Origin of the sequence: Streptomyces sp. 5-10 (genome assembly GCF_014712245.1) — a bacterium.
GTDB classification, from domain to species: domain Bacteria; phylum Actinomycetota; class Actinomycetes; order Streptomycetales; family Streptomycetaceae; genus Streptomyces; species Streptomyces violaceusniger.
The window spans coordinates 1-101,235 of the sequence record NZ_JACVYG010000042.1; the positions used below are offsets into that span (position 1 = coordinate 1).

The window sequence follows — 101,235 nt, forward strand, 5'->3', positions numbered from 1 at the left end:
CCCTTGCGGGACCGCGAAAAACATAACGGGGGAGCCGAGGTGCGGGGTCAGGACTGGGGCCGGCCGCGGTCCCGTGGCGCCCAGGGGGTGAGCCGGCGGCCGATGAACCGGACGAGTTCGGAGAAGACCACGCCGAGCACGGCCACACAGACGATGCCGACGAACATCACGTCGTTCTGGAAGAGGGTCCGCGAGTCGAAGATCAGGTGGCCGAGGCCGTCGTTCGCGGCGATCTGCTCGGAGGCGACGATGACCAGGACCGCCACTCCGGCCGCGACCCGCATGCCGACGAGGACCTGCGGCAGCGAGGCGGGCAGCAGGACGTGGCGGAACATCTGCCAGGGACCGGCGCCGAATACCTGTCCGGCCTCCCGGTGGCCCTCGGCGACGCCCATCACGGCGGCCATGGTGGAAATCCATACGAAGAAGAAGACGGTGGTCGCGACGAGCGCGATCTGGGGTCCCTCGCCGAGCCCGAACATATTGAGGAACACGGGGAGCAGTGCGAGCTTGGGCACGACGTACAGGGCGTCGAGCAACGGTTCCAGCGCCGCGCGGACCATCCGCAGCGCGCCCATCAGCAACCCGAAGAGATAGCCCGCGGCGGTGCCGAGCGCGTAACCGGCGATCACCCGCTTGAGGGTGGCCCATACGTCCGGCCACAGCTTGCCGTCGGCGGCGCGCTGCCAGCCGTCCGCCGCGATCGTGGACGGCGCGGGGTAGATACGCGAGTCGATCCAGCGCTGGTCCGCGGCGAGCTGCCACAGCAGGATCAGCGCGGCGGGCACGGCGAGGGCGAGCGAGAGCTCGAGGGCGCGGCGGCGCCGGTGGGCGTGGACCGGATCGCGCTCCCCCGGTCCGGGGCGCCGCACCAGCAGCGTCGTCTCGGCGGACCCGCCGTCCCGTTCCCCTTCACCGAGGTGTTCACCAGGGTGTTCACCGGGGCGCGCGGTCCGGGCCGAGGCTGCCGTGTTCTCGCTCGTCATGAGGGGTTCCCCACCGGGTCCGCCGGAGCGGCGGCACCGGCCCCGCCCCGCTGGACCTCGTCGCGCAGGAGTTCCCACAGCTCGGACCGCAGCGCGGCGAACTGCGGGGCGCGGCGCATCGCCCCGGTGCGCGGGCGCTCGAACGGCGGGTGCCGTTCGGCGATCACCCTGCCGGGTCTGGCGGACATCACCACCACCCGGTCCCCGAGCACGATCGCCTCCTCCAGGCTGTGGGTGACGAACAGCGCGGTGGTGCGGGTCGCCTGGCACACCGCGAGCAGCTCGTCCTGGAGGATGGTGCGCAACTGGGCGTCGAGCGCGGCGAACGGTTCGTCCAGGAGCAGCACCTCCGGCTCCACCGCGAGCGCGCGGGCGATCGCCACCCGCTGCCGCATCCCGCCCGACAAGGTGGCCGGGTAGGCGTCGGCGAAGTCGGAGAGGCCGAGCCGGTCCAGCCAGTCCCTGGCCCGTGCGTCGGCGGCCTTGCGTGGCACACGCCGCACATCGAGTCCGAAGCGGACATTGGCCAGCACGGTCTTCCAGTCGTAGATGCCGTAGTCCTGCGGGATCATCGCGGCCGGGTGCCGACGGCGCGCGCGGATCTCGACCTCGCCACCGCTGGGGCGGACGAGTCCGGCGACGATGCGCAGGAACGTGGACTTGCCGCATCCGGACGGGCCGACGATGCAGCAGAACTCCCCGTGCCGAATGTCCATATCGAGTGGTCCGAGGGCGTGCACCTGCCGGGATCCGTGCCCGAAGGTGCGGGTCACCGCGCGGGCACGTACTTTCGGCGCGGCCCCGGGTGTGGTGTGCGGCTCCACCCCGTAACTCCTGATCCGTTGAGCGGGTGTCGTGCGACAACGGCTGCGCGCACCGTTTTACGATATGACGGTACGTCAGATTCGGGCAAGGGTGGCGGCGCGAGTGGTGGCTCAGGACAGTCGACAGCTCAGGACAGCCGACAGCTCAGAGGGACGACGGCTCAGGACAGGCGGCGGCACAGCAGCGCGTCCGGGCCCCCGGAGCTGCCCACCCGCGTGGTGAAGGCGATACCGGCGGCGTACTCGCCATCCGCGCACTGACCCTTGGAGGCGCCGTGGGCGAAGTCGCCACCGGCGGCGTCGGCCGGCCGGTTGTCGGAGCGGTCGAACCAGACCGTACGTCCCGTGGCGCCCAATGGGGTGCGGGCCGGGGCGCACAGCGCGGCGGACACCCGGTCGCCGCGGCGGCTGTAGCCGATGAGGAACTGGTCCGAGGGACACTGGAACTTGGTGTAGCCGGAGGCCCAGTCGCCACCGGCGGGTACGTACCGTTCGTCCGTGACGACCGTATGGGCGGTACCCGGGGCACGCGGGTCGTCGGCGCCGATGTCGGTGCACAGTCCGCGCCCGGCGGTGTGGCTGAGGCCGATCAGCCGCAGCCCATCGGGGCAGGCGGCCTTGTAGGCGCCCGGATCCCAGTCGCCCCGGCCCCGCTCGATCAGCGACCGCACATGGTCGCCGTGGTCGGTGACGAGCATGCGCCAGGTGGGGACGCGGTCGACGGGCCCGGTGTGTTCGGGCGCGGCCATCAGCCGCTGCCACGCCGGGCCGCGCCAGTCGCCCCGGTCGAGGATTCCGTATCCGCGGCCCGTGGAGTCGTAGCGCAGCAGCGCCCAGTCGTCGTGGCCTTCCCATCCTACGAGTGGCCAGTAGGCGAAGTCGGCGTCACGGTCGGCGAAGTAGTCGGTGATATGGGTGAACCATGCGCGCGGGGCGGTGCCCGTCTCGGCCGATCCGATGCCGAACTCGCTGATCCACACGGGTGCGGTGTAGTGCCGCCCGCTGTCCTCGGCGACGAAGAACGCCTGGTCGGTGAGGGCTCGATACAGCTCCTCACGGCTGAGGTCCTGGTACCGGGGGTCGTGTGTCTCGCCGACGCCGGTGGCGCCGCTGTGGCGCGGGCCGGTGTATCCGTAGAAGTGGGCGGAGTACACCAGCTTGTGGGCGTTGACCAGAGTGTGCGAGAGGGTGCGCGCGGGGGCCAGGGTGGGCCGCTCGTGGGGCAGCCCGTCCACCGGCAGCCCGGTCCAGTTGATGCCCTCGATCACGATGAGGAGGTCGGGGTCGGCCTCGGTGAGGATGCGGTCGGCGGCGCGCTGCGCCGCGGTGTACCAGTCGTGTTCATCGCCCAGACCCCAGTTGGGGTCGTCCAGGACATCGCGGCGCACCTCGTTGTAGAGGTCGGCGCCCACCACGCGTGGTTCGTCGGCGTAACGGCGGGCCATGAAGACCCAGTCGTCGATCCACGCTTGCGTGGACTGGCCGCTGTTCCACCGCTCGTTGCCGTCGATTCCGCAGCACCACCGGGTGGTGTTGGTGTGGTTGTTGAGGATGACGGCGAAGCCGTCCCGGCTGAGAGCGGACACCACGGCGTCGAAGATCTGCAGGGGTGTCTTTCCGCGCAGGTGGGCGTTGGCGGCTACCGCGCTGTCCGGCACGGGCGCCGTGGCGTGGATCATCTCGTTGGAGAACGGCAGCCGGATGCTGTTGATGCCGAGCCGGTGGAAGTCGGCGAGCAGCGTCGGCAGGGGGACCCGGTCCAGGCCGAGGGGGATGCCGGAGGAGTTCTGCCCGGAGTGGTGGTTGGCGGGGTCCTCGACACTGCCGCTCCCCGTCCACGACCCTTGCGCACCGTCCCAGTTGGCGGACTTGAGCCGGAAGCGGTCGCCCTTGGCGTCCACGATGTACCGGCCGCGGGTCGACAGCGGCGGCTGCCAGGTGTCGGCCGCGGGGGCGGTGGCGGAGGTGGCCGGGGCCCTGTCCGGAGCGCTGTCCGGAGCCGTCCGCGCGGCGGGCTGTTGGGCGGTGGCGGCCGGTCCCGGCGCCGTGGCCAGCAGGGCGAGGATCGACGCGATTCCCGTCAGGTACCTGAGTGTTCTCCTGGTCGGCATGCGGCCTTCCCATGGGTGAGCGATGGTGCCCGAACGCGGCTCCGCCGGACCCGGCGCGCCCGGCACCATACTGACGGTCCCTCACATCACCGTCCAGACAGCGTGCGATCAGCTCGGCGGCTCGACCACCAGCCGTGCCCCCCGCGTTTCGGTGGCGCAGGGCCCGGTCTCCAGCAGCAGTTCGCCGGGTTCGACGGCGAGGCCGAGGTCCCGGGTGACGGAGGCGAGGGTTTCGGCGTCGATCGCGAACACGGCGTCGGCCTCCTCCCCCGGCCGCAGATCGAGGCGGACGAAGCCCCGGAGCTCGCGTACGCGGGGCCACGAGTGGCCGCCCGACAGCCGGCGTACGTAGAGCTGCACCGTCTCGCGCACCGGCCGCTCACCCGTGTTGCGCACGGTGACCCGGCAGCTGAGCGTGGGGTCTTCCGGGGTCACGCGGGCACGGGAGAGCCGTGGCGGCTCGTAGCCGACCGTGGTGTACGACAGGCCGTGGCCGAAGGCGTAGCGGGCGGTGGCGGGCTGGTCCACATAGCCGCGGTACCGGTGGTCCTTGGCGTTGTAGAACACCGGCAGCTGCGCGGCCGACCTGGGGATGGACACCGGCAGCCGCCCCTCGGGCCCGGCCGCGCCGAACAGTACGTCGGCGACGGCCCGTCCGCCCCACGGGCCCGGGTACCAGGCGCTCAGCACCGCCGCGGCCTTCTCCGAGAGGTCGGGCAGGGCGTGCGGACGGCCCTGGACGAGGACCACGACGACCGGCACACCCGTGGCCGCCACCGCGTCCAGGAGCGCCAACTGGCCGTCGGGGAGGCGCAGTTCGGCCAGGTCGACGCCTTCGCCGCAGGTCATACCGGCGGAGTCGGCGGAGGTCACGACGGCCGCGCCGTTGGTGTCGAAGGTGGTGTCGCCCGACCGGGCGCTGGACCCGCCCAGGACGAGCACCGCGACGTCCGCCGCTGCCGCCGGCGCGACCGCCTCGGGGACACCGGAGAGGTCGCCGCCGACCAGCTCGCACCCGGGTGCGTAGGTGACCTCGGTGTCCGGCGGGGCGGCCGAGCGGATGCCGTCCAGGACCGTGACATGGTGGGGGCCGGGGCGCTGTGGCGCGGTGTAGTCGCCGATCTGCTGGGCGATGGAGTCGGCGTTCGGGCCGAGGACGGCGATCCGGCGGGCCGAGGGCGTCAGCGGCAGGACTTCCCCGTCGTGGGCGAGCAGGGTGATGGACGCGCGGGCCACGCGTTCACTCAGCTCACGCGGGTCGGAGGGCTGTTCCACGGCGGGCGCGTAGGGCTGCTCGAAGAGGCCCAGGCGGAACTTCAGCGCCAGCACCCGGGCCACGGCGGTGTCCAGGGTCCGCTCCGCGGCGAGCCCCTGGGCCACCGCCTCCGCGAGCCGTGGAAAGCAGGCGTCCCAGAGGCTGAGGTCGCATCCGGCGTTGAGGGCGAGGGCGCCCGCGGCCACCGGGTCGCCCGTGAGCCGGACCAGACGGTCGATGGCGCCACCGTCCGCCATGACGATGCCCTCGAACTCCAGCCGCTCCCGGAGGAGTTCGGTCAGCAGCGGCCGACTGGCGACACAGGGCAGGCCGTCGAACTCGTTGTAGGCCGCCATCACACCCGCCGCACCGGCACGTATCCCGGCCCGGGCCGCCGCCAGATGGATCTCGTGCAGTTCGCGGGCGCCCAGTTCGGTGGCCGCGCTGTTGCGTCCGCCGACCGTGGCCCCCTGCCCGGCGAAGTGCTTGAGCACCACGGCCACGTCGGCCGTGCGCATCCCCCGCACCAGCGCCTCGGTGAGCCGGGCCGCCAGATACGGATCCTCGCCGAAGCACTCCTCCGCGCGGCCCCAGCGCGGGTCGCGCACCAGGTCGAGGGCGGAGACCAGCGCCACGTGGCCACCGCGTGCCCGCACTTCCGCGCCGACCGCGGCCGCCGCGGCCTCGTAGAGCCCGGGGTCCCAGGTGGCGCCCACGGCCAGGTTGACCGGCAGCACGGTTCCGTCCAGGGCCTGGTGGCCGTGGGGCACCTCCTCGACGAGCAGCACGGGTATGCCCAGCCGGGTGTGGTCCACGACGTGCCGCTGCACCGCGTCGGCGACCCGCGCCCCGTCCGCCGCCGTGATGCCGTCGGCGAAGTCGACACCGGACCAGGCGTCGGCCCGCTGGAGCCCGTACAGGGCACCCATCCCGCCGTACGCGGCGACCTCGGCGCGGAAGGCGTCGGTGAGCCGGTGGCCGCCGTCGGTGCGCTCGTAGGCGTGCCAGCCGTACATGCGCTGGTTGACCTGGCCGACCTTCTCGGTGAGCGTCATGCGCCCCAGCAGATCGCGGACCCGCTCCGCCACGGGCGCGGTCGGGTCGCGGTAGAGCTGGTCGGTCACGCCAGCTCCAGGACGCGCACACCGTACGGGCCGAGTGTCACATCCGCCGTCGCCGCGCCGGAGGCCAGGTCGTGCAGCGTTCCCTCGGCGGCGGGGCGGACGGTGACCTCCTCGGGGCTCTGGCTGACCAGCCATACGAAGCGGCGCCCGTCGTCGTGGACGAGGAGGTCCGCGCCGACGTGGGGGCTGTCGACCGTCACCGGGCGGCGGACCCCGGCCACGTCGGCGAGCGCCGCGTACAGCCGGTGGGTCTGCTCGGGGTTGGCGCGGGCGGTGCGGGCGGCCATGTGCTCCAGGGGGTAGGTGGCCAGGACGGTGCGGCCGCGCCCGGTGTCGCGCACCAGCAGGGCGGGCCGCCCGTGGGCGTCGACGGCCACCACCCGGGCGTCCCGCGGAACCACCGGCAGATACGCCCGGCTGTCCTCGTTGCCCGCTACGGGGAAGCGCAGCGAGGTCCCGGCCGTCAGCCCGCCGAAGTCCTCGGTGAACGTCATCTCCAGGACGTCGTCCTCGATGGGCTCGGCCACGCCGTAGGAGAGTTGCAGTTCCACACCGAACAGCCCGTCCAGGTCGTCGAACCAGGGGCCGCGGGTCCCGGGGTGCTCGCCGGAGCAGAACGAGAGGTAGACGGTGGCGCCCGCGTGGGCGCGGCGTTCGAGCTCACGCCGGGTGCGCGTGGTGAGCTGTCGGGTGGCCGGGAGCAGATACAGGGCCGCGTCGCCGGGCAGTCCGTCGGCCTCGCGGGTGAAGCCCACCGGCAGGTCGGCGGCGCGCGTGGCCACATAGCTCTGGTGCAGCGATGTGAAGATCAGTGGCCGGTCGGCGGGCCTGCTGTAGGGGTAGCCACGCTCCAGGAAGGCGGGCACGACCAGCGCCGCGTCCGCGTCGGCGCGTCGGCAGTGTGCGAAGTCCACGTCCTTCAACACCTCGGCGAACGCGGCGAGTTCGAGCAGCGGGGCCTTGGGGGCGCCGGTGTGGTCGGTGATGCCGAAGTGCATCTCGAAGGGGTGGTGGTCGTACGGCGAGCGGTCCCACAGGTCGTCGTAGTCGGTGTTGTTCCAGGCGATCCAGCCCGTGGCCCCGCCCAGCAGCGAGTTGTGCAGGGTCTGCCGGTAGTAGACCGCCGCGTTCTCATCGGACACGGTGTCCGTGGAGAGCCCGAACTCCTCCAGGACGACGGGCTGTCCGGTGACCGACGCCAGTTCGCACTCGAAGGCGGCGCGCAGGTGCTGACGCGGCCGGTCGGTGTCCGAGCGGTAGACGTGCGGGCCCACGAAGTCCACGTACTCGGCGGTCTCGCGCAGCGAGAAGCCGTTGTCGCGGCCGGTGACCTCGATGCCCCACGCGCCGTCGCCGAGGGAGACGGGCTGGGTGCCGCCGGCCGCCCGTACGGCGTTGCACATGGCCTGCGCCCAGGCCGTCACCACAGCGGAGGAGGGCGGATCCACCTGGTAGATACGGCCGTAGCCGGGCATCTCATTGGTGATGAGCCAGCCGGTGACCGCCGGGTGGTCCTTGAAGCGGCGGGTCATCTGGGACACGAACCACGCCTGGCGGCCGACCATCCACACGTCCTCGTAGAGGTCGCGGCCCCCGCGCCAGGCGGGGTCCCAGTTCTCACCCGACATATGGCCGACGATGAAGGTGGGCACCGTGCCCATGCCCGTCTCGGTGTGGGCGTCGAGGAAGTCGCGGAAGCGTTCGCACAGCGTCTCGTCGACGCGGTGGGGCTGTGGGTGGAAGTCGGGCCAGTAGAAGAACGACCGGGTCATCGTCAGGCCGTGCTCGCGCAGCACCCGCAGTTCCGCGCGGACCGTCGTCGGGTCGTAGTCGCGCCACATCAGGGGCCCGCCGGTGCGGGACCAGAAGTTGGCGCCGAGCCAGGGCAGGACGGCGGGGTGGTGGGTGAGCTGGGCGCTGTGGCGTCGCATGGTCCTTCTCGGATGTCGGTGGTACGGGTGGGGGGTGGCCCGGCGCGGGGCCGGGGCGGGGTTCGGGCGGCAGCGGAGGTCGTCGCGGTCGGGGTTCGGGCGTCTGCCGGGGCCGTCGGGGCCGGGGGCCGGGCGTCAGCCAGGGGCGGGTCCGGTGGACTCGCGGACGACCAGCCGCGGCCGGTCCTCGAGCGCCGCCTCCTCGACGTCCTCGCCGCAGCGCGCGAGGAGCAGCCGGGCGGCGGCCGCGCCGACCCGCTGCACCTGCTGGTCGACCGTGGTCAGCCGGGGGTGCAGCCAGCGGCCGAGCGGCAGGTTGTCGTAGCCGACGACCGACAGGTCGTCGGGGACGCGCAGCCCGGCGCGCTGGGCTGCGCCGATGCCGCACATCGCCATGGAGTCGTTGGCGTAGACGATCGCGGTGGCGCGGTCGGCGGCGTCCAGCAGGGCCTGGGTGGCGGCGACGGCGGACACTTCGGTGAAGTCGGTGTGCAGGACCGCGTAGGGCCGCAGGCCCGCCTGCCGGAGGGCGGTTTCGAAGACACCGCCGCGCAGCCGGGTGTGCTTCAGGTCGGCGGGGCCCGCCACATAGGCGATCCGCCGGTGTCCGAGCCCGAGCAGATGGCGTACGACCTCCTCGACGGCGGCGTCCTGGTGGCCGAGGCCGACCCGTGGCACGGCGGCGGCGCGGTCGGGGGGACCGAGCAGCACGGCGGGCAGGCCGAGGCGGGCCAGCAGGGCGGGGCGCGGGTCGTCGGCGCGGGCGTCGGTCAGGACGGCTCCGTCGACACGGCCCTCGGCCGCGAGCCGCTTGTAGAGGGCGTTCTCCTCCTGGGCCCCGGCCACCAGGTGCAGCAGCAGACCGTAGCCGCGGGGCGCCAGTTCGCCCTCGATACCGGTGATCAGCTCGCTGAAGTGGGGGTCCGCGCCGAGCACATCGGTGGGGCGCCGCACGACGAGGGCGAGGGTGCGGGTGCGGGCGCTGCGCAGGGCGGCGGCGGACGCGCTCGGCGACCAGCCGAGCTCCGTCGCGGTGTCCAGGATGCGCTGCCGGGTGGCCTCCGACAGCCGGCCCTTGTCGTTGAACGCCTGGGACACGGCCGCGGTGGACACCCCGGCGGCGGCCGCCACCTGTTTGATGGTGGGGCGCCGCCCCGGTTTCGTGGCGGTCGTGCTCACGCCCTGACCGGCGGGGGTGCTCATACCTTGACCGGCGGCCGTGCTCACGCCTTGACCGCCCCGTTGATGAGCGCCTGCTGCATGCGCTTCTGGAGCACCGTGTAGACGACCCACACGGGGATCAGGGTCAGGACGGTACCGGCGGTGAGGACCCCGTAGTCGGTGCCGGTGATGGCCTTGAGGGTGGGCAGTGCCACCTGCACGGTGCGCTGTTCGGGGTCGGGGCCGATGATGACCAGCGAATACAGGTACTCGTTCCAGAAGGTGAGGAAGTTCAGCAGGAGTACGGTGGCGATGCCGGGCAGGCACATCGGTATGTAGATGTGGCGCAGCACCGTGTAGGTGGACGCCCCGTCCATCCGGGCGGCCTCCTCCATCTCCCGGGGGATGGTCCGCATGAACTGCACCAGGATCACCACCGACAGTGGCATCGCCGTCGCGGGCAGGAAGAAGACCATGAACAGCCGGGTGTGGAACAGCCCGGTGGCGGCGGCGAGCAGGAAGGTGGGGAAGAGCGCCGCGAACGTGGGGACCAGGAAGCCCAGCGAGAAGACCTTCTCCATCGCCGAGGCGAGCCGTCCCGTCGAGCGGGCGAGCGCGAACGCCGCGGGCAGCGCCAGCAGCAGGGTCAGCGCCAGGGCGAGGACCGTCACCAGGGCGGAGTTGACGACGGCCGTGCCCAGGTCGGCGCTGTCGTAGGCGGTGCGGAAGTTGCCGAAGCCGAACGACTTCGGCAGTGCGAAGGGATGGGCGAAGATCTCCTCGTTGCTCTTGAACGCGGAGGCGAGGAAGTAGTAAAGCGGCACGATCAGCAGCACCGCGTAGGTCCACACCAGGATGTGCGCGGGCAGCCAGCGTTTGCCGAGTTTCATGGTGAGCCGCCTTACGGTCAGTAGTTCTGGCGGAACGCGCGGCGGATGGCGAGCAGCCCGACGAGCCCGGCCAGGAAGAGGATGACGCCGACGGTCTGGCTGTAGCCCAGGTCGGCCGCGATGAACGCCTTCTGGTAGACGAGGAACGACAGCGTGGTGGACGAGCTGCCGGGACCGCCCTGGGTGAGCAGCAGCACGTGCTGCGCCGAGCCGAAGAGGGTCCACAGGAACTGCAACATGGTGACGACGCCGACGTAGTCACGGATCACCGGGAAGTGGATGCGCCACATGGTCCGCCAGTGCCCGGCCCCGTCCAGCTGCGCCGCCTCGCCGAGGTCGTCGGGGACGCTGTCGAGCCGGGCGGCGAACAGGACGGCGGTGAAGCCGATCCCGCTCCACACGTCCAGGGCGATGAGGCAGGCCAGGGCGGTGGACGGCGAGGCGAGCCAGGCGTCGGTGAGCGAGCCGAGCCCCACCGACTGGAGCGCGCCGTTGGCCAGCCCGTCCGGGGAGAGCGCCGCGTAGAACACCATGGCCTTGGCGGGGGTGGAGATCAGGCCGGGGATGAACAGCAGATAGCGGATCACCCGGTGTCCGGGTGGCTTCTGCGCCACGTAGTAGCCCAGCATGTAGGCGCACACGATCATGATCGGCAGCGCCACCGCGAGCTGGACGGCGGTGTTGCGCACCGCGTCCCAGAAGACGGGGTCGTCCAGGACCGTACGGACGTTGCCGAGCCCGGCGAACGACACCGGCTGGAGCATGCCCGGCCAGTGCAGGGCGGCGATCACGAAGATGGCGATCACCGGGCCGATCATGAAGACCGCGTACCAGACCAGTGCCGGGATGGCGAGGATCGTGCCGCCCTGCCGGGGTGTGCCGATGCGGCGTGTGGTGACGGGCGGTGCGGGGTGGCGGATCGCGGCCCCGCCCGGGGGCGACGTCAGCGTCGTCATGAGGTGGCTCCCGTGGAGTCGGGCTCGGGATAAGAGCGAACGGGCGGGCGGTTCACGCGGAGCGGTACGCGGTCTCGAGCGCGGCGCGGACCTTCGCGGCGCTGGTGCCACGGGTGAAGGAGGTGCTGGTCGCGGTGATCAGCGGCTGGGCGGCGGCGGGCGGGACGTACACATCGGGCAGCAGGGCCTGGCTCACCGTCGAGCCCAGCCGCTGCGCGGCGGCGACCAGCGGGAAATCGGTGCTGACGGTGTCGGAGCGGAGCGCCATGTCGCGGCCGCTCTCCTTGATGAACCGGGTCACGGTGTCGGGCCGGTACATGAAGCGCAGGAACTTCTCGACGGCGTCGATCTTCTTGGTGCCGTTCGGGCTGATCCAGAACCCGATCAGGGTGTAGGTGCGCAGGATGGTGGGCTTGTCGTGCACGGCGCCGTCGGCCAGTGGCCACCCGCCGACCTCGGTGTGCCGGGCCACCTTCGGCGGCACCTTGGCCAGCGCCGAGGACATCGCCGACTCGATCGCCGCGGCCTGCGTGTTGAACTGCGTGGTCATCGAGTCCGAGGTGAGTCCCTGGGCCTTGTCGGCGAAGACACCCGCGTCGCGCAGTGTCACGAAGTACTCGATGCCCTCGCGGGCGCCCTTGGCCCCGAAGTCCCCCGTGGAGTAGGCGTGCCGGGCCTCGTCCTCGGTGAGGAAGGTCTGGATGATCTGGGCGAGCAGCTTCTGCCCGGTCCAGTCGTTGCCACCGACGGTCACGGGCGCGATCCCCTTGGCGCGCAGCTTGCGGGCCGCGGCGATCAGCTCGTCGCCCGTGGTGGGTATCGCGTCGACGCCCGCCCGGTCCAGCAGGGCCCGGTTGTAGGCGATCGGCCAGTTGGTGGCGAAGTAGGGGAAGGCGCGCACCCGGCCCTTGGCGTCGGTCCACTCGGCCAGCGCCCGCGGGAGCACGCGCCGGCGCAGCCCCCAGTCGTCCAGATAGCCCTTGACGTCGACCGTGGCGCCGACATCCGTCCACGCCAGCGTCTTGTCGTAGAGGTTGACCATGACGACGTCCGGCTCCTTGCGGGCCAGCCGCGAGGTCTCGTAGACCTGCGCGAGGTCGTCGCCGTTGATGAGGTTCTTGACCTTGAGTCCCGGATTCTCCTTGCGGAACCGGTCGAGGGCCGCGAGGTAGGTGGGCGATCCCGGGGCGGTGGTGCCCAGCTGGCTGTGCACGACGAGCGTATCGGGATCGGAGTCCGCCCCGGTGAGTGCGGAGCAGGCGGAAAGGCCGGGCAGGACGGTCGCGGCGGCGAGGCCGGAACCGGCGGCGAGGAAGCCGCGCCGAGTCAGCGGTGAGTGCACTGCGGGGGTCTCCAACCAGGCGGTTAACGAGTGGTTAATCGATCTACCTCGAGGGTGTGAGGAATGTAGGAGCCACTTCGCCTCCGGTCAAGCCCTTGCCGGGACCCAAAGCACACCGCGAAGACCGCCGGGCGAACTCGCAGGCACGACCGATAACACGTCACCACGACACCGAAAACTTTTCGGAGACCGATGGGGAGAGATCCTTTGTGCTGTCGATGACCACGCACACACATCGGAGAGATGCAGATCAAAGGTGAAGCAACACCGGCACCGGCGGAAGTTTCTACCGGAATCATTCCGGAAGAAGCGTTGACGTTGCGTCAGCCCCGCAGCATACTCCGCAGCGATCGTTGCCCATCGGTACACCACTGGCACCCGCCCCCGAAGAAGGGACAGCAATGGTCATCGATTCCCCTCGGGCCCGTCATCAGGAGCCCGGAGATCGCCGTCCTCGGTTACGCGTCCGAAGGGCGTTCAGCCTCGGTGTCGTCGGCCTCCTCACCGCGGCCGGTGTCCTGGCCCTGTCCGGTCCCGCCAGCGCCGCGAGCACTCTCGGCGGCGCGGCGGCGGCCAAGGGCCGCTACTTCGGTGCCGCCGTGGCCGCCAACCACCTCGGCGAAGCCCCGTACGCCACCACGCTGGACACCGAGTTCAACGCCGTCACACCCGAGAACGAGATGAAGTGGGACGCCGTCGAGAGCTCCCGCAACTCGTTCAACTTCGGCAGCGCCGACCAGATCGTCGGCCACGCCCAGGGCAAGGGCATGAAGATCCGCGGCCACACCCTGGTCTGGCACTCCCAACTCCCCGGCTGGGTAGGCGGTTTGAGCGCCAGCGAGCTGCGCTCGGCGATGAACAACCACATCACCAAGGTGATGCAGCACTACCAGGGCAAGATCTACGCCTGGGACGTGGTCAACGAGGCGTTCCAGGATGGCAACAGCGGTGCGCGGCGCAGTTCGCCGTTCCAGGACAAGCTCGGCGACGGCTTCATCGAGGAGGCGTTCCGCACCGCGCGTGCGGCCGACCCCGGCGCCAAGCTCTGCTACAACGACTACAACACCGACGGCCAGAACGCGAAGAGCAACGCCGTCTACGCCATGGTGAAGGACTTCAAGGCGCGCGGTGTGCCGATCGACTGCGTCGGCTTCCAGTCGCACTTCAACAACCAGTCCCCGGTCCCCGGTGACTACCAGCAGAACCTCCAGCGCTTCGCCGACCTCGGCGTCGATGTGCAGATCACCGAGCTGGACATCGAGGGCTCCGGTACGGCCCAGGCCGACAACTACCGCCGTGTCACCCAGGCGTGTCTGGCCGTGTCCCGCTGCACCGGCATCACCGTATGGGGTGTCACCGACAAGTACTCGTGGCGTGCCAGCGGCACCCCGCTGCTGTTCGACAACAACTACGCCAAGAAGCCCGCCTACACCGCGGTGCTCACCGCGCTGGGCGGCACCAGCGGGGGTGGCGGAGGCGGTGGCGGCGGCGCGTCGTGCACCGCGTCGTACTCCGAGACGCAGCGGTGGGGCGACCGTTTCAACGGCCAGGTGACGGTGACGGCCGGATCCTCCGCCATCAGCGACTGGACGGTGACGGTGACCGTCCGTTCCGCGCAGAGCGTCTCCACGACCTGGAACGGCACTCCCAGCTGGGACAGCAGCGGCAAGGTCATGACGATGCGGCCCAACGGCAACGGCAACCTGGGCGCCGGAGCGGCCACCAGCTTCGGCTTCACGGTCATGGCGAACGGGGACTGGTCGGCCCCCGCCATCGGCTCGTGCACCGCCTCCTAGCCGACGGGCAGGGAATCACATCCGCACTTCAGGAGGGACCATGACCGGACGTGGAAAGGCCGCGGCACGACGCGCGGGAACGAGAAGTACCGGGAGGGCGCGGCGGTTCGCGCTCGTCGCCGCGGCCACGGCCGCCCTGGCGGGGTTCTCCGCCGCCCCGGCCCCGGCGGCCACGCACGGCGCGGCGCACACCGAGCGGGCCTGGGCCAACTGCCCCAACGGATACGTGGGTCTGACGTACGACGACGGACCGAATCCGGCGTCGACCCAGGCGCTGCTCAACGCCCTGCGGGCGGGTGGCGCGAAGGCCACCTTCTTCATCTGGGGGCAGCACGCCGACCAGTATCCCGACCTGCTCAGGGCCGAGCAGGCGGCGGGCATGTGGATCGCCAATCACACCACCTCGCACCCCCATCTCACCCAGATCGGCGAACCGGCGGCGTACAACGAGATCGCAGGCGCCCAGAACACCGTCCGGCGCATCACCGGACAGACACCCACCCTGTTCCGGCCGCCCTACGGGGAGACCAACGCGCAGGTCAGGGCCGATGAGGCCCGTCTCGGGCTGACCGAGGTGCTGTGGAGCGTGGACTCCCAGGACTGGAACGGGGCCAGCACCCAGCAGATCGTCCAGGCCGCCGCCTCCATGCGGGCGGGCAGCATCATCCTCATGCACGACGGCGGTTACCAGACCACCGTCGGCGCCGTGCCGCAGATCCTCAGCGGGCTCGCGGCACGGGGGCTGTGCCCCGGCAGGATCACGGCCGGGGCGGGTGGCGGCGCGGTCGTCACGGCTCCCTGAGCGCCGTATCCGGCCGACCGCTTCCGGCCCGCCCGCTGACCGCTTCCGGCGCTTCACGCGGCAGCGGGCGGGTCCGGTTCACCGGCTGACCTCCGGCCGCAGCGCGGGCAGCACCGCCGAGCCGACGCTTTCGATCAGCTCGGTGGGCGGGTCGTAGGAACCGACATGCTGCAGGAACACATCGGTCACCCCGTCGGCGTGCAGCGCGGCGAGCCGTTCGGCGATCTCCTTGGCGGTGCCGAAGAGGCAGAACTCCTGGGCGAAGCGCAGGGCCGCCTCGTCGCTCACCCACGCCGAGCAGATCTCGACGGCCGCGCCCCAGTCCTCGGCGTGTACGAGGTCCGGATAGACCCCCTCCACCCGCGCCGGGACGTCCAGTTCGATCCCGGCGAGGGCGAGGAAGGGCGCGCCGCCGTTCTGGGCGATCGACGCGCAGATCGGCTTGAGCAGCCGGGCTTCGGCCTCCACGTCGTCGGTCACCGCGCAGAACGCCGAGACCGTCAGTGGGGTCGCCGCCGCGGTGCGCCCCGCGGCCTCGGCGCCCTCCCGCACCCGGGCGGTGGCGCTGGCGAGCGTCGTCCGCGAGACACCGCTGAGCAGGATGACACCGTCGGCGATCTCCCCGGCGAGCCGCAGATTGCGCGGACCGCTTGCGGCCACGTGGATCGGTACGCCCGGATCCGGGTCCCGCAGCCGGGACCGTACGCCGTTGAAGTCCCACTCCTGACCCTGGAGCAGCGCCCGCAGCGTGGCGATCCCGGCGCGCAGCTCGGCCCCGGTGCTGGAGCGCATGCCGATGGGGCCGACCGAGCTGTTGCCCACGCCGAGGCCGAGGGTGAACCGGCCGGGGGCCAGCTCGGCGACGCTGCGCGCGGCCGAGGCGACGACGGCCGGGTGCCGGGTGACGAGGTTGGTGACCGCGCTGCCCAGGCCGATCCGTTCCGTGCCCAGCGCGGCGGCGGTCAGGGCCGTGAACACATCCCGCCACAGCAGCTGGGAGTCGGGGAACCACACCTGGTCGAAGCCCAGTTCCTCGGCCCGCCGGGCGGTCAGGGCCAGCCGGTCCACCCGGTCGCACGGCGGTATGCGGACGCCGACGCGTATCCCGCTCTGCTCGTTCACGGTCTCCTCCTGAAGGGCTTGGGGTCAGTGCTTGGTTACGGGGTGTCGTACGGCGTTCAACGCACCTGCGCCGTATCGCCGTCGGCCACGTGCGGAGCCGGAACGCGCGGTGGCTCGGTGGTGTCGTCCGCTTCCCGCAGGAACAGGCCCGCCACCACCGAGACGACCGACATCGCCGCCATGTACACCGCGATGGCCACCCAGCCACCGGTGGTGTGCAGCAGATAGGTGGCGATGTCGGGAGAGAACGCGTTCCCGGCGATCAGCCCGACGGTGAAGCCGACCGACATGCCGGTGAACCTCAGCCGCGCCGGGAAGACCTGCGAGAAGTACGCCGGGACCACGCCGTAGTTGGCGGAGTAGCCGATGAACAGCAGGGTGAAGCCCAGCAGCATCAGCCCGTAACTCCGCGTCTGCAGCAGCGCCAGCCAGGCGAACGGCAGCACGATCAGCGAGGCCGCCCCGGCGAGGAAGACCCTGCGGTTTCCGAACCGGTCCGCCAGCTTTCCGGCGAGCGGTACGCAGACGATGATGACGAGAGTGGCCGGCAGCAGCACGGCGATCATGGTGTCCTTGTCCAGGTGCAGCCCGGTGCGGGCGTACTCCAGGCTGTAGACGGTCGCCAGCGTGAAGGCCACCCCGGCGCTCAGAATCGCGGCGGCCATCAGCAGGACCCGCCCGCCGCACTCGCGGAACACCTCGACCACGGGCAGCCGGTCCACCCCGTTCCGCGCCTTGACCGCTTCGAACTCGGGGCTCTCGTCCAGGCTGAGCCGCACGAAGAGACCCACGCCGACGAGCACCGCGCTCAGCAGGAACGGAATCCGCCAGCCCCATGAGTGCAGCTGGTCGTCCGGCAGCTGGAGCACCGCGAGGAAGACGAGGTTGGCCAGGAGCAGCCCGGCCGAGGTCCCGGTATTGATCAGCGAGCCCCGGAAGCCACGTTTCCCGCGCTCCGCGTGTTCGATGGTCATCAGGACCGCCCCGCCGTATTCGCCACCGACGGAGAACCCCTGGGCGAGCCTGGCGACGATCAGCAGGATCGGCGCCGCGATCCCCACCTGGCGGTAGGTGGGCAGCAGGCCCACCGCGAAGGTGGCGATGCCCATCAGCCCCAACGTGGCCACCAGCGTGGACTTCCGGCCCAGCCGGTCGCCGAAGTGGCCGAACACCACCGCGCCGATCGGCCGGGCCAGGAAGCCGATGGCGAAGGTCGACAGCGAGAGCAGCGTGCCCGTCACCGGGTCCGAGGTGGGGAAGAAGAGCTTGGCGAACACCACGGACGAGGCCAGTCCGTAGATGGAGAAGTCGTAGTACTCGACGGTGGTGCCGATCCAGCCGGCGACCAGCGCCCGGGTGCTCTGATCCCGGCCGGGGCCATGAACATGGGTTGCTGTCATGAGGGTCCTTTGTCCTTCAGGGACGGTCCATGGGGACGGGAGAGGCGGGGCGCCTGCGGCGGGCTGTTCCCCTCCCCGCCCCTTCCCGTAACTGGGGCTCCGCCCCAGACCCCGCTCCTCAAGCGCCGGAGGGGCTGATTTCAGCCCGTCAGGGGGCACCTCCCAGCGGTAGCTGGGGGAGCTTGAGGACACGCCCGAAGGGCGTCCGGGGTCCAGGGGCGAAGCCCCTGGTTGTGGGAAGGGGCGGGGAGGGGAAAGAACCGCCGGACACCGGGCCGAGGCGAGGTCGGCTCAGCGATCGCAAGTGGGTCGTACTATGTACCGTTCGCTGTATGAGGTCAAGGCTGCTGACAGCACGCAGCACGGAAACCGAGAGACGGACGGGATACGGAGCTAGGGACGTGGCGAGGCTCAGTCGCCGGTGCGCCGCAGTACGCCGTCGATGAGGCAGTCGAGCCCGAAGAGGAACTGTTCGTCGCTGGGCAGCGTGGTCATCTCCTCGGCGAGCTCCACCATGTGGGGGAAGTCCTCACGCGGCAGGGCCCCGTAGAAGTGCCTGCGCTGACGCCGCAGCTCCTCGGCCTCGGGATGGTCGGCCTTCCCCCACGGGCGGGGCGCCTGGTAGCTGGCGAAACCCAGGCTGTACTGCACGATCAGGCCGTAGACGCGCACCGCGTCCCGGTCCGCGAAACCCGCCTCGCGCAGCCTGCCGATGACCGCCTCGAACGCGCCCCGCATGGACCGCGGGCCGGTGCTCACCCGGGTGGAGAAGAGCCGCACGATGCTGGGGTGCTCCCGCATCATCTCGAGGAAGGCCAGCGCCAGGGCCCGTACGACCGCCTCGGGCGAGGTCTCCTCGGCGGTGGGCAGCCGGAAGTTCCCCATGACGTAGTCGGCGATCCCGTCGAGGATCTCCTCCTTGCCGCGGAAGTAGCTGTAGAGCGTCATCGCGCCCACGCCGAGGTCCGCGGCGAGCCGGCGGATCGTCAGGACGTCGATGTCCTCCTCGTCGCAGATCCGGGTGGCCACCTCGATGATCCGCTCAGCGGTGAGCGCCCTGCCACGCGACCGCTGACCCGCCACTGGGACTCTCCTCTTCGCACACCACCGGGGACCGGCGACACCGACGCCGTTGTACACCACACCGTACAGGCGTCCCGCCGATCGGGCGGCGATCAGGAGGTGTTGTCCGGACGGGCGGCCAGGTCGAGTGCGATGTCCGTGATCATGTCTTCCTGGCCGCCGACCATCGCGCGGCGGCCGACCTCGACCAGGATGGCGCGGGTGTCCAGGCCATGGCGGACCGCGGCGGCCTCGGCGTGGCGCAGGAAGCTGGAGTACACCCCCGCGTAGCCGAGGGTCAGGGTCTCGCGATCGACGCGGACCTCGCGGTCCTGGAGGGGCCGTACGAGGTCGTCGGCGGCGTCCATCAGGGGGAACAGGTCGCAGCCGTGTTTCCAGCCCATCAGGTCCGCGACCGCGATGAACGCCTCCAGGGGGCAGTTGCCCGCCCCCGCGCCCTGGCCCGCGAGCGAGGCGTCGACGCGGGTGACGCCGTTCTCCACGGCCACCACGGTGTTGGCCACGCCGAGGGCGAGGTTGTGGTGGGCGTGGATGCCGAGTTCGGTGCCCGGGTCGAGCACATCGCGGTAGGCGCGGAAGCGGTCGCGGACACCGTCCATGGTCAGGCGGCCGCCGGAGTCGGTGACGTACACACAGTGGGCGCCGTAGGACTCCATCAGCCGGGCCTGGCGGGCGAGTTCGGCCGGTTCCGCCATGTGCGACATCATCAGGAACCCGGCCACGTCCATGCCCATCTCGCGGGCGGCGGAGATGTGCTGGGCGGAGATGTCGGCCTCGGTGCAGTGGGTGGCGATGCGCACGGAGCGGATGCCGAGGGCGTGGGCCCGCCTGAGGTCGTGCAGGGTGCCGATGCCCGGCAGCAGCAGGGTGGTGGGAATCGCCGTGCCGGTGGCCGCGACGACGGCCTCGATCCAGTCCCAGTCGGTGTGGGCGCCGATTCCGTAGGTGATGCTGGAGCCGGACAGGCCGTCGCCGTGGGCGATCTCGATGGCGGCCACCCCGGCGGCGTCCAGGGCGGCGGCGATGGTGCGGGCCTGCTCGACGGTGTAGCGGTGGCGGATGGCGTGCATGCCGTCCCGCAGGGTCACGTCCTGGACGTAGAGGGCGGGCGGGACGGGCGGGGTGCCGGCGGTCGCACCGGCGTCGGTCGTGGTCATCGTGCGGCCTCCTCGCCGGAGCGGTGTGCGGCCAGGCGCTCCGCGGTGCGCAGCGCGGCCGAGGTCATGATGTCGAGGTTTCCGGCGTAGGCCGGGAGGTAGTGGGCGGCTCCCTCGACCTCGAGGAAGACCGAGACCTTCATCGCGTCGGTGTGCGCGGCCTCGGCGGGCAGCAGGGAGCGCACCGGGTCGTCCGCCCCCACCTGGTCGAACTGCACCTTCTGCTTGAGGCGGTAACCGGGTACGTACGCCTGGACGCGGCCGACCATCTCCTCGACGGAGGCGGTGACCTCCTCGGTGGCGCAGCCCGAGACCAGGCAGTGCACGGTGTCGCGCATGATCAGCGGTGGTTCGGCCGGGTTGAGGACGATGATGGCCTTGCCGCGGGCGGCGCGGCCGACGCGCTCGATGGCGGCGGCGGTGGTCTCGGTGAACTCGTCGATGTTCGCGCGGGTGCCGGGGCCCGCGGAGCGGGAGGAGATGGAGGCGACGATCTCCCCGTAGTGGACGGGGGTGACCGCGCCCACCGCGGCCACGATCGGGATCGTGGCCTGGCCACCGCAGGTGACCATGTTGACGTTGGGCGCGTCGAGGTGGGCGTCGCCGTTGACCGGGGGCACCACATAGGGGCCGATGGCGGCCGGGGTGAGGTCGACGAGGGTGCGGCCGAGGGGGCGCAGCACCTCCTCGTGGCGCTTGTGGGCACCGGCGGAGGTGGCGTCGAAGACGATGTCCACGTCGGCGAACTCGTCCATCGCCACCAGCCCGTCCACGCCTTCGTGGGTGGTGGCCACCTTCAGGCGGCGGGCCCGGGCCAGGCCGTCGGAGGCGGGATCGATCCCGGCCATCGCGGTGATCTCCAGGGTGTCGGAGAGCCGCTTCACCTTGATCAGCAGGTCGGTGCCGATGTTGCCGGAGCCGATGATCGCCACTTTGGTGCGGGTGCGGGTGTTGGTCTCGCTGCTCACCGGTGGTCTCCTTCCGCGGCGAACCCGACTCCTACGGCGCCCAGGTTCGAGATACGGGCGTGGAACACATCGCCCGGGGCGGCCGGGACCATCGGCCCCAGGGCCCCGGTCAGGACGAGGTCGCCCGCGCGCAGCGGGTCGCCCCGCTCGGCGAGGGCCGTGGCCAGCCAGACGGCCGCGTTGAGGGGGCCGCCGAGGCAGTCGGCGCCGGTCCCCTGGGAGGCCGGCTCGCCGTTGCGCGTCATGGTCATCCGCACCGAGCGCAGGTCGAGCCCGGACAGTGGCACCGGGGAGGCGCCGAGGACGTACAGCCCGCAGGAGGCGTTGTCGGCGACGGTGTCCACGATGGCGATGTCCCAGTCCCGCACCCGGCTGTCGACGATCTCCAGCGCGGGCAGCGCGAACTCGGTGGCGCGCAGCAGGTCCACGACGGTGCAGCGGCGGTGGGGCAGATCGCCGCCGAGCACGAGCGCCACCTCGGCCTCCACCTTGGGCTGGAGCAGCCGCCCGGCGGGCACCTCGCCACCCTCCGGCACGGCCGTGTCCGCGAACAGCGCGCCGAAGTCCGGCTGGTCCACGCCGAGTTGGCGCTGTACGGCCGGAGACGTCAGGCCGATCTTCCGGCCGACGATCCGGCGGCCCGCGGCCTGTTCGCGTCGCAGGTTGAGCCGCTGTACCGCGTAGGCGGCCTCGATGTCGCCGTCGTCCAGGAGCGTGCGCACCGGCGCGCAGGCGATCCCGTCGCGGGCGGCGCCCGCGAGTGCGTCGGCGGCCTTGACCACGGCCCCGGGGAGGGAGTCCGTCGGGACGTGGTCGGGAACATTCGGCACGGGCTACCTCCTGGAGAAGAACATGGGGCCGGGGCCCGGCGCTCCCGATGTGGCCTCCGGTATAGACGCGCCGCCCGCCACGAGCCAACTTTCGTTCCGCTACACGGAACGCGGTGCGTGGCGACGTGCCGGACCAGGCGACACTGACCTCGCGTACCCGTGTCCGTCCAGCGTCCCGTACCGCCTGACGGAACGCTCCGAGCGAGGGGCCCGTCCCCGCCGAACACCTCTTGACGGCACCCAAGGAGCCCCGTACAAAGTACGACCAGAAGTGCGGGCCCGCCGCCCCGCCACGTCAGGAGAGTGCGCATGCTGACCGCCCACTACGTCCCCAGCCGGTTCGGCCAACTGCACTACGTCGAGTGCGGCGAGGGCGAACCGGTGCTGCTGCTCCACCAGACCCCGCGGTCATGGGCCGAGTACCGCGATGTGCTTCCGCTGCTCGGCGCCACGCACCGGGCGATCGCGATGGACACCGTCGGCTACGGGGCGTCGGCGAAACCCGCGGACGACCAGAGCATCGAGATGTTCGCCGACGGGGTCGAGGACCTGGTGGACGGGCTCGGACTCGATACGTTCCACCTGGTCGGACACCACACCGGCGGAGTGATCGCGGTGGAGGTGGCGGCCCGCCTGGGCTCCCGGGTGCGGAGCCTGGTGCTCTCCGCGACCCCGTTCATCAGCCCGGAGAAGCGCGCCCGCGCGGTGTGGAAACGCCCGGTCGACTGGGTGCAGCCGAAGCCGGACGGCTCCCACCTCCTGGAGCTGTGGAACCGGCGCAGACACTTCTACGAGCCGGGGCAGGAGGCCGCGCTCAACCGCTTCATGGCCGACGCCCTGCGGGTGCTGGACCGGGTGGAGGACGGCCACATCGCCATCCGGCTGTTCGCGATGGACGAGCGACTGCCACGGATCACCGCCCCGGCCACGGTCCTCTGCGGGCAGGACGACGAACCGTCGATGCCCGGCTTCGAGCCGATGGTGCGGGCGCTGTCGGCGAAGGGGCACCTCGTGCCCGGGGCCGGTGTGCCGTTCCCCGAACAGCGGCCGGATGAGTTCGCCCGGCTCGTACGGGAAGCCGTCGCCTCCGCCGGGGTGGCGGGCGGCTGACGATGGCGTGACGTCAGGGCCCTCCTGGCCCGGGGAAGAGCGAGCGGTAGAAGGGGGTCGCGCGGAAGCCGTCCCCGTGGTGGGTCGAGCCCCAGCTCAGCGGCGCCGCCGGGCCGCCGGGCCGGTACAGCTCACCGGCGAGCGCGTAGTCGGGGTGTACGCCGTCGTCGCTCAGCGTCGTGGTGAAGTCGAACTCGAACCGGTCGCCCGGCCGCACCGGCAGGCCCTCCACCGACAGCGGCGCGTACACCGGAGTCCAGCTGCTCGGCTGCACCAGCGAGTCGATGGGCTCGTCGTCCTCGGCCACCCACAGACGCATGCCCAGTGCGAGCCCGGAGAAGGTACCCGCTCGCGTGAACGTCAGCTCGGCGCCGTCGACGCCCTCGGGGTTCAGGTCGCCGTTGAACTCCAGCGGCTCCAGCTCGACGGGGCCGGACAGATACGCCCGCTCCCGCACCTTCGGATTGTCCTGCAGCCCCTCCAGCACCACCCGCAGATCAAAGGGGCGGCCCACCGAGGCGAACACCTCCTCCACATAACGGAAGACGAACGGCGGAAAGCCGAGCGGCTCACCGCGCCCCGCGCTGCCCAGGTCCAGCGCGACGGCGGTGGTGGCGCTGCGGTGCGGGATGAACACCCCACCGGGCTTCACCAGCCGCTCCCGGGCGTCCCGTAACACCGCCCCCGCGCCCTCGGAGCCGCCGAGCGTGCCGATGATCTCAGAGACACACATATCGACGGGCTCGGGGAGCTCGATCTCGGTGGACAGCCCCTCGACCACCGTGATCCGATCGGCGAAGCCCGCCTCCTCGATGGTCTTCCGGGCGATCCGCGCCGACTGGGGGATGACCTCCACCGCCCACACTCGCCGCGCCCCGGCGCGGGCGGCGGCCAGCGCCCACACCGCGTCCTTTCCCGTGCCGATGTCGAGCACCGTCCGGCCGGGGGCGTGGCGCCGGACCGCCTCGGCGTAGGCGCCCATCCGACGCTCGTCCTTGATCATCGCCTCGTACGCGGCCTCGTCGTACACCGGATATTCGCCGATCGAGGGGACCAGGAACACCGGGCTCGCCTCCACATCGCACGCCCGCACCGGCACCTTGCGACCCGGCGCGGCTAACTCCGCAATGAAGGAATACCGCATTCTTCAACCTTCCTTGGGCGTCTTTTCAATCCCAGCATGCCAGGCCCGAAAACCCGGAATTCCCTAGGAATGGAATGCACCATGAACGAATAAAAGTCCGAACATAGCACGGTTAAAGCGATGTCAAAGTACCCAGGCGCGACGCGGACAAGCGTGCCATCTCACGGTGCCCGGGCGCCCGCGCGACAGACCCATGGAACCGATGCGGCGAGAAATTGGCATGTTCGCGATCACGCCGGGGGTTGCTTCCGGAAGTGGATTCGGCCGAATTTCGCGGATGGATCGCCGGATCCCGGCGCCGGGCCGTCCGAAAACAGTCGTCATCAATAGTCAGCCTGGTTATCCGTGATTATTGGCGCAACAGGCTTGTCACGCGAAACAGCGGCCGGGCCGGTGAGGAAGGAGGTGACCGCGTCGCGGTAGGCGGCGGGGCGGTCGGCTTCGATGACATGTCCGGCCCCGTCGATGGTGCGCAGGGTGGCGTTCGGGAAGGTGTCTCGATACTCCCGTGCGATGGCCGGATCCTTGTAGTCGCACTCGCCGCGGAGGACCATCGCGGGCGCGTGGATCCGGCGCAGGGCGGGCCGCGGATCGGCCACGGTGAGCTGGTGCGCGGCCATGTACTCCGCGGCGAGGGTGGCTCCCCAGGAGCTGCCCAGCAGGACGACCCGGTTGGCGCCGATCCGCCGCCGTGCCGCCTCCAGGTCGGCCACCTGACGGGCCACGGTGTAGCCGGTGGGGGCCGCCCCGGGGAGGGGCCGGCGCCGGGCGAGTGACACCGGCGGCGCGGCCCGCCAAGTCGGCGCCGCCGTCCGCCCGTTCCGCCCCCAACGGATCAGGTGCCGTTCATCTGGCCGCCCCCGCGCGGTCACAGGTCTTGACCACAGTGCGGGCCGGGGTCACCGATTCCTCACACGATGGGCGGGAGAGCGAATGGACGCGGCGGAGCGCAACCATCTGGGCAGACGGGCACTTTTGCGGGCCACCGCCGTGCTCCCGGCCGCGGGCACGGTGGCCGTCGCGTCGGGGACGACACCCGGTTACGCCGCCACTCCGAAGGCCGACGGCCACCGGTACGACCCGGCGTCACCGCGGTTCAGCCTCGCGATCCTGCCCGACACGCAGTACCTCTTCGACGCCGACAGCTCCGACCCGGAACCGCTCCGGGCGACCTTCCGCTACCTGGTGTCCCAGCGCGAGGACACCAACATCGCCTTCATGGCACACCTGGGCGATGTCACGGAGCACGGCTCGCGGGAGGAGATCACGCTGGCCGCGACGACGTTCGGGACCATCCACGGCAAGGTCCCCTACAGCGTGCTCGCCGGCAACCACGACATCGACTCCGGGACCGACGACCAGCGCGGCGACAGCGCCTATCTCGACGCCTTCGGCCCGCGGCGGTTCTCGTCCATGCCCACCTTCGGCGGCGCCTCGGCCGACGGCTACAACAGCTACCACGTGCTGCGCGCGGGCGGCCGGGAGTGGCTGGTCCTCGCCCTCGACTGGCGGGTCTCCGCCGCCGGTCTCGGATGGGCGCGGAAGGTGCTCGACGCGCACCCCACCCTGCCCGCGATCCTCACCACCCACGACCTGGCCTGGGCGGACGACGACGGCGCCGCGCAGCTCTCGGACAACGGCCGCCGGCTGTGGGACGGCCTCATCCGCGGCAACGACCAGATCTTCCTCGCGCTGGGCGGGCACTACTGGCCTCCCGGGCGCACCGTTCTGACCAACGACGTGGGTCACGACGTCCACGTCCACATCACCAACTACCAGGACCGCTACTACGGCGGCGCCGGGATGATCCGCCGCTACGCCTTCGACCTCGTCCGCGACGTGATCGACGTGGAGACGTTCTCGCCCTGGTTCCTCAGCCGCGACCCGGAGAAGCGCACGCCCCTGGAGGCGGAGACCATCGAGCTGACCGGGCCCGCCGACCGGTTCAGCCTGAGCATCGACTTCGAGCGCCGCTTCTCCGGCTTCGCGCCGGTCGTGCCGCGCACGCCGCGCCCGGCGTCCGCGGTGATGCCGCGCGGCACCCTCGCGTACTGGCGCTTCGACGCCTCGGGAACCGCCTCCCGTGCGGCGGGCGCGGACACCCCCGTCGGTACGGACACGGTGATCCGCGACCTGTCCGGCCACGGCAACGACCTCCGGGTGACCCGTCTGCACGACAGCGCGCCCGAGGTCCTGACGTGGTCCGGTGAGCACCACGGCGACCAGCCGGCCCATGCCAGCCTGCGCTTCGACGGCCGCAAGGGACCCGACCGCGGCGCGGTCCTGACCACCTCGGGCACGGCGCCGCTGAACTCCGAGAAGTTCACCGGCGGTTACACCATCGAGACGTACATCAAGCTCCCGGACCCCTTCGAGGGCGACCACGCCTGGATGGGCATCCTCAGCTGGGAGGGCCGCAACGGCGACGCGGGCAAGACCACCGGCTGGTCGCCCGACGAGCCGACGTGCAGCCTCAATGTCACCCCCGAACGCTTCCTCCAGTTCGTGGTCTACCCCCATGTGCAGGACGCCGATCCCACCTCCTGGAGCCACGCCCTGCCGGTGGGCCGGTGGACCCATATCGCGGTCGTCAACGACGGCCACCACACCGTGGTGTACGTCGACGGCTCGAAGATCGCCCGCAATCCCGGCCAGCCGTCGACGGGGATCGCGACCCTCGGCAAACCCTTCGTCATCGGTGCCACCCAGTTCGAGGAGAAGTTCGGCCAGGGCTTCTACGGCTGGATCGGCGACACGCGTATCGTCCAGCGGGCCTTGCGGCCAAGGGACTTCATGACCTCAACGACGTGAGTTTGTCGCGGAGTTCATCGGCGGCCGGGTGGCCGATCTCCTCGGCGATCTCAAGAGCCTGTCGCCAGACCAGCCGAGCCGTTTCCTGATCAGCGGCGGCGAGGCGGGTGTCGCCCAGATGATGCAGTATCTCCGTCTCGTTGAACCGGTCGCCGACCCCTCGGACAAGGTCGAGGGCCCGCTCGTAGCAGCCGGTGGCCTCCGCGTACCGCGCGAGGTGGTGATGTGCGTAGCCGAGGCTGTCCCACGCCCCCGCCTCCGCGTGCCGGTCGTCGATCTCCCTGTTGAGGGCGACCGCCTGTGCGCAGTAATCGAGTGTCCGCTGGTACTGACCGAGCATCGCGTGCAGCCACCCGGCGTTGTTCAGCGCCATGGCCTGTCCGCCCCGGTGACCGGCCCGCCGGTACAGCCTCAGCGCCCGTTCGTTGTGGTCGAGCGCCTCCCGGGGCCGGCCTTGCCGGTCGCACACCCAGCCCAGACCCCGGTAGGTGTGCGCCTGACTGACCCGGTCGCCGAGCTGGTCGTAGAGGTCCAGGGCCTGGTGGAAGTGGGCGTGGCCCTCGTCGAGGCGGCCCATCTGGGTGTAGGCCATACCGAGGCTGCGATGTGCGCCGGCCTGCCAGGACCGCTCACCCAGCCGCCGCGCCGCCTCGAGCGCGGTACGTTGGCTGGCCGCCCAGTCGTGCCAGTGCCCCCGGTAGTCGAAGAATGTCTCGAGGGCCCTGGCCAGCTGCCAGGTGTGCGCGTCGAGACCCAGACCGGCCGCCAGATCGACGGTCGCGTACAGCACCCGGTGCTCGGCGGTGAACCACTCCAGAGCCGCGGCGTGGTCCGCCGGCTCCTCCGGCACGACCCCCGGCCGGGCGGCGGCCAGGGGGGTCTGGTCCCGGTGTGCGTCCAGCAGCCCTGCCGCGGTGTGGGCCGTGTGGAGGTAGAAGTCAGCGAGCCGGTGCAGTGCGGCCTCCCTGACGGAGGCCGGTTGACGGTGGCCCTGTTCGGTGGCGTAGAGGCGGACGAGGTCGTGCATCCGGTGGCGGCCAGGGGTGTGTTCCTGTATCAGGTGGGCGGCCCGCAGTTTGCGCAGGAGGACGCGCACCCGTGCCACGGGGAGTCCGGTCAGGCTCGCGGTGGCGGACACGCTGATGTCAGGTCCCGGCGCGAGGCCGATCAGCCGGAACACCTGCGCGGTATCGGGTTCGAGTGCGTGGTAAGAGGAGGAGAACACGGCACGCAGGTCCGCGGCCACGTCCCCGGTGTCCAGGGCATCGAGCCGGGTGGCGGCCTCCTGGACCTCCTCGGCCAGGGCCGACAGCGGCAGGTCCGGGGAGGCCACCGCGCGGGCCGCCAGGATGCTGATGGCCAGGGGCAGGCCCGCGCAGTAGGTCAAGAGCGTGGCCACCGCGTCGGGTTCGGCGGCCGTCCGGCGGTGGCCGAGATGGCGGACGAGCAAGTGGCGTGCCTCGGTGTCCGGGAGTACGTCGAGGTCGAGTGAGCGGGCGCCGTGGCTGACGGCCAGGCCGGTCAGCTGGCGGCGGCTGGTGATGAGCACGGTGCAGGTGGGGCTGCCGGGAAGCAGGGGCAGGAGCTGGGCGGTGTCGCAGGCGTTGTCGAGCACGATGAGCAGGCGCTTGTCCGACGTCAGGCTGCGGTACAGCCCCGTCTGCCCCTCCAGCTCCGCGGGGATGTCCGCGGGATCGGCGCCGAGGGCGTCCAGAAAGCCTCGCACCGCCACCGCCGGTGGCAGCGGTTCGCCGGAGGGGTCGAAGCCGCGCAGGTTGATGTAGAGCTGTCCGTCGGGGAAGTGTTCCAGACGGTTGTGGGCCCAGTGCAGGACGAGCCAGCTCTTGCCGACGCCGCCGACGCCACCGATCGCGGACACCATCACCGTGCCGCCAGGAGCGGCCTGGGAGTCCAGCAGGCGGTCCAGGTCGGCGAGCTCGGGGTTCCGTCCGACGAACACCGGTGGCGGCGCGGGCAGTTGCCGCGGTACGGGAACGGCGCGTCGGCCCGAACCGCCGGTGGAGGGGGTCGCCGGGGCGGTCAGCGCCGGGTCAGCGGTGAGGATCCGCTGGTGGAGATCTTGCAGCGCCGGGCTCGGGTCGGTGCCCAGTTCCTCTGCCAGTCGACATCGGATTTCCTGGTAGTGGTGCAGGGCCTGGGCAGGGCGGCCGCTGCGGTACAGGGCCACCATGAATTGTCCGGCCAGACGCTCGTCCAGCGGATGCGCCTCCGAGCGGGTGGACAGTTCCGCCAGCAGTCCGGTGTGGCGGCCCATGCGGAGCCGGATGTCGGTGTGGTCCAGCTCCGCCGCGGTCCGTTCCCGCTCCAGGGCCTCGCGGAGCGTGGTGAACCACGGAGTGTCCAGGGCGGGGAAGGCCCTCCCCCGCCACAGCCCCAGCGCCCCGGCGAACAGCTCCGCGGCACGCTCGTCCTCGTCGGCGGCGCGGGCCTGCCCGACCAGCTGACGGAAGCGGTGCAGATCCACCGCCGTCTCCTCGACCGAGAGGACGTAACCGCCGGATCGCCGGCCGATGCTCACCTGCTCGGCGACGGGAGCCAGTGCCTGGCGGAGACGGGAAATATAACTGTACAGCGTCCCCTGAACGCGTCGCGGAGGACGCTCTCCCCACACCCGGTCGACGAGCTGGTCAACGGCCACCACGTGATTCGCCTCGACCAATAGTGCGACGAGTACGCACTGCTGCCGGGCATGTCCCAGGTTCACCTCTGTGCCGTCGGCACGTACTTCGACACTGCCCAATAAGCCGAATGACACCATCGGTTCTTCCCCCCGTTGTCGCATCCCCTGCAACCTTCATAGCCGCTGCGACCGGGCGATTCAAGGTTCGTCCAAGGTCTGTCCACGGCCGCCCCAGCACATTGGTTTCCGCGGCGGTCAAGGAGATCGACCACCGCATGGTGAATCAACGCAAAGGAGAGCGTCCGTGAACACGGAAAAGCTGGAGTACGAGCCGCCCGTGCTGGCCGAGGTCGGCGACTTCGCCGAGCTGACCCGGATCACCTGCTGCGGCAGGTGGGTCGACAACCCGTTCGGTTGGCAGACCTGGTTCCTCTAAACCCCTGGCCCGCCTGAGGGCCAACCCCACAGGCCCGGGTGACGGACGCATGCCGCGCCGGTCACCCGGGCCATTCCGGACCGGCTGCGGTCGGCAATCGGAGAAGCTGATTCTTCATGGCCACAGAGCAATGGGAATACGAGCGACCGGTTCTGGTCGAGGTCGGCCCATTCGCCCACCCCACCCGCGACCAGAGCATCGGCCGATGGGTCCACAATTTTTTCTTCGGCTGCTGGTTCGATGTCTAGACGCCCGGCCTTGACCACGACCAGGCGAAATGGCGGACCCGGGAATGATCCTGGGTCCGCTCGACAGGGAGATCGACATGGAATTTCTGATCCTTCCGGATCACCCGGCGAGTGAGGGAATCACGGCGCTATTGCCGGACGCAGCGCGCTCACACGTGATTCCGCATAGCTCCGGTCGCCCGCTGATCGTGGGGCGCTGGGCCGACAACGAGGTTGTGGCCGCCTCCGTCGGGAAGAATTCCGCGGCACTTCTGGGAACCACCACGGTGACCTCCGCCGCATTGGCCGCTCGACTCCGCACCGTCCGCACGGTCCACGATCTGGACACGCTGGCCCGCTCGCTGCCGGGCTGCTTCCACCTGGTCGCGTCGATCGGCGGGCGAGTGCGAGCCCAAGGCACCGTCTCGACCGCGTGCCAGCTCTTCTATGGCCGCGTCGATGGCGTGACCGTGGCAGCCGACCGGCCGCGGACCCTAGCGTCGATGACGGGTGCCGGCGTCGACGAAGAACTGCTCGCGTTGCAGTTGCTCACCCCCTTCGGCCCGCCCTGGCCGCTGAATATGACGAGCGTGTGGCAGGGAGTGCGGACCCTGCTCCCGGGCCACTACCTGGACATCCGCGCTGACGGAACCGAGCGCACCACCCGCTACTGGACACCGCCCGACCCCGAACTCCCGCTGGAACCGGGCGTCGCCGCGCTGCGCGAGGCCCTGGAGACGGCCGTCGCGGCGCGTACGTCACAGGGCGCCACCATCAGCGCCGACCTCTCCGGCGGGAAGGACTCGACGAGCCTGTGCTTTCTCGCGGCCCGGCATGACACGCGGTTGGTGACCGTCCACGTCCAGTCCTCGGACCCCGCGAATGAGGACAGGATCTGGGCCGCCCGGTGCGCGGACCGGCTTCCCCACGCCCGGCACCTGGTGGTCCCCATGAACGCCACGCCCGGGATCTACGCGGAAGTGGCGAACGGCGACACCGCTCAGGACACCGATATGCCACTGTCCTTCGCCCGTCGGTCGATGATGGAACACCACGCGCGACTTGTCGCCGACCACGGCTCCGCCATACATCTTCAGGGCACCGGCTCGGACGAGCTGTTCATCCCCAGTGCGCTGTCACTGCACGCACTCGCTCGCAGCAGCCTGCTCAGCGCGGTCCGTCCGGTCCGGGCGATGAAGTCGATGCGCCGCTGGTCGTGGGCGAGCACGCTACGCGTCCTCCTGTACAACCAGTCCTATCCACGGTGGATGGCCTCGGCGGCCGAGGGCATCACCGCCGAACGCGCCTGGGGCACCGCCATCGACTGGGAGATCGCACCGAAGATGCCGCCCTGGGCCACCCCGGATGCCATCGACGCGGTACGCCGCCGGATCCGCCAGGCCGCATCGCAGAACCCCGAACCGCTGGCACCTCTGCCCGTACACCACGAGATGCTGCGGTTGACCCAGGTCAACGGCACCGCCGTGCGTACGAGCTCGCGGATCGGCGCCGGATTCGGCGTCTCCTTCCAGGCCCCCTTCATCGACGACCGGGTGCTCGAGGCGGCGATGTCCATCAGGCTGGCCGACCGTATGGCACCCGGCCAGGTCAAACCGGTCCTCGCCGCGGCGATGCGCGGCATCGCACCCGATGACCTCCTCGCCCGGCAGAGCAAGGCCGACGCCAGCCCCGAGCTGTACATCGGGCTGCGCCGCCACCGGCGCCGTCTCACGGAACTGTTCGAGGACTCGCGGCTCGCACGGCTGGGGCTGGTGGACGCCGACGGCATCCGCACCGTTCTGAACAGTCTGCACATCGACACCCGACCGCTCATGCCCTTCGAGCTGACGCTCGCGGGCGAACTGTGGCTCCGCGCGCTGCCGACCGATGCGAGGTCCGCCGGAACATCCACTCCCCAACCCGTCCGAGGAGCATCGTGACCTTCTCCCTCGCCTCCCATGTGACCAGCACCGAAACGGACACCGGCATGGTGCTGCTCGACGAGCGCACCGGCCGGTACTGGCAGCTCAACGACACCGGCGCGCTGGTGCTCCGCTGCCTCCTCGCGGGCGGCACCGTCGCGTCCGCCGCCTCGGCCCTGCGGACACGCTTCTCCGGAGCGCCCGAAACGGCGGCGGCCGACGTCGAGAAACTGGTCGACGCCCTTCGAGCCGCGAAGATGGTGGCCTCATGAGCGTGCGAGCCCTGAGCCTTGAGACTCCCACCGCTCCGCCGTGGCATCTGCGCCCGGCCGCGCTGACCGCGGTGGGGATCGCCCGGGTGCTCACCTATCTGCCGCCGCAGCGGCTGCGCAAGGTACTGGACTGCGCGCGGCGCGGATCTCGGCCCGCCACGGAGACCAAGGCCCTGCGAGCCCGCAACGCGGTGGTGGCGGTCAGCGTGCCGTGCGCCGGTCCCCGGTGCCTGCAACGTTCCATCGCCACCGCGCTGCTGTGCCGGATGACCGGCACTTGGCCGGACTGGTGCACCGGCGTACGTACCCAGCCCTTCCAAGCCCACGCCTGGGTGGAGGTCGACGGCAAGCCCATCGGCGAGAACATCGATGAAATCCGTTACTTCCATGTGCTCATGACGGTACGGAGCCGTCGGTGAACGGCGATGGCGGCGCCGGTACGGCCGTTCTGGCCCGAGGACTCGGCAAGAGCTACGGCGCCGTTCCGGCCGTGCGCGACCTCGACCTGACCGTCTCCTCCGGCGAGATCTTCGGCTTCCTCGGACCCAACGGCGCGGGCAAGAGCACCTCCATCGGCATGCTGAGCACGCTTCTGCGCCCCACCGCGGGCCGGGCGGAAGTGGCGGGCCACGACATCCGTCACGAGCCCGATGAGGTGCGCCGCCGCATCGGGCTCGTCTTCCAGGAGACGACCCTTGACGTGGATCTGACCGCCAGGCAGAACCTGCGGTTCCACGCGGACCTCTACGGCCTCCCCCGGCGTGAGGGACGCGAACGCGCCCTCACCATGCTGGATCTGATGGGCCTGGCCGAGCGGCACTCCGATCCGGTCCGCACCTTCTCCGGCGGTATGCGCCGACGGCTGGAGATCGCCCGAGGGCTGATGCACACCCCGCGTGTGCTGTTCCTGGACGAGCCCACGACGGGACTCGACCCGCAGACCCGAGCCGTGATCTGGGAACACCTCCACCAGTTGCGGGAGGAGCAGGGCATCACCGTCTTCCTGAGCACACACCACCTCGAGGAAGCCGAGCACTGCGACCGCATCGTCATCATCGACGGCGGACACCTGGTGGCCGAGGGAACACCGTCCGCCCTGAAGGCCGTCGTCGGCGCCGACCTGGTAGTGCTGCGCACCGGCGACGACGACACGGCCGTACGGACCATCCGCGAGCGCTTCGGGCTGGAGGCGACTCCCGAGCCCCGGGGGATCGGATTGCGAGTGTCGGACGCGCCGGGCTTCGTGCCCCGGCTGTGCGCCGAACTCACGGTTCCGGTCCACTCGGTGACCGTGACGCCGCCAACCCTGGACGACGTCTTTCTGCACTACACCGGCCGCACCATCCGGGAAGTCGACGCCGGCGGCCGCGGAACGAAGGGATAGACCGTGGCCTCCACCGAAGCACCCTCCACAACCACGCCGACGGCGCTCCTGCCCACAGCCTCCTGGAGCGGCGGCACCCACGTCCGGAATCTGCGCACGGTCCGGGTCATGTGGCAGCGCGAACTCATCCGGCTCTCCCGAAGCCCCGTCGGCCTCCTCATGAACCTGCTCACGCCTCTGATGTTCTTGATGGTCCTGGGGACCGGACTGAACTCCGCCATGCGCGACGCGGGCAACGACGCCGACTTTCGCTCCTATTTCCTGCCCGGCATGCTCCTCATGGTCGTCCAGGCGCCCGCGGTCAACACAGGCGTATCGATCGTATGGGACCGCCGGGCCGGTTTCCTCCGCGAGATGCTTGTCGCCCCGGTGCGCCGCGGCGCGTTGATCGCCGGTATCTGCCTGGGCGGCGCGACCGCCGCCACCGCATACGGCGCGCTGGTGCTCGGCATCGCCGGGGTGCTCGGCGTCACCTACGACCCGCTTCTGTTCGCACCGGTGTTGATGGAATTGCTGGTGACCACGCTCGCACTCACCGCATTGGGGGCGCTGGCCGCCGTGAGCATCACACGCATAGAGACCTTCCAGGCCGTGGTCGGCATCTCGATGATGCCCCTCCTCTTCCTGTCCGGAGCGCTCTTCCCCGTCAGCGGGCTCCCCGGGTGGCTGAACGGCGCGGTGCTGGCGAACCCCCTGACCTATGCCGTGGACGCGATGCGCCGCACGCTGTCCAACGCCGGCACCGGGGGCGGACCGCACTGGTGGGGCTGGCAGCCACCCGTCGCGGTGGAGATGGCGTTCGTCGGCGCACTGTCGCTGGTTGCCCTGGCCACCGCGGCACGGCGCTTCTCCAGGATCGACTAGCTTCCTTCCGTTCGGAGTCTTCTGGATCGGAGGGGGTAGGTGGCGTTCGTTCCACCCGATCAACGCCGCCCTCCCCCTACGGCCAGGAGAAACACATGCCCAGAGCGCTCGTCACCGGGATCGCCGCCACCGCCGTCGCCACCGTCCTGCTCACCGGCTCCGGAGTCGTGAGCGCCACCGCCACGGCCACCGCGCCACGCGAGCCGCACGCCACCGATGTCCGCCGGGTCCATATCCAGGACGACTTCGACTCGCTCGGCCCCGAGGTCCGGGCGCTGAAACTGGACTCGGGCCGCACCGCCCACTACATCGACGACGGCCCCCGGGACGGCAAGCCGGTGCTCTACATCGGCGGCACGGGCACCAGCGCCCGGGTGGCGCACATGACGGACTTCCTTCGCAGCACCCGGGAGTCCCTGGGCCTGCGGCTGATATCGGTCGAGCGCAACGGATTCGGCGACACCGAGTTCGACAAGAGCCTGGGGAAGGCCGACTTCGCGAAGGACGCGCTTCAGGTGCTGGACCGCGTCGGGGTGCGCAAGGTCAGTGTGATCGCCATCTCGGGCGGCGGGCCGTACGCCGCCGAGCTGGCGTCCCTGGCCCCGGACCGCATCCAGTCACTGCACCTGGCCGCCGCCCTGCCGCCGTACGGTGCGCTACGTCCGTACTGCTCGATGTCCGACGAGGAGCTGGGCAAGTCCCTGGAGAAGCAGATCGCCGACCCCCGGGTCTGGTGGGCGCTCCCGGACGACAGCCCGACCAAGCGCATCCCCGGCTTCGCCGACACCGCCTTCGAGGACGGCGCCCGCACCTACAACCAACGCGGCCAGAAGGCCGACCCCGCGGCTCAGGTGCATGAGCAGAAGCTCTACTGCCAGCGGCCCGGCCCCGATCTGTCGAAGCTGACGGCCCCCATCACCATTTACAGCGGGAAGAAGGACACGACCGTGCCGCCCAGTACGATCGACACCTGGAAGCAGCACCTGCCCGGCAATCCGGCCGTGCGCAGCTATGCCGACACGGGCCACGATGTGCAGTACCGGCACTGGGACCAGATTCTCGTCGACCTCGCCGGGCACACGGACCGCACGGTCATCTGCTACCGGGGCCACAGCACGATGCCACCTGCCCGGATCGCCGACCCGCTGGTCGAGAAGGGCCGGGCCACGCTCGGGACCTGCGCCTGGCAGAAGTCCGATGGGGACGGGCCCACCGGCTGAGGCGAGATCCCGAGACCCGTCACGGCCGCCGCGCCCAGAACAGCGCGTGGCCGCTGTCGCCCTCGGGGACGAACTCCTCGCCCTCGACGGTCAACCCCGCCCGGGTGAGCCAGTCCCGGTAGGTCGCGGCGTCGGCGTGGCTCCACCACATGGTGGTGCCACCGCCGAGCCAGTTGTCATCGGTGCCGGTCCAGGCGCTGTGTCCGGTGGTGCCCAGGAACCAGCCGCCCGGGCGGAGCCAGGTGGCGATCTTGGCGAGGAGGGGAGGTTGTTCGTCCAGGGGGATGTGGATCAGGGCGTAGAGGGAGATCACGGCGTCGAAGGAGGCCGCCGGGAACTCCACCGCCGTGGCGTCGGCCTGGCGGAACTCGGCCTCCGGCACGAGCTCCCGCGCCCGGCGGATCTGCTCCCCGCTGATGTCGACACCGGTCACCCGGTGTCCTGCGGCGCTGAGCACGCGGGCGACCGGTAGGCCGGAGCCGCACCCCAGGTCCAGCACGGTGGCGGCGGGCGGGATGCGCCGTTGGAGGGTGTCGAGCCAGGGCTGGTACTTGGTCTCGGTGGCGTAGGACTGCTCGTAGTGACGGGAGAGCGCGTCATAACCGCGCCTGACCACGTCCTTGGGGTCGTCAATGTCCACGGCGGAGCACGGTAGTTGGGGACGGGTGCGCTCCGCGAACGGTTTTCGGGCGCGAGACGATGCCCGCGCCCGGCAGCGCCGTCAGACCTTGCGCACTGCGGCGACGAACTCCGCCCAGGCCCTGGCGGGGACGACCAGGGCCGGGCCGTTCTTGTCCTTGGAGTCGCGGATGCCGACCTGGGCGGTGCGGGGCAGGTGGGCGATCTCCACACACATGGTGCCGTTCGCCTCGCTGTAGGAGGATTTGAACCAGGCGTCCTCGGGCGCGACGTTGGTTGCTATGCCGTGAGTCATGTCAGATCTCCCGTGCTAGTCGTTGCAGGAATGCCGATGTCTCGCCAGGAGCGAGAGCCGCGGCCCGCAGGTTCTCGAACCTGCGGGAGAAGGACCAGATCGTTGTTTCCTTGTCGCTGATGTCGGATCCATCGACGGCGTCGCTCTGCACCACGGACGGCAGCGGGGTGCCGAACTCCCATAGGTTGAAGTTCGTATGCGGCCGATACGCGGGTGTGGCCATCGGAAGGACCTGGACCGTTACATTGTCGAGCCCCAGCAAGGTCTCGATCTCCTGGTACTGCTCACGCATCACTTCGGAACTGCCGACGACTCGTCGCAACGAGGCTTCGTCCTGGATCACCCAGAGCTCCATGGGGTTGTCCCTGCGCCTCAGGGCCTTTTTGCGTTCCATCCGGATCTGGATGTGCCGCTCGACGAACTCGGTCGTGGTCTCCTCGACCGGCTTGGCAGCCTGGAACAGTTCCCTCGCGTAGCGTTCTGTCTGTAACAAGCCGAAGACCACGTTCGGCTGCCACGTCCGGCTGGTACGGGCCCCGTTCTCCAGACCGATGTGCATGCCTACCCCGGACGGAAGCACACTTCGGTAGACGGACCACCACCCCCGGTTGAGGGAGTCACGGTGGATCTGCATGAGAAAGTCCACGTCGTCCTCGGCCTCGACGCCGTATCGGTCCAAGAGGGCCTTCAGGTCCGCGGCCTTGGGCAGGGCCGAGAGGCCGTTCTCGACGCGGAACAGCTTCGTGGTGGAAAACGTCAACCCATCCACCGCCTCCGCGAGGGTGAATCCGGCTTCGTCCCGCAACCGCTTGAGCTCCCAGCCGAGTTGCATGCGACGGACCGTCGGTCCCGTTGGTGCTGCCACGAGTATGCCTCCCGTTGGGTCGAGCCTGCCATGCCGCCGTACGAGTTCTGAGTCTGGCAAGGGAGGCCCGGCGCATCAGGCCATTTGCTCACTCGGTCACATATGCCATCTGAAGCGGAAATTAGCTGTCATCTTGCGTGCCAGCTTCCGCGCAGCCGAAGCTGTTTCCGCCACCGCCTCATCACTCGCGGTAGCCGAACCTCGGAACGCCATGGAGCCCTCATGCCTTCATCACGCCCCCGCCTGCTGCCCTGGCCCGGACAGAACGGGCAGCCCTGCTTCCTCGTCACCGACGACACCGGCACCAGCTACCTCTCCCGGCTGGCCGACGAGATGGAAGCCGTACAGCTTCGCACCGGGGCCGACCTCCTTGGACATGCGCGACCACTACTCCGGGACCACCGGGCCAGCGCCCGTGAGCTGCGGTTCGTGGGGCATCGGCTCGCCGAGGCGCTGCATGACGCGCTGCGGGTGGCGGAGAGCCGGGGGCGGCGGCTGGAGGACCGGGAAGAGACCGCACCCGAGCAGAGTTAGTAGAAGCATGAACAACAGCGTGGACGTCGTGGTCATCGGTGCCGGACAGGCGGGGTTGTCCGGGGCCTATCACCTGCGGCGGGCCGGGTACGAGCCCGGGACGGACTTCGTGGTGCTCGACCACGCGCCCGCGCCCGGCGGGGCGTGGCAGTTCCGGTGGCCGTCGCTGACGTACGGCAAGGTGCATGGGATGTACGACCTGCCCGGTATGCGGCTGACCAGCGACGACGCGGATCCCGAGCGGCCCTCGTCCGAGGTGATCCCGGCCTACTTCGCACGCTATGAGCGCGCCTTCGAGCTGCGGGTCGTCCGGCCGGTGCACGTCGACGCCGTACGGGACGGGGGCGACGGCCGACTGCTGGTCGAGACCTCGGCCGGGACATGGGCCACGCGGGCGCTGATCAACGCGACCGGGACCTGGGACCGGCCGTTCTGGCCCCGCTACCCCGGGCAGGAGACCTTCCGGGGCCGGCAGCTGCACACCGCGCGGTACCCCGGGCCCGAGGCGTTCGCGGGGCGGCGGGTGATCGTCGTCGGGGGCGGCGCCTCCGGGGTGCAGCATCTGCTGGAGATCGCGGAGGTGGCGGCGGAGACCACCTGGGTGACCCGGCGCCCGCCGGTGTTCCGCGAGGGGCCGTTCGGCGAGGTGCAGGGGCGGGCGGCGGTGGCGCTGGTCGAGGAGCGGGTGCGGCGGGGGCTGCCGCCGCAGAGCGTGGTGTCCGTGACCGGGCTGCCCCTGACGGAGCCGATGCTGCGCGCCCGGGAGAAGGGGATCCTCGACCGGCTGCCGATGTTCGAGCGGATCACCCCGGACGGGGCGACCTGGGCCGATGGGCGCCATGTCGAGGCGGACACGATCCTCTGGGCCACCGGCTTCCGCGCCGCGATCGACCATCTCGCCCCGCTGCGGCTGCGTGAGCGGGGTGGTGGCATCGCCGTCGAGGGGACCCGGGCGGTCCGCGATCCGCGGGTGCATCTGGTCGGCTACGGGCCGTCGGCCAGCACGGTCGGCGCCAACCGGGCGGGCCGTGCGGCCGTACACGAGATCCGGGCGCTGCTGGGTGCCCCTGACGACAGCCAGCGGTCACCCGAGAAGGTCGCCGTCGGGCGTTGACCGGGTGCGGGGCGGGCCGGTGCTCCCCCGGACCGCGAGGGTGGGGTCGAGGACGATGTCCCGGTCGGCGGTGCGCCCCTCGTCGAGCCGTTCGGCGGCCGCCCGGACGGCGAGTTCGGCCGACTCGGCGGCCTTCTGCCGTACGGAGGTCAGGTCGATGAAGGACAGCCGGGCGAGTTGGCTGTCGTCGTAGCCGACGATGGACACGTCCTCGGGCACTCTGACGCCCGCGCGCAGCAATGTGCCGAGCAGCCCGTGCGCACAGCGGTCGTTCCCGGCGATGACCGCCGTGGGCGGCTCGGGTTGGGCGAGCAGGTCCCGGGCCGCCCGGGCGCCGGATTCCTCGGTGTAGTCGCCGGGGTGGACCCGGATGTGGTCGGCGAGTCCGTGGCGGCGCATGGCGGCGCGGTAGCCGCGTCGCCTCTCGGCGGCGGCGGGCATGGTGCCGCCGTCGATGTGTGCGATGGCGCGGTGTCCCAGTGCCACGAGGTGGTCGACGGCCTGGCGTATCCCCTTGTGCTCCGCGGTCCGGACGACGTCCACACCGGCGGCCCTCGTGCGCGGGTTGATCTCCACGATGGGGGTCCGGGTGGCGCCCGTGGTCAGGTGCTGCCAACTGGACGTCGCGCCAATGGTGATGACGGCTTCACTGCGCAGTCCGAGCAGTTCCTCCATCGCCTGGCGCTCGCCGCGGGTGGCGACCATGGCGTTGAGCACGAGGGTGTACCCGTGCTTCTGGGCCGCGGGGTACAGGGCCTCGACGATGCCCACGTCGTGCGGCTGGCGCATGGTGAACAGCACGCCCAACTGCCGACTGCGCGTGCGGCGCAGAAGCTGGGCGGCGGTGTCGGGGCGATAGCCCAGTTCCTCGGCCGCCTGGAACACGCGTCGGCGCGTATCGGGGCTCGCACCGGGCTGGTTGCGGAACACCAGTGACACCAGGGCCTGCGAGACGCCGACGCGTGCGGCAATATCGGACATGGTGGGGCGCTTGGGGCGCCCCACCGGGGTTCCCCGCTCGGCCGAGGGGCCGGTGTTCCCTGGATCCCCCATCCCCGCCTCCTCGCGCTTCATGTCTTGACATGCATCACACGCCGCCCTCATAGTACGTGGCACTTGTACGTACTAGTTGTACTGACAAACAGACAAAGGCTCTCCGCAGCCGCACGATCGTGGCTGGCCGGGCGGCCACTCACCCGACCTCGGGAAACAACCGGACCTGTCGGGGCGCCACCACGACCTCCGCTGCCTCCACGAGGAGACACGACGATGAACACCCGACTCGGCTCCGAGGACTCGGGCATCACACACCAAGACCCCGAACTGCCGCCGGACACCAAGGGACCCCATTCACGACGGCTCGGCCTGGTCGCCGTCATCGTGACCTTCGGCGGGCTGCTGTTCGGCTATGACACCGGCGTCGTCAACGGCGCCCTCGATCCCCTCACCAAGGACCTCGGGCTGACCGCGTTCACCGAGGGAATCGTCGTCAGCAATCTCATCTTCGGCGCCGCCTTCGGCGCCATGATCGGCGGAGTGCTGTCCGACCGGCACGGCCGCCGCCACAACATCCTGCTGCTGTCCCTGGTGTTCATGCTCGGCACCCTGGGCTGCGTCCTGTCGCCGAGCTGGCAGGTCCTCGCCCTCTTCCGCTTCATCCTCGGCCTCGCCGTGGGCGGCGCCTCGGCGACGGTTCCGGTCTACCTGGCCGAGATCGCCCCGGTCGAACGCCGCGGCTCCATCGTCACCCGCAACGAGGTGATGATCGTGACCGGCCAGTTCGCCGCGTTCGTCATCAACGCGGTGATCTTCAACCTCTGGGGCGAGACGGACGGCATCTGGCGGCTCATGCTCCTGGTCGCCGTCCTTCCGGCGATCGGGCTGTTCCTCGGCATGCTGCGGCTCCCGGAGAGCCCGCGCTGGCTGGTCTCCCAGGGCCGTGACGAGGAGGCGCTCGCGGTGCTGTCCCAGGTCCGCACCCCCGAGCGGGCCCAGGCGGAGATGGCCGAGGTCCACCGGCTCGCCGAGGAGGAGCGGGTCGCCAAGACCGCGGGCCGGGTGGACCTCGGGGTGCGATGGGTGCGCCTGCTCATCCTGATCGGGGCGGGCCTCGGCATCTGTCAGCAGTTCACCGGCATCAACTCCGTCATGTACTACGGTACGCAGCTGCTCGGCGACGCCGGGTTCTCGGGCGACTCGGCCATCATCGCGAACACCCTCAACGGCGCCTTCAGCGTCATCGGCATCGCGGTGGGCGTATCGGTCATCAACAAGATCAAGCGCCGTACCATGCTCCTCGGCGGGTTCGCCCTGACCACCACCTTCCACCTGCTCGTCGGGCTCTGCGCGCTGCTGATGCCCGAGGGCACCGCGAAGGCGTGGTTCATCCTCGTGTTCGTCGTGCTCTTCGTCTTCTCCATGCAGGCCACCATCGGCCCGCTGGTCTGGCTGATCCTCTCCGAGATGTTCCCGCTGAAGATCCGCAGCCTGGCCATCGGTATCAGCATCTTCGTGCTGTGGTTCGCGAACGCCCTGGTCGCGCTCGGCTTCCCGCCCGTCGTGAAGGCCATGGGGATCTCGAACACCTTCTTCGCCTTCGCCGCCTTCGGCGTGCTGGCCCTTCTCTTCATCGCGACCTGTGTTCCCGAGACCAAGGGCCGCTCGCTGGAAGAGCTGGAAGACGACTTCCGCACCCGCTACTCCTGACCTGACCCGCCCCGCCCCGCCCCGAGAGAAGGGCCCACGCACCATGACCGTCATCACCGCCATCGCCGAGGGCCGCGAGGGAGACCACGCGCTGGCCGCGGGAATCGCCGAGGCCCGGCTGCTGGGCACCGATCTGGTACTGGTCAATCTGCGTCTGTCGGCGCTGGACCGCTCCGGGGTGCCCGAGGACCTGGAAACCACCGTCGTCGAGCGCAGCGGTCCCGGCGACCGCGACCCCGTCGACGCCGTTCTGGACGAGATCGAGGCCCGGCCCGACGTCGACCGGCTGGTCATCGGCCTCCGCCGCCGATCGCCGGTGGGCAAGGCGCTGCTGGGCAGCGTGAGCCAGCGGCTGCTGCTGGAGAGCCCCGTTCCCGTCGTCGCGGTCAAACCCCCGGCCTGACCGTGGCCACCTTACGGACCGGCGCCTCTCCCAACGCCGCCGACATCAGCGAACCCCGGCTCAGGCGCCCGGTCTGGACGTGAAGGTCGAGTCCCGCACCACCAGCTCCGGCTGGAGCACGATCCGCCGGTGCTGGTGGGCGTCGGCCTCGTCACCGGTCTCCTCGATCAGCAGCTCGGCCGCCGTACGCCCCATCCGGAACGCCGGCTGGCGCACCGACGTCAGCGGCACCGCGGCCGCCGCGGCGAACTCGATGTCGTCGTACCCCACCAGCGCCACCTCCCCCGGCACCGACACCCCGGCCGCGAAGAGCGCCTGCAACACCCCCAGCGCCAGCAGGTCATTGGCGCAGAACACCGCCGTCGGCCGCGGGGAGATCCCCAGCAGCCGGGCGCCCGCGTCGCGGCCCGAGGCCACGTCCAGCCGCTCGGCCTCGATGTGCACCATCGACTCCTCCGGCAGCCCCTCCTCCGCGAACGCAGTGAGCAGCCCGGTGCGCCGGTCCTGGCACTGCGGGAGCAGCATCGGGCCGCTGACGTAGACCACGGAGCGGTGCCCCTGGGCGATCAGATGGCGCCCGGCGAGCGCGCCGCCCTCGATGTCGTCGACCGACACCGAGCAGCCGTCGGCGCTGGGCACCTCGCGGTCCACGAAGACGAACGGGATGTCGTGGCGCCGGAAGCCCTCCAGGTTGGCCCCGGTGACATCGGCCGGGGTGACCAGCACCCCGCGCACCCGGTGCTCGGCGAAGAGCCCGAGGTAGTCGGCCTCCTCCTCAGGACTCTGCGCGCTGTTGCACACCATCACCCCAAGACCCGCCTCCCGCGCCGCACGCTCCGCACCGCTCGCCACGTCCACGAAGAACGGGTTCGCCATGTCCAGCACCAGCAGCGCGATGATGCGGCTGCGCCCGGCGCGCAGCTGGCGCGCGGACTCCTGGCGTACGTAGCCCAGGCGCTCGATCACGGCCTGCACCCGGTCGCGCGTGGCCTCGGCGACCATCTCGGGCCGGTTGATCACGTTCGAGACGGTGCCGACCGACACTCCCGCCTGCCGCGCGACGTCCTTGATCCCCACCATGCGTCCCACGACCCGGGCCTCCGCCTTCCCGCGACCCACCGCGGCCGCGGGAACATGGTAGTGCGCTGTTCGACCGGTCGGGCAGGACCGGGCCGCCGCGGGGCCCGGGCCCCATGCCCCGGGGCCCCGGGCCCGGGCTCAGCCTCGGGCGCGCACCAGGCTCGATCCACGGACCACGAGCTCGGGCTGGAGGACGATCCGCTGGTGGCGGTGGTCCCCGGCCCGCTCCCCCGTCTCCTCGATCAGCAGCTCGGCCGCCGTACGCCCCATCCGGAACGCCGGCTGACGCACCGACGTCAACGGCACCGCGGCCGCCGCCGCGAACTCGATGTCGTCGTACCCCACCAGCGCCACCTCCCCCGGCACCGACACCCCGGCCCCGTACAGCGACTGCAGCACCCCCAGCGCCAGCAGGTCATTGGCGCAGAACACCGCCGTCGGCCGCGGGGACATGCCCAGCAGCCGGGCCCCCGCGTCCCGGCCGGACGTCACGTCCAGCCGGTCCACCTCGACATGGCGCAGCGCGGACTCGCCGAGCCCCCGCTCGCGCAGGGCGCGCAGCGCGCCCTCGCGGCGGTCGCGGCACTGGGCCAGCCGCATCGGTCCGCTCACATAGGCGAGGGTGCGATGGCCCAGGCCCAGGAGGTGGCGGACGGCGAGTTCGCCGCCGGTGACGTCGTCGACCGACACCGAGCACCCCTCGGCGCTGGGCAGTACGCGGTCGACGAGGACGAAGGGGATGGGCTGCCGCCGGAAGGAGGCGAGGTTGCGCCCGGTCATATCGGCCGGGGTCATCAGCACCCCGCGCACCCGCTGCTCGGCGAAGAGCCCGAGGTAGTCGGCCTCCTCCTCCGGACTCTGCGCGCTGTTGCACACCATCACCCCAAGACCCGCCTCCCGCGCCGCACGCTCCGCGCCCCGTGCCACATCCACGAAGAACGGGTTGGCCATGTCCAGCACCAGCAGCGCGATGATGCGGCTGTGGCCGGCCCGCAGCTGGCGCGCGGACTCCTGGCGTACGTAGCCCAGGCGCTCGATGGTGGACAGCACCCGGGCCCGGGTCTCCTCGGACACCGACTCCGGGCGGTTGATGACGTTGGAGACCGTGCCGACCGAGACCCCGGCCTCGCGTGCCACCTCCTTGATGCCCACGCCCGGTGCCATCGTCAGGAGGGGAGGGTGAAGTCGATGACGCGGAGGGCGGAGGGTGTGGTGCCGCTGGACTTCCGCTGGTACAGATACGACAGGACGCCGTCCTGGGCGAGCCGGGTGTCGTCCACGACGACCTCGCCGAAGGCGTTCAGCCCGCTGCCGTCGTAAACCGTCTTCCAGTCCGTCCAGCCCGAGGACTTGGAGGCTGCCACGATCCGGCCGTACGGCATCACCGCGTAGGCGTTGTCGTAAGCGTCGAAGACCAGGTGGCTGCGCTGGGTGGAGCCGGGCGCCACCGGGATCTCGGTCTTCTTCCAGGCGCCCGCCGAGTCCTTGAAGACGTGGAAGGTACGGCCGTATCTGGTGCGGTCGGCCACGTAGTCGGTGGTGCACTGCCCGAAGCGGCCGGGGACATAGCTGATCAGGGCGTGGGGCGCGCCGGCGGAGTCGATGGCCTGGCTCTCCTGGTTCATCAGCGAGTGGTCGGGGCCCAGGGGATCGACGACCGTTCCGGCGTCGCCGACCGCCACCGTGTCGGAGCCACCGGTGGTGCCGACGACGGCACCCGCCGCGGTGCGCCAGGTGCGGCCCCGGTCGGAGCTGTAGACATAGCCGGTGTCGTGGTTGGTGAGACCGCCGCTCGCGCACATCACGGCGTTGTTCTGCTCGCGCCAGGTGTAGAAGGCGTGCAGCCGCCCGTCGGGCCCGTAGTCGATGCCGTGCAGATACATGTTGCGGGCCGTGCTGGAGCCGTGCTCGCTGCTGTAGGTGCCGGTGGCCGAGGACCACTCGCCGAGGGCCCGCCACGTGGTGCCGTCGTACTCGGCGAGCGCGTTGCGGCCGTTGCCGGAGACACCGACGCGGTAGCTGAGCTGGAGCCGGCCCTCGGGGGTGGCGATGAACTGCGGGTAGGTGAACTGGGAGGTGAGCGCGAGGCCGTCGAGGGTGGTCTGGACGGCGCCGAACTGGCCGGTGGTCCAGGGGTGCCCGGCGGGGTCGTCCACCAGCCCGGCCACCGACTTCACATAGAAGAAGCCGCTGCTGTGGGAGTCCATGTTCAGGTGCAGCCGGCCGTCTGTCCGCGAGATCCCCATGGAGATGACGTTGTGGGAGTCGTCGGCGGTGAGCCGGTGCGGCAGGGTGACGGTCTGCCAGCTCCGCTGGGTGAGGGCGCGGCGCCCGATGACCGCGCTGCGGTCGGCGGTGTACCAGACGGCGTACTGATAGCCCTTGTAGGTGAGCAGCCCGTTCTTCTGGAAGGCGTTGTTGTTGACCAGGCCGTCGTACGACACGAAGTAGAGGGCCTTGGGGTCGAGTTGGGTGTCGGCGAGCTGGTGCACGGCCGGGCCGGGGGCGGCGACGGAATCCGGGGTCGCGTTCACGCCCGGGGGTGCGGCGGCCAGCAGGGCGGTGGCCAGGATGGCGATGGGCAGTGGTCTCATGTCCGTTCCTTTCCTGGTGCGCTTGTGGGGGGCGGAGCCCGGTTTCTGTCCCCGCCCCGCCCCTTCCCGAACCATGGGCTCCGCCCCTGGACCCCGTGAATTCCGGAGGCATCCCCCGCCCCCGGGGGCGGGACGAGGCGGGAGGCCGCCCGTTGAGCGCGGCGCCGTCGTGGCTGGTCGCGCCCACGCGGCGGAGCCGCACATCGACACAGCCCCGCGCCCCTTCGGGCGCTGCCCGAACCGCAGCGGACTTCCTGCCGCGTCCCGCGGCTACTCGAGGTGGAAGACCTCCGTGAGTGGCCTCATCGCCTCGTCCGGTTTCGCACCGTCGAGCGCCTCGAAGAAGGGCGCCATCTCGGCCTGCCAGCGGGCGTTGACCTCGGTGGCGGCCATCGCGGCCTGGGCCGCCTCGAAGTCCTCGGTCTCCAGATAGCCGACGAGCAGCCCGTCCTCGCGCAGGAAGAGCGAGTAGTTGTGCCAGCCGGTCTCCGACAGCGCCGCCCGCATCTCGGGCCACACGGCGGCGTGCCGCTCGCGGTACTCCTCGATCCGGTCCTGGCGGACCTTCAGCAGAAAACACACCCGCCGCATCGCCGACCGCCTCAGAAGTGGTACTTGTCGATGTTGGACTTCTCGAAGACGGTGGGCGGGCCGAGGATGACCTCGCCGTCCTTGCCGACCGTGTACTCGCCCAGCTTCCCGGCCTTGAACTTCTCGCCCTCGGCCCCGGTGATCTGCCCGGACGCGAGCGCGGCCGCCGCGTACGAACCGAGGTACCCGAGCTTCTTGGGGTCCCAGAGCGCGAACTGCTCGACGGTGCCGTCCTTGACGTACTTGCGCATCTGGTTGGGCGTGCCGAGGCCGTTCAGCACCACCTTGCCCTGGTACGAGGAGCCGCTGATGTAGCGGGCGGCCGCGGCGATGCCGACCGTGGTGGGCGCGATGATCCCCTTGAGCTTGGGGTACGCCTTGAGCAGGCCCTGGGTCTCCTGGAAGGACTTCTGGTCGTCGTCGTCCCCGTACACCGTCTTGACCAGCTTCATGTTCTTGTAGGCGGGCTTGCTCAGCTCGTCCTTCATGAAGCGGATCCAGGTGTTCTGGTTGGTGGCGTTCTGGGTGGCGGAGAGGATCGCGATCTGGCCCTTGTAGTCGAGTTGCTTGGCGAGGTGCTGGACCTGGCTGCGGCCGATCTCCTCTGAGCTGGCCTGGTTGATGAAGAGCTGGCGGCAGGCCGGGGCGGTGTCGGAGTCGTACGCCACCACCTTGATGTCCTTCTTCATGGCTTGCTTGAGCGGGCCGCACACCGCGTTGGGGTCGTTCGCCGCGATCAGGATGGCGTCCTGGCGCTGCTGGACCAGGGTGTTGATGTACGACACCTGGGAGGAGGCGCTGGCGTCGGACGGGCCGACCTCCTTGCCCTTGCCGCCGAACTCCCCGGCGGCCGTGATCCCCGCCTCGTCGATGATCTTCTCGTAGGGGTTGTTGATCTGCTTGGGCAGGAAGGCCAGTTTGAGGCCCTTCTTCAGGGGGGCGCCGGGGTCGGCCTTGGCGTCACTCTTGGCGGCGCCGCCGTTGTCGTTGTCCTTCTTGGTGGTGCCGCCGCAGCCGGCCAGGGCCACGGCCAGGGCACAGACCGCGGCGGCGGTGGCGGCGCGACGGCGTCCGGAAGAGGACTGGATCATGAGAGGACCTTTCGCGGTGCGTGGGTGGATCAGCTGGTCGAGGCGGCGGCGCGCCGGTGACGCCAGGCGCTCACGGTGGTGATCAGACGGGGGGTGAGGACGGAGGCCACCAGCAGCAGCCCGGTGACGATCACCTGGACCTCGTTGGCCACGTCGTTGAGGGTCAGCAGGTTCTTCAGGACGCCGATGAGCAGCACCCCGGCGACGGCGCCGAACAGCGTGCCCTTGCCGCCGTCGAAGTCGACCCCGCCCAGCAGGACGGAGGCGATGACGAGCATTTCGAAGCCCTGGCCGTTGTCGGCCCGCGCGCTGCCGTACCGCAGGGTGAACACGACCCCCGCGAAGGCCGAGATCAGCCCGCTGACCACGAACAGCAGCAGCTTGACGCGTTTGACGCGGATGCCGGCGAAGTACGCGGCGTCCTCCTGGGCGCCGATGGCGAACAGCGACCGGCCGACGCCCGTGGCGTGCAGCACCACGGCGGCGATGGCGGCCAGCACGATGAACAGCGCCACCGGATAGGTGAGGAAGGTGCCGGGCACGGTGGTGGTTTCCACGGCCCACTTGGCGTACGTCTCGGGGAAGTCGGTGACGGCGTTGGAACCGAGCACCACCGAGGCCAGCCCCCGGTAGAGCGCGAGCGTCCCGATGGTGACGGCCAGCGAGGGCAGCCCGACCCGGGTGACCAGCCAGCCGTTGAGCAGCCCGCCGGCCACCCCGACCAGCAGCACGATCGGCACGATGGTCTCGAACGCCCAGCCCGCGTCCCACAGTTGGCCGGTGAGCGCGCTGGACAGGCCGAGCATCGAGGCCACCGACAGATCCACCTGCCCGGCCACCACCAGCAGCGTCATCGGCAGCGCCATCAGCGCCACCTCGGCGATGTCGTTGAAGGCGAAGGCGAGGTTGTCGCGGCCGGCGAAGCCGTCCGTGGTGCCGAGGCCGGTCAGGAAGACGGCCACCAACAGCACCCCGACGGCGGTGTCCCACCTGAGCTTCATCGTGCGCTCCTGTTCCTCAGCGCGCGGGTCATCCGCACCCGTACGATCCGGTCCACGCTGATCGCCGCCAGCAGCAGCGCGCCGGCGATGGCGTCCTGCCAGAAGGAGTCGACCTTGAGCACGGCAAGGGCGCTGCCGATGGTGGTGAGCAGCAGCGCGCCCAGCGCCGCGCCCCACACCGTGCCGGTGCCGCCGACGATGGCCACGCCACCGACCACCACCGCGCTGACCACGGTGAGTTCCCAGCCGTGGGCGTTGTCGGCGACGACGGTGCCGAAGCGGGCCAGCCACAGCGCGCCCGCGAAGCCCGAGACGGCGCCGGAGAACAGATACGCGGCCAGCACCCGGCGCCGGATCGGCACCCCGGCCAGCCGGGCGGCCTCCGGGCTGGAGCCGATGGCGTACAGCTCGCGGCCGCCCCGGTAGGTGCGCAGGACGTACGCGGTCCCGGCGAGCGCCACGAAGGCGATCAGCGGGAGATACGGGATGCCCAGCACACTGCCGCTGCCGAGGTCCAGCACGGACTGCGGCACATCGGCGGCGTTGATCTGCTCCCCTTGCGCCCACCAGTAGTCGACGCCCTGGATGATGTAGAGCATCCCGAGGGTCACCACCAGCGCGGGCACCCGTCCGAAGCTCACCAGCGCACCGCTGACGATGCCGCAGCCCGCGCCGACGAGGAGGCCGAGCGCCAGGACCGTCAGCACCCCGTGGTCGGTGCCGGAGACGAACTTCCCGCAGGCGAAGGCGGACAGGCCCACCACGGAGCCCACCGACAGATCGATGTTGCGGGTGATGACCACCACCGACTGCCCGACCGCGAGCAGCACCAGGATGGCGGCGTTGAGCAGCAGGTCCTTGATGCCCTGGCTGTCGAGGAAGCGCGGTTCGGCGATCCAGGTGAACAGCACCAGCAGCGCGAGGGCCCCGGCGATGCTGATCTCCCGCGCGCGGAAGACGGCGTCGACGAGCGAGCGCGCCGAGCGGGCCGTCTCGGGCGCGGCGGCGGACTTGTCGGGTTTCTCGATGGTCACGCTCACGTGCGGGTCCCTTCTGCGGTGGCGCCTTCGGCGCCGGTGGGCCCGGTGGCGTGGGGGTGCCCGCTCGCGCCGGTGGCGTCGGTGCGCCCGCTCGCGCCCGTGTCACCGGTGGCGTCCGTGTGCCCGGTCGCGGCGGTGGCGCCTGTGCGCCCGGTCGCGGCGGTGGCGCCTGTGCGCCCGGTCGCGGCGGTGGCATCGGTGGGCCCGGTCGCGGCGGCCTCGCCGGGGAGCGCGGTCGCGGCGGCCTCACCGGCGACACCGGCGCCTTCGGCGCCACCCGTGAGCCCGGTCGCGGCGGCCATCACGGACTCCTCGGTGGCCTCGGCGCGCGGGATCTCGGCCACCAGCCGGCCCTCGTGCATCACCAGGACCCGGTCGGCCATGCCCAGCACCTCGGGCAGATCGGAGGAGACCATCAGCACCGCGAGGCCGTCGGCGGCCAGCGACGACAGCAGCCGGTGCACCTCGGCCTTGGTGCCGACGTCGATCCCCCGCGTGGGCTCGTCGACGATGAGCACCGTGGGCTCGGTCGCCAGCCACTTGGCGAGCACGACCTTCTGCTGGTTGCCACCGGAGAGCACCCCGACGTGGTCGGCGAGGCTGCCGTACTTCAGCTGGAGCCGGACCGCCCAGTCGGCCGCGCGGCCGCGCTCCAGCGCCCGTCGCACCAGCCCCGCGCGGCCCAGCCGGTCCAGGCCGGTCAGCCCGATGTTCCGCTCGATGGACATCTCCATCACCAGACCCCGCTGGCGCCGGTCCTCGGGGACGAGCGCGAGCCCGGCGTCCATGGCGGCGGTCGGCGAACCGGGCCGCAGCACCGCCCCGCCGACCCGCACCTCGCCCGCGTCCGCCCGGTCCACGCCGAACACGGCCTGCGCGACCTCGGTGCGCCCGGCGCCGACCAGCCCGGCGAGCGCGACGATCTCACCGCGCCGCACCTCGAAGGAGACGTCCCGGAAGACGCCCTCACGGGTCAGCCGGCGCACCGACAGCGCGGTCTCGCCGACCCGGCTGTCCTGTTTGGGGTAGAGCTCGGCCAGGTCCCGGCCCACCATGCGGCGGACCAGGGCGTCCTGGGTCAGCCCGGCCAGCGGCTCGGAGGCCACCCACCGGCCGTCCCGCAGGGTGGTGACCCGCTGGCAGAGTTCGAAGATCTCCTCCAGGCGATGGGAGATGAACAGCACGGCGGCGCCCTCGGCGCGCAGCGTCTCGACGACCGAGAACAGCCGGGCGGTCTCGCTCCCGGTGAGCGCCGCCGTCGGCTCGTCCATGATCAGCACCCGGGCGTCGAAGGAGAGCGCCTTGGCGATCTCGACGATCTGCTGGTCGGCGATGGACAGGCCTCTGGCGGGCCGGTCCGGGTCGAGTTCGACGCCGAGCCGTGCCATCAGGGTGGCGGTGGAGGTCCGTACGGCCTTGTGGTCGATCCGGCCGAGGGCCCGGCGGGGCTGACGGCCCATGAAGATGTTCTCGGCGATGGACAGATCGGGGAAGAGCGTCGGCTCCTGGTAGATGACGGCGATGCCGACGTCACGGGCGTCGGCGGGGCCATGGAAGACCACCGGCTCGCCGTCCAGCAGCACCCGGCCGGAGTCGGGCCGGTGCACCCCGGCGAGGATCTTGATGAGCGTCGACTTGCCCGCCCCGTTCTCACCGGCCAGGGCATGGGCCTCACCGGCGAAGAGCTCGAGCGAGACGTCCCGAAGGGCCCGTACGGCGCCGAAGGATTTGTTCACCCCCTCGAGGGCGAGGACCGGCACACCGGTCGAAGCAGGCTGGCTCACGGAGTCTCCTGACGCGTACGCAGGGGCGATAAATGAAATGTTTCAATGCCGGATTCCGGGAAGCTAGCGGCGCCCTATGCGGCCGTCAAGGGGGTGCGCACGGGATATACCCACATCGTTCCAACCCCCTTGACGCACCATGAGCCCCGGCCCTACGGTCCAGGCGCCTTGGGTTGAATCGTTTTCATCGATCGTTCCCATCCAGCCCGTCCCTGGAGGAAACCCATGATCAGCAGGCGCCATCTGCTCGCCACCACCGCTGCCACCGGTACGGCCCTCACGGGTCTGCCCACCCTCACCCCGTCCGCCGCCGCCGAGGACCGGTCCGGCGCGGGGCTGCGGGTCCGGAGCACCACGGTGGAGTACGCACCCCACCCGCTCGGCCTCGACACCGCCCGCCCCCGGCTGAGCTGGAACCTCGACTCGGACGCCCGCGACCAGCTCCAGAGCGCGTACCACATCAGGGTCGCCACCTCCCCCGACCGGCTCGGCGAGCCGGACGTCTGGGACAGCGGCAGGACGACATCGCGCCAGTCGGTCCTGGTCCCCTACGACGGCCCGGCCCTGCGCCCGCGCACCCGCTACCACTGGTCGGTGCGGGTCTGGGACGGCCAGGGCCGCCCCTCCCCGTGGTCCGCCCCCGCCTGGTGGGAGACCGGGCTGCTGAACTCCGGCCAGTGGCAGGCGCGTTGGATCGCCGCGCCCGCCGCGCTGACCACGCCCCCGTCCCTGGAGGGCGCCTCCTGGATCTGGTTCCCCGAGGGGGATCCGGCCACCGAGGCCCCGGCGGCCACCCGATGGTTCCGTACCTCCGTCCACGCCCCGGGCACCGTCCGCCGCGCCCGGCTGGTGGTGGCGGCCGACGACGGCTTCACCGCCCAGGTGAACGGCACCGAGGTCGCCGCCCGCGAGGCGGTGGGCGCCCTCAAGGCCTGGAGCCATCCGGTCACCGTCGACGTGACCGAATTCCTCGACCGGGGCACCGCCACCCTCGCCATCGCGGCCACCAACGCCGAGAAGGGCCCGGCGGGGCTGCTCGCCACCCTGGAGCTCACCACCGAGGACGGCACCACCCACCACCACACGGACGCCACCTGGCGCACGACCGCCGCCGAACCCCCCGCCACCTGGGCGGACCCGGACTACGACGACAGCGGCTGGGCCACCGCCAAGAAGCTGGCGGCCTGGGGCGGCGGGCCCTGGGGCCAAGTGTTCCCCCTCCAGTCCCCCGCCCAGCTGCGCCGCACCTTCCGGCTCACCAAGCCCGTGGCGCGCGCCCGGCTCTACTCCACGGCGCTTGGCCTCTACGAAGCGCACCTCAACGGTGTCCGCGTCGGCCGCGACCAGCTGGCGCCCGGCTGGACCGACTACCGCAAGCGCGTGGCGTACCAGACCTACGACGTCACCGACGCCCTCCGCCGTGGGACCAACGCCCTCGGGGTGACCCTCGCCCCCGGCTGGTACTCCGGGAACATCGCCTGGTTCGGCCAGGCCCGGTACGGCGACCACCCCGCCCTGCTCGCCCAGCTGGAGGTCACGTACGCCGACGGCAGCACCGAGCGCATCACCACCGACCAGCAGTGGCGCGCGGCCACCGGACCGCTGCTCACCGCCGACCTGCTGATGGGCGAGGAGTACGACGCCCGTAAGGAGACCCCGGGCTGGACCGCACCGGGCTTCGACGACACCGGCTGGCAGCCCGCCGTCACGGCCTCGGACATCACGGCCGAGGTGGTGGCCCAGACCGACGCCCCGACCCGGGTGGAACGCGAGATCAAACCCGTCGAGGTCACCGAACCCGCCCCCGGTGTCCACCTCTTCGACCTGGGCCAGAACATGGTCGGCAGCGTCCGCCTCACGGTCTCCGGCCCGGCCGGCCACAAGGTCCGGATCCGCCACGCCGAGGTGCTGAGCCCGGACGGCACCGCCTACACGGCCAATCTGCGCACCGCCCGCCCCGTCGACACCTACACCCTCAAGGGCGGCGGCCGGGAGACCTACGAGCCGCGCTTCACCTTCCACGGCTTCCGCTACGTCGAGGTCACGGGCTACCCCGGAAAGCCCTCCCTCGGCGCGATCACCGGCCGGGTGATGCACACCGCCGCCCCGTTCACCCTGTCCTTCCACACCGACTCGGCGATGCTCAACCAGCTGCACTCCAACATCACCTGGGGGCTGCGCGGCAACTTCCTGTCCATCCCCACCGACACCCCGGCGCGGGACGAACGGCTCGGCTGGACCGGCGACATCAACGTGTTCTCCAGCACCGCCGCGTACACCATGGAGTCCGCCCGCTTCCTCACCAAGTGGCTCCAGGACCTGCGTGACGGCCAGACCGACGAGGGCTCCTTCCCCGATGTGGCGCCGCACCTCGGCGACGTCGGCAACGGCGTGGCGGGCTGGGGCGACGCCGGGGTGACCGTGCCCTGGAACCTCTACCAGGCGTACGGCGACACCCGGGTGCTGCGCGAGAACTGGCCGGCCATGCGGCGCTGGATCGCCTACCTGGAGCGGCACAGCACCGACCTGCTGCGGCCCGCCGAGGGCTACGGCGACTGGCTCAGCGTCGAGGCGGACACCCCCAAGGACGTCATCGCCACCGCCTACTTCGCCCACGCCACCGACCTCGTCGCCCGCACCGCACATGTCCTGGGCGAGGACCCGGCCCCGTACGAGGACCTCCTGACCCGTATCAAGGCGGCCTTCAACCGCGCCTACGTCTCCGCCGACGGCCGGATCAAGGGCGACACCCAGACCGCGTACGTCCTGGCCCTCTCCATGGACCTGCTCCCCGCCGACCTCCGCACACCCGCGGCCGACCGCCTCGTCGCCCTCGTCAAGGACCGCGACTGGCACCTGTCCACCGGCTTCCTCGGCACCCCGCGGCTGCTTCCGACCCTCACCGAGACCGGTCACACCGACGTCGCATACCGCCTGCTCCACCAGCGCACGTTCCCCTCCTGGGGCTACCAGATCGACCGGGGCGCGACCACGATGTGGGAGCGCTGGGACTCGATCAAACCGGACGGGAGCTTCCAGGACGTCGGGATGAACTCGTTCAACCACTACGCCTACGGCTCGGTCGGCGAGTGGATGTACCAGAACATCACCGGGATCGCCCCGGCCGCCCCCGGCTTCCGCGAAATCCTCATCCGGCCGCGCCCCGGCGGCGAGGTGCGCTCCGCCGAGGGCCGTTACGACTCCCTCTACGGCCCGGTCACCACCCGCTGGTCGCAGGGCGAGGACTTCACCCTCACGGTGTCCATCCCCGTCAACACCACGGCCCGGATCTGGGTCCCGGCACGCCGCGCGGCGGACGTGACCGCTCGCGGCGCCCGCCTGCTGCGCATGGCGGACGGCTGCGCGGTGTTCGCCGTGGGGTCGGGGACCCACCACTTCTTGACGCGTGGCCGACCGCGCGGCTAGGTTTCTTGAATCGTTTCATGAAGGAGATGCATGTCTGACGTTCCAGCCGTGAAGGCGGCCCTCAAGAGCCAGGCGGTCGAGACGCCGTCATGGGCGTACGGCAACTCCGGAACCCGCTTCAAGGTCTTCGCCCAGCCCGGCGTCCCGCGCTCCCCCCAGGAGAAGCTGGACGACGCCGCCCAGGTGCACGCCGTCACCGGGGTCGCCCCCACGGTCGCCCTGCACATCCCCTGGGACAGGGTCGAGGACTACGGGGCGCTCGCCAAGTACGCGGAGGAACGCGGCCTGAAGCTGGGCGCCATCAACTCCAACGTCTTCCAGGACGACGACTACAAGCTGGGCTCGGTCACCCACCCCGACCCGGCGGTCCGCCGCAAGGCGCTGGGCCACCTCCTGGAGTGCGTCGACATCATGGACGCCACGGGCTCCCGCGACCTCAAGCTCTGGTTCTCCGACGGCACCAACTACCCCGGCCAGGACGACATCGCGGCCCGCCAGGACCGTCTCGCCGAGGCGCTGAGCGCGGTCTACGACCGGCTCGGCGAGGACCAGCGGATGCTGCTGGAGTACAAGTTCTTCGAGCCCGCCTTCTACACCACGGACGTCCCGGACTGGGGCACCGCCTACGCCCACTGCCTCAAGCTGGGCCCCAAGGCCCAGGTCTGCGTGGACACCGGCCACCACGCGCCCGGCACCAACATCGAGTTCATCGTCGCCCTTCTGCTGCGCGAGAAGAAGCTCGGCGCCTTCGACTTCAACTCCCGCTTCTACGCGGACGACGACCTGATGGTGGGCGCCGCCGACCCCTTCCAGCTCTTCCGGATCATGTACGAGGTGGTCCGGGGCGGCGGGCTGACCTCGGGGGTCGCCTTCATGCTCGACCAGTGCCACAACATCGAGCCCAAGATCCCGGCGATCATCCGCTCGGTGATGAACGTCCAGGAGGCCACGGCCAAGGCCCTCCTGGTCGACCGCGACGCCCTCGCCACGGCCCAGCGCGAGGGCGACGTCCTCGGCGCCAACGCGGTGCTGATGGACGCGTACAACACCGACGTACGGCCGCTGCTGGCCGAGGTCCGGGAGGAGCTGGGCATCGGCCCCGATCCGATGGGGGCGTACCGGGCCTCGGGGTGGGCGGAGCGGATCGTGGCGGAGCGGGTGGGGGGAGAGCAGGCGGGGTGGGGTGCATAGCCCCCACCCCGCCCCTCCCCGAAACCGGGGGCAAGCCCCCGGCCCCCCTCCGGGGCTCCGCCCCGGACCCCACGGGGCTGCGCCTTGTTCCCGCTGGGGCGCCGCCCCGACCCCCGGTCCGCCCCGACCTCCTGGGGCTCCGCCCCGGAACCGCTGGGACGCTCGCCCCAGAACCCCGAGGCTCCGCCCCACGACCCCCGACCCAGCCCCGGACACCCCCGGAGGGCCGCCCCCAAACCACTCGGCCTGCCCCACAACCCCGAGGCTCCGCCCCACGACCCCCGACCCAGCCCCGGACACCCCCGGAGGGCCGCCCCCAAACCACTCGGCCTGCCCCACAACCCCGAGGCTCCGCCCCACGACCCCCGACCCAGCCCCGGAGGCCCCGGAGCCCCGCCCCCAAACCACTCAGGCTCTGCCCAGACCCATGGGGCTTCGCCCCCCGACCCTGCTCCGGGCATCCCCGGAGAGCCCCCGACCCGCTGGGGCGCCGCCCACTGACCCGCCGAGACCCTGCCCTGGACACTCCAAAGCTCCGCCCCGGGCACCCGGGGCCCTGGCCCGGCGCTCCGGCCCGGACTCACCGGGGCTCCGCCCATCGACCCCGACCCTGCTCCGACGCCCCGAGGCTTCGCCCTGGGCCCCGGGGGCTTCAACCCAAGCCCCTGATCGCATCGGGCGCGCCCATGTGGGGCGTGCCTTCCGTCACCGCAAGCCGCTGAGACTGGTCCACAGACAGAGGACGACATGACCGCAGAACCGCATCCCGAGGCGGGCGCGCTGTTGGAGCGCTCGCATCGTTTGGGCGCCGACCCCCGCAATACCAACTACGCGGGGGGAAACACCTCCGCCAAGGGCACCGCGACCGATCCCGTCACGGGGCAGGACGTCGAGCTGATGTGGGTCAAGGGCTCCGGGGGCGATCTGGGCACCCTCACCCACTCCGGGCTCGCCGCGCTCCGCCTGGACCGCCTTCGCGCGCTCACCGGTGTCTACCCCGGGGTGGACCGCGAGGACGAGATGGTCGCGGCGTTCGACTACTGCCTGCACGGCAAGGGCGGGGCCGCGCCGTCCATCGACACCGCCATGCACGGCCTGGTGGACGCCGCCCACGTCGACCACCTCCACCCCGACTCCGGTATCGCCCTCGCCTGCGCGGCCGACGGCGAGGCGCTCACCAAGGAGTGTTTCGGCAACCAGGTCGTCTGGGTGCCCTGGCGCCGTCCCGGTTTCCAGCTGGGTCTGGACATCGCCGCCATCAAGAAGGCGAATCCGCAGGCCATCGGCTGCATCCTCGGCGGCCACGGCATCACCGCCTGGGGCAACACCTCCGCCGAGTGCGAGGCGAACTCGCTCCGCATCATCCGCACCGCCGAGGACTTCCTCACCGCACGCGGCAAGGCGGACCCGTTCGGCCCCGTCGTCCACGCCACCCTCCCCGAGGCCGAGCGCCGCGCCCGTGCGGCGGCCCTGGCCCCCGTGATCCGGGGCCTGGCCTCCACGGACCGCCCCCAGGTGGGTCACTTCACGGACAACGACACCGTCCTGGACTTCCTCTCCCGCGCCGAACACCCCCGCCTGGCGGCCCTCGGCACCTCCTGCCCGGACCACTTCCTCCGTACCAAGGTCCGACCCCTGGTCCTGGACCTCCCCCCGGACGCGTCCATCGACGCGACGATCGATCGCCTCAGGGAACTCCACGCCGCGTACCGCACCGACTACGCGGCCTACTACGAACGCCACGCCACCCCCGACTCCCCGCCCATGCGCGGCGCGGATCCCGCCATCGTGCTGATCCCCGGAGTCGGGATGTTCAGCTACGGCAAGGACAAGCAAACCGCCCGCGTGGCAGGCGAGTTCTACGTCAACGCGATCAACGTCATGCGTGGCGCCGAAGCGGTTTCCACCTACTCCCCCATCGAGGAGTCGGAGAAGTTCCGCATCGAGTACTGGGCACTCGAAGAGGCCAAGCTCCAGCGCATGCCGGGGCCCAAGCCCCTCGCGACCCGCATCGCCCTGGTGACCGGCGCGGGCTCAGGTATCGGCAAGGCGATCGCCCACCGCCTCGTGGTCGAGGGCGCATGCGTCGTCGTCGCGGACATCAACGCGGAATCGGCGCAAGCCGTAGCCCAGGAGCTCGGCGGCCCGGACAAGGCCACGGCCGTCACCGCCGACGTCACCTCGGAAGAGCAGATCAAGGCGGCGTTCGAGCAAGCGGCGCTGGACTTCGGCGGCGTGGACATCCTCATCAACAACGCCGGGATCAGCATTTCCAAACCGCTCCTCGACACCACCACCGCCGACTGGGACCTCCAGCACACCATCATGGCGCGAGGCAGTTTCCTCGCCTCCCGCGAGGCAGCAAGGACCTTCATCGCCCAGAACATGGGCGGCGACATCGTGTACATCACGTCCAAGAACGCCGTGTTCGCGGGCCCGAACAACATCGCCTACTCCGCGACCAAGGCCGACCAGGCCCACCAAGTCCGGCTCCTGGCAGCGGAATTGGGCGATCACGGCATCCGCGTCAACGGCGTGAACCCCGACGGCGTCGTCCAAGGCTCCGGCATCTTCGCGGGCGGCTGGGGCGCACAGCGCGCCGCCGTGTACGGCGTCCCCGAGGAGAAGCTGGGCGAGTTCTACGCCCAACGCACCCTGCTCAAGCGCGAAGTACTCCCCTCCCACGTGGCGAACGCCGTCTTCGCCCTCGTCGGCGGCGACCTGACCCACACCACGGGTCTCCACGTCCCGGTCGACGCCGGCGTCGCGGCGGCGTTCCTGCGCTGACACGCGCGTGAGGGGGACGGGGTCGGAGGGGCGGGGTTCTGGACACTCGGGGTTCCCCATGCCGAAGGCCAGGGGCATATTCGTGGCGCCCATCACCGGCCAACCCAACGGCCAACGTCCGTCGGCGCCGTAAATATACGGTCCAGGGCCCCGCCCCGGAGGCCCCGGCCCCCGCCCGTACGAACCACAGCAACCACCCACGCACCCCACCACCCACCACGAGGTCCACGTGCCCACCACAGAACACCGCTTCGCCGCCGTAGACCTCGGTGCGTCCAGCGGCCGCGTCATCGTCGGGGAGGTCGCCCCCGAACGGCTGACCCTCCACGAGGCGCACCGCTTCCCCAACCAACCAACCCGCGTCCTGGGCACCCTGCACTGGGACATCCTGTCGCTCTACCAGGGCGTACTCGACGGGCTGAAGGCAGCCGCAGCACACACCGCCGGCAACAGCACCCTGACCAGCATCGGCATCGACACCTGGGCCGTGGACTACGGCCTGCTCGCCGCCGACGGCACCCTGCTCGCCAACCCCGTCCACTACCGCGACACCCGCACCGCCACCACCGGCGCCGCCGAAAAGGTCGCGGCCGCGCTCCCGCCCCAGGCCCTCTACGCCGCCACCGGCATCCAGCACCTCCCCTTCAACACCATCTACCAGCTCATCGCGGCGCGCGGCACCCCCGCCCTCATCGCCGCCCGCCGCCTCCTCCTCATCCCCGACCTCATCTCGTACTGGCTGACCGGCGAGCCCGGCACCGAGCTGACCAACGCCTCCACCACCCAGCTGATCGACCCTCGCACCCGCGACTGGGCCACCCCGGTGGCCGAGGCCCTGGGCATCGACCTCTCGCTCTTCCCTCCCCTGCGCCACCCCGGCGACCCCGCCGGAACCCTGCGCCAGGACGTTCTCGCCGAGACGGGCCTCACCCACCCCCTCCCCGTCACCGCCGTCGGTTCGCACGACACCGCGTCCGCCGTCGTCGGCGTCCCGGCCGCCACGCCAGACTTCGCGTACATCGCCACCGGCACCTGGTCCCTCGCCGGGCTCGAGCTGGACGCGCCGGTGCTTAACGAGGAGAGCCGCGCGGCCAATTTCACCAATGAGCTGGGCGTGGACGGCACGGTCCGCTATCTGCGCAACATCATGGGCCTGTGGATGCTCCAGGAGTGCATCCGCGCCTGGGACGCAGAAAACACCCGAACCGCCCAAACCACCAGCACAGACCTCACCGCCCTCCTCCAAGCCGCAGCCCAAGCCACCCCCCTCCGCTCAGTCGTAGACGCCGGCGACCCCGCCTTCATCGCCCCCCACCACATGCCCGACCGCATCGCCGACGCCTGCCGCCGCACGGGCCAGCCCGTCCCCCGCACCCCCGCCGAGACCACCCGCTGCGTCCTGGACTCCCTCGCCCTGGCCCACCGCCGCGCGATCGAGGACGCCACCCGGCTGTCCGGCCGTACGGTCAGCGCCGTGCACATCGTCGGCGGCGGTGTGCACAACACGCTGTTGTGCCAGCTCACCGCCGACGCCTGCGGCCTCCCCGTGATCGCGGGCCCGGCCGAGGCGGCGGCCCTCGGAAACGTACTGGTTCAGGCGCGGACGGCCGGAGTGATCACCGGTGGCCTGCCCGAGTTGCGCGCCCTGCTTCACAGCACCCAGCCACTGAGGCAGTATGAGCCCACAGGTGATCATTCGGCGTGGGACCGGGCAGCCGCCCGGCTCGGAGCCGCACGGGTCACAAGGGCCGCCACCGGCCAGGGCGACGAGGAGGAACCGTGCGCGTAGCGCTCTTCATCACCTGCGTCAACGACACCCTCTATCCGCGCACCGGCCAAGCCGTGGTCACGCTCCTTCGGCGGCTCGGCGTGGAAGTCGGCTTCCCGGAGGCGCAGAGCTGCTGCGGCCAGCCGCAGTTCAACACCGGCTACCGGCATGAGACCGAACCGCTGTTGCGCCGCTACGCCACGGCGTTCCGCGACTACGAATACGTGGTGACCCCCTCGGGATCCTGCGCGGCGATGGTGCGGGACAACTACCCCCGGATCGGTGCCAAGGCCGCCGCCGAGGGCCGTGGCCAGGAGCTCGCGGACGCGGCGTCTGAGGCGGTCCCCAAGACGTACGAGCTCACCGAATTCCTCACGGACGTCCTGAAGGTCACCGATGTCGGCGCCTACTACCCGCACACCGTGACCTACCACCCCACCTGCCACGGGCTGCGGATGCTGAAGCTCGGCGACCGCCCGCGCTCGCTCCTCGCGGCCGTGAAGGGGCTGAACCTGGTGGAGCTGCCGGGTGCCGAGGAGTGCTGCGGCTTCGGCGGTACGTTCGCCGTCAAGAACGCGGCCGTATCGGCGGCCATGGGGGCGGACAAGGCGCGCAACATCACGGCGACCGGCGCCGAGGCGGTGTGCACGCTCGACAACTCCTGCCAGATGCACATCGGCGGCACACTCGCCCGCCAGGGCTCCACGGTCCGCCCCATCCACCTCGCCGAGATCCTGGCCAGCACGGAAGGAGACGTCTGGTGAGCGGAACCCACCAGGCCACCTACCTGGGGATGCCCGCCTTCCCGCAGGCGGCCGACGCCTCGACCCGGAACACCCAGCTGCGCGCCAACCTCCGCCACGCCACCCACACCATCCGCGCCAAGCGCGCCACGGCCGTGGCCGAACTGGACGACTGGTCGCGGCTGCGCGCCGCGGGCGCGGCCATCAAGGACCGTACGCTGCGCCATCTCGATCACTATCTGGAGCAGCTGGAGAGCGCGGTCACGGCGGCCGGCGGCCATGTCCACTGGGCGGCGGACGCGGACGAGGCGAACCGGATCGTCACCGAGCTGGTACGGGCCACCGGCGAGCGCGAGGTCGTCAAGGTCAAGTCGATGGCCACGCAGGAGATCGGCCTGAACGGCGCCCTCGCCGCCGCCGGGATCACCGCGTACGAGACCGATCTCGCCGAGCTGATCGTGCAGCTCGGCGACGACCTCCCGTCGCACATCCTGGTCCCGGCGATCCACCGCAACCGGGGCGAGATCCGCGACATCTTCACGGAGAAGATGGCCCAGTGGGGCCGCCCGGCCCCGGAGGGGCTGACCGACGCGCCCGCCGACCTCGCCGAGGCCGCGCGGCTGCACCTGCGCGAGAAGTTCCTGAACGCCAAGGTGGGGATCTCCGGCGCCAACTTCATGGTCGCGGAGACCGGCACGCTCGTGGTCGTGGAGTCCGAGGGCAACGGCCGGATGTGTCTGACCCTCCCCGAGACGCTGATCTCCGTCGTCGGCATCGAGAAGGTGGTCCCCAGCTTCCAGGACCTGGAGGTCTTCCTCCAGCTCCTGCCGCGCTCCTCGACCGCCGAGCGGATGAACCCGTACACCTCCACCTGGACCGGCACCACGGACGCCGACGGCCCGCGCGCCTTCCACCTCGTCCTGCTCGACAACGGCCGCACCGACACCCTCGCGGACACCGTGGGACGGCAGGCGCTGCGCTGCATCCGCTGCTCGGCGTGTCTCAATGTGTGCCCGGTGTACGAGCGGGCGGGCGGCCATGCGTACGGGTCGGCGTATCCGGGCCCGATCGGCGCGATCCTCACCCCCCAGCTGCGCGGCACCCAGAGCGAACTGGATGCCTCGCTCCCGTACGCCTCGTCCCTGTGCGGGGCGTGTTACGAGGTGTGCCCGGTCGCCATCGACATCCCGGAGATCCTGGTCCACCTGCGCGAGCGCGTGGTCGAGGGCGGCCCCGCCTCCGTCCGTGGCACCCGTACGGTCATCAAGCCCGCCAAGGGCCACGCCGCCGAGCGCGCCGCGATGCGTGCCGCCCGCTGGGCCCTGGACCATCCCCGGCTGCTGCGCACCGGCCAGCGGCTGGCGTCCCGCACCCGCCGCTTCCATCCGCGGCGGCTGCCCGGTCCGGGGCGGGCGTGGAGCGATACGCGGGAGCTGCCGAAGGTGCCGGAGGAGTCGTTCCGCGACTGGTGGCAACGCACCCAGGGCGGGAGCGAGACCGGGAGCCGCACGGAGGGAAGGAAGAACACCACATGACCCCGCCAGACCCCGGCGCCCAGAACCCCCGCGCGCACAAGCCCGCCGCCCAAAACCCCAGCACGCGTACCCCCGCCGCCCAAAGCCCCAGCGCCCAGGCGCCGAACTCGCGCGCCCTGGTCATGGCCCGCGTCCGCCGTGCCCTGGCCGATGTGCCGCGCGCCGAGACACCCGGCGAGGTGCCGGTCGAGCGCACCTACCACCGCGTCCACGGCGACCGCACCGCCGCCCAAACCGCGGACCTCCTCGCCGAGAACCTGGCCGACTACCGCGCGATCGTCCACCGCGCCGACGCCCCGTCGTCCCTCCCGGCCCTGATCGCCCGTCTCCTCGCCGACCGCGGCGCGACCAGCGTGGCGGTGCCCCCGGGGCTCCCCGACTCCTGGCTGTCCGCCGTCCCCGACGCGGTACGCCGGGTTCCGGACACGGCGGAGCTGACCCCGCACGACCTGGACGCGGTCTCCAGCGTGGTGACGGGCTGTGCGGTGGCCATCGCCGAGACGGGCACCGTGGTCCTGGACGCCGCCCCCGACCAGGGCCGACGCCGCATCACCCTGGTGCCCGACCACCACATCTGCGTGATCCGCGTCACCGACCAGGTCGTGGGCTCCGTCCCCGAGGCGCTAGAACGCCTCGACCCGGCGCGCCCGTTGACCTGGATCTCGGGCCCGTCCGCGACCAGCGACATCGAACTCGACCGCGTCGAAGGCGTCCACGGCCCCCGCACCCTCGAAGTGATCCTCGTCGGGCCGGAATCCGCTGGTCAGAGCTGATGGATCGCCAAGTGATACCAGGAGGCATACCGCTACCGCGGCGGGGCATATGCCATGAGGGCATGAAGGGGGAACAGCCGTACGGAGGATGCGGTCTTCCTCACATACCGCCGGTAACACCACTGTTGGGCGGTTTACACCGGTGCCGTTGTCGGTAGAGGCCTCTACTCTTATGGTCATGCGTCCGACTCCTACTCACCAACCTGCCTTACTGACCACCTCCTCCACCGACCAGGCCAACGAGGCGATACGCGTCTTCCTGCGGGCCCGGGCAGGCCGGGCACTGCGGCCTTCGGAGCGGGCCGAGTACAGCCGGTTGCTGAAGGTCTACACACGGGCATTGCGCGGCGAGGTGGAAAAGGCCGCCTGAGCGGCCCGGGGGCGATGCGCACAGCGGCCCGCGCCACCCACGAAGGTGAAAGCGGCCGACCACAGCTGAACATCGGGGGGACGCCATGGGAGCGGTCGGGAAGGTCGTCTTAGGGGCACTGTCCGTGGGGCTCCTGGGGGTCGCCGGCTACGGCGGATACAACCTCTACACGGGCGTGACCGGCGGCGACACCACCGCGGCCCATGACGGTCCGGTGACCGCGGACGAGACCCGGCGGACCGCGCGGGAATTCCTGGACGCGTGGGCGGACGGCAATGACATGCTCGCCGCGGGGCTCACCAACGACGCCGAGTCGGCCATCGGCGCCCTCAGCGGCTACCGCGACGACGGGCATGTGAAGCGGGTCACGACCATCCCGGGCACGGCGCGGGGCACCACGGTCCCGTTCACCGTCAAGGCCGAAGTGGTCTTCGGCAAGGCCCGCTCCAGCTGGACCTACGCGTCACGGCTGACCGTGGTGCGCGGCCGGACGACCAAGAAGCCGCTGGTCGACTGGAAGCCCTCCGTCCTCCACCCCAAGCTGGGCGCCGCCGAGTCCGTACGGACGGACCTGGCGGACAACCCGCCGGTCCGGGTGCTGGACCGGGGCGGCAAGGAGCTGCGGCAGGGCCGCTATCCCTCGCTCGACCCGGTGCTGATCGCGCTCCGCGCGCGATACGGCGCGGACGCGGGCGGCACGGCCCGGGTGGAGGTCTCGGCGGTCAAGCCCGACGGGACGGCCGGGGCCACGCTCCATGTGGTGACGAAGGGCACCCCGGGCACGCTGCGCACCACCCTGGACGCCGGGGTGCAGAGGAGCGCGGAGAAGGCGGTGGCCACGCGCGACGGCGCCTCCGTGGTCGCGCTCAGGCCCAGCACCGGGGAGATCCTGGCGGTGGCCAACTCCGACCAGGCCGAGTTCAACGCCGCGTTGCAGGGGCAGACGGCGCCGGGATCGACGTTCAAGATAGTCACCGCGGCCACCTTGCTGGAGGCGGGCCAGGTCAGCCCGAGCCGTCCGGTGCCGTGCCCGAAGACGGCGGCGTACGCACAGGGCATGACGTTCCACAACGTCGAGGACAGCGAGAATCCCGCCGCCACCTTCGCCCAGGACTTCGCGGCGTCCTGCAACACCGCGTTCGTCTCGCTCGCCGGGGCCGTGCCCGATGGGGCGCTGGCCCAGGAGGCGCGGACCGTGTTCGGGCTCGGGCTGAACTGGCGGGTGGGGGTCACCACCTTTGACGGCGAGGTGCCGAGCGGAAGCGGCGACGACAAGGCCGCGGCCATGATCGGCCAGGGCACGGTCCAGATGAACCCGCTCACCATCGCCTCGGTCACGGCCACGGCCCAGACGGGCACCTTCAAACAGCCCGTCCTCGTACCGCGCTCCGTCGACCACCGGGAGATCGCCACCAGCGACCGCGGCCTCGGCCCGGCCACCGTGGCGCAGCTGAAGGCCATGATGCGGCTGACCGCGACCAGCGGCACCGCCGCCCGGGCGATGTCCGGGCTCACCGGTGACATCGGCGCCAAGACGGGTTCCGCCGAGATCGACGGCCAGCCCAAGACCAACGCCTGGTTCACCGCCTACCGCAACGATGTGGCGGCCGCCGCCGTGGTCACCGGCGGTGGGCACGGCGGGGATGCCGCCGGGCCCGTCGTCCGCGCGGTGCTCGAGGCGGGCTGAAACCCTCCCTCAGCTCTTCCGCCGCTCCCTCAGCTCTTCAGCCGCTCCCGCAGTTCCTCGACGTCCGCCAGGAACCACGTCTGCCGTCCCCGATCGCACTCGCGGACGAAGTCCCGCAGCGCCGAACTGCCCTCCGTATGACGGGAGATGTCGCCGAGGACCACCAGCCCCATGGCGTATTGCACGAACTTCTGGATGATGTCCCCGGCCACGCGCGTGCTCAGCCGGAAGAACGCCTCGTCGAACCGCTCCACCGGGATGACGACCCACTGGGCGCCCTGGTATCCGGCGTTGCCGATGAGATCCAGCGCGTCGCGTTCACCGCCGATGGTCTCCCCCTCGGAGGAACACATCAGGACGGGGACGCCATGGATCGTCTGCAGGTCGCTCGTGAGGTCGCTCATGGCGGTCAGGCTAAATGCCGCACGTGGGCGCGGTCGACGGCATTTTGGGTCCCGTCCGCCTGACAGGTCCCACCCGTCGACAGGCCCTGCCCACCTGACAGGCCCCACCCTTGGCGCCCCAGCTGTCCCAACGCTTCGTACAAGGGTTGGTCGAAGGGGTTGTCTATGGTCTGGCCCACGCTCTAGCCTGGCGCGGCACCCGCGACACAGCAGCATCTGCCCGCGCAGAGGAGATTCCGGCGTGAAGCGCACCTCCCGCGACATACGCACCGCCAACCGCTACGGGGTGCTGCGCCATATCGTCGCCCAATCCCCCGTCTCGCGGCAGGAGGTGGCCGCCGCGACCGAGCTGAGCCTGGCCACGGTGGCGAATCTCGTCGGGGAGCTGCTCGACCTCGGGATGCTGGTGGAGGTCGGCTACGAGGACTCCGCCGGCGGCCGGCCGCGCGGCCTGGTCGCGGTCAACTCCTCGGGCGGCGCGCTGATCGGCGTGGATGTGGCGGAGACGTACATCCATGTCGAGCTGTTCGATCTGGCGCTGACCGTCCTGGCCCGCGCCGACGAGGAGTTGCGCCCGGAGGAGAACGACCCGGCCAAGGTGGTGGCGCATATCGCCGCCGCCGTGTCCTCGGTGGTCGAGCAGTCGGGGGTGGCCGCGGACCGGGTGCTGGGCGTCGGCGTCAGCATGCCGGGCCAGGTGGACCGCGAGGGCGGGGTCTCGGTCTTCGCCCCCAACTGGGACTGGCATGACGTCCCGCTGCTGCGGCTGCTGGCCGAGCACATCCCGTACCCCCTCCACCTCGACAATCCGCTGCGCGCCTGCACGGTGGCCGAGCAGTGGTTCGGCGCGGCGCGCGGGCGGAACGACGCCGTGGTGGTCAACCTCGGTACGGGCGTGGGGGCCGGGCTGGCGCTCGGCGGAACCCTGCACCGCGGGGTCAGCAACAGCGCCGGTGAGTGGGGGCACACCACCCTCATCCTGGACGGACGGCAGTGTCACTGCGGCAACCAGGGCTGTGTGGAGACCTATGTCGGCGCCCCCGGCATCATGCGGAATCTGCGCGAGCTGAGCCCGGACAGCCCGCTGCTGCACCCGGACGACCAGACGGCCACCATCCAGGCGCTCGGCCGGGGCCTCGCGGAGGGCGATCCGGTGGCCCTGAAGGTGGTGCACACCACCGCGCGCTATCTCGGCGCCGCCCTCGCCGATCTGATCAATCTGCTCAACCCGGAAGTGATCGTCCTCAGCAGCTGGGTGGCGGCCGCCCTCGGTGAGCCGCTGCTCGTCGAGGTGCGCGAGGCGGTGGCGGTGCGCGCGCTGCGCCGCCCGCTGGCGAACACCGAGATCGTGCTGTGCCCGATCCCGTCCAACCCCGTGAGCCTCGGCGCGGCGACCTTCGCCCTGGAGGGCTCGCTCGCGTCGGTGGGACTGAAGAACCGCCGCACCACGCCGAGGAGCCGCAGCACAGCCTGAGGAACCTCAGCACAACACGAGAACGCGCAGCACCTCGCGTCAACGGAAGGGTTGTCATGCCACGGATTGTCATGCCACGGATAAGACGACACCACCGAGCCCGCGCCCTGCTGGTGGGATCGGCCACCGCACTCGCCCTGACCGGTTCGCTCACCCCCGCCACCCCGGCCGCCGCGGACGGGCCCCCGGTGGCGCGGGTCTCCCCGCGGTCCGCGCAGACCATCGACAACATCGGCGCCTCGGGCGCCTGGTGGGTCAATGACGTGGGCCGCTTCTCCCCCGCCGTACGGGCACAGGCCGCCCGGCTGCTCTTCTCCCGGGACGGGCTGGCACTGTCCGCGTACCGCTACAACATCGGCGGCGGTGGCACCGGCGTCACCACCCCCGAGCGCGCCCCCGACGACTTCCTGCGGGCCGACGGCGGCTACGACTGGTCCAGGGACCCGGGCGGGCGGCTGTTCCTCCAGTACGCCGCCCGCTACGGCGTCAAGGATCTGATCGGCTTCGTCAACAGCGCCCCCGCCGAATGGAAGACCAACGGAAAGAGCTGCGGCGACCATCTCGACGCCGCGAAGGAGAAGGACTTCGCGCGCTATATCGCCGATGTGGTCGCCCATTTCGCGGCCAGGGGCGCGCGGCTGGACTACATCAGCCCCTTCAACGAGCCGACGAACAGTTTCGCCGAATGCGGCCAGGAAGGCATGCTGGTCGGCGTCGAGCAGCGCGATGACATCGTACGGGCGGTGGGCGCCGCACTGGACGCGCGCGGCGGCCGGACGGGAATCATCGCGGACGAGTCCAGCAGTACGGACGGATTCAACAACGAGGTGCCGCAGTGGCTGAGCCAACCGGGCACCGCGGGCCATGTCGACAAGCTGGCCCACCATACGTACAACAACCCCAGCGACGCCTCGCGCACTCAGGTCGGCGAGACGGCGAAATCCTTCGGAAAGGCGTCCTGGTCCACCGAGATCTGCTGTTTCGGCAAGGGCGGCACGGGCTGGGCCCAGGAGTACGACCCGACCATCGACAACGCGCTGCTGATGTCCCGGATCATGCACAAGGACTTCACGGTGGCGCATGACTCGGCGTTCCACTGGTGGACCGCGCTGTCCAACAAGATCGGCGCGGACGCCCAGAGCGGTGCGGACACCAAGAACGACCAGGGCTGGAACGACGGACTGATCTACTACGACCCCGACTACGCCACCAACGGAAATCAGCGGCTGTATATGACCAAGCGCTATTACGCGCTCGGGCAGTACAGCAAATTCGTCCGCCCCGGGGCCGTTCTGCACGAGGTGACGGGCACCCCCAGCGGGGTCGAGGTCACCGCCTTCCGGGACGAGGGCCGCTGGGTTCTGGTGGTCAACAACCACCATTCCGCCGCGTCCGATCTCACGGTGGATCTCGGGACCTCCGCACGGCTTTCCCCGCTCTCCGCGGTACGGACGTCGGCCACCGAGAACTGGGCCAGGGCGGCGGCGCCCAGGATTTCCGGCGGCTCGGTTTCGGCCTCGCTCCCGGGCCGTTCCATCACCACGTTCGTACTCGGTCAGCGCGGCTGACTCCCGGCCCCTCGCGGGGTGCGGAAGCCGCAGTGGGAGCGTTCCCACAGCGGCTTCCGCGCCGCTTTCGTTCGACGCCTCGAACCGCCCGGCACCGCCCTGACGCGACGTCACCACCCTTACCGCACCCACTTCGTCCAACCCCTTGCCGAAGTCTTCGTCTATGGCTAACGTCCCGCTGCACCAAGGAACGTGACGGATCTGGCGGCGACGGAGACGAGGACGTCATATGTCGAACATCAGCAGAGGCAGGGACTGGGACCGCCGCGGCGTGCTGCGCGCGATGGGCGGAGTGGCGGCGCTCGGCGGACTCGCCGCCTGCGGTTCGAACACCGGCCGCTCGGGCGGCGGCGGTAAGTCGATCAAGCAGATGTACCACGCCTACGGAGAGCAGGGCACCCAGCAGGCCGCGAAGAAGTTCGCCGACGCCTACGACAAGGCCAAGGTCACCATCGAATGGGTGCCGGGCGAATACGAGTCGAAACTGGCCACCACCCTGCTGGGATCCGGGGCACCCGATGTCTTCGAATACCACCCCGATCTCCAGCTGGTGCGCTCCCGGCAGATCGTTCCGCTCGATGACATCATCGCCGATGTCAAGGACGACTTCCTGCCGGAGGACATCACGGCGAATTCCGTGGACGGGAAGATCTACGGCATCCGCATGATCGACGATCCGCAGTTCTTCTTCTACCGCAAGTCCCTCTTCGAGAAGGCCGGGGTCAAGCCTCCGGCCACCTTCGACGAGCTGATCGACGCCGCGCACAAACTCACCAGCGGCAAGGTCAAGGGGCTGTACATCGGCCAGAACCTCAAGACCATCAGCAAGCCGCTGGTGTGGTCCACCGGCCCGCACTATCTGGACGCGGACCACAGAATCGCCTACCACACCGACAACCTCGTGGAGACCCTGACCAAGGCGCGGGAGCTCTACAAGAGCAAGTCACTGCTGCTGGGCGCGCCCACCGAGGTATGGGACCCGGCCAGTTTCCTCCAGGGCCTGTGCGCCATCCAATGGTGCGGCATATGGGCGATACCGGCGGTCCAGAAGGCGTTCGGCGACGACTTCGGGATCTTCCCCTTCCCCAAGTCCGGCGCCGGGGGACGCCAGGTGGTCTACAACGGCGGCTGGTCCACCTATGTGTCCGCCAAGGCCAAGGACGTCGACGCGGCCAAGGAATTCGTCAAATGGCTGTGGATCGACCAGAAGAAGTACCAGCAGGAGTGGGCGCTGGACTACGGCTTCCACATCCCCGCGCGCAAGAGCATCGCCGCCGGGGCGGACAAGCTCAAGAGCGGGGTGGCGGCCGAGGCGGTCGAGCTGTTCAACACCCACGGTGTCTTCGACGACCCGTACTGGACCGAGGGGATGTTCAACATCCTGCTCGACGCGGTGGTCAATTCGGTGCGCGACAACAAGAATCCCGAGGCCGAACTCGACAGCGCCGACAAGAAGATCGAGCGCGCGCTGAAGAAGCTCGGATAGGCGGGCGACCGGGAACCGTCATGGCGACCACCACACCCACCCACAGCGCCGCCAAGGGCCGAGCGCCCCGAGGAGCGGCCCCCGCCCGACGACGGCCGCGGGGACTCGGCGGCTCCCGCGGCCGCACCCTCAACTTCTGGCTGTTCACCGGCCCGTTCCTGATCGGGCTGATCGTCTTCGTCTATGTGCCGATCGGCTGGAGCCTCTGGCTGAGCCTGCACAACGCCCAGGGCACCGTCACCCCCAGCGAGTTCGTCGGCCTCGGCAACTACGCCGATATGCTCGGCGACGGCGATTTCGTGGACAGCCTCGTCAACTTCACGATCTTCGCCGCGATCATCGTGCCGATCACCTACGCCCTGTCCCTCACCCTCGCGCTGCTGGTCCACCGCATCCGCTTCATGAAGGCCTTCTTCCGGTCGGTCTTCTTCCTCCCCACCGCGTGCAGCTTCGTCGTGGCCTCGCTGGTGTGGAAGATGTCGCTGTTCAACGGGTTGCGCTACGGGATGATGAACACCGTGCTGGGCTGGTTCGGCATCGACTCCGTCGCCTGGCTCGCCTCCCCGCATCCGCCCTGGTACTGGCTGGTGATCTGCTCCGCCCGGCTGTGGCTGCAGTGCGGCTTCTACATGATCCTCTTCCTGGCGGCGCTGCAGAACATCCCGCGTGAGCTGTATGAGGCGGCGGCCGTGGACGGCGCGAAATCCGGCTGGCAGACGTTCCGCCACATCACCCTGCCGCAGCTGCGCGCCACCTCGGTCGCGGTCGTCCTGCTGCTGCTCATCGCGGCCTACCAGGCGTTCGACGAGTTCTACAACATCCTCGACGAGGGCCGGGCCACCTGGGGCCGGCCGCCCCTGGTCGACCTCTATCTCCAGGCCCTCGGCGCCAACCAGGACTACGGCCACGCCAGCGCGGGCGCCCTGATCCTCGCCCTGCTGATCGCCCTGGTGACCCTGGCCCAGGGCAGGTTCCTCGGCTTCGGAAGGGGCGATGAGAAGTGACCGCCACGACGCCCGGGCCCACGGCGGGCCGCAAGCGCTCCGCGCGCTCGGTCATGGGCAACACCGGCCTGTACCTCGCCCTGGGCGTGGCCACGGTGCTGTTCCTCGTGCCCTTCTACCTGATCGTCCGCAACGCCCTGTCCACCGACGCGGACATCACCGGCGAGAGCTGGCGGTTCTTCCCCACCGACCTGCAGTGGGGGAACGTCAAGGAGTTGTTCGACGACCCCTCGGTGCCGTTCGCGAAGGCCCTGTGGAACTCCACGGTGGTGGCCGTGCTGCACACCCTGGGCACCCTGCTGGTCTGCTCCCTGGCGGGATACGGCCTGGCCCGCATCCCGTACCGGCACGCGAACAAGGTGCTGTACGCGGTGCTGTTCACCCTGATGGTCCCGGCGGCCGTGACCTTCGTACCCAGCTATGTGCTGGTGTCCTCGCTCGGCTGGGTCTCCTCGCTGCGCGGTCTGATCATCCCGGGGCTGTTCAGCGGGTTCACCGCGTTCCTCTTCCGCCAGTACTTCCTCGGCTTCCCCAAGGAGCTGGAGGAGGCGGCCCGGGTGGACGGGCTCGGCTACTGGGGCGCGTACTGGCGCATCGTGGTGCCGAATTCGCTCAACTTCTTCGCCGCGATCTCGGTCATCACCTTCATCAGCGGCTGGAACGCCTTCCTGTGGCCCCTGGTCATCGGCCAGGATCAGAGTTCATGGACCGTGCAGGTCGCGCTGTCCTCCTATATGACCGCACAGACCATCAACATCCACCTGATCTTCATGGCAACGGCCGTATCGATCCTGCCACTTGTCCTGGTCTTCGTGTTCCTCCAGCGCTGGCTGGTGCAGGGTGTCGCACAGACCGGTATCAAGGGCTGACCGAGGAGAGTCGATGAGCTCCACGCAGCACACGCCACTGCCCTACTACGAGGACGTCTCCCCCGGCGCGGGGGTGCTGCCGCCCCGCCCCTGGACCCCGTCCTCCGACGCCGCGCGGCTGAGCCTGAACGGGACGTGGTCGTTCCGGCTGTCGCCGACCGCCACCGCCGAGGACGACTCCTTCGCCCGCCCGGGCTTCGACGCCCGCGGCTGGGACGAGCTCCCGGTGCCCGGCCACTGGGTGCTGCACGGCCACGGGGCCCCGATCTACACCAATGTGCGCTACCCCTTCCCGGTGGATCCGCCGCGCGTGCCCGACGAGAACCCGACCGGCGACCATCTGCGCGTCTTCGACCTGCCCGGCGACTGGCCGGCCGGCGGGGACGCGGTGCTGCGCTTCGAGGGCGTCGAGTCCTGCGCCCGGGTCTGGCTCAACGGCGAGGAGCTGGGCACCTTCAAGGGCAGCCGGCTGCCGCACGAGTTCGCGGTCGGGGGCCTGCTCCAGCCGTCCGGCAACGTGCTGGCCGTACGCGTGCACCAGTGGTCCTCCGGAACCTATCTCGAGGACCAGGACCAGTGGTGGCTGCCCGGGATCTTCCGTGAGGTGACGCTCGAGCACCGCCCCGAGGGCTCGCTCGACGACTACTTCGTCCACGCCAGTTACGACCACACCACCGGCGAGGGCACCCTGCGGATCGACTCCGACCCCGGCGGCCGGGTCACCGTGCCCGAGCTGGGTCTTGACCTGGCCACCGGGGAGAGCGCCACCGTCCCCGTCGAGCCGTGGACGGCGGAGACGCCCCGGCTGTACCAGGCGCGGCTGACCACCGTGGGCGAGAGCGTCTCGCTGCACGTGGGCTTCCGTACCGTGGTGGTCGAGGACGGGCTGCTCAAGGTCAACGGCCGGCGGGTGCTCTTCCGCGGCGTCAACCGGCATGAGTTCCACCCCGAGAACGGGCGGGCGGTGGACCTCGCGACCATGCGCCGCGATCTGGTGCTGATGAAGCAGCACAACATCAACGCCGTGCGCACCAGCCACTATCCGCCGCATCCGGCCTTCCTCGGACTCTGCGACGAGCTGGGGCTGTGGGTCATCGACGAATGCGATCTGGAGACCCACGGCTTCGTCGACCTGGGCTGGCGGAACAACCCGGTGGACGACGACCGCTGGACCCCGGCGCTGCTCGACCGCGCCGAGCGGATGGTCGAGCGCGACAAGAACCACCCGTCGGTGGTGATGTGGTCGCTGGGCAACGAGTGCGGCACCGGGCGCGGGCTGTCCGCCATGGCCGACTGGATCCGGGAGCGCGACCCGTCCCGGGTGATCCATTACGAGGGCGATCTGTCCTGCGCCGACACCGACATCTACTCGCGGATGTACGCGCCGCACGAGGAGGTCGACCAGATCGGCCGGCGCACCGAGCCGCCGTGGGGCGATCCGGAGCTGGACGCGAAGCGCCGGGCGCTGCCGTTCATCGAGTGCGAGTACGCGCACGCCATGGGCAACGGCCCCGGCGGGCTGAGCGAGTACCAGCGGCTGTTCCAGGAGCATGAGCGCTGCCAGGGCGGTTTCGTCTGGGAGTGGATCGACCACGGCTTCACCCGGCGCGCCCCCGACGGCCGCTTCTACCACGTGTACGGCGGCGACTTCGGCGAGGAGCTGCACGACGGGAACTTCGTGTGCGACGGGCTGCTCTTCCCCGACCGCACCCCCTCCCCCGGCCTGATCGAGTACAAGAAGGTCATCGAGCCGGTGCGGATCGAGGGCGACGGGGCCGACGGCACGGTCCGGATCACCAACGGCCATGACTTCGCGGATCTGTCCCATCTCGTCTTCTCCTGGACCTATGAGGCCGAGGGCGAGGCGATCGGCTCGGGTGAGCTGGCGGTGCCGCCGCTGCCCCCGGGCGAGTCCGCCGTCCTGAAGCTCCCGGCGCCGCCCGACGCCGAGGCGGGGGCGGAGGCGTGGTGGACGGTCGAGGCGCGGCTCGCGGCCGCGACGGCGTGGGCCGGGGCGGGCCATCCGGTGGCCTGGGCCCAGCTCCCCGCCGCCGCGCCCGGCACCGGCCGGGCGCGCGCCCTCGCCTCCGGGGAGGCGCCGCGCCGCGACGGCGACCGGATCGTGCTGGGCCCCGGCGTCTTCGACGCGGCCACCGGCGCCCTGACGTCCCTCGGCGGGCTCCGCCTCACCGCACCGCCCCGGCTGGACGTCTGGCGCGCGCCCACCGACAACGACAACGGCGCGTCCTGGCAGCCGGACGAGCGCTGGGGGCTGATCTGGCGCCGGCTCGGTCTGCACCGGATGCGGCACCGGACCGACGCGGTGGAAACGGCGCCGGACGGTGCGCTGACCGTCCGTACCCGCGTGGCGCCCGCCGCCGTGGACATCGGCCTGGAGACGGTCTACCGCTGGACCGCCGACGGGGACGGACGGCTGAGCCTGGCGGTCTCCGTCACCCCGCTGGGCGAGTGGACCTGCCCGCTGCCGCGCCTGGGCCTGCGACTCGGGGTCCCGGCCGCGCTGGGCGAGGCCGAGTGGTTCGGCGGCGGCCCCGGCGAGGCGTACCCGGACACCCGCGCCGCCGCGCGCGTGGGGCGGTGGGCGCTGTCGGTGGACGAACTCCAGACGCCGTACGTGCGTCCGCAGGAGAACGGCGCCCGGATCGACGTCCGCTGGGTGCGGCTGACCGCGTCCGACGGCTCTGGGGTGCGGATCGAGGGCGATCCGGCCTTCTGGTTCACCGCGCGCCGCTGGACCACCGAGCAGCTCGACGCGGCCGAGCACACACCGGATCTCGAACCGTCGAACGAGACCGTGTGGGTGAACCTGGACCACGGACAGCAGGGCATCGGCAGCCAGTCCTGCGGCCCGGGGGTGCTGGAGCCGTACCGGCTGCTCGCGGCCCCGGCACAGTTCTCCTTCACCTTCAGCCCGCTGGGCTGACCCGGCGGTCCCGGGCGCGGCGGCCCGGCGTCAGGTGTCCAGGACCCGCTGCAGGAACTGCTGGGTGCGGGCCTCGGTCGGGCTGCCGAAGACACGCTCGGGCGTGCCCTGTTCGAGCACGACACCGCCGTCCATGAAGACCACGCGGTCGGCGGTGTCCCGGGCGAACCGCATCTCGTGGGTGACGACCACCATGGTCATGCCCTCGTCGGCCAAGGACCGCATGACCCCGGTGACCTCGCCCACCAGCTCCGGGTCGAGGGCGGAGGTGGGTTCGTCGAAGAACATGATGGCGGGGTCCATGGCGAGCGCGCGGGCGATCGCCACGCGCTGCTGCTGGCCGCCGGACAGCTGGGCCGGATAGGCGGCCGCCTTCTCGGCGAGACCGACCCGGGCCAGTGCCTCCCGGCCGCGCTCGTCGGCCTCCTTGCGGCCGGTCTTGCGTACCTTGCGCAACGCGAGGGTCACATTGCCCAGCGCGGTGTGGTGCGGGAACAGGTTGAACTGCTGGAAGACCATGCCGACATGGCCGAAGATCTCGGGTGCGCGCTTCCGGTCGTGCAGGGGGACTCCATTGACCCAGACCTCTCCGCGGTCGGCGCGTTCCAGGTCGCACATGATCCGCAGCAGGGTGCTCTTGCCGGAGCCGCTGGCTCCGATGAGCACCACGACCTCGCCCGCGCCGACCTCGATGTCGATGCCCTTGAGGACTTCCAGCTCGCCGAAGCGCTTGTGCACGCCGGACAGGCTGACCTGGGCGGTGGTGGCGGGGGTCCGCTCCGTAAGGGATTTGGTGATCATCAGGCGGTCACGGCCTTTCTCTCCATCCGCCGGACGACGATCGACAGCGGGGAACAGATGACGAAGTACAGGACGGCGATCGCCAGGTACGTCTCGCCGGGGTGTCCCACCCGGTCCACGATGGCCTGGCCCTCGCGGAGCAGTTCGGCGTAGCCGATGACGACGGCGATCGAGGTGTCCTTGACGAGCGAGAGGTACTGGCCGACCAGCGGGGGCAGCACGATCGACCGGGTCTGGGGGAGGATGACCGAGCGGAAGGTCTGGGCGCGGGTCAGGCCCAGGACCCGCGACGCCTCCCACTGACCGTGCGGTACGGCCTCGATGCCGGCCCGGAAGATCTCCGCGACGTACGCGCCCTGGAAGAGGGTGAGCGCCAGCAGGGCGGCCCCGAAGACGGTGATGTTCCCGATGTTGAGGTAGACCGCGCCGAAGTAGATGAAGAGCATCTGGACCAGCAGGGGTGTGCCCCGGAAGACCTCCAGGTAGCAGCGGGCGAGCTGGGCCAGGACGGGGATCCGGCTGGTGCGGATAGCCGCGATGACCAGGCCGAGCAGGGTGCAGGTGGCGATGGCCGCCACGGAGAGCTCGACGGTGGCCCACAGCCCGGCGCCGTACAGGTCCCGGTTGGACCACATGACCGACCAGTCCATCATGCCTCCTTGCGGACCAGGACGAGGCGGCGGGCGGCGGTCCGCAGGCCCGCCAGAGCCGACTGCCGGGTGCTGACCGGGCGCAGCGGCGGTTTGAAGGCCGCGCGGCCGATGAGCCCCGCCACCAGCACGACCAGGTTGGTGAGCACCAGATAGAGCACGGCGGCGATGCCGAAGACCTGGATGGTCAGCAGGTTGCGGGAGTTGATCACCATGGCGGTGCCGGTGAGTTCGGGCACGGAGATGGCGGACAGCAGGGACGAGCCCAGGATGATCTGGACGAGCTGGTTGACCACGGCCGGATAGACGTTGCGCAGCGCCTGCGGGAGTACCACGTGCAGATAGGTCCGGAAGGGGGTGAGGGCCAGCACGCGGGAGGCCTCGCGCTGGCCGCGCGGAACGGCCTGGATTCCGGCCCGGAAGATCTCGGTGAGGTACGCGCCGACGTTGACGCCGAGCGCCGCGATGCCCGCCTGTACGGGGCTGAGCCGCAGCCCGGCCGAGGGCAGGGCGAAGTAGGCGACGAACATCTGGAGCAGCACCGGGGTGTTGCGGATGACCTCCACGTACACGGCGGCCGGGGCGCGGACGAGTGCGTGACGCGATCTGCGGGCGAGGGCGCCCAGCAGACCGAGGGCGCAGGCGAGGGCGAAGGCGGCGAGGGACAGCTTCAGGGACAGCCAGGCCGCGCTGAGATAGGTGGGCCAGTCCTGGAATGCGTAGGTCCAGTCGGCGAGCATGGGGTTCCTCCACGGGGGCGACGGCTGGGGTGCCGCCGCCCGGCAGGGCTCAGTAGGACGGGTTGAGCGGGTAGACGGGCTTGACGCCGAACCACTTCTTGTAGAGGGCCGCGCTCTGGCCGGAGGTGTTGAACTCCCGGAGCCAGGTGTTGATCCACTGCAGCCAGTCCGGGTCGCCCTGGCTGACCCCGATCGCGTTGTACTCCAGTGGTACGACCGAGTCCTTGGTGACCTTGAGGGACGGGTCGGACTTGGCCTGGGAGTTGAGGAAGTTGGAATCCTCGACCATGGCGTCGGCCTGTCCCTGCTTGACCGCGAGCACGGCCGCCGCCGAGGTGTCGTACTCCTGGATCCGCGCCCTCGGGTTGCCCTCCTTCACCGCGGCGCCGTTGGTGGAGCCCTTGGTGACCGCCACCTTCTTGCCCGACAGGTCCTTGATGCCGGAGATATCGCTGGACTTCTTCACCATCAGCACCTCACCGGCGACGATGTACGGGTCGCTGAAGGCGACCTGCTTCGCACGCTCGGCGGTGGTGGTGAAGTTGCAGATCACGGCGTCGACCTTGTGCGTACGCAGATTCGGGACGCGGTTGGCCGAGGTGGTGTCCACGATCTGCGCCTTGACGCCCAGCGCCTTGGCCATGGCCTTGGCGACGTCGACATCGAAACCCTCGGGCTGATTGGCCTTGTTCGTCGACCCGAAGGGCGGGAACGTCAGACAGCTGGCGATGCGCAGGGTGCCGCCGCGGGTCACCTTCTGCAGGGTGGAGCTCTGCGCCCGGGAGGCCGCGCCCTGGCTCGAGGAGCAGGCGGCGAGCAGGGTAGTGGCGGCGATGGCGCCCGCGGAGATCGCGGCCAGCCTGCGGGCATGAGGGCGTCGTCCCATGGCGGGACTCCCTTCGGGGAGGAAAGGCTTCGGGGAGGAAAAGGCTTCGGGGGAGGAAAGCCTTCGGGGGAGCAAAAGCGAGGAAGATCGACGAGCCGCGATCGCCGATGATCGCCGAACTCAGAGATGTTGCAATGCAGAATCTGATTCCGTAATTGGTGCGCATAAGCTAGCCGAGCCGAAAGAGGCCGTCAATGACTGATTTCATATCTTGACATCTGATGCTGCTATGCAAAATGGACCGAGTCGACTACCGTCCCCGCATCACCCGCGCGGAGCCCCCCAACTCCTCGCCCCAGGACCCGACGGAGGGGGAAGGACCGTATGTCCGGGCCCGATACCGCCCACGGCGACCAGGAGGACCGGCCCGCCCCGACCGGCCCCCGGCGCAACACCTCGTCCTCGCTGCGCCGGGCGCTGTCCATCGTGATGTTCCTGGCCGAGGACCGCGGACATCCGCGCGGCGCGACGCTCACCGACCTGGCCGAGGGCCTGAACCTGAGCAAGAGCACCATCCTGCGGCTGCTGGCGCCGCTGCGGGAGGTGCGCCTGGTGGACCAGGACGCCGACAGCGGGCGCTACCGGCTGGGCCCCCAGAACGCCCTGCTCGGCCAGGTCTACCTGGAACGCCTCGACTTCCGGGAGACGGCCGCTCCCCATCTGCACGAGCTCGTCGAGAGCATCGGGGAGACGGTTCACCTGGTCGTCTTCGACCCGCCGGAGATCGTCTACATCGACAAGGTCGAAAGCCCCCAGCCGGTGCGCATGCACTCGCGTATCGGCAGCCGGCAGCCCGCCTACTGCACCGCCGTCGGCAAGGCGTTCCTGGCCCACGCCTCCGACGCCGTGGTGGAACAGGTCATAGCACGGGGCATGCCGCCCCGCACCCCGGCCACCATCACCTCCGCCGAGCGGTTGCACGCCGAACTGGCCGCCGTCCGGGAGCGGGGGTACGCGATCGACGACGTGGAGAACGAGGAGGAGATCCGCTGCGTCGCGGCGCCGGTCTTCGATCACAGCGGGACGGTCGCCACGGCGATCAGCGTCTCCGGGCCCGCCTCCCGCGTCACCCGGGACCGCGTCGCCGAGATCGGGGAGCTCCTCCTCGACTCCACGAAGGCCCTGTCCGGGCGCCTGGGCGGGACGTTGCCGCCCGCTCCCGCCCTATAGACCCGGTTAAACCCGGCTTGTCAACCGGCGTTTTCGGTCAGACCATCGACGGTGACCGCGCTCGGACCCATGCGGGCCCGCCGCACCTCGCCGTCCCACCAGGTGACCGACACCAGATGGGTCCCGTCGTCCGCCGGGCCCGCCGCGGCGCGGACCAGGCCGGCCAGCGGGGGCGCGTCGGGGTCGGCCGTGAGGCGGGCGAGGCAGAGGAAGAGGTCGCCCCCGGCGCGGCCCGTCGTCTCACCGGCCAGCGCGGGGGAGACGGCGCGCCGGGCGAAGGCCGTGGGGGCGGCGGGCAGGGCGCCGTCCATCATCAGGCCGTGGAGCGGCAGCAGTTCGGACCGCGGCCCCTCCTCCTCCGGTACGGGATCCGGCACCGCCCAGCCCGTCTGGCGGACGGCCCGGCCCGGCGCCGCGCCGGTCACCAGGTGGATCCGGACCTCCACGGCGCCGCGCACCAGCACCAGCGAGGTGATGCGGACCTCCGCGCCCTCCTCCGGCTCCTCCCCCACCAGCCGCGCACGATGGCGTGAGGCCGCCCAGCCCTCGCCCGCGCCCAGCGGCTCCAGCGCGGTGCGCAGGGAGATCCGGCCGCCGTGGACCAGGCCGAAGTGGTTGTCGGGGGCGACGCCGTACGGGAAGGGGCCGGTGGCCGTGGAGTAGGCGAGGCGGGCGTAGTGGGGGTCGTCCTGGTCGGGGTCGCCGGGCGGCGGGAGGTGTTCGCTGCCGTGGTTGTGGAGCCGGACCAGACCGTCGCCCGCGGTGGACTGCAGCAGCCAGTTGGGGCCGGGGACGGCCCGCGTCGCGTCGGCGCGCTCGGTGGGCCCCGGCTCCTCGCGCGCCGTCCAGACCTCGTGGTCGGCCGGGAGCAGCAGCCCCAGGAAGCCCTTGGCGGCCCAGTACGGGGAGGCCGGGCCGGAGTACGGCTGGAGGACGCCGTCGTAGGGGCCGTACCAGCCGAGCGAGAGCAGCCCGCGGTCCGTGGTCGCGCCCCGGTCGAGGAAGTGGCGCAGGGCGCCGGAGGCGAGGCGGCGGGTGGTTCCGGGGTCAAGCGGGGTGTGGCCGGTGAGGGCGCCCAGCCAGAGCGGCGCGGCGGCGGCGAAGCGGTACGTCAGGGAGCGGCCCTGGTGCAGCGGGGCGCCGTCGGCGCCGAAGAGGTGGGCGTAGTCGGCGAGATGGGTGGCCAGCCGGCGCCCGTAGCGGGTGAGCCGCTCGCCGTCCTGGGACAGCCATGCCTCGAGCGCCGGATAGAGGTGCAGGGCCCAGCCGTTGTAGTAGTCGAAGGCGCGGCCCGCGCCGTCGCTGTACCAGCCGTCGCCGGTGTACCAGGGCTCGATGCGCTCCAGCCCGCGCGCCACGGCGGCGCGGGCGGCCTCCGGCTCGATGCCCGCCTCGGCGAGGAAGCCGCCGACGGCGACAGGGAACAGCTCCCAGTTGCTGGGCACCGGTTCGGCGGTGAGCGCGTCCAGCAGCCAGGCCGCCACCCGCTCCCGTACGCCGTCGTCGAGCCGGTCCCACAGCCAGGGGCGGGTGAGCCGCAGCCCGAGCGCGATGGAGGCGGACTCGACCAGCGGCTGGCCGCGGTCGGTGATCCGGGGCCAGTCCTCGGGCCCGTCGCCGCCGGGGTGTGCGGTGCCGGAGCATGCGGTGCCGAGGTGTGCGGTGCCGGTGGCGAGTCCGTCCGCGTACCGCTCCAGCAGCCCGCCGGGGTCGGCGCCGCGCGCGCCCGCGACGCGGAGGGCAGCCAGCAGAAACGTCCGGGCGTAGCCTTCCAGGCCGTCGGAGCGGGGCCCCGACCAGCTCCACCGGTCGCCGGGGAGCGGGTAGAGGGCGCCGCCGGGGGTCGCGTACGGGGCGACGGCGGCGAGCAGGCCGTCGGCGACGGCCTCCCAGTGGGCGCGGGTCCAGCCGGTGCGGGGGCTGAGGTCGCGGTCCTCCGGGGGCAGCGCGAAGTGCGGTGCGAGGCCCGGCGTGGGGCGCGGCGTGAGTTGTGGCGTGGGGCGCGGTGCGAGGCCGGTCATCGGAGCACCCCGGCGGGGACCAGGGCTTGAGCGCGCAGCTCGCCGAGCACCAGCCACGCGAACTCGGTGGCGCCGTGGTCGGAGGTGTGGGTGTTGTCGCGGGCCTCGTCGTAGAGGTACAGCCGCTTGGACCCCTCGGGGCCGAGTTCCTCCACGAGTCGCTTGGTGAGCGCGGTCAGGTCGATGAGCGGTACGCCCCGCTCGGCGGCCAGCGAGCGCATCTCGGCCGGCAGGTTCACGCCGAGGCCGTTGATGTGCAGGGCGGTGGCGTTGTCGAGGGTGCCGTCGTCGTTGAACCAGCGGCGCACGATGGGGGTGACCAGCACGGGCTTGCCGCCGCGCGCCCGTACGCCGTCGAGCAGCGCGCCGAGGTGGGCGCGGTAGTCGGCGGCGGTCGTCTGCTTGTCGTTGTGGGCGAACTGGATGAGGACGGTGTCGCCCGGGCGGATCAGTGGGCGCATGGTGGCGAAGAGCCGGGGGTCGGCGAGGAAGGAGCCCGAACCCTCCCCCGAGTCGGCGTAGTTGGCGACCGACAGCCCGCGCCGGAAGAACTGCGGCAGCTGCTGGCCCCACCCGGTGTACGGGGCGGTGAGCTGGTCGCACACGGTGGAGTCCCCGGCGAGGAAGAGCTGGTGGCGGCGGCCGGGGGCGGCTTGGGTGACCTTCAGACCGGCGAGGCGCGGCGCGGCGCCGCCGAAGGCGAGGTCGAGCCCGGGGCTTCCACTGGGCCCGGTGGGCTCGCCCTCCGGCTCCCGTACGTTCACGGTGAAGGACCGGACGAGCCGCTGCCCGGCGGCGGTCGGCGTCGCGGCGAGCATCGCCCGCCNGACGAGCCGCTGCCCGGCGGCGGTCGGCGTCGCGGCGAGCATCGCCCGCCGCGACTCGGCGGTGACGCTGGTGCTGCCCGCCTCGGCGCCGCCGAGGACCGCCGTCACGTCGTACGTCCCCGGCCGGACATCGGCATGGCAGACGACGGGTGCGGTGCCGGTGCACCGCGGGACGACCGCGGCCGTGGCCACGGCTGGGCCGGCGGCGGGCCCGGGGGTTCCGGCCCAGGCCGGGGCGGACGGCAGGGCGGCGAGGCAGGCGGTGGCGGCCAGCAGTGCGGTACCGGCGCGTCTCATGGAGGCTCCTCGGCTCGGCTCAGTTCGGCGATGGGGGTTCGCGATGGGAGTTCGGCGATGGGGTTCGCCGATGGCGGGGGAAGCTACGGTCGGCCGCCTGACCATACGCCGTGTCGGCAAGCGCTTGCCAGAGGGCACAAACGTCAGCGGGGGCCGCCCAAGAGGCAGCCCCCGCAAGTGTTTTCCGTCGACCGCGGACGGTCGTACGGGACCTACCCGTTCCTGCCCCGCAGGGCTTCGAGCGCCCGGTCCGCGTGCACACCCATCCGGAACTCGCTTTTGACGATCTCCAGCACCTTGCGATCGGTATCGATCACAAAGGTGACCCGCTTGGTCGGCACCGCCGCGATCCCGCGCTTCACCCCGAACCGCTCCCGCACGGTCCCCTCCGGATCCGACAGCAGCGGATAGCCGAAGGAGTACGCATGGGCGAACTCCGCCTGCTTCTCGACCGAATCCGCACTGACCCCGACCGGCTGGGCGCCGAGCTCCTTGAACTCCGCCGCGATGTCCCGGAAGTGGCACGCCTGTTTGGTACAGCCGGGGGTGAAGGCCGCCGGATAGAAGAACAGCACCACCGGGCCGTCCGCCAGCAGCCCGCTGAGCGAACGGACGGTGCCGCTCTCATCCGGCAGTTCGAAGTCCTCGACCACATCACCGATGTCCATGGAGGCACGCTACCGGCCGCGCGCCCGGCGGGGCATCAGCAGCGCAACCGGGCGGTGTGGCCGTCGATGCGCAGGATGCATTCGGTGAACAGCGCCATCGATGGACTGTCGTCCGTGGGGACCAGCCGCAGCCCGAGGTCCATGATGGAGCGGATGACCTGGGCGGTACGGCTTCCGTCGGGGTCCTGCCCGCGCAGCGCGGACCACGCCTCGAACTGCGCCCGGACCGTTTCCCACGCCGGGCCCGGCGTGAAGTGGCACAGAAAAACCGGCTGGTCGACCCCGTACTGGCGTAACTCGCCGACCGCGGCCTCACCTTGCATAAGCCACCATGTGGCAGTCATCTCGTCCCCAACTCCGTACACGGGAGTGGATACCCATCATACGGGTGCGGACGGCCCAACGAGGACCGACTCCACATCAGGGACCCATCCCAACAGCCGCTCGTCCGCTCCCGGCCGGGCCACGCACTGCACGTCCGGTGGTGTGGTCGTGCGGCGCGGCGAGGTGCTCGCCCGCTGGGGCGATCCCGACCGGGTGGAGATGGCCTTCAGCGCGACCAAGAGCGTGCTGGCCCTCGTCGCGGGCATCGCCTTCGACGATGGGCTGTTGCGGCTGGACGAGCCCGTGTGCGAATCCGTCGAGTTGCCCCAGTTCGCTGATGAGCACGGGCGGCGGATCACCTGGCGGCAGCTGCTGGACCAGACGAGCCAGTGGGAGGGCGAGCTGTGGGGGAAGCCGACGGGGGTGGACGCCCAGAGCGTCCGTGAGGGGACGGAGTCGGCGGGCGGGCCGCCCGGTGAAGGGTGGGCCTACAACGATGTGCGGGTGAATCTCACGGCGCTCGCGCTGACCGTCCTGGTGCGGCGGCCGCTGCCGGAGGTGCTGCGCACCCGTGTCATGGAGCCCATCGGGGCCTCCGGCTCATGGTCGTGACACGGCTACGGCAACTCGTTCGTGGACGTCGACGGCGTCCGCCTCCCCGTGGTGTCCGGCGGCGCCCACTGGGGCGGCGGGCTGTGGATCAGCGCGCTCGACCTGGCCCGTATCGGCCAACTCTGCCTGAACGGCGGGGAGTGGGCCGGGCGCCGGATCGTCTCCCGGCGCTGGATCGCGGCGCTGTGGACGCCATGTGCCGTCAAGCCGGAGTACGGGTTGTCGTGGTGGCTCAACGACGGCCGCGTGGTATGGCCACAGGCCCCGTCGACCGGGCGCTGTGCCCGGGGCAACGGCGGCAACCACCTCTTGTGGGTGGACCCGGCCCGTGACCTCACCCTCGTCTCACGCTGGGGTGCCGATGTGGAAGCCCTCGTCGCGGCGGTCTCGGAGGCGGTCCGCCCCTGCTGATGACACCGGCGAGAACACCGCTCCGCGGGCTTCCACATCGGCCGCGGGGGTCAGCTGCCGCCCGTCACCTTGACGTAGTCGACGACCAGCTGCTGCGGGAAGGAGGTGTTGCCGTCCGGGTCGCCGGGCCAGTAACCGCCGACGGCCAGGTTGAGGATGATGTAGAAGGGGTGGTCGAAGACCCAGCGGTTGCCGTTGAGGTCCGAGGGGGTGCGGGTCTGGTAGACGTTGCCGTCGACGGACCAGGTGATCTTGTTGGGCGACCAGTCGATGGCGAAGGTGTGGAAGCCGTCGGAGAACTTGCCGCCGCCTGGCAGTGTGTAGCCGGCGCCGATGCCGCCCGAGCCGGAGTAGCCGGGGCCGTGGATGGTGCCGTGGACGGTGCTGGGCTCGAAGCCCACGTTCTCCATGATGTCTATCTCGCCGCAGTTGGGCCAGCCCGCGCTGCCAATGTCGTTGCCCAGCATCCAGAAGGCGGGCCACATGCCCTGGCCCTGCGGCAGCTTCATCCGGGCCTCGACATGGCCGGAGGCGGTGGTGAACTTCTGCGAGGTGTTGAGGCGGGCGGAGGTGAACTCACACCGGCCGTACCAGCAGTTGTAGTTGGCCGGGTTCTCCTTGCGGGCGGTGATGACGAGGTTGCCGTTGCCGTCCAGCGCCGCGTTCTTGTTGCCGTCGGTGTAGTACTGCCGCTCGTGGTTGTTGACGTTGTCGCCGGTCTCCAGGCCCCACTTGGAGCCGTCGACCGCGCTGCCCGCCGGGCCGTCGAAGTTGTCGGTGAATTCGGCCGCGGCGGCGGTGGTCTGGGGGGTGGCCGTGGTGGCCGTGGCCGGAGCGGTGAGCCAGGGAGTGGCGGCGAGTGCGGTCGCGGAGAGCAGACCGATCACGGTGTTGCGCATCGTACTTCTCATGGAACGGTGGTGCCTTCCTGTGTGGGGGATGGGACCGGTGGGTGCCGGTCCGGTGGGGGAAGGTGTGTGTCCGGCGATGGGGGGCCGGGATCCGCGGGCGCTACGGCACGGGCATACGGGTGGCGGGGCCGGCCCGGCCCAGGGCCTCCGCGCCGCTGTCGATGTGCAGGGGCAGCGCGGTGCCGGTGCGCGGCAGCCGCTCCAGGGGAACGCGGTCCCAACCGGTGGTATCGGCGACCTCGACGCCGACGACGTACAGCGCGGATCGGCTGCCGCGCCGCGGTTCGCGCACGGTGGTGCCCAGCGAGGGCTGGGCTGCCTGCGCCTTGGCCGTCATCGGTCACCTCCGGGGAGACACAATGTCCAGCCCTGTTCGATGCATGTCAATAGGTCTGGACCTTCTTGCCTCAAAGAATTTGAGGCGGGGTCCGGCCCAACTCCCCCTGAACCGACAGAAGTCGAACCCTCAGCGCGCTCCACCGGTGGCGAGGAAGTGCGCCAGCGGCAGCGTGGCCGCGCCCAACGCCACGGCATCCGGCCCCAGTTCGGCCAGCCCGATCTCGGCCTGCGCGTACGGCCGGTGCAGCGCATAGGAGGCGGTGGCGGCCCGGATCCTGGGGAGGACGCGGCCGCCGAGGAGCAGTCCGGCCCAGCCGCCGAGGATGATCCGCTCGGGGTTGAAGAGGTTGATCAGATCGGCGATGCCCGCGCCGAGGTAGGCGGCGGTCTCCTCCAGCACCGCGCGGGCCCGCGCCTCGCTCCCGGCAGCCCCTACGATCGCGGCGAACGCGGCCTGCTGGTCCTCACCGGCGCCATCCGCACCGCCCGCACCGCCCACGCCGCCCGCACCGTCCACGCCGCTCGCACCGGCTCCGCGCGCCCCGCGCCCGTAGCGGTCGAGCACCGCCTGCGCCCCGACGTACGCCTCCAGGCAGCCGACCGCACCGCATCGGCAGGCGCGCCCGCCGACCTGGACGACCGTGTGCCCCCACTCCCCCGCACTGCTGGTCGCACCCCGGTACGGCACACCGGCGGTCACGATGGCCGCGCCGACGCCGGAGCCGATCAGCGCGATCACCGCGTTGTCCGCGCCGCGGCCCGCCCCGAACCACATCTCGGCCTGCCCCTGCGCGGTGGCGCCGTTGTCGATGAACAGCGGCAGATCGGTGCCGGTGCGCAGCAGCCGCTCCAGCGGCACCGCGTCCCGGCCGGCGGTCGGGCCGTGGACGAGGATCTCGTCACCCTGTTCGACGACACCGGGGACGCCGACCCCGACGCCGATGACCGCCTCCGGCGAGGCACCGCTCTTGTCGACGACCGCGTCGACGCCGGTCAGGATGTGGCCGACGACCGGCTCCGGGTCCCGCTCCAGCCCTCCGGGCGTCAGCGGGTGCTCCCAGCGGGCCAGTTCGGTCAGCGCGAGGTCGAACAGTTCCACGCGGACATGGGTCTCGCCGACGTCGACCCCGATGAGATGGCCGCCGCCCGGCGCGACCCGCAGCAGCGTGCGGGGGCGGCCGCCGTCGGACTCGACGGACCCGGCCTCCTCCACGAGTTCGTCGGCGAGCAGTTCGCCGACGACATTGCTGACCGAACCGGAGCTGAGCCCGGTGAGCGCCCCCAGTTCCTGACGGCTCACCGGGCCCCGGAAGTACAGCTGGCGCAGCAGCGTCGAGCGGTTGCCGCGCCGGAGGTCGCGGACGGTCCGTCGGTTCATCTGGCCCATCGGGCTCCTTCCCCCTGCCCGAACCTACCGGACGCGGCCGCTCTTGACGCCGACTGATTTCATCGCTTAACTCACGGTCTGAATGAAGCCTCGCGCTTCACTTTTTGAACGGTCAAGGGCGGGTTGACGGTCAACGGCGGCCGAGTGGCGCCGCCTCACGGCCGCCTTACGGCGCACTACTCCGCACCCGGGGCCTGGAACAGCGCGAGCAGATCCTCCCGCCCGAACATCCGCGCCGTCTCGACGGCCGAGGGCGATCCGGCGCGCGGGTCGGCGCCCTTGGCCAGCAGCACCCTCAGCACCTCCGCCTCGCCCTTGAAAGCGGCGCCCGCGATGGGGGTCTGACCCCGTTCGTTCACCCGATTGGGGTCGGCGCCGCGCTCGAGCAGGGCCGACACCGTGGCGGGATGGCCGTAGTAGGCCGCGAGCATGAGCAGGGAATCGCCCTTGTCGTTGGTGAGGTTGGCCGGGACGCCCGCGTCCACATAGGCGGCGAGCGTATCGGTGTCACCCTGCCGGGCCAGGTCGAAGACCTTGGCCGCCAGTTGGAGCACCTCCGGGTCGTGGGCGGGCTCGCTCTCGGGGTTCGATTCGGTCATGGCCTGTCGCCTCCGGCTTCGCTACCTGGGAATGTGATCATCCACCCTAAGGACGGGGACCGACCCACCCGGGCAGGCGGCCGACCCACCCGAGCAGGCGGGCGCCCCGCCCCCAGCAGGCGGTCGGCTCGTAGCGCCACGCCTCCATGGTGATGATTACACCGATAATCCACCCAATTGCACCTTTCGCCCGATGGACGCATGCTGTGATCCTGGAACCACTCATGGTGACTGACCGTCCCCCATCAGCCAGGAGACCGTGATGATCCTGTCCATTTCCGGCGTCGTGCTGCTCGGCATCATCGTCTTCATCTTCTTCCGCAAGGACGGCCTGAAGGGGTCGCACGCGGTCATCTGTGCGCTCTTCGGCTTCTATCTCGCGTCCACCGCGATCGCTCCGAGCATCAAGGCGGGCGGCGCGAGCCTCGCCAGCCTCTTGGGTGGGATCAAGATCTGACGTGGGCCGGAGACCGCTCCCCCGCCTCCGCCTCGGCAGCGCGGCGGGCACCCCGCTCGTCCCGCCCGGCCGCGGCCGGGCCTTCGCCCGCAGCACGGCCGACGGCGTCGCCGATGTGCTCCAGCCGCTGGTCGCGCTCTCGCGCGGGTTGCGCGTGCTCGCCACCACCGGGCGGCGCAAGTGGCTGGAGCTGCCGGGCGACCGCCGCGGACCGGTGTTCACCCTCGTGGTCGCCTGCGGCTTCGTCCTCTTCCTGCTGCCGTACGGACCACTTGCGGCGTCGATCAGCCTGATCGGCGCGGCGGGCTGGGCCGGGCGGGGGCGCGTCGGCGCCGCGTCGGAGACGCCCGCCGACGGGACCGAGCGGCTGCGCACGCTCTACGAGGCGCTGGTGCCGTACTTCTCCGCCTCCGAGGACCCCAGCCCGCTCTACAGCCACGGCGGCGACTGGTCCGAGGCGTTCGACTCCTACGCCTTCGACGACGACGGACGGCTCACCCGGCTGCGCCTCCACTACCCCGCGTACTTCACCGACGGCGAGCCCGCCGCCCGGACCCGGATCGAGCAGCTGCTGTACGCGAAGTCGGGGCGCGGCCGTGAGTATCTGTTCGAGTGGGACGAGGAGGCCAACAACCTCACCCTGACCGTGCTGCCCGCCCTGTCCACCGCGATCCACGCCCAGCGCTTCGTCACCGCGCCTGGTGAGACGGTGCTGGGCTTCACCGACCCCTCGTCGGTGCAGCGGACGCTGCCGGTGCTGGCGGTGCCGGAGACGTGCGAGGAGGACGAGGAGGACGAGGAGAGCGCGGAGGGCACGAGGGAGGTCGGGCTCAAGAAGGCGGCAGAGGACGGGCCGGAGACCCATGACGTACCGCCGGTGATCTGGCGCACCGGCCCGCGGTCGACCGAACCGCATCTGCTCGCGCTCGGCCAGCCGGGAAGCGGCACCACGACCCTGCTGCGCTCCATCGCGCTGCAGGCGCTGCCCCATGGCGAGGTGCTGGTGGTGGACGGCGGCGGCACCGGCGAGTACGCGTGTCTGAGCGGACGCACGGGGGTGCTGGCCGTGGAGTGCGGACTGGCCGGGATGCTGGCCACGCTGGAGTGGGCGGGCCATGAGACCGAGCGCCGGCTGATCGCCGCCAACCGCGCCCGCCAGCTGCGGCACGCGCCGCCGGAGGACATCCAGCGCCCGCTGTGGATCCTGCTGGACCGGCCGTCGGTGATGAGCCATCTCGCGGCGGCGGACGGCCGTACCGATCCGCAGGAGCTGCTGGCCGTGCCGCTGCGGCACGGACGGGCGGCGAACGTACGGGTCGTGGTGGCCGATCAGCTGGACGCCGCCGAGGCGCTGAGCGAGGCCGTACGGAGCCACACCCGGGCCCGGGTGGTGCTGGGCCCGGTCTCGTCCGAGCAGGTCACGGCCGTCCTAGGGGCACCGCCGCACACCACGCCGACGCCCGAGGTGCCTCCGGGGCGCGGCTATGCCCGCCTCGGCGCGGGCCCGGTGCACCGCCTCCAGGTGCCGGCCACGCCCGACCCGTACGACGAGGCGGCCGGCGAGGCCGAGCGGCAGGCGGTGCTCCGGCTGCTCCCGGCCCCGGACCCGGCGGCGCCCCCGGCCCCTGCACCCGTCGGTGGTTAGGGTCCCGTAGTCCTCCCGCACCGGCGCGCGTTACGGCACGTCAGGCCACATACGTCCGCGGCGCCTCGGCCTCGGTCGTGGCGCCCGTGGCCACCAGGTCGGCGGCCGAGGCCAACCGGGTGGCGGCCTTCTCGGCCACCGCTCCCCCGACCGTGAACGGCAGCCGCACGTACCCCTCGAACGCGCCGTCCACCCCGAAGCGGGGCCCCGACGGCACCCGGACCCCCAGCCGGGCGCCCGCCTCGGCGATGCGCGAGCCGGAGAGGCCGCCGGTGCGGGCCCAGAGGGTGAGCCCGCCGTGCGGGACGGTGAACTCCCAGTCGGGCAGATGGCGCCGGAGGGCGTCGACGAGCGCGTCGCGGTTGCCGCGCGCGAGCTCCCTGCGGATCTCGATGGCCTCCTCCCAGCCGCCGGTGTTCAGCAGCCAGGCGACGGCGAGCTGTTCGATGACGGGGGTGCCCAGGTCCGCGTAGGCGCGGGCGGCGACCAGACTGCGGATGACATCGGGCGCGGCGCGCACCCAGCCGATCCGCAGCCCCGCCCAGAAGGTCTTGCTCGCCGAGCCGACCGTGATCACGGTGCTGCCCGCCGGGTCGAAGGCGCAGACGGGCCGGGGCAGCTCCACCTCGTCGTCCAGGCGCAGCTCGGCCATGGTCTCGTCGGCGATCAGGACCGTTCCGGCGGAGCGGGCGGCGTCGACGAGCTGACGGCGCTGGTCCTCGGTGGCGAGGGCGCCGGTGGGGTTGTGGAAGTCGGCGATGACGTAGGCCAGCCGGGGCGCGGCGGCGCTGAGCACCTGGCGCCAGGACGGGATGTCCCAGCCCGCGAGCCGGTCGGCCATGGCCACGGGGACGAGCCGGGCGCCCGCCTCGCGCATCAGCTGCAGGATGTTGGCGTAGCTGGGCGATTCGACGGCCACCCGCTCCCCGGGCCGGACCATCAGCCGGCAGGCGGCGGCGACGGCCCCCATGGCGCCGGTGGTGACCATGATCTGCTCGGGCATGGTCGGTATGCCCCGGGCGGTGTAGCGGTCGGCGAGCGCCTGGCGCAGGGCGGGCAGCCCGGCGGGGTAGTCGCCGTGGGTGTGGGCGTAGGGCGGCAGTTCGTCCAGGGCGCCGCGCATGGCGCGGGTGAGCCAGGGTTCGGGGGCGGGCAGCGCGGCACAGCCGAGGTCGATCACGGAAGCCGCGGCCTCGGGCGGGAGCGGGTCGAGCCCCCGGGTGGGCAGCGGGCTTCCGGCGGGCATGGCGGTCCAGCTCCCGGCGCCGCGCCGGGACTCCAGGAACCCCTCGCCGCGCAGCGCCTCGTAGGCCGCGGCGACGGTGGTGCGGCTGACCGCGAGCGCCGCCGCGAGCTCGCGCTCGGCGGGGAGGCGGGCCGCGACCGGAACCCGGCCCTCCAGGATGAGCAGCCGTACGCCGTCGGCGAGCGAGCGGTAGGCGGGGACGCGGCGGCCCCCGGTCAGTGAGGCCGCGGCCCCGGCGGCCACGCCGTCGCGGGTGTGCTGTGACCCGAGCAGCCGGGCCAGTTGGGGTGCTCCGACCGCGGACGTCCATGGACTCATCGAATGCGGTCCACCTTTCGGAAATTGGCCGTGGAACTGGACTGGTTCCGGGCCACAGAGTGACATGCCGCAGGCCACTCACACCAGGAGCACGCGTTGTCCGACCTTCCACGCCGTCGCCTTCCACGCCGTCTTGCCCAGCTCTACGTGGGGCTGGTGCTCTACGGCGTGTCCATGGGGCTCCAGTTGCGCGCCACGCTCGGTCTCGACCCGTGGGACGCCTTCCACCAGGGCCTCTCCGGGCACACCTCGCTGTCGATCGGGACCGTGACGGTCGTCGTCGGCGTCGCCGCGCTGCTGCTGTGGATCCCGCTGCGCCAGCGGCCGGGTCTGGGCACGGTGTCGAACGTGCTGGTGATCGGGCCTGTGATGGACGGCACACTGTGGCTGGTACCGGAGCCGGAGGCGCTTGCGGTGCGGATCCCGCTGCTGCTCTTCGCGATCGTGCTGTGCGGCGCGGCCACCGGGCTCTACATCTCGGCGCGGTTCGGGCCGGGCCCCCGGGACGGGCTGATGACGGGGCTGCACCGGCGCACCGGGTGGTCGATCCGGCTGGTGCGGACCGGGATCGAGCTGACGGTGCTGGCCACCGGCTTCGCGCTGGGCGGCTCGGTGGGGGTGGGCACGGCACTGTTCGCGCTGGCCATCGGGCCGCTGTCGCAGTTCTTCCTGCGTGTCTTCGCGATTCCCGCACCCGCCGGGACGGGCTCTGGGATCGTGGCGCGCGGCGCCGCCGAGCCGCAGGTCCGGGACCTGATTTAGGGCTGGGGCCGCCGGGGCGGTAGTGTACGCCCTCGGCCTACCAGGCGGACCGTTACTGCGCGCTAAAGTACCAGAAACGCTGGGTGACATCTGCTGCCAGATGTGACAAACCGGGCGCCTGTGGGTAGAACAACGGGGCGGCACGACGGGCGACGCATGTCCCAATACGGGAATCTTCACCGCCGACCGGACGTTGACCGGATGACGACGACAGCGACACCTGTCCTGTGGGCGACAAGCCCGGGAGGCACGATTCATGAGTGAGCGAGCTCTTCGCGGCACGCGACTCGTGGTGACCAGCTACGAGACCGACCGCGGCATCGATCTGGCCCCGCGCCAGGCGGTGGAGTACGCATGCCAGAACGGCCATCGATTCGAGATGCCGTTCTCGGTAGAGGCGGAGATCCCGCCGGAGTGGGAGTGCAAGGCGTGCGGCGCCATGGCACTCCTTGTCGACGGCGACGGTCCAGAGGAGAAGAAGGGCAAGCCCGCGCGCACGCATTGGGACATGCTCATGGAGCGGCGCACCCGCGAGGAGCTGGAGGAGGTGCTGGCCGAGCGGCTGGCGGTCCTGCGCTCCGGTGCCATGAACATCGCCGTGCATCCGCGGGACACCCGTAAGTCTGCCTGAACCGAGCGGCAGCACTGAGGTAACACCCGACGTACGAGGGCCGGGGCCACTGCTGAGCAGTGGCCCCGGCCCTCGTGCGGATATGCGTGGAGCGGGCCGGTGAGGTGCGGCCCCGGCGGCTCGGCTCGTTCTTCAAGGTCCGGCCGACCTTGAAGAACAAGCTCAGCCCCGGTCGCGCGGCCGCAGCCCGGGCCCCGGCTCTCCGTCGGCGTCCCGGCCCCGGTCGTCCCCGTCCCGTATCACCTCGCCCTGGATGACCGTGCCCTGCTCCGGGCGCTCCCGTCCGTCCCGGCGCTCCCACTGCTCACGGGCCTGGCGGAACGGGTCGGATTCCGATCCGGGGACGAAGCCCATCCGGCGCGACAGCGCGCTCTCCGCGCGGCGCCGCAGCAGCGCCCGGGTCGGCGGGAACAGGCACACCAGCGCGGCCGCGTCCGAGATCAGCCCCGGCACCATGAGCAGCAGCCCGCCGAGCATCGTGAAGGAGCTTCCCGGCCGCGCGGCGGGCTCCTCTCCGCCCGGCCGCATCGACCCGGCCAGGCTCTGCCACGCCCGGCGGCCGCCGCGCTTGACCACGGCCCCGCCCACCACCACGCCCGCGACCAGCAGCAGGAGGACGGTCAGCCCGCCGGCGACGTCCGCCACGCGTGTCAGCAGCCAGATCTCCAGCACCAGCCAGGCGGCGATCCCCAGCGGTACGAAGGTGCGGGCGCGTGAGCGCTTCGGGCGGGTCGGGTCGCTCTGCTGCGATGCGCCGGTCATCATGCCTCCAAGTGTGCCCGGGCCCGTGGCCGACACGGAGCGCGGGTCGCACGGCCAAGGGGATCGAGGGGATCTCATGGGTTCCAACGCGCGAGGGGTCCCGGAGGCTCCGGGAGTCCTTGAGGAGACCGGGCGGAATCCGCGAAGGTGCGAGGTATCGGCGGCGGCGGGCCGGGTACCCGCCGCCGACGGAGGTGTCGAATGACGGCTGTGCTGGAAGTCCTCGTGTGGTGGGCGGCGCTGACCGGGATCTGGCTGGTGCTGATCAGCACCGTGGACCCCCTGGAGCTCCTGGTCGGGTCGGCCTCCGCGCTGGCCGCCGCCGTGCTCGCCCGCGCCGGGCGCCGGGCGGTGGCGGACCGGTGAGCACCTCCGACGGCTGGCTGGCGGCGGCGCTGGTGCCGCTGCTCGCGCTCGTACCGGTGCTGTGGCGGATCGCCTACGGCTCGCCCAAGGACCGGCTGATCGGCCAGAACCTCACCTCGCTGCTGACCGGTCTCGCGCTGCTGCTGGCCGCGCAGGGCTTCCACCGGACCTCGTACAACGATGTGGCGCTGGTGGTCAGCGTGCTCGGCCCCACCGGAACGCTGATCTACGCCCGCTTCCTGGACGTCCTGCCCGACTCCCGGCTGGTGCGCTGGACGGCGCTGGTGGGGGTGCCCGCCACGGTGCTGCCGCTGTGCGTGGCGACCGGGCCCGGCCGGGCCATGGTGAAGCTCCTGCTGATCGGCGCGATGCTGATCGCGGGCAGCGTGGTGACCAGCGCCAGCGGTGGCAAGGGGGGCGTCACGGCATGAGCGACGCGCTGATCGTGGTGGCGCTGCTGCTGGTCGCGGGAGCCGCCACCGCCGCCGTGCTCAACCGGGACCCGGTGCGGCAGGCGCTGGTGCTGTCCTTCCTCGGCCTCTCGCTGGCCCTGCTGTTCACCTTCCTCCAGGCGCCGGACGTCGCGCTCTCGCAGCTCGCCGTCGGCTCCGCGGTGACGCCCCTGATGATCCTGCTGACCGTGCGCAAGGTGCGGCGCCGCCCGGGGAGCGACGACGGCGCGGACAAGCCGGCGGGCCGGGAGCGATGAGCGCCCGGGCCCGGCTGTGGATCTTCCTCGTGGGCGCCGCCGGGTTCGCCGCGCTGTTCGCGGCGGCCTGCTTCGACCTGCCGGCGTTCGGCACCGTCCCGCACCCGTACGGCGTCCGGGCCGTGCGCGCCGCCCTGAGCCATCACACGTCCAATGTCATCGCGTCCGTCAACTTCGATCTGCGCGCCTTCGACACGCTCGGCGAGGAGACCATCCTCTTCTCCGCCGTCCTCGGCACCGTGGTGCTGCTCCGCCAGGCCCGGGACGAGCACCGCAAGGATCCCGAGCCCGCCGTGGTCCATCCCCGGGTGCGCCGGTTCGCGCTGCTGACGCTGGCGTGCGCGCTGCTGGTGGGCCTCTATGTGATCGCGCACGGCCAGATCAGCCCGGGCGGCGGCTTCCAGGGCGGGGTGGTCGCCGCCACCGCGCTGCACCTGCTCTACATCGCCGCCGACTACCGGGCGCTGGAGCGGGTCCGGCCGCTGACCCTCTACGAGATCGGGGAGGCCGCGGGCGAGGCGGCGTATGTGATCACCGGGCTCGCGGCCGTCCTCGCGGGGTCGGCGTTCCTGGCGAACGTGCTGCCCTCCGGCACCCTCGCGACCCTGTCCTCCGGCGGCACGGTGCCCGTGCTCAACGCGGCCGTCGGCCTGGAGGTCACCAGCGGGATCGTGGTCCTGCTGGCCCGTTTCCTGGACCAGGCGGTGGAGATCGAGGAGCCCGGGGAGGACGACGGGGGCCCGCGGGACTCAGGAGACAGCGGGGGCAACGGAGACGAGGAGAGGGAGCGAGCGTGACGGTCCTGCCGTATCTGGTCGCCGGATGGATCTTTCTGATCGGTGTGTACGGGCTGGTGACCAGCCGGAACCTCATCCATGCCGTGGGATGCCTGGCCGTCACCCAGTCCTCCACCTATGTGCTGCTGCTCGCCGTCGGCTACCGCGACGGCGGCACCGCCCCGGTCTTCGCCGACGCGCCCACCGACAGCCGGGTGGTCGACCCGGTCGTCCAGGCGCTCGCCCTCACCGACATCGTGGTCGGCGCGACCGTGACCGCGCTGCTGCTCGCGCTCGTCGTCCAGCTCCGCAAGCGCCACGGCACGGTCGACCCGGACGCCCTGTCCGAGCTGAAGGGCTGATCGGGTGGACACCGCGCGACTGCTGCCGCTGGTGGTGGCCGTGCCGCTGCTGGGCGCGGCGGTGCTGGTGGCCACCGGACGGCGGCTGCCCCGCCTCGTCTCCGACATCGTGGGCTGCGCCTTCGCCGCCGCCACCGCCGCACTGGCGCTCCTGGTGCTGTTCCGGGCCGGTCACCCCGGACCGGGGACGTATCCGGTGGAGTGGGTGGGCGGCTGGCGGCGGGTGGGCATCGTGCTGGTCGGCGATCCGCTGGGGGCCGGGCTCGCGGCGCTGGTCTCGCTGCTCGTCGTCGCCGTCCTGGTCTACTCCTGGCGCTACTTCGAGGAACCGCCGCGCCGTCACACCGGCTCCTTCCCCGCGCTGATCCTGGTGTTCCAGGCGGGCATGTGCGGTTTCGCGCTGACCGGCGACCTGTTCAACGCCTTCGTCTTCTTCGAGCTGATGGGCGTGGTCGCCTACGCGCTGACCGGCTTCCGCGTCGAGGAGCCCAAACCGCTGCAGGGCGCGCTGGCCTTCGGCGTGGTGAACTCCCTCGGCGGCTACGCCACCTTGCTGGGCATCACCCTGCTGTACGCGCGCACCGGGGAGCTGGGGTTCGCCCAGATCGGGCGGAGGCTGGACGCGGACGGGCCGGACGGGCTGGTACTCGCCGCGTTCGTCCTGGTGACGACCGGTCTGCTGGTGAAGGCGGCCGCCGTTCCGTTCCACTTCTGGCTGCCCGACGCACACGCGGTCGCGCCGACGCCGGTGTGCATGCTGCTGTCCGGGGTGATGGTGGAGCTCGGTGTCTACGGGGTCGCCCGGGTCTACTGGACGGTCTTCTCCGGGCCCGGAGGGCTCTCCCACCCCGACGTGACCCGCGCGCTGCTGGTGCTGGGCGTCCTCACGGCGCTGCTGGGCGCGGCGATGTGCTGGCAGCAGCGCCACCTCAAACGGCTGCTGGCGTTCTCGACCGTGGCCCACACCGGGCTGTTCCTGATCGGCGTGGCCGTGCTGACCCCCGAGGGGATCTCCGGCACCGCGCTGTACGTGCTCGGCCACGCGGGCGTGAAGGCGGCGCTCTTCGCCTGCGTCGGGGTGCTGCTGGACCGGTACGCGACCGTGGACGAGCACGAGCTGTTCGGCCGGGCCCGGGAGCTGCCGGAGGTCGGCGTCCTGTTCGCGGTGGGCGGGCTGGCCCTGAGCGGGCTGCCGCCGTTCGCCTCCGGGCTCGGCAAGGCCGCCGCGGAGGAGGCCGCGGGGCACACCGCCGGATGGCTGCCCGCGCTCTACGTCCTGGTGTCGGCGGCGACCGGGGGCGCGGTGCTGCGCGCCGGGCTGCGGATCTTCGCCGGAGTGGGCCGGCGGCCCGGGAAGGAGGAGGGCGGCCCGGAGACCACCGGCGAGGAGGAGCCCGAGACCGGCGGCCGCCTCGGGCGCATCCCGGTGCCGCTGCTGGCGGTGCCCGCCGCGCTGCTGGCCGCGTCGCTGGCCCTCGGGGTGATCCCGGCCGTCGCGTCCGCGGTGGGCCGGGCCGGGGCGCTGTTCACCGACACCGGCGGCTACCGGCGGACGGTCCTCGACGGACACGCCGCGGCAGCCCCGGCGCATCCGCCACCGCACTGGCAGCTGACCGGGATCCTGCTCGGGCTGCTCTCCGCGGCCCTCGCCATCGCCTTGGCCACACTGGCGGTACGGCGGCCGGTCCACACCGGGGCGGCCGCGCTCCTCGCGCCCGTACGACGACTGCAGTCCGGGCACATCGGCGACTACGTCGCCTGGCTGGTCGCCGGGGCGGCGCTGCTCACGGTGCTGACCGTCCCGGGGATCCGCTGAGCCGCCGGGACCGGGGCGCGCCCGGTCCCATGGGCCAGCGGTCAGCGGTCATCGGTCAGCGGTGGCGCAGTGCCGAGATCAGCTGGCTCTTGGACATCTGGGACCTGCCCTCGATGCCCGCCTTCTGGGCCTCGCGGTACAGGTCCTCCTTGGTCCGCGTCTCCATGCCGCCCGACTTGGCGCCCCCGCGGGCCGCCATGCGGCGCCCCGACGTCTTTCCGCTCTTGGCGGTCGCTTTGGCCATGTTCCGCCTCCTTCCGCCTCAAGTGTCCGGTACGGGGCGGAACATCGCCCGCGGGGCTACTCCGGGCGCGGAGCGCGGCCCGGCCGCGGGGATCGGCCGCGGGGATCGGAGAGCCGGGCCCGAGGTGCGGGGCCTCCCCGCTCCTTCCCGCGGCATCGATACGCGGCTCCGCCGCGCGGCGGGGGCTTCGCCCCTGGGCCTCGGGGCCCGGGGCCTCAGCCCCAGTCGTGGGAAGGGGCGGGGAGGGGAGCAGCCCGCCGCGGGCGCCGCGCCCCGCCTGAGCGCTCCGCGGGAAGTGGCGCCATGCGTCGTTGGCCGACTGCGGCGCCGTCGTGGCTGGTCCCACGCGGCGGAGCCGCATATCGACACAGCCGCGCGGCGGAGCCGCACATCGACACAGCCCCGCGCCCCTTCGGGGCGCTGCCCGAACCGTAGCGGACTTCCTCCGACCTGCTTAGGACTCCTTGGAATCCTTGCGGCCCAGCACCTTGTTGACCCGCGAGCCCACGCCCCAGGACATGACCCGCCAGGCCGCCTCCGTGACGATGTCGCGGCTCATCTTGCTCTCGCCGCGCTCGCGTTCGATGAAGGTGACCGGGACCTCGATGACGTGGAAGCCCGCCTTGATGGCCCGCCAGGCCAGGTCGATCTGGAAGCAGTAGCCCTGAGAGGCCACCTCGTCCATGCCGATGCCCTCGAGCGTCTCCTTGCGGAACGCGCGGTAGCCCGCCGTCATGTCGCGGATCGGGACGTCGAGGAGCAGACGGGAGTAGGTGCTGCCGCCCCGGGAGATGAACTCGCGGGACTTGGGCCAGTTGACGATGCGGCCGCCGGGCACCCAGCGGGAGCCGATCACCAGATCCGCGCCCTTGAGCGCGGTGAGCAGCCGGGGCAGCTCCTCGGGCTGGTGGGAGCCGTCGGCGTCCATCTCCACCAGCACGCCGTAGCCGTGCTCGATGCCCCAGCGGAACCCTGCCAGATAGGCGGCGCCGAGGCCCTCCTTGCCCTTGCGGTGCAAGACCTTGACGTGGTCGTCCTCGGCAGCCAGCTCATCGGCGACCTTGCCCGTGCCGTCCGGGCTGTTGTCGTCCGCGACGAGGATGTGCGCGTCCGGAACCGACTCCCGGACCCGCGCGACGATCGGCTTGATGTTCTCCGCCTCGTTGTAGGTCGGGATGATCACCAAGGTCGTGCCGAGCGGACCGTACTTCCGCCGGCCACCGTCGTCCTGGCCCTCGTTGCTACGGCGCGGCTCCTCGGCCCCGGCGCCGGCCTCCCCGGCCTTCGCGCTCGGCTCGTCGGCCTTGGTGCCAGGCTCCTCGGCCTCGCGTGCGTCGCTCACGGCTACTGCCCCTTCTCGTCCATACGTCCCCGACGGCCGATCATGATCGCGGCCGCGCAGGACAGAACGCCCACCATAGCGAGCACCCACTCGGGGGTCGCACCGACGCGGTCGGCCAGGGTCTTGCCGTCACGCAGCGGGATGCGCGCGGTGAGCACATCTTGCGTGAATTCTTTCGTCCGCTGCTCGATCGTGCCATCCGGGGAGACCACGGCGCTGATCCCGCTCGTGGCCGCGGTGATCACCGGTCGACCGTGTTCGATCGCCCTCAGCTTGGACATGACCAGCTGCTGCTCGGGCTGGCCGCTGCGTCCATAGGTGGCGTTGTTGGTCTGGACGACGATCGCCCGGGCGCCCGCGTTGACCGTGTCGCGCACGATCTCGTCGTAGGCGACCTCGAAGCAGATCACATCGCCGAGCCGCGCCGGGCCGACCTTCAGCACACCGGTGTGGTCACCGGGGTAGAAGTCGCGGGGCACCCGCTGCAGCCGGGTGATGATCTTGCTGAGCTCCTGGCGGAAGGGGACGTACTCACCGAAGGGCACCGGGTGCTGCTTGGTGTACGAGGCGCCGGGGCCGCTCTTCGGGTCCCAGACGATGCCCTGGTTCTCCACATAGCCCTGTTTGGTCGGATGGTCGACCAGGGCCCCGACCAGCACCGGAACGCCGATCGACTTCACGGCCTCGTCGATCCGGGCGTATGCCTCCCGATACTGGAAGGGATCGAGGTCGGAGGCGTTTTCCGGCCATATGACGAGATCGGGCTTGGCGATCCGGCCCGCCTTGACGTCCTTCGCCAGGTTCAGGGTCGCCTTCACATGGTTGTCGAGGATCATCATGGGGCGGCCCAGGAAGTCCATACCGGGCTGCTGCACATTGCCCTGGACGACCGCGATGTCGACCGAGTCGTCGGCGGCGGTGGGGATGGGCACCGCGAATCCGGCTGCCGTCACGGCGGCCGCGACGGCCACGGCCCCGGCGGCGGGCAGGGCGCGGCGCGGCGAGAAGCCCCCGGCGCAGCGCAGCCGCCACAGGGCGAGCGCGGCACCGGCGAGCGCTCCGCCCGTCAGGGCGACGCCGAAGGTGACCAGCGGGGCGCCGCCGAGCGCGGCGAGCGGGGTGTAGGGCGAGCCGGTGTTGGCGAAGGCCAGCCGGCCCCAGGGAAAGCCGCCGAAGGGCACCCGGTCGCGGGCCCACTCCTCGGCGACCCACAGACAGGCCGTCCACAGCGGCCACAGGGCCGGTACCGGCAGCCGGGAGACCAGGGCCAGCCCCGCGCCCATCAGCGCGAGGAAGGCCGCCTCGATGATGGACAGCCCCACCACCGCGTCCCAGCCCACCACGCTGAGCCACTTCAGCAGCAGCAGGAAGAACGGCAGCCCGAAGGCGAAGCCCGTCCAGGCGCCCTGGCGGGCGGTCCGGCCGTGGGTGAGCAGGGCCAGGGCGGCGACGGCCACCAGGGACAGCGGCCACACCCCGAACGGCGGGAAGGCGAGGCCGAGCGCGAGCCCGCTGACCGCCGCGAGCGCGCTGCGCCGTGCCTCGCGGCGGGCGAGCAGGCCGAGGCGGCGCAGCCGGCCGGGCCGCCGCTCCCCGCCGGACGGCGCGGAGGCGGCCCCAG

The 101,235-nt window shown here is 71.3% G+C and carries 92 protein-coding genes; 44 read left to right on the forward strand and 48 right to left on the reverse strand.

What is annotated here, in order from left to right:
* Positions 1 to 47 precede the first annotated feature (47 nt).
* The 9 genes from IEJ02_RS34505 to IEJ02_RS34545 all read right to left on the reverse strand — a co-directional run bounded on the left by IEJ02_RS34505 (position 48) and on the right by IEJ02_RS34545 (position 12,580).
* The gene (locus IEJ02_RS34505; protein ID WP_223864965.1) at positions 48 to 986 is read right to left on the reverse strand and encodes an ABC transporter permease; all 939 of its coding nucleotides are present in this window, start codon (positions 984 to 986) and stop codon (positions 48 to 50) included.
* Positions 983 to 1,810 (reverse strand): ABC transporter ATP-binding protein, encoded by an 828-nt coding sequence (locus tag IEJ02_RS34510; protein WP_191068449.1) that lies wholly within the window; start codon positions 1,808 to 1,810, stop codon positions 983 to 985. The genes IEJ02_RS34505 and IEJ02_RS34510 overlap by 4 nt, the downstream gene beginning before the upstream one ends.
* Before the next feature lie 161 nt (positions 1,811 to 1,971).
* Positions 1,972 to 3,921: a glycoside hydrolase family 5 protein gene (locus IEJ02_RS34515; RefSeq protein ID WP_191068450.1), complete on the reverse strand. Its 1,950-nt coding sequence runs from the start codon at positions 3,919 to 3,921 to the stop codon at positions 1,972 to 1,974.
* Positions 3,922 to 4,029: 108 nt separating this feature from the next.
* A complete protein-coding gene (locus IEJ02_RS34520) occupies positions 4,030 to 6,300 on the reverse strand; it encodes a glycoside hydrolase family 3 N-terminal domain-containing protein (protein WP_191068451.1) in 2,271 nt (756 codons plus the stop codon).
* On the reverse strand, positions 6,297 to 8,231 hold the full coding sequence (locus IEJ02_RS34525) for a cellulase family glycosylhydrolase (protein WP_191068452.1): 1,935 nt from the start codon (positions 8,229 to 8,231) through the stop codon (positions 6,297 to 6,299). The genes IEJ02_RS34520 and IEJ02_RS34525 overlap by 4 nt, the downstream gene beginning before the upstream one ends.
* Before the next feature lie 135 nt (positions 8,232 to 8,366).
* Positions 8,367 to 9,434 carry a LacI family DNA-binding transcriptional regulator gene (locus IEJ02_RS34530; protein ID WP_191068453.1) on the reverse strand — a complete coding sequence of 356 codons (1,068 nt, stop codon included), beginning with the start codon at positions 9,432 to 9,434 and terminating at the stop codon, positions 8,367 to 8,369.
* Between the two features lie 20 nt (positions 9,435 to 9,454).
* Positions 9,455 to 10,282 carry a carbohydrate ABC transporter permease gene (locus IEJ02_RS34535; protein WP_191068454.1) on the reverse strand — a complete coding sequence of 276 codons (828 nt, stop codon included), beginning with the start codon at positions 10,280 to 10,282 and terminating at the stop codon, positions 9,455 to 9,457.
* A gap of 17 nt (positions 10,283 to 10,299) precedes the next feature.
* A complete protein-coding gene (locus tag IEJ02_RS34540) occupies positions 10,300 to 11,238 on the reverse strand; it encodes a carbohydrate ABC transporter permease (protein ID WP_191068455.1) in 939 nt (312 codons plus the stop codon).
* Positions 11,239 to 11,290: 52 nt separating this feature from the next.
* Positions 11,291 to 12,580 (reverse strand): ABC transporter substrate-binding protein, encoded by a 1,290-nt coding sequence (locus tag IEJ02_RS34545; RefSeq protein ID WP_191068456.1) that lies wholly within the window; start codon positions 12,578 to 12,580, stop codon positions 11,291 to 11,293.
* A gap of 401 nt (positions 12,581 to 12,981) precedes the next feature.
* Between IEJ02_RS34545 and IEJ02_RS34550 the strand changes: the two genes are divergently transcribed.
* Together IEJ02_RS34550 and IEJ02_RS34555 are read left to right on the forward strand one after the other, a co-directional pair.
* On the forward strand, positions 12,982 to 14,376 hold the full coding sequence (locus IEJ02_RS34550) for a glycoside hydrolase family 10 protein (protein ID WP_191068457.1): 1,395 nt from the start codon (positions 12,982 to 12,984) through the stop codon (positions 14,374 to 14,376).
* Positions 14,377 to 14,416: 40 nt separating this feature from the next.
* Entirely contained in the window at positions 14,417 to 15,178 is a 762-nt protein-coding gene (locus IEJ02_RS34555; protein ID WP_191068458.1) for a polysaccharide deacetylase family protein, read from the forward strand.
* Positions 15,179 to 15,256: 78 nt separating this feature from the next.
* Here the strand turns inward: IEJ02_RS34555 and IEJ02_RS34560 are convergent, their stop codons facing one another.
* The 6 genes from IEJ02_RS34560 to mhpD all read right to left on the reverse strand — a co-directional run bounded on the left by IEJ02_RS34560 (position 15,257) and on the right by mhpD (position 21,738).
* Positions 15,257 to 16,300 carry an LLM class flavin-dependent oxidoreductase gene (locus IEJ02_RS34560; RefSeq protein ID WP_317986000.1) on the reverse strand — a complete coding sequence of 348 codons (1,044 nt, stop codon included), beginning with the start codon at positions 16,298 to 16,300 and terminating at the stop codon, positions 15,257 to 15,259.
* 56 nt (positions 16,301 to 16,356) lie between these two features.
* Positions 16,357 to 17,700 (reverse strand): MFS transporter, encoded by a 1,344-nt coding sequence (locus IEJ02_RS34565; protein WP_191068459.1) that lies wholly within the window; start codon positions 17,698 to 17,700, stop codon positions 16,357 to 16,359.
* A 411-nt stretch (positions 17,701 to 18,111) separates the two neighbouring features.
* Positions 18,112 to 18,783, reverse strand: coding sequence for a TetR/AcrR family transcriptional regulator (locus IEJ02_RS34570; RefSeq protein ID WP_275561103.1), 672 nt, complete (start codon positions 18,781 to 18,783; stop codon positions 18,112 to 18,114).
* Between the two features lie 92 nt (positions 18,784 to 18,875).
* Positions 18,876 to 19,940 carry a 4-hydroxy-2-oxovalerate aldolase gene (gene dmpG / locus IEJ02_RS34575; protein ID WP_191068461.1) on the reverse strand — a complete coding sequence of 355 codons (1,065 nt, stop codon included), beginning with the start codon at positions 19,938 to 19,940 and terminating at the stop codon, positions 18,876 to 18,878.
* Entirely contained in the window at positions 19,937 to 20,908 is a 972-nt protein-coding gene (locus tag IEJ02_RS34580) for an acetaldehyde dehydrogenase (acetylating) (protein ID WP_191068462.1), read from the reverse strand. The genes dmpG and IEJ02_RS34580 overlap by 4 nt, the downstream gene beginning before the upstream one ends.
* Positions 20,905 to 21,738: a 2-keto-4-pentenoate hydratase gene (mhpD, locus tag IEJ02_RS34585; protein ID WP_191068463.1), complete on the reverse strand. Its 834-nt coding sequence runs from the start codon at positions 21,736 to 21,738 to the stop codon at positions 20,905 to 20,907. The genes IEJ02_RS34580 and mhpD overlap by 4 nt, the downstream gene beginning before the upstream one ends.
* 309 nt (positions 21,739 to 22,047) lie before the next feature.
* Between mhpD and IEJ02_RS34590 the strand changes: the two genes are divergently transcribed.
* Positions 22,048 to 22,848 carry an alpha/beta fold hydrolase gene (locus tag IEJ02_RS34590; protein ID WP_191068464.1) on the forward strand — a complete coding sequence of 267 codons (801 nt, stop codon included), beginning with the start codon at positions 22,048 to 22,050 and terminating at the stop codon, positions 22,846 to 22,848.
* Positions 22,849 to 22,861: 13 nt separating this feature from the next.
* Here the strand turns inward: IEJ02_RS34590 and IEJ02_RS34595 are convergent, their stop codons facing one another.
* Positions 22,862 to 23,992 carry a 50S ribosomal protein L11 methyltransferase gene (locus tag IEJ02_RS34595; RefSeq protein ID WP_191068465.1) on the reverse strand — a complete coding sequence of 377 codons (1,131 nt, stop codon included), beginning with the start codon at positions 23,990 to 23,992 and terminating at the stop codon, positions 22,862 to 22,864.
* A gap of 323 nt (positions 23,993 to 24,315) precedes the next feature.
* Entirely contained in the window at positions 24,316 to 24,771 is a 456-nt protein-coding gene (locus tag IEJ02_RS34600; RefSeq protein WP_317986001.1) for an alpha/beta fold hydrolase, read from the reverse strand.
* 154 nt (positions 24,772 to 24,925) lie between these two features.
* Here IEJ02_RS34600 and IEJ02_RS34605 point away from each other — a divergent pair, with 154 nt between their 5' ends.
* Positions 24,926 to 26,803: a LamG-like jellyroll fold domain-containing protein gene (locus IEJ02_RS34605; protein ID WP_191068466.1), complete on the forward strand. Its 1,878-nt coding sequence runs from the start codon at positions 24,926 to 24,928 to the stop codon at positions 26,801 to 26,803.
* Here IEJ02_RS34605 and IEJ02_RS34610 read toward each other — a convergent pair.
* Positions 26,784 to 29,606 (reverse strand): AfsR/SARP family transcriptional regulator, encoded by a 2,823-nt coding sequence (locus tag IEJ02_RS34610; protein WP_370467173.1) that lies wholly within the window; start codon positions 29,604 to 29,606, stop codon positions 26,784 to 26,786. The two genes, IEJ02_RS34605 and IEJ02_RS34610, sit on opposite strands and share 20 nt — an antisense overlap.
* 142 nt (positions 29,607 to 29,748) lie before the next feature.
* On the opposite strand from IEJ02_RS34610, the gene IEJ02_RS34615 reads away from it, so the two are divergent.
* The 8 genes from IEJ02_RS34615 to IEJ02_RS34650 all read left to right on the forward strand — a co-directional run bounded on the left by IEJ02_RS34615 (position 29,749) and on the right by IEJ02_RS34650 (position 35,769).
* Positions 29,749 to 29,880, forward strand: coding sequence for a lasso RiPP family leader peptide-containing protein (locus IEJ02_RS34615; RefSeq protein WP_191068468.1), 132 nt, complete (start codon positions 29,749 to 29,751; stop codon positions 29,878 to 29,880).
* 116 nt (positions 29,881 to 29,996) lie between these two features.
* Positions 29,997 to 30,128 (forward strand): lasso RiPP family leader peptide-containing protein, encoded by a 132-nt coding sequence (locus IEJ02_RS34620; protein WP_191068469.1) that lies wholly within the window; start codon positions 29,997 to 29,999, stop codon positions 30,126 to 30,128.
* A 281-nt stretch (positions 30,129 to 30,409) separates the two neighbouring features.
* Positions 30,410 to 32,047 (forward strand): asparagine synthase-related protein, encoded by a 1,638-nt coding sequence (locus IEJ02_RS34625; protein WP_223864968.1) that lies wholly within the window; start codon positions 30,410 to 30,412, stop codon positions 32,045 to 32,047.
* On the forward strand, positions 32,044 to 32,301 hold the full coding sequence (locus tag IEJ02_RS34630; protein WP_191068471.1) for a lasso peptide biosynthesis PqqD family chaperone: 258 nt from the start codon (positions 32,044 to 32,046) through the stop codon (positions 32,299 to 32,301). The genes IEJ02_RS34625 and IEJ02_RS34630 overlap by 4 nt, the downstream gene beginning before the upstream one ends.
* Positions 32,298 to 32,720: a lasso peptide biosynthesis B2 protein gene (locus tag IEJ02_RS34635; RefSeq protein ID WP_191068472.1), complete on the forward strand. Its 423-nt coding sequence runs from the start codon at positions 32,298 to 32,300 to the stop codon at positions 32,718 to 32,720. Before IEJ02_RS34630 ends, IEJ02_RS34635 begins: the two co-directional genes overlap by 4 nt.
* A complete protein-coding gene (locus IEJ02_RS34640) occupies positions 32,717 to 33,685 on the forward strand; it encodes an ATP-binding cassette domain-containing protein (RefSeq protein WP_191068473.1) in 969 nt (322 codons plus the stop codon). Before IEJ02_RS34635 ends, IEJ02_RS34640 begins: the two co-directional genes overlap by 4 nt.
* A 108-nt stretch (positions 33,686 to 33,793) precedes the next feature.
* Positions 33,794 to 34,549 carry an ABC transporter permease gene (locus IEJ02_RS34645; protein ID WP_223864969.1) on the forward strand — a complete coding sequence of 252 codons (756 nt, stop codon included), beginning with the start codon at positions 33,794 to 33,796 and terminating at the stop codon, positions 34,547 to 34,549.
* A 95-nt stretch (positions 34,550 to 34,644) separates the two neighbouring features.
* Positions 34,645 to 35,769 (forward strand): alpha/beta fold hydrolase, encoded by a 1,125-nt coding sequence (locus IEJ02_RS34650; protein ID WP_191068475.1) that lies wholly within the window; start codon positions 34,645 to 34,647, stop codon positions 35,767 to 35,769.
* 19 nt (positions 35,770 to 35,788) lie between these two features.
* Here IEJ02_RS34650 and IEJ02_RS34655 read toward each other — a convergent pair whose 3' ends face one another.
* From IEJ02_RS34655 to IEJ02_RS34665, 3 genes are all read right to left on the reverse strand, one after another.
* Complete coding sequence (locus IEJ02_RS34655; RefSeq protein WP_191068476.1) at positions 35,789 to 36,409, reverse strand: class I SAM-dependent methyltransferase; 621 nt, start codon at positions 36,407 to 36,409, stop codon at positions 35,789 to 35,791.
* A gap of 81 nt (positions 36,410 to 36,490) precedes the next feature.
* Complete coding sequence (locus IEJ02_RS34660) at positions 36,491 to 36,703, reverse strand: DUF397 domain-containing protein (protein WP_191068477.1); 213 nt, start codon at positions 36,701 to 36,703, stop codon at positions 36,491 to 36,493.
* Position 36,704: 1 nt separating this feature from the next.
* Entirely contained in the window at positions 36,705 to 37,535 is an 831-nt protein-coding gene (locus IEJ02_RS34665; protein ID WP_166483083.1) for a helix-turn-helix domain-containing protein, read from the reverse strand.
* A gap of 255 nt (positions 37,536 to 37,790) precedes the next feature.
* On the opposite strand from IEJ02_RS34665, the gene IEJ02_RS34670 reads away from it, so the two are divergent.
* Together IEJ02_RS34670 and IEJ02_RS34675 are read left to right on the forward strand one after the other, a co-directional pair.
* On the forward strand, positions 37,791 to 38,102 hold the full coding sequence (locus IEJ02_RS34670; RefSeq protein ID WP_191068478.1) for a hypothetical protein: 312 nt from the start codon (positions 37,791 to 37,793) through the stop codon (positions 38,100 to 38,102).
* Between the two features lie 7 nt (positions 38,103 to 38,109).
* On the forward strand, positions 38,110 to 39,216 hold the full coding sequence (locus tag IEJ02_RS34675; RefSeq protein ID WP_191068479.1) for an NAD(P)-binding domain-containing protein: 1,107 nt from the start codon (positions 38,110 to 38,112) through the stop codon (positions 39,214 to 39,216).
* Here IEJ02_RS34675 and IEJ02_RS34680 read toward each other — a convergent pair.
* Positions 39,187 to 40,269 (reverse strand): LacI family DNA-binding transcriptional regulator, encoded by a 1,083-nt coding sequence (locus tag IEJ02_RS34680; protein ID WP_317986002.1) that lies wholly within the window; start codon positions 40,267 to 40,269, stop codon positions 39,187 to 39,189. The genes IEJ02_RS34675 and IEJ02_RS34680 overlap by 30 nt on opposite strands.
* Positions 40,270 to 40,485: 216 nt before the next feature.
* On the opposite strand from IEJ02_RS34680, the gene IEJ02_RS34685 reads away from it, so the two are divergent.
* Positions 40,486 to 41,922 carry a sugar porter family MFS transporter gene (locus tag IEJ02_RS34685; protein ID WP_191068480.1) on the forward strand — a complete coding sequence of 479 codons (1,437 nt, stop codon included), beginning with the start codon at positions 40,486 to 40,488 and terminating at the stop codon, positions 41,920 to 41,922.
* A gap of 43 nt (positions 41,923 to 41,965) precedes the next feature.
* Positions 41,966 to 42,325: a universal stress protein gene (locus IEJ02_RS34690; protein WP_191068481.1), complete on the forward strand. Its 360-nt coding sequence runs from the start codon at positions 41,966 to 41,968 to the stop codon at positions 42,323 to 42,325.
* 60 nt (positions 42,326 to 42,385) lie between these two features.
* On the opposite strand, the gene IEJ02_RS34695 is transcribed toward IEJ02_RS34690, so the two are convergent.
* The 8 genes from IEJ02_RS34695 to IEJ02_RS34730 all read right to left on the reverse strand — a co-directional run bounded on the left by IEJ02_RS34695 (position 42,386) and on the right by IEJ02_RS34730 (position 51,506).
* Complete coding sequence (locus IEJ02_RS34695; RefSeq protein ID WP_191068520.1) at positions 42,386 to 43,405, reverse strand: LacI family DNA-binding transcriptional regulator; 1,020 nt, start codon at positions 43,403 to 43,405, stop codon at positions 42,386 to 42,388.
* A gap of 138 nt (positions 43,406 to 43,543) precedes the next feature.
* Positions 43,544 to 44,569: a LacI family DNA-binding transcriptional regulator gene (locus tag IEJ02_RS34700; protein ID WP_191068482.1), complete on the reverse strand. Its 1,026-nt coding sequence runs from the start codon at positions 44,567 to 44,569 to the stop codon at positions 43,544 to 43,546.
* Between the two features lie 2 nt (positions 44,570 to 44,571).
* Positions 44,572 to 45,999: a BNR repeat-containing protein gene (locus IEJ02_RS34705; protein WP_191068483.1), complete on the reverse strand. Its 1,428-nt coding sequence runs from the start codon at positions 45,997 to 45,999 to the stop codon at positions 44,572 to 44,574.
* 270 nt (positions 46,000 to 46,269) lie between these two features.
* A complete protein-coding gene (locus IEJ02_RS34710) occupies positions 46,270 to 46,590 on the reverse strand; it encodes an L-rhamnose mutarotase (protein WP_191068484.1) in 321 nt (106 codons plus the stop codon).
* Between the two features lie 11 nt (positions 46,591 to 46,601).
* Positions 46,602 to 47,681, reverse strand: coding sequence for a rhamnose ABC transporter substrate-binding protein (gene rhaS, locus IEJ02_RS34715; RefSeq protein WP_191068485.1), 1,080 nt, complete (start codon positions 47,679 to 47,681; stop codon positions 46,602 to 46,604).
* A gap of 29 nt (positions 47,682 to 47,710) precedes the next feature.
* Positions 47,711 to 48,682, reverse strand: a complete 972-nt coding sequence (locus IEJ02_RS34720; RefSeq protein WP_191068486.1) for an ABC transporter permease — start codon at positions 48,680 to 48,682, stop codon at positions 47,711 to 47,713.
* A complete protein-coding gene (locus IEJ02_RS34725) occupies positions 48,679 to 49,722 on the reverse strand; it encodes an ABC transporter permease (RefSeq protein ID WP_191068487.1) in 1,044 nt (347 codons plus the stop codon). The genes IEJ02_RS34720 and IEJ02_RS34725 overlap by 4 nt, the downstream gene beginning before the upstream one ends.
* Positions 49,719 to 51,506: a sugar ABC transporter ATP-binding protein gene (locus tag IEJ02_RS34730; RefSeq protein ID WP_498067116.1), complete on the reverse strand. Its 1,788-nt coding sequence runs from the start codon at positions 51,504 to 51,506 to the stop codon at positions 49,719 to 49,721. Before IEJ02_RS34730 ends, IEJ02_RS34725 begins: the two co-directional genes overlap by 4 nt.
* A gap of 225 nt (positions 51,507 to 51,731) precedes the next feature.
* On the opposite strand from IEJ02_RS34730, the gene IEJ02_RS34735 reads away from it, so the two are divergent.
* The 9 genes from IEJ02_RS34735 to IEJ02_RS34775 all read left to right on the forward strand — a co-directional run bounded on the left by IEJ02_RS34735 (position 51,732) and on the right by IEJ02_RS34775 (position 65,786).
* A complete protein-coding gene (locus IEJ02_RS34735) occupies positions 51,732 to 54,932 on the forward strand; it encodes an alpha-L-rhamnosidase (protein WP_191068488.1) in 3,201 nt (1,066 codons plus the stop codon).
* Between the two features lie 30 nt (positions 54,933 to 54,962).
* Positions 54,963 to 56,123, forward strand: coding sequence for an L-rhamnose isomerase (gene rhaI, locus IEJ02_RS34740; RefSeq protein WP_191068489.1), 1,161 nt, complete (start codon positions 54,963 to 54,965; stop codon positions 56,121 to 56,123).
* Positions 56,124 to 56,870: 747 nt separating this feature from the next.
* Complete coding sequence (locus IEJ02_RS34745; RefSeq protein WP_191068490.1) at positions 56,871 to 58,910, forward strand: bifunctional aldolase/short-chain dehydrogenase; 2,040 nt, start codon at positions 56,871 to 56,873, stop codon at positions 58,908 to 58,910.
* A gap of 229 nt (positions 58,911 to 59,139) precedes the next feature.
* The gene (locus IEJ02_RS34750; RefSeq protein ID WP_191068491.1) at positions 59,140 to 60,699 is read left to right on the forward strand and encodes a rhamnulokinase; all 1,560 of its coding nucleotides are present in this window, start codon (positions 59,140 to 59,142) and stop codon (positions 60,697 to 60,699) included.
* Positions 60,690 to 61,442, forward strand: a complete 753-nt coding sequence (locus IEJ02_RS34755; RefSeq protein ID WP_191068492.1) for a (Fe-S)-binding protein — start codon at positions 60,690 to 60,692, stop codon at positions 61,440 to 61,442. The genes IEJ02_RS34750 and IEJ02_RS34755 overlap by 10 nt, the downstream gene beginning before the upstream one ends.
* A gap of 29 nt (positions 61,443 to 61,471) precedes the next feature.
* On the forward strand, positions 61,472 to 62,956 hold the full coding sequence (locus tag IEJ02_RS34760; RefSeq protein WP_191068521.1) for a lactate utilization protein B: 1,485 nt from the start codon (positions 61,472 to 61,474) through the stop codon (positions 62,954 to 62,956).
* 122 nt (positions 62,957 to 63,078) lie between these two features.
* Positions 63,079 to 63,729 carry a LutC/YkgG family protein gene (locus IEJ02_RS34765; RefSeq protein ID WP_223864983.1) on the forward strand — a complete coding sequence of 217 codons (651 nt, stop codon included), beginning with the start codon at positions 63,079 to 63,081 and terminating at the stop codon, positions 63,727 to 63,729.
* A 178-nt stretch (positions 63,730 to 63,907) separates the two neighbouring features.
* The gene (locus IEJ02_RS34770) at positions 63,908 to 64,099 is read left to right on the forward strand and encodes a hypothetical protein (protein WP_014056379.1); all 192 of its coding nucleotides are present in this window, start codon (positions 63,908 to 63,910) and stop codon (positions 64,097 to 64,099) included.
* A gap of 85 nt (positions 64,100 to 64,184) precedes the next feature.
* Positions 64,185 to 65,786 carry a penicillin-binding transpeptidase domain-containing protein gene (locus IEJ02_RS34775; RefSeq protein WP_191068494.1) on the forward strand — a complete coding sequence of 534 codons (1,602 nt, stop codon included), beginning with the start codon at positions 64,185 to 64,187 and terminating at the stop codon, positions 65,784 to 65,786.
* A gap of 29 nt (positions 65,787 to 65,815) precedes the next feature.
* Here the strand turns inward: IEJ02_RS34775 and IEJ02_RS34780 are convergent, their stop codons facing one another.
* The gene (locus tag IEJ02_RS34780; RefSeq protein ID WP_191068495.1) at positions 65,816 to 66,190 is read right to left on the reverse strand and encodes a DUF4180 domain-containing protein; all 375 of its coding nucleotides are present in this window, start codon (positions 66,188 to 66,190) and stop codon (positions 65,816 to 65,818) included.
* Positions 66,191 to 66,431: 241 nt separating this feature from the next.
* Here IEJ02_RS34780 and IEJ02_RS34785 point away from each other — a divergent pair, with 241 nt between their 5' ends.
* From IEJ02_RS34785 to IEJ02_RS34810, 6 genes are all read left to right on the forward strand, one after another.
* On the forward strand, positions 66,432 to 67,664 hold the full coding sequence (locus IEJ02_RS34785) for an ROK family transcriptional regulator (protein WP_191068496.1): 1,233 nt from the start codon (positions 66,432 to 66,434) through the stop codon (positions 67,662 to 67,664).
* 56 nt (positions 67,665 to 67,720) lie between these two features.
* Positions 67,721 to 69,232 carry a glycoside hydrolase family 30 protein gene (locus IEJ02_RS34790; RefSeq protein WP_223864970.1) on the forward strand — a complete coding sequence of 504 codons (1,512 nt, stop codon included), beginning with the start codon at positions 67,721 to 67,723 and terminating at the stop codon, positions 69,230 to 69,232.
* 229 nt (positions 69,233 to 69,461) lie between these two features.
* Positions 69,462 to 70,718 (forward strand): ABC transporter substrate-binding protein, encoded by a 1,257-nt coding sequence (locus IEJ02_RS34795; protein WP_191068497.1) that lies wholly within the window; start codon positions 69,462 to 69,464, stop codon positions 70,716 to 70,718.
* Between the two features lie 20 nt (positions 70,719 to 70,738).
* Complete coding sequence (locus IEJ02_RS34800; protein WP_191068498.1) at positions 70,739 to 71,722, forward strand: carbohydrate ABC transporter permease; 984 nt, start codon at positions 70,739 to 70,741, stop codon at positions 71,720 to 71,722.
* A 53-nt stretch (positions 71,723 to 71,775) separates the two neighbouring features.
* The gene (locus IEJ02_RS34805; RefSeq protein WP_191068523.1) at positions 71,776 to 72,591 is read left to right on the forward strand and encodes a carbohydrate ABC transporter permease; all 816 of its coding nucleotides are present in this window, start codon (positions 71,776 to 71,778) and stop codon (positions 72,589 to 72,591) included.
* A gap of 13 nt (positions 72,592 to 72,604) precedes the next feature.
* Positions 72,605 to 75,535, forward strand: a complete 2,931-nt coding sequence (locus tag IEJ02_RS34810; protein ID WP_191068499.1) for a glycoside hydrolase family 2 TIM barrel-domain containing protein — start codon at positions 72,605 to 72,607, stop codon at positions 75,533 to 75,535.
* 30 nt (positions 75,536 to 75,565) lie between these two features.
* Here IEJ02_RS34810 and IEJ02_RS34815 read toward each other — a convergent pair whose 3' ends face one another.
* From IEJ02_RS34815 to IEJ02_RS34830, 4 genes are read right to left on the reverse strand one after another with little or no spacing between them, the layout of a single operon-like run.
* Positions 75,566 to 76,336: an amino acid ABC transporter ATP-binding protein gene (locus IEJ02_RS34815; protein ID WP_223864971.1), complete on the reverse strand. Its 771-nt coding sequence runs from the start codon at positions 76,334 to 76,336 to the stop codon at positions 75,566 to 75,568.
* Positions 76,336 to 76,986 (reverse strand): amino acid ABC transporter permease, encoded by a 651-nt coding sequence (locus tag IEJ02_RS34820; RefSeq protein WP_191068500.1) that lies wholly within the window; start codon positions 76,984 to 76,986, stop codon positions 76,336 to 76,338. Before IEJ02_RS34820 ends, IEJ02_RS34815 begins: the two co-directional genes overlap by 1 nt.
* Entirely contained in the window at positions 76,986 to 77,726 is a 741-nt protein-coding gene (locus IEJ02_RS34825; RefSeq protein ID WP_191068501.1) for an amino acid ABC transporter permease, read from the reverse strand. The genes IEJ02_RS34820 and IEJ02_RS34825 overlap by 1 nt, the downstream gene beginning before the upstream one ends.
* 49 nt (positions 77,727 to 77,775) lie before the next feature.
* Entirely contained in the window at positions 77,776 to 78,612 is an 837-nt protein-coding gene (locus tag IEJ02_RS34830; protein ID WP_137981078.1) for an ABC transporter substrate-binding protein, read from the reverse strand.
* 324 nt (positions 78,613 to 78,936) lie between these two features.
* Between IEJ02_RS34830 and IEJ02_RS34835 the strand changes: the two genes are divergently transcribed.
* Entirely contained in the window at positions 78,937 to 79,782 is an 846-nt protein-coding gene (locus tag IEJ02_RS34835; protein ID WP_191068502.1) for an IclR family transcriptional regulator, read from the forward strand.
* Between the two features lie 20 nt (positions 79,783 to 79,802).
* On the opposite strand, the gene IEJ02_RS34840 is transcribed toward IEJ02_RS34835, so the two are convergent.
* From IEJ02_RS34840 to IEJ02_RS34855, 4 genes are all read right to left on the reverse strand, one after another.
* Positions 79,803 to 81,803 (reverse strand): DUF2264 domain-containing protein, encoded by a 2,001-nt coding sequence (locus IEJ02_RS34840; RefSeq protein ID WP_191068503.1) that lies wholly within the window; start codon positions 81,801 to 81,803, stop codon positions 79,803 to 79,805.
* Positions 81,800 to 82,927 carry a rhamnogalacturonan acetylesterase gene (locus IEJ02_RS34845; RefSeq protein ID WP_191068504.1) on the reverse strand — a complete coding sequence of 376 codons (1,128 nt, stop codon included), beginning with the start codon at positions 82,925 to 82,927 and terminating at the stop codon, positions 81,800 to 81,802. The genes IEJ02_RS34840 and IEJ02_RS34845 overlap by 4 nt, the downstream gene beginning before the upstream one ends.
* Positions 82,928 to 83,139: 212 nt before the next feature.
* The gene (locus tag IEJ02_RS34850; RefSeq protein ID WP_137981077.1) at positions 83,140 to 83,595 is read right to left on the reverse strand and encodes a peroxiredoxin; all 456 of its coding nucleotides are present in this window, start codon (positions 83,593 to 83,595) and stop codon (positions 83,140 to 83,142) included.
* Between the two features lie 35 nt (positions 83,596 to 83,630).
* A complete protein-coding gene (locus IEJ02_RS34855; RefSeq protein WP_191068505.1) occupies positions 83,631 to 83,939 on the reverse strand; it encodes a hypothetical protein in 309 nt (102 codons plus the stop codon).
* Positions 83,940 to 84,087: 148 nt separating this feature from the next.
* Between IEJ02_RS34855 and IEJ02_RS49230 the strand changes: the two genes are divergently transcribed.
* Positions 84,088 to 84,531 carry a serine hydrolase domain-containing protein gene (locus tag IEJ02_RS49230; protein WP_317986003.1) on the forward strand — a complete coding sequence of 148 codons (444 nt, stop codon included), beginning with the start codon at positions 84,088 to 84,090 and terminating at the stop codon, positions 84,529 to 84,531.
* 21 nt (positions 84,532 to 84,552) lie between these two features.
* A complete protein-coding gene (locus tag IEJ02_RS49235) occupies positions 84,553 to 84,942 on the forward strand; it encodes a serine hydrolase domain-containing protein (protein WP_223864972.1) in 390 nt (129 codons plus the stop codon).
* Positions 84,943 to 84,992: 50 nt separating this feature from the next.
* On the opposite strand, the gene IEJ02_RS34865 is transcribed toward IEJ02_RS49235, so the two are convergent.
* The 4 genes from IEJ02_RS34865 to IEJ02_RS34880 all read right to left on the reverse strand — a co-directional run bounded on the left by IEJ02_RS34865 (position 84,993) and on the right by IEJ02_RS34880 (position 88,178).
* The gene (locus tag IEJ02_RS34865) at positions 84,993 to 85,841 is read right to left on the reverse strand and encodes a glycoside hydrolase family 16 protein (protein WP_223864973.1); all 849 of its coding nucleotides are present in this window, start codon (positions 85,839 to 85,841) and stop codon (positions 84,993 to 84,995) included.
* Positions 85,842 to 85,953: 112 nt separating this feature from the next.
* Positions 85,954 to 86,190 (reverse strand): hypothetical protein, encoded by a 237-nt coding sequence (locus IEJ02_RS34870; RefSeq protein WP_191068526.1) that lies wholly within the window; start codon positions 86,188 to 86,190, stop codon positions 85,954 to 85,956.
* Positions 86,191 to 86,319: 129 nt separating this feature from the next.
* Positions 86,320 to 87,579, reverse strand: coding sequence for an ROK family transcriptional regulator (locus tag IEJ02_RS34875; RefSeq protein WP_191068507.1), 1,260 nt, complete (start codon positions 87,577 to 87,579; stop codon positions 86,320 to 86,322).
* A 176-nt stretch (positions 87,580 to 87,755) separates the two neighbouring features.
* Complete coding sequence (locus tag IEJ02_RS34880) at positions 87,756 to 88,178, reverse strand: ankyrin repeat domain-containing protein (protein ID WP_137981073.1); 423 nt, start codon at positions 88,176 to 88,178, stop codon at positions 87,756 to 87,758.
* Positions 88,179 to 88,440: 262 nt separating this feature from the next.
* Here IEJ02_RS34880 and IEJ02_RS34885 point away from each other — a divergent pair, with 262 nt between their 5' ends.
* Both IEJ02_RS34885 and IEJ02_RS34890 read left to right on the forward strand, forming a co-directional pair.
* The gene (locus tag IEJ02_RS34885; RefSeq protein WP_020866907.1) at positions 88,441 to 88,635 is read left to right on the forward strand and encodes a hypothetical protein; all 195 of its coding nucleotides are present in this window, start codon (positions 88,441 to 88,443) and stop codon (positions 88,633 to 88,635) included.
* Between the two features lies 1 nt (position 88,636).
* Positions 88,637 to 90,280 (forward strand): hypothetical protein, encoded by a 1,644-nt coding sequence (locus IEJ02_RS34890; RefSeq protein WP_191068508.1) that lies wholly within the window; start codon positions 88,637 to 88,639, stop codon positions 90,278 to 90,280.
* 40 nt (positions 90,281 to 90,320) lie between these two features.
* Here IEJ02_RS34890 and IEJ02_RS34895 read toward each other — a convergent pair whose 3' ends face one another.
* Positions 90,321 to 91,844 (reverse strand): SCO1417 family PLP biosynthesis transcription factor, encoded by a 1,524-nt coding sequence (locus IEJ02_RS34895; protein WP_191068509.1) that lies wholly within the window; start codon positions 91,842 to 91,844, stop codon positions 90,321 to 90,323.
* A gap of 96 nt (positions 91,845 to 91,940) precedes the next feature.
* Between IEJ02_RS34895 and yczE the strand changes: the two genes are divergently transcribed.
* Together yczE and IEJ02_RS34905 are read left to right on the forward strand one after the other, a co-directional pair.
* Entirely contained in the window at positions 91,941 to 92,606 is a 666-nt protein-coding gene (yczE, locus tag IEJ02_RS34900) for a membrane protein YczE (protein WP_191068510.1), read from the forward strand.
* A gap of 256 nt (positions 92,607 to 92,862) precedes the next feature.
* Positions 92,863 to 93,237, forward strand: coding sequence for an RNA polymerase-binding protein RbpA (locus tag IEJ02_RS34905; protein ID WP_014056358.1), 375 nt, complete (start codon positions 92,863 to 92,865; stop codon positions 93,235 to 93,237).
* 162 nt (positions 93,238 to 93,399) lie between these two features.
* Here the strand turns inward: IEJ02_RS34905 and fxsA are convergent, their stop codons facing one another.
* Entirely contained in the window at positions 93,400 to 94,002 is a 603-nt protein-coding gene (gene fxsA / locus IEJ02_RS34910) for an FxsA family membrane protein (RefSeq protein WP_370467174.1), read from the reverse strand.
* 198 nt (positions 94,003 to 94,200) lie between these two features.
* Here fxsA and IEJ02_RS34915 point away from each other — a divergent pair, with 198 nt between their 5' ends.
* Genes IEJ02_RS34915 through IEJ02_RS34940 form a run of 6 tightly spaced genes read left to right on the forward strand, consistent with a single transcriptional unit; the run spans position 94,201 to position 98,028 of the window.
* Entirely contained in the window at positions 94,201 to 94,365 is a 165-nt protein-coding gene (locus IEJ02_RS34915; RefSeq protein WP_165556359.1) for a hypothetical protein, read from the forward strand.
* Entirely contained in the window at positions 94,362 to 94,796 is a 435-nt protein-coding gene (locus IEJ02_RS34920; protein ID WP_191068511.1) for a monovalent cation/H+ antiporter complex subunit F, read from the forward strand. Before IEJ02_RS34915 ends, IEJ02_RS34920 begins: the two co-directional genes overlap by 4 nt.
* Entirely contained in the window at positions 94,793 to 95,074 is a 282-nt protein-coding gene (locus IEJ02_RS34925) for a Na(+)/H(+) antiporter subunit B (RefSeq protein ID WP_191068512.1), read from the forward strand. Before IEJ02_RS34920 ends, IEJ02_RS34925 begins: the two co-directional genes overlap by 4 nt.
* Positions 95,071 to 95,871, forward strand: coding sequence for an MnhB domain-containing protein (locus IEJ02_RS34930; protein WP_191068513.1), 801 nt, complete (start codon positions 95,071 to 95,073; stop codon positions 95,869 to 95,871). The genes IEJ02_RS34925 and IEJ02_RS34930 overlap by 4 nt, the downstream gene beginning before the upstream one ends.
* A complete protein-coding gene (locus tag IEJ02_RS34935; RefSeq protein WP_191068514.1) occupies positions 95,868 to 96,212 on the forward strand; it encodes a sodium:proton antiporter in 345 nt (114 codons plus the stop codon). Before IEJ02_RS34930 ends, IEJ02_RS34935 begins: the two co-directional genes overlap by 4 nt.
* Positions 96,213 to 96,216: 4 nt before the next feature.
* The gene (locus tag IEJ02_RS34940) at positions 96,217 to 98,028 is read left to right on the forward strand and encodes a complex I subunit 5 family protein (protein ID WP_191068515.1); all 1,812 of its coding nucleotides are present in this window, start codon (positions 96,217 to 96,219) and stop codon (positions 98,026 to 98,028) included.
* 55 nt (positions 98,029 to 98,083) lie between these two features.
* Here IEJ02_RS34940 and IEJ02_RS34945 read toward each other — a convergent pair whose 3' ends face one another.
* From IEJ02_RS34945 to lnt, 3 genes are all read right to left on the reverse strand, one after another.
* A complete protein-coding gene (locus tag IEJ02_RS34945; protein ID WP_020866919.1) occupies positions 98,084 to 98,272 on the reverse strand; it encodes a Rho termination factor N-terminal domain-containing protein in 189 nt (62 codons plus the stop codon).
* A 454-nt stretch (positions 98,273 to 98,726) separates the two neighbouring features.
* Positions 98,727 to 99,458 (reverse strand): polyprenol monophosphomannose synthase, encoded by a 732-nt coding sequence (locus IEJ02_RS34950; RefSeq protein WP_223864990.1) that lies wholly within the window; start codon positions 99,456 to 99,458, stop codon positions 98,727 to 98,729.
* 158 nt (positions 99,459 to 99,616) lie between these two features.
* Entirely contained in the window at positions 99,617 to 101,188 is a 1,572-nt protein-coding gene (gene lnt, locus IEJ02_RS34955) for an apolipoprotein N-acyltransferase (protein WP_223864991.1), read from the reverse strand.
* Positions 101,189 to 101,235 lie beyond the last annotated feature (47 nt).

Bases quoted from the DNA above. Each gene is read 5' to 3' on its own strand.
- fxsA (WP_370467174.1), bottom strand. From the start codon at position 94,002: ATGATGACCGGCGCATCGCAGCAGAGCGACCCGACCCGCCCGAAGCGC.
- rhaI (WP_191068489.1), top strand. From the start codon at position 54,963: ATGTCTGACGTTCCAGCCGTGAAGGCGGCCCTCAAGAGCCAGGCGGTC.
- IEJ02_RS34515 (WP_191068450.1), bottom strand. From the start codon at position 3,921: ATGCCGACCAGGAGAACACTCAGGTACCTGACGGGAATCGCGTCGATC.
- IEJ02_RS34865 (WP_223864973.1), bottom strand. From the start codon at position 85,841: ATGCGCAACACCGTGATCGGTCTGCTCTCCGCGACCGCACTCGCCGCC.
- IEJ02_RS34675 (WP_191068479.1), top strand. From the start codon at position 38,110: ATGAACAACAGCGTGGACGTCGTGGTCATCGGTGCCGGACAGGCGGGG.
- IEJ02_RS34825 (WP_191068501.1), bottom strand. From the start codon at position 77,726: ATGCTCGCCGACTGGACCTACGCATTCCAGGACTGGCCCACCTATCTC.
- IEJ02_RS34805 (WP_191068523.1), top strand. From the start codon at position 71,776: ATGGGCAACACCGGCCTGTACCTCGCCCTGGGCGTGGCCACGGTGCTG.
- IEJ02_RS34905 (WP_014056358.1), top strand. From the start codon at position 92,863: ATGAGTGAGCGAGCTCTTCGCGGCACGCGACTCGTGGTGACCAGCTAC.
- IEJ02_RS34765 (WP_223864983.1), top strand. From the start codon at position 63,079: ATGGCCCGCGTCCGCCGTGCCCTGGCCGATGTGCCGCGCGCCGAGACA.
- IEJ02_RS34795 (WP_191068497.1), top strand. From the start codon at position 69,462: ATGTCGAACATCAGCAGAGGCAGGGACTGGGACCGCCGCGGCGTGCTG.
- IEJ02_RS34650 (WP_191068475.1), top strand. From the start codon at position 34,645: ATGCCCAGAGCGCTCGTCACCGGGATCGCCGCCACCGCCGTCGCCACC.
- IEJ02_RS34800 (WP_191068498.1), top strand. From the start codon at position 70,739: ATGGCGACCACCACACCCACCCACAGCGCCGCCAAGGGCCGAGCGCCC.
- IEJ02_RS34710 (WP_191068484.1), bottom strand. From the start codon at position 46,590: ATGCGGCGGGTGTGTTTTCTGCTGAAGGTCCGCCAGGACCGGATCGAG.
- IEJ02_RS34945 (WP_020866919.1), bottom strand. From the start codon at position 98,272: ATGGCCAAAGCGACCGCCAAGAGCGGAAAGACGTCGGGGCGCCGCATG.
- IEJ02_RS34840 (WP_191068503.1), bottom strand. From the start codon at position 81,803: ATGACCGGCCTCGCACCGCGCCCCACGCCACAACTCACGCCGCGCCCC.
- IEJ02_RS34695 (WP_191068520.1), bottom strand. From the start codon at position 43,405: ATGGTGGGGATCAAGGACGTCGCGCGGCAGGCGGGAGTGTCGGTCGGC.
- IEJ02_RS34780 (WP_191068495.1), bottom strand. From the start codon at position 66,190: ATGAGCGACCTCACGAGCGACCTGCAGACGATCCATGGCGTCCCCGTC.
- IEJ02_RS34555 (WP_191068458.1), top strand. From the start codon at position 14,417: ATGACCGGACGTGGAAAGGCCGCGGCACGACGCGCGGGAACGAGAAGT.
- IEJ02_RS34760 (WP_191068521.1), top strand. From the start codon at position 61,472: ATGCCCGCCTTCCCGCAGGCGGCCGACGCCTCGACCCGGAACACCCAG.
- IEJ02_RS34535 (WP_191068454.1), bottom strand. From the start codon at position 10,282: ATGAAACTCGGCAAACGCTGGCTGCCCGCGCACATCCTGGTGTGGACC.
- IEJ02_RS34610 (WP_370467173.1), bottom strand. From the start codon at position 29,606: ATGCGACAACGGGGGGAAGAACCGATGGTGTCATTCGGCTTATTGGGC.
- IEJ02_RS34830 (WP_137981078.1), bottom strand. From the start codon at position 78,612: ATGGGACGACGCCCTCATGCCCGCAGGCTGGCCGCGATCTCCGCGGGC.
- IEJ02_RS34620 (WP_191068469.1), top strand. From the start codon at position 29,997: ATGGCCACAGAGCAATGGGAATACGAGCGACCGGTTCTGGTCGAGGTC.
- IEJ02_RS34550 (WP_191068457.1), top strand. From the start codon at position 12,982: ATGGTCATCGATTCCCCTCGGGCCCGTCATCAGGAGCCCGGAGATCGC.
- rhaS (WP_191068485.1), bottom strand. From the start codon at position 47,681: ATGATCCAGTCCTCTTCCGGACGCCGTCGCGCCGCCACCGCCGCCGCG.
- IEJ02_RS34875 (WP_191068507.1), bottom strand. From the start codon at position 87,579: ATGGGCCAGATGAACCGACGGACCGTCCGCGACCTCCGGCGCGGCAAC.
- IEJ02_RS34540 (WP_191068455.1), bottom strand. From the start codon at position 11,238: ATGACGACGCTGACGTCGCCCCCGGGCGGGGCCGCGATCCGCCACCCC.
- IEJ02_RS34525 (WP_191068452.1), bottom strand. From the start codon at position 8,231: ATGCGACGCCACAGCGCCCAGCTCACCCACCACCCCGCCGTCCTGCCC.
- IEJ02_RS34745 (WP_191068490.1), top strand. From the start codon at position 56,871: ATGACCGCAGAACCGCATCCCGAGGCGGGCGCGCTGTTGGAGCGCTCG.
- IEJ02_RS34685 (WP_191068480.1), top strand. From the start codon at position 40,486: ATGAACACCCGACTCGGCTCCGAGGACTCGGGCATCACACACCAAGAC.
- IEJ02_RS34855 (WP_191068505.1), bottom strand. From the start codon at position 83,939: ATGACTGCCACATGGTGGCTTATGCAAGGTGAGGCCGCGGTCGGCGAG.
- IEJ02_RS34645 (WP_223864969.1), top strand. From the start codon at position 33,794: ATGTGGCAGCGCGAACTCATCCGGCTCTCCCGAAGCCCCGTCGGCCTC.
- IEJ02_RS34635 (WP_191068472.1), top strand. From the start codon at position 32,298: ATGAGCGTGCGAGCCCTGAGCCTTGAGACTCCCACCGCTCCGCCGTGG.
- IEJ02_RS34705 (WP_191068483.1), bottom strand. From the start codon at position 45,999: ATGAGACCACTGCCCATCGCCATCCTGGCCACCGCCCTGCTGGCCGCC.
- IEJ02_RS34505 (WP_223864965.1), bottom strand. From the start codon at position 986: ATGACGAGCGAGAACACGGCAGCCTCGGCCCGGACCGCGCGCCCCGGT.
- IEJ02_RS34790 (WP_223864970.1), top strand. From the start codon at position 67,721: ATGCCACGGATTGTCATGCCACGGATAAGACGACACCACCGAGCCCGC.
- IEJ02_RS34895 (WP_191068509.1), bottom strand. From the start codon at position 91,844: ATGAGTCCATGGACGTCCGCGGTCGGAGCACCCCAACTGGCCCGGCTG.
- IEJ02_RS34770 (WP_014056379.1), top strand. From the start codon at position 63,908: ATGCGTCCGACTCCTACTCACCAACCTGCCTTACTGACCACCTCCTCC.
- IEJ02_RS34735 (WP_191068488.1), top strand. From the start codon at position 51,732: ATGATCAGCAGGCGCCATCTGCTCGCCACCACCGCTGCCACCGGTACG.
- IEJ02_RS34665 (WP_166483083.1), bottom strand. From the start codon at position 37,535: ATGCAACTCGGCTGGGAGCTCAAGCGGTTGCGGGACGAAGCCGGATTC.
- IEJ02_RS34660 (WP_191068477.1), bottom strand. From the start codon at position 36,703: ATGACTCACGGCATAGCAACCAACGTCGCGCCCGAGGACGCCTGGTTC.
- IEJ02_RS34595 (WP_191068465.1), bottom strand. From the start codon at position 23,992: ATGCGGTATTCCTTCATTGCGGAGTTAGCCGCGCCGGGTCGCAAGGTG.
- IEJ02_RS34680 (WP_317986002.1), bottom strand. From the start codon at position 40,269: ATGGGGGATCCAGGGAACACCGGCCCCTCGGCCGAGCGGGGAACCCCG.
- IEJ02_RS34820 (WP_191068500.1), bottom strand. From the start codon at position 76,986: ATGGACTGGTCGGTCATGTGGTCCAACCGGGACCTGTACGGCGCCGGG.
- IEJ02_RS34530 (WP_191068453.1), bottom strand. From the start codon at position 9,434: ATGAGCACCCCCGCCGGTCAGGGCGTGAGCACGACCGCCACGAAACCG.
- IEJ02_RS34915 (WP_165556359.1), top strand. From the start codon at position 94,201: ATGACGGCTGTGCTGGAAGTCCTCGTGTGGTGGGCGGCGCTGACCGGG.
- IEJ02_RS34885 (WP_020866907.1), top strand. From the start codon at position 88,441: ATGATCCTGTCCATTTCCGGCGTCGTGCTGCTCGGCATCATCGTCTTC.
- IEJ02_RS34835 (WP_191068502.1), top strand. From the start codon at position 78,937: ATGTCCGGGCCCGATACCGCCCACGGCGACCAGGAGGACCGGCCCGCC.
- IEJ02_RS34775 (WP_191068494.1), top strand. From the start codon at position 64,185: ATGGGAGCGGTCGGGAAGGTCGTCTTAGGGGCACTGTCCGTGGGGCTC.
- IEJ02_RS34605 (WP_191068466.1), top strand. From the start codon at position 24,926: ATGGACGCGGCGGAGCGCAACCATCTGGGCAGACGGGCACTTTTGCGG.
- IEJ02_RS34925 (WP_191068512.1), top strand. From the start codon at position 94,793: ATGAGCGACGCGCTGATCGTGGTGGCGCTGCTGCTGGTCGCGGGAGCC.
- IEJ02_RS34565 (WP_191068459.1), bottom strand. From the start codon at position 17,700: ATGACAGCAACCCATGTTCATGGCCCCGGCCGGGATCAGAGCACCCGG.
- IEJ02_RS34720 (WP_191068486.1), bottom strand. From the start codon at position 48,682: ATGAAGCTCAGGTGGGACACCGCCGTCGGGGTGCTGTTGGTGGCCGTC.
- IEJ02_RS34700 (WP_191068482.1), bottom strand. From the start codon at position 44,569: ATGGCACCGGGCGTGGGCATCAAGGAGGTGGCACGCGAGGCCGGGGTC.
- dmpG (WP_191068461.1), bottom strand. From the start codon at position 19,940: ATGACCACGACCGACGCCGGTGCGACCGCCGGCACCCCGCCCGTCCCG.
- IEJ02_RS34670 (WP_191068478.1), top strand. From the start codon at position 37,791: ATGCCTTCATCACGCCCCCGCCTGCTGCCCTGGCCCGGACAGAACGGG.
- IEJ02_RS34810 (WP_191068499.1), top strand. From the start codon at position 72,605: ATGAGCTCCACGCAGCACACGCCACTGCCCTACTACGAGGACGTCTCC.
- IEJ02_RS34930 (WP_191068513.1), top strand. From the start codon at position 95,071: ATGAGCGCCCGGGCCCGGCTGTGGATCTTCCTCGTGGGCGCCGCCGGG.
- IEJ02_RS34880 (WP_137981073.1), bottom strand. From the start codon at position 88,178: ATGACCGAATCGAACCCCGAGAGCGAGCCCGCCCACGACCCGGAGGTG.
- IEJ02_RS34815 (WP_223864971.1), bottom strand. From the start codon at position 76,336: ATGATCACCAAATCCCTTACGGAGCGGACCCCCGCCACCACCGCCCAG.
- IEJ02_RS34590 (WP_191068464.1), top strand. From the start codon at position 22,048: ATGCTGACCGCCCACTACGTCCCCAGCCGGTTCGGCCAACTGCACTAC.
- IEJ02_RS34690 (WP_191068481.1), top strand. From the start codon at position 41,966: ATGACCGTCATCACCGCCATCGCCGAGGGCCGCGAGGGAGACCACGCG.
- IEJ02_RS34850 (WP_137981077.1), bottom strand. From the start codon at position 83,595: ATGGACATCGGTGATGTGGTCGAGGACTTCGAACTGCCGGATGAGAGC.
- IEJ02_RS34870 (WP_191068526.1), bottom strand. From the start codon at position 86,190: ATGACGGCCAAGGCGCAGGCAGCCCAGCCCTCGCTGGGCACCACCGTG.